This window comes from Myxococcus sp. CA005 (assembly GCF_006518205.1).
GTDB classification, from domain to species: Bacteria; Myxococcota; Myxococcia; order Myxococcales; family Myxococcaceae; genus Myxococcus; species Myxococcus xanthus.
The window spans coordinates 1-115,343 of the sequence record NZ_SRLV01000007.1 but is presented as its reverse complement, the minus strand read 5'-3'; the positions used below and the strand labels follow the sequence as shown (position 1 = coordinate 115,343).

The 115,343-nt window shown below is 69.3% G+C and carries 52 protein-coding genes and 1 pseudogene (1 of these 53 running past the window's edge); 19 read left to right on the top strand and 34 right to left on the bottom strand.

From position 1 onward, the window contains the following. The 4 genes in view from FMQ63_RS04875 to FMQ63_RS04860 are tightly spaced (at most 14 nt apart) and all read left to right on the top strand, a layout consistent with a single transcriptional unit that may run on beyond the window. On the top strand, nucleotides 1-709 hold the end of the coding sequence (locus FMQ63_RS04875) for a hypothetical protein (protein WP_011554503.1). It extends 1,145 nt beyond the left edge of the window; only the last 709 of its 1,854 coding nucleotides appear in the window; its start codon lies off the left edge, out of view; it ends in the stop codon at nucleotides 707-709. A gap of 3 nt (nucleotides 710-712) precedes the next feature. Then, entirely contained in the window at nucleotides 713-5,233 is a 4,521-nt protein-coding gene (locus FMQ63_RS04870; RefSeq protein WP_011554504.1) for a hypothetical protein, read from the top strand. Between the two features lie 14 nt (nucleotides 5,234-5,247). Beyond that, nucleotides 5,248-7,017 carry a hypothetical protein gene (locus tag FMQ63_RS04865; protein ID WP_100248069.1) on the top strand — a complete coding sequence of 590 codons (1,770 nt, stop codon included), beginning with the start codon at nucleotides 5,248-5,250 and terminating at the stop codon, nucleotides 7,015-7,017. Next, nucleotides 7,014-8,987 (top strand): ATP-binding protein, encoded by a 1,974-nt coding sequence (locus FMQ63_RS04860; protein WP_011554506.1) that lies wholly within the window; start codon nucleotides 7,014-7,016, stop codon nucleotides 8,985-8,987. Before FMQ63_RS04865 ends, FMQ63_RS04860 begins: the two co-directional genes overlap by 4 nt. Before the next feature lie 30 nt (nucleotides 8,988-9,017). Here the strand turns inward: FMQ63_RS04860 and FMQ63_RS04855 are convergent, their stop codons facing one another. Next, entirely contained in the window at nucleotides 9,018-9,725 is a 708-nt protein-coding gene (locus tag FMQ63_RS04855; RefSeq protein WP_011554507.1) for a RibD family protein, read from the bottom strand. 271 nt (nucleotides 9,726-9,996) lie between these two features. Between FMQ63_RS04855 and FMQ63_RS04850 the strand changes: the two are divergent. After that, nucleotides 9,997-10,709: pseudogene (locus FMQ63_RS04850) on the top strand (LysR family transcriptional regulator). Nucleotides 10,710-10,755: 46 nt separating this feature from the next. Here the strand turns inward: FMQ63_RS04850 and FMQ63_RS04845 are convergent. The 3 genes from FMQ63_RS04845 to FMQ63_RS37285 form a co-directional block, all read right to left on the bottom strand. After that, a complete protein-coding gene (locus FMQ63_RS04845; RefSeq protein WP_011554508.1) occupies nucleotides 10,756-13,503 on the bottom strand; it encodes an AAA family ATPase in 2,748 nt (915 codons plus the stop codon). Then, the gene (locus FMQ63_RS04840) at nucleotides 13,500-14,627 is read right to left on the bottom strand and encodes a DNA repair exonuclease (RefSeq protein ID WP_011554509.1); all 1,128 of its coding nucleotides are present in this window, start codon (nucleotides 14,625-14,627) and stop codon (nucleotides 13,500-13,502) included. The genes FMQ63_RS04845 and FMQ63_RS04840 overlap by 4 nt, the downstream gene beginning before the upstream one ends. A 140-nt stretch (nucleotides 14,628-14,767) precedes the next feature. After that, entirely contained in the window at nucleotides 14,768-14,929 is a 162-nt protein-coding gene (locus tag FMQ63_RS37285) for a hypothetical protein (protein ID WP_011554510.1), read from the bottom strand. Between the two features lie 236 nt (nucleotides 14,930-15,165). Here FMQ63_RS37285 and FMQ63_RS04835 point away from each other — a divergent pair, with 236 nt between their 5' ends. Beyond that, nucleotides 15,166-16,221: a response regulator transcription factor gene (locus FMQ63_RS04835; protein WP_225909344.1), complete on the top strand. Its 1,056-nt coding sequence runs from the start codon at nucleotides 15,166-15,168 to the stop codon at nucleotides 16,219-16,221. Nucleotides 16,222-16,281: 60 nt separating this feature from the next. Here FMQ63_RS04835 and FMQ63_RS38650 read toward each other — a convergent pair whose 3' ends face one another. From FMQ63_RS38650 to FMQ63_RS04815, 5 genes are all read right to left on the bottom strand, one after another. After that, complete coding sequence (locus tag FMQ63_RS38650; protein WP_368665445.1) at nucleotides 16,282-16,452, bottom strand: hypothetical protein; 171 nt, start codon at nucleotides 16,450-16,452, stop codon at nucleotides 16,282-16,284. Between the two features lie 152 nt (nucleotides 16,453-16,604). After that, nucleotides 16,605-17,102, bottom strand: coding sequence for a GNAT family N-acetyltransferase (locus FMQ63_RS38645; RefSeq protein WP_368667204.1), 498 nt, complete (start codon nucleotides 17,100-17,102; stop codon nucleotides 16,605-16,607). A 95-nt stretch (nucleotides 17,103-17,197) separates the two neighbouring features. After that, nucleotides 17,198-18,070 (bottom strand): sulfatase-like hydrolase/transferase, encoded by an 873-nt coding sequence (locus tag FMQ63_RS04825; protein WP_011554516.1) that lies wholly within the window; start codon nucleotides 18,068-18,070, stop codon nucleotides 17,198-17,200. Further along, nucleotides 18,004-18,357, bottom strand: a complete 354-nt coding sequence (locus tag FMQ63_RS38640) for a hypothetical protein (protein WP_368667205.1) — start codon at nucleotides 18,355-18,357, stop codon at nucleotides 18,004-18,006. The genes FMQ63_RS04825 and FMQ63_RS38640 overlap by 67 nt, the downstream gene beginning before the upstream one ends. A 215-nt stretch (nucleotides 18,358-18,572) precedes the next feature. Further along, complete coding sequence (locus FMQ63_RS04815) at nucleotides 18,573-19,772, bottom strand: extracellular solute-binding protein (protein ID WP_225909345.1); 1,200 nt, start codon at nucleotides 19,770-19,772, stop codon at nucleotides 18,573-18,575. A 487-nt stretch (nucleotides 19,773-20,259) separates the two neighbouring features. On the opposite strand from FMQ63_RS04815, the gene FMQ63_RS04810 reads away from it, so the two are divergent. Beyond that, nucleotides 20,260-20,685 (top strand): hypothetical protein, encoded by a 426-nt coding sequence (locus FMQ63_RS04810; RefSeq protein WP_020477869.1) that lies wholly within the window; start codon nucleotides 20,260-20,262, stop codon nucleotides 20,683-20,685. Between the two features lie 81 nt (nucleotides 20,686-20,766). On the opposite strand, the gene FMQ63_RS04805 is transcribed toward FMQ63_RS04810, so the two are convergent. The 6 genes from FMQ63_RS04805 to FMQ63_RS04780 are packed head-to-tail and all read right to left on the bottom strand — an operon-like array spanning nucleotide 20,767 to nucleotide 65,495. Then, the gene (locus tag FMQ63_RS04805) at nucleotides 20,767-25,314 is read right to left on the bottom strand and encodes a non-ribosomal peptide synthetase (protein ID WP_011554520.1); all 4,548 of its coding nucleotides are present in this window, start codon (nucleotides 25,312-25,314) and stop codon (nucleotides 20,767-20,769) included. Then, complete coding sequence (locus FMQ63_RS04800) at nucleotides 25,311-31,751, bottom strand: type I polyketide synthase (RefSeq protein WP_011554521.1); 6,441 nt, start codon at nucleotides 31,749-31,751, stop codon at nucleotides 25,311-25,313. The genes FMQ63_RS04805 and FMQ63_RS04800 overlap by 4 nt, the downstream gene beginning before the upstream one ends. Beyond that, a complete protein-coding gene (locus FMQ63_RS04795; RefSeq protein ID WP_011554522.1) occupies nucleotides 31,748-47,296 on the bottom strand; it encodes a type I polyketide synthase in 15,549 nt (5,182 codons plus the stop codon). The genes FMQ63_RS04800 and FMQ63_RS04795 overlap by 4 nt, the downstream gene beginning before the upstream one ends. A gap of 12 nt (nucleotides 47,297-47,308) precedes the next feature. After that, a complete protein-coding gene (locus tag FMQ63_RS04790; RefSeq protein ID WP_011554523.1) occupies nucleotides 47,309-52,882 on the bottom strand; it encodes a type I polyketide synthase in 5,574 nt (1,857 codons plus the stop codon). A gap of 14 nt (nucleotides 52,883-52,896) precedes the next feature. Then, the gene (locus FMQ63_RS04785) at nucleotides 52,897-58,485 is read right to left on the bottom strand and encodes a type I polyketide synthase (protein ID WP_011554524.1); all 5,589 of its coding nucleotides are present in this window, start codon (nucleotides 58,483-58,485) and stop codon (nucleotides 52,897-52,899) included. Then, complete coding sequence (locus FMQ63_RS04780; RefSeq protein ID WP_100248070.1) at nucleotides 58,482-65,495, bottom strand: type I polyketide synthase; 7,014 nt, start codon at nucleotides 65,493-65,495, stop codon at nucleotides 58,482-58,484. Before FMQ63_RS04780 ends, FMQ63_RS04785 begins: the two co-directional genes overlap by 4 nt. 666 nt (nucleotides 65,496-66,161) lie before the next feature. Between FMQ63_RS04780 and FMQ63_RS04775 the strand changes: the two genes are divergently transcribed. Beyond that, complete coding sequence (locus FMQ63_RS04775; protein ID WP_011554526.1) at nucleotides 66,162-66,947, top strand: phytanoyl-CoA dioxygenase family protein; 786 nt, start codon at nucleotides 66,162-66,164, stop codon at nucleotides 66,945-66,947. Nucleotides 66,948-66,967: 20 nt separating this feature from the next. On the opposite strand, the gene FMQ63_RS04770 is transcribed toward FMQ63_RS04775, so the two are convergent. Continuing rightward, the gene (locus tag FMQ63_RS04770) at nucleotides 66,968-73,432 is read right to left on the bottom strand and encodes a MupA/Atu3671 family FMN-dependent luciferase-like monooxygenase (protein WP_011554527.1); all 6,465 of its coding nucleotides are present in this window, start codon (nucleotides 73,430-73,432) and stop codon (nucleotides 66,968-66,970) included. 357 nt (nucleotides 73,433-73,789) lie between these two features. Between FMQ63_RS04770 and FMQ63_RS04765 the strand changes: the two genes are divergently transcribed. From FMQ63_RS04765 to FMQ63_RS04730, 8 genes are all read left to right on the top strand, one after another. Next, entirely contained in the window at nucleotides 73,790-75,157 is a 1,368-nt protein-coding gene (locus tag FMQ63_RS04765; protein ID WP_011554528.1) for an MFS transporter, read from the top strand. 172 nt (nucleotides 75,158-75,329) lie between these two features. Continuing rightward, entirely contained in the window at nucleotides 75,330-76,547 is a 1,218-nt protein-coding gene (locus tag FMQ63_RS04760) for a glycoside hydrolase family 19 protein (protein WP_011554529.1), read from the top strand. 749 nt (nucleotides 76,548-77,296) lie between these two features. After that, nucleotides 77,297-77,833: an RNA polymerase sigma factor gene (locus tag FMQ63_RS04755; RefSeq protein ID WP_225909347.1), complete on the top strand. Its 537-nt coding sequence runs from the start codon at nucleotides 77,297-77,299 to the stop codon at nucleotides 77,831-77,833. Next, nucleotides 77,820-78,197: a hypothetical protein gene (locus tag FMQ63_RS04750; protein WP_043612322.1), complete on the top strand. Its 378-nt coding sequence runs from the start codon at nucleotides 77,820-77,822 to the stop codon at nucleotides 78,195-78,197. Before FMQ63_RS04755 ends, FMQ63_RS04750 begins: the two co-directional genes overlap by 14 nt. Continuing rightward, nucleotides 78,194-78,922, top strand: a complete 729-nt coding sequence (locus FMQ63_RS04745) for an ImmA/IrrE family metallo-endopeptidase (RefSeq protein WP_011554532.1) — start codon at nucleotides 78,194-78,196, stop codon at nucleotides 78,920-78,922. Before FMQ63_RS04750 ends, FMQ63_RS04745 begins: the two co-directional genes overlap by 4 nt. A 2-nt stretch (nucleotides 78,923-78,924) precedes the next feature. Next, nucleotides 78,925-80,112, top strand: a complete 1,188-nt coding sequence (locus tag FMQ63_RS04740) for a hypothetical protein (protein ID WP_011554533.1) — start codon at nucleotides 78,925-78,927, stop codon at nucleotides 80,110-80,112. Nucleotides 80,113-80,124: 12 nt separating this feature from the next. Beyond that, nucleotides 80,125-82,386: an ATP-binding protein gene (locus FMQ63_RS04735; RefSeq protein WP_011554534.1), complete on the top strand. Its 2,262-nt coding sequence runs from the start codon at nucleotides 80,125-80,127 to the stop codon at nucleotides 82,384-82,386. An 82-nt stretch (nucleotides 82,387-82,468) separates the two neighbouring features. Beyond that, nucleotides 82,469-82,771 (top strand): hypothetical protein, encoded by a 303-nt coding sequence (locus FMQ63_RS04730; protein WP_011554535.1) that lies wholly within the window; start codon nucleotides 82,469-82,471, stop codon nucleotides 82,769-82,771. A 16-nt stretch (nucleotides 82,772-82,787) separates the two neighbouring features. Here the strand turns inward: FMQ63_RS04730 and FMQ63_RS37280 are convergent, their stop codons facing one another. Beyond that, nucleotides 82,788-82,940, bottom strand: a complete 153-nt coding sequence (locus FMQ63_RS37280; RefSeq protein ID WP_167545717.1) for a hypothetical protein — start codon at nucleotides 82,938-82,940, stop codon at nucleotides 82,788-82,790. A gap of 181 nt (nucleotides 82,941-83,121) precedes the next feature. On the opposite strand from FMQ63_RS37280, the gene FMQ63_RS04725 reads away from it, so the two are divergent. Beyond that, the gene (locus tag FMQ63_RS04725; RefSeq protein WP_011554537.1) at nucleotides 83,122-84,111 is read left to right on the top strand and encodes an endonuclease/exonuclease/phosphatase family protein; all 990 of its coding nucleotides are present in this window, start codon (nucleotides 83,122-83,124) and stop codon (nucleotides 84,109-84,111) included. Between the two features lie 7 nt (nucleotides 84,112-84,118). On the opposite strand, the gene FMQ63_RS04720 is transcribed toward FMQ63_RS04725, so the two are convergent. Beyond that, nucleotides 84,119-84,655, bottom strand: a complete 537-nt coding sequence (locus tag FMQ63_RS04720; protein WP_011554538.1) for a YceI family protein — start codon at nucleotides 84,653-84,655, stop codon at nucleotides 84,119-84,121. Nucleotides 84,656-85,052: 397 nt separating this feature from the next. Here FMQ63_RS04720 and FMQ63_RS04715 point away from each other — a divergent pair, with 397 nt between their 5' ends. Beyond that, complete coding sequence (locus FMQ63_RS04715) at nucleotides 85,053-86,468, top strand: radical SAM protein (RefSeq protein ID WP_026113985.1); 1,416 nt, start codon at nucleotides 85,053-85,055, stop codon at nucleotides 86,466-86,468. On the opposite strand, the gene FMQ63_RS04710 is transcribed toward FMQ63_RS04715, so the two are convergent. The 3 genes from FMQ63_RS04710 to FMQ63_RS04700 form a co-directional block, all read right to left on the bottom strand. After that, entirely contained in the window at nucleotides 86,461-90,723 is a 4,263-nt protein-coding gene (locus tag FMQ63_RS04710; RefSeq protein ID WP_011554540.1) for an AAA family ATPase, read from the bottom strand. The genes FMQ63_RS04715 and FMQ63_RS04710 overlap by 8 nt on opposite strands. 10 nt (nucleotides 90,724-90,733) lie before the next feature. Beyond that, entirely contained in the window at nucleotides 90,734-91,129 is a 396-nt protein-coding gene (locus FMQ63_RS04705) for a hypothetical protein (protein WP_171452226.1), read from the bottom strand. Between the two features lie 89 nt (nucleotides 91,130-91,218). Next, the gene (locus FMQ63_RS04700; protein WP_011554542.1) at nucleotides 91,219-91,770 is read right to left on the bottom strand and encodes a molybdenum cofactor carrier protein; all 552 of its coding nucleotides are present in this window, start codon (nucleotides 91,768-91,770) and stop codon (nucleotides 91,219-91,221) included. 710 nt (nucleotides 91,771-92,480) lie between these two features. Between FMQ63_RS04700 and FMQ63_RS04690 the strand changes: the two genes are divergently transcribed. Next, nucleotides 92,481-94,319, top strand: a complete 1,839-nt coding sequence (locus tag FMQ63_RS04690; RefSeq protein WP_225909348.1) for a tetratricopeptide repeat protein — start codon at nucleotides 92,481-92,483, stop codon at nucleotides 94,317-94,319. A gap of 84 nt (nucleotides 94,320-94,403) precedes the next feature. Here the strand turns inward: FMQ63_RS04690 and FMQ63_RS04685 are convergent, their stop codons facing one another. The 13 genes from FMQ63_RS04685 to FMQ63_RS04625 all read right to left on the bottom strand — a co-directional run bounded on the left by FMQ63_RS04685 (nucleotide 94,404) and on the right by FMQ63_RS04625 (nucleotide 115,329). Further along, a complete protein-coding gene (locus FMQ63_RS04685) occupies nucleotides 94,404-95,492 on the bottom strand; it encodes an FAD-binding oxidoreductase (RefSeq protein WP_231405628.1) in 1,089 nt (362 codons plus the stop codon). Between the two features lie 22 nt (nucleotides 95,493-95,514). Continuing rightward, nucleotides 95,515-95,895, bottom strand: coding sequence for a hypothetical protein (locus FMQ63_RS04680; protein WP_011554546.1), 381 nt, complete (start codon nucleotides 95,893-95,895; stop codon nucleotides 95,515-95,517). Nucleotides 95,896-95,907: 12 nt separating this feature from the next. Then, entirely contained in the window at nucleotides 95,908-96,309 is a 402-nt protein-coding gene (locus FMQ63_RS04675) for a hypothetical protein (RefSeq protein WP_011554547.1), read from the bottom strand. 203 nt (nucleotides 96,310-96,512) lie between these two features. Next, nucleotides 96,513-96,974, bottom strand: coding sequence for a hypothetical protein (locus tag FMQ63_RS04670; protein ID WP_043612325.1), 462 nt, complete (start codon nucleotides 96,972-96,974; stop codon nucleotides 96,513-96,515). 106 nt (nucleotides 96,975-97,080) lie between these two features. Beyond that, complete coding sequence (locus FMQ63_RS04665; protein WP_011554549.1) at nucleotides 97,081-99,378, bottom strand: lantibiotic dehydratase; 2,298 nt, start codon at nucleotides 99,376-99,378, stop codon at nucleotides 97,081-97,083. Continuing rightward, complete coding sequence (locus FMQ63_RS04660) at nucleotides 99,375-100,931, bottom strand: hypothetical protein (protein ID WP_020477872.1); 1,557 nt, start codon at nucleotides 100,929-100,931, stop codon at nucleotides 99,375-99,377. The genes FMQ63_RS04665 and FMQ63_RS04660 overlap by 4 nt, the downstream gene beginning before the upstream one ends. Further along, on the bottom strand, nucleotides 100,928-103,255 hold the full coding sequence (locus tag FMQ63_RS04655; protein WP_011554551.1) for a lantibiotic dehydratase: 2,328 nt from the start codon (nucleotides 103,253-103,255) through the stop codon (nucleotides 100,928-100,930). The genes FMQ63_RS04660 and FMQ63_RS04655 overlap by 4 nt, the downstream gene beginning before the upstream one ends. Before the next feature lie 52 nt (nucleotides 103,256-103,307). Further along, nucleotides 103,308-106,463: a serine/threonine-protein kinase gene (locus FMQ63_RS04650; RefSeq protein ID WP_020477873.1), complete on the bottom strand. Its 3,156-nt coding sequence runs from the start codon at nucleotides 106,461-106,463 to the stop codon at nucleotides 103,308-103,310. Nucleotides 106,464-106,474: 11 nt separating this feature from the next. Then, on the bottom strand, nucleotides 106,475-107,317 hold the full coding sequence (locus tag FMQ63_RS04645; RefSeq protein ID WP_011554553.1) for a hypothetical protein: 843 nt from the start codon (nucleotides 107,315-107,317) through the stop codon (nucleotides 106,475-106,477). A 3-nt stretch (nucleotides 107,318-107,320) separates the two neighbouring features. Next, the gene (locus FMQ63_RS04640; protein WP_011554554.1) at nucleotides 107,321-110,074 is read right to left on the bottom strand and encodes a TonB-dependent siderophore receptor; all 2,754 of its coding nucleotides are present in this window, start codon (nucleotides 110,072-110,074) and stop codon (nucleotides 107,321-107,323) included. A gap of 22 nt (nucleotides 110,075-110,096) precedes the next feature. Next, entirely contained in the window at nucleotides 110,097-111,017 is a 921-nt protein-coding gene (locus FMQ63_RS04635; protein WP_020477874.1) for a PhnD/SsuA/transferrin family substrate-binding protein, read from the bottom strand. Next, nucleotides 111,014-113,530 (bottom strand): tetratricopeptide repeat protein, encoded by a 2,517-nt coding sequence (locus FMQ63_RS04630; RefSeq protein ID WP_011554556.1) that lies wholly within the window; start codon nucleotides 113,528-113,530, stop codon nucleotides 111,014-111,016. The genes FMQ63_RS04635 and FMQ63_RS04630 overlap by 4 nt, the downstream gene beginning before the upstream one ends. Before the next feature lie 23 nt (nucleotides 113,531-113,553). Beyond that, nucleotides 113,554-115,329 (bottom strand): PP2C family protein-serine/threonine phosphatase, encoded by a 1,776-nt coding sequence (locus FMQ63_RS04625; protein WP_011554557.1) that lies wholly within the window; start codon nucleotides 115,327-115,329, stop codon nucleotides 113,554-113,556. Nucleotides 115,330-115,343 lie beyond the last annotated feature (14 nt).

Here is a 115,343-nt window from a genome sequence, read left to right as displayed (position 1 = left end):
GCTGCGCGCCGCACCGCTCAAGCTGCGGGCCGCGGCGGTGGGACAGGTGGCGCGGCGACTGCCCGCGCATGCCCTGCTGGACCTCACGCGCCGCTGGCAGGTCCAGCCCGTGCCAGAAGCGCCCGTGACAGACCTGGTGGACGCGGCGTGGAGCGAGCTGCTCTCTGGCTCGCGGACCCTCTGGTATGCCTGCCGGCGCAGCCTGCCGTACCACCACTCCGCGGCGGGCCAGCCGCTGCCCGAGCCGGAGGACCACGACGGCGAGCAGAACTTCGAGGAGCTGGTGAAGAAGCTCCGGCAGGCGGAGCTCTATGACGAGTTCTCCGCCCTGCCCCAGCGCGGCACCGCCATGGCCATCGGCCAGCTCGTTCCCCTGCTCAACACGCTCGCCCACGGAACCACGCGGTGGCAGTTCGCGGGCATGGCCTCCGCCACGCTGCGACTGGAGCGCCTCCAGCACAAGGAGTACATGGCCGCGCTCAACCGCTTCCCTGCCACCGTCAAACAGGGCCTGGCGAGGCTCGAGGCGGACCCCAGACTCCTGAGCGTGCCGATGACCACCCTGGCCGCGTCCTACCGGATGCCCGACATCGGGGCCTACGTGATGACGCTCACCGCCGCGGCCTACGCCACGTTCGTGACGGAGCTGAAGAAGCTGCTGGATGAAGGTGTGTCGCTCGACGAGGCGTTCCTGGCGCTGCGGAGCTGAGAGATGATTACCAAGCCGATTGCGGATCCGCTGGCCAACGAGCATGTGCTCCGCGTGGAGCCACGCATGGCGCCCTTCGGCGTGGACGCCGAGTGGAGGAGGAGGGCCCACTTCTTCACGGGACGCGCCGTGTCGGCGGACGCGCTCGCGCTGGAACAGGAACATCGCGCGGGGAGGCTCGCGCTCCTGGGCCAGCACCTCACGCCGGGCATCGTCGCCGGGCTGGAGGTTCATCTGGAGCGGGCGGGCACGCAGACCTTCATTCATGTCCGGCCCGGCAGCGGCATCGCCGTGACAGGCGAGGACGTCATCGTCCGCCGGCAGCTCCGCGCCCCGCTGGGAGCGATTCCCCTCTTCCCAGGACACCGGGACCCTTCCACGTTCTCCCTGGAGGCACTCGCCAACGAGGAGCCCCCCGTGGACCCGCTGCCATTTCCCAAAGCCGCGGTGCTGGTGCTGGTCCCCACCACGTCCGTGTTGACGCCACCGGCCTCGCAGACCGACGCCTGCGAGGTGGACCCGGAGTCCCATGCATTCGAGGACGCGGTGCGCACGGAGGGCGCGGCGCTGGTGCTCTGGGGCTGGCCCGAGGGCTGGTACATGCCGCAGGACTACTCGCTGCGCTGGCGCAGCCGGCTGGTGTACAGCCTCTTCGAACGGGAACGCCGTCGCCGGGGTGGACTGCTCGCCCCCTGGGAGCACGCGGGCGTTCCACTTGGACTGTTGGGCTTCGGGCAGGGTCCGGACGGTCCGGAGGCGTTGTTCGTCGACCGGCATGCGGTGGCGCGGGCGGGTGGACTGCCACGCGCGCGCACGCCGTTGCTGAAGTCCCGCGGCTCGCCCGTGCTGTGGCAGGCGCGCATCCTCCAGTTCAACGACCACCTGGCGGAGCTTCCCCCGGAGCGGCTCGCCCAGGACAAGGCCATCCTCTACTTCCGCCGCCTGCCGCCCGTGGGCGTGCTGCCTCCGGACGCCGTGGACTACCGCGCCTGGACGCGGCGCTTCTTCCCCGACCGGTTCGAGCTGGAGGCGGTCCCCATTCCACTGGAGCAGCTCGACACGGTGGCGATGGCCAGCGCGGCCCTGGAGCCGCTGGACATCACCCGCGAGGAGCGCGTTCGCATCCTCGTCCCCGTGCCTGGCGCCGTCTATGAGCCGGGGCTGCTGCACGACGCACCGCTGGACCCCGCCTTCCTCGCCGCCATCGAAGAAGGACTTCAGCGCCTGGGCGGATGGCTGAAACGGCGCATCGTCGTGCGCGCCCGGATGAGCACCCTCAAGGACAACCTGTACGGCGCCACCGGCAAGCACTATCCCCTGGTGGACCCGGAAGCCGACCCGGACGAGGCGCGCTACATCCCCGCCGCCGACCCGATGAATCCCACCGAAGAGGACTACGGCACGTCGGGTGAGACGGTGCCCTCGGCCGAGGCCTACCTGCAGAACCACTTCGAGCCGTCCTGGGGGTTGGCCGTCGATGCGCGCTCCGATTTGCTGCCTCGGCCCCAGGGAGACCCGACGCCCCGGCTGGAGTTCGCAGGACAGCTCACCTCCGCGCCCGTGGTCATCTCCACCGAGGACCGGGCGCATGTGTTGTTCCGGGGACCGTTCTGGACGCTGGGCTACCGGACCTTCGATGGCCGGGCGTGGAGCAAGGTGACGCCCGTGCTCCAGGGCAAGGTCAGGTCACGCTCCGTGCCCGTCGCGGCGATGTGGCCGCGCGGGCGGCTGGACGTCTACTTCCGGGACGACCAGGGCAACCTGCACAACACCTACCTGGACACCCGGGTCAGCAATCAGCCCTGGAGCAGCCCTCGCATCCTGGCGAGCGACGTCATGGGAGACGCCGCCGCGGTGTCTCCCTCCGAGGGACGCACGGACGTCTTCTACCAGGCCCTCCGAGGGCAGGTCCTCTCGCTCTGGTGGATGACCGTCACCGCCTCGCGCGTCATCCGGCCGAAGCCCTTTGAGACGCCGCTCGCGTTCAAGGGCGAGCCCATCTCGGCGGTGGTGTCGCGTGGCCAGCTCATGGCCTTCCTCCTGGACGCCCAGCGCAACATCCAGCAGGTCACCGTCTCCCCGGACCCCACGCACGGCGCGGTGGTCTGGACGAACCACTCGCTGGGACGGGAGGTCCGCTGGCTCAAGGCCTGCGCCTCACCGGATGACGGCACCGTGGATCTGGTCGTGCTCACGGGCAGCTCCCTGCTGCACCGGCGATTCAACGGTTTGGTGTGGAGCGAGTGGAAGGACCTGGGCAACAGCCATTCACTCACCGCCGCGCTGTCCGCGCCAGGCAAGGGCGTGCTGGATGTCCTGTCCCGAGCGGTCAACGGACGCATCCGGTACGCCCGATTCGATGGCACCACCTGGACGCCCTGGAAGACGCTCGGCACCGAGGTGGCACGCTCCGCGCCCGCGGCCATCCGGCGCGGCGACCAACTCGATGTGATTGTCAGGGCGCGTGAGAACCTCCTGTGGCATCGGCCGGTGCGCTCGCCCCTCCACACCACCCAGCGAACCCTGGGCCTGCGTGGGCTGATGCGCGACCTGTCCAACCGGATCCAGCAAGTCGACGAGGCCGTGGACGCCGCCTTCCTTCAGGTCCAGTCGGAAATCCATCGCGTCCGCCAGCTCATGCTGGGCAGCACCACCTCCGCCGTGATGACGGCGTCTCCCGTACTGACCGACGTCGCGCAGGCCGAGACGCGTGTCGCCACGTTGACGGACGTGGAGAAGTTCATCGGGGTCCTGAACGCGAAGCGCAAGGTGAGCTGGTCCACGGTCCGCTACCTGGATCAAACCAACCTCCGGGACCGGCTCCTCAAGGTATCGCCCGTCATCGGCACGCTTCACTCGGCGATGGCCATCAAGCGAGAGGTGCTCGGGAAGCTGTTCACGCTGCTCTCCGGCATGGAGTTCAACCTCGAGGCCGTGCAGGTCCCCAACGTGAAGGTCCCCCCGTGGCGACGGTCACGTGTGCCTCCGGTGGACGGACAGCCACCGCCCATCCCCACCCCGGAGCCGCGCATCGACATTCCGTTGAGCGAGCTGCGTGCCCTGACCGCGGAGGATTGGAACCAGGTGTTCACCGGTTACGTGGCGCCCAAGGTGCCCACGCGGGCGGAAGAGGCCACCTACTTCTCCATGTCCGTGGCCCAGCTCGAAGACGTGCTGGCCGTGCTGCGGAACCTCGAGGACCGTGTCATGCAATACCGGGAGGCCCTGGAGGAAGGCGGGCGCCTGGTGAGCGTGCTCCGGGCCCATGAGGCACGAGGAGGCGAGCGCCTGACAGTGATTGGCACGGAAGTCTCCGAGTCCCGCCAGGACGTCATGGTGGCTCGCGCACTCCTGGCCGAGGAGCAGACCCGGCTGCAACGCATCAACGAACGACGCGCCCTGGTGCTGCGCGAGCACGTTCGCTTCCTCGTCTACCACCGGCCGAGAGAGCAGGTCCTGGACCGCGCCACGCCCGTCCGCGCGTTGGACACCGGTATCTACGAGTCGGAGCTGCCCGCGGCGCTCGCGGAGACACGCGCCGCGCCTCCAGAACTCTGGGCCCTCATCCAGCTCCTGCGAGACGCCCCGCTGGACTGGTTCGCGCAGGGGCCATCGCTGTTCCAGCGCCTGGACCGGCTGGACCTCGTCCACCGGACCCTGGAAGGCGCACGGCAGCGCGCCACGGTGCGCGTTCCTCCCGCCCTCCCCCAGATCACCCGCGCGCCCAGCCGCTCGGGTGAAGGCGTGAACCGTGTCTTCACCGCGCAGAGCCAGGTTGTCTCCCAGGCCAGGGTCGTCACCGCGACGCTGGAGCTGGCCAGCCTCGTCCACCGCGGCTGGGCAGAGCTGGTGAAGATTGCGTTGCCCATCACCTCGTTCGGCGACCTGATGGACACCGCGCACGGGCGGCCGGACGTCGCACGAGCCGCGGCCCGTGAGCTGGAAAACACCGCCAAAGTGGCCACGTACCTCTACTTCCTCTTCGGCGAGGTGCCTCCACGCGTCCGAATGGAATGGGCGTCGATGCTCAGCGAGTATGACGCGCCGTGGGACCTGAGGGACCTGGCCCGGCTGCCCCAGTGGAACACGCTGGAGGTCACGAGCCGGCGCCAGCTTCAAGAGCTGGTGGACTGGCTCTTCGCGCAGATGAACCCGTCACGCACCCAGGCCGTGGCGCTGATGAACGACCTGGTGCGCTCGGCGCTGCTGCTCGCGAGCCACGCCCCCGTGGGAGAAATCGTCGCCGGGCACCTGCCGAAGCCAGCCCCCGCCAGGGTGGGAACGGTGCTGGACCTGCAAGTGGACCCATCGCGCATCCGCGTGGGCACCCATGTGCTGCTCGCATCCGGCGTTCACACGGTCCAGGCCGTGGTGGAGGACCTGGGCACCGGCACGGCACGGGCGCGCGTCTTCTCCACGAGCGCGGCCAGCGTGAACCTCGCGGAGAAGACGGTGGCGAAGTTCTCCGAGCCCGAGCAGCGAGGCGGCCTGCTCCCGACGCCGCGGCGGACACTGCTCCGGTGACCGCGGAACGGCGAGTGCGCCAGGTGAAGCTCGCGGCGGCCAGCACCGCGCTCGTCCGGAGAGGGGCGGTCCTCCTGGAGGATGCACTGCGCACCGCATCCCTTCCGGATGCTCCCGGAGGCCGGGTGCTGGTCATCCGCCAGTTGTCGCTCGGAACGATTCACGCGGACCGCAGCCCGGCCGCGCTCTCGCTCGTCGTGGAGCAACGCGTGCGCGAGGTGGCGCGGCTCGCGGTGCATGCGAGGTCGCAGTCCGCCGCCACCGCGCAGGCGGTCTACTTCCGGGATGAACTGGAACCCTTCGTGCTGCTGGCCACCCGGCTTGCCCAAGGGCTGCCCCTGGACGCCTGGTTCTGGCGGTTGGCCGTTCCTGGACTGCACTCGGGGATGTCCCGAGACGACGCGCTCCGCCTCGCGCTCGCCAGCGCCTTGCGGACGAAGCCGGGCCATGCCGCCGCGGTGACGCTCGTCTCCGAACTGCACGCGCTCGGTGCACTGGCCCCCCTGTTGGGCGCGCTGCGATGGCAGGATGGACCCGCGCTCGCCCGAGCCTGGTGGGGACACCTGCCGTCCCGCCCGGCGCCGCGGCTGCCCCTGGATGACGTAGGCCCGACGGAGCAGGTCTCCGAACCGCTCCAGAGTACCCTCGCGGGCTGGGCACGAACCTGGGGGGCCGGCGACGCCCGTGCCTTGTGGCTGGCTGCGGTGGCGCTCTGCACGCACATGCCATCCCGGGTAGCTGCGCCCAATCTCCCATCGCGGGCATGGCGGGTGCTGGGAGCGCTCCAGGCTTCCCCGACGCCGCACCTGCCCACGTCACGGGAATCGCCCGAACAAGCCCCTCCGAAGCCGGACACGCCCACTGCCCCCGCTGACACGGGCGTGGTTCCGGGCATCGCAGCGTCGTCGCATCCATCGGTGCGGGCGCTTTCCGGCGCCCCTTCTTCCGACAACGTGACGAAGCCCCTGGATGCCACACCCGCGTCCCGGTCGGGGGTGACTGCGGCTCCGCAGCCGAGGGCACGCCCCGCGCCCGCGGACACGGACGAGGCACCTAGAGACACTGGAACCACGCCTCAGGATGCTCGCCAGCGCGACGTGACGGAGGAAGCGCTCCCCACAGTCGCAGGGGGACTCCTCTTCCTCGTGCCCATGCTGAATGCACTGGGCCTCGGGGAGTTCCTGGCGGGCCACCCGGCACTCGCCGACCTTGGAATCCCGGAGCGCCTCCTCTGTCACGTCGCCGAGCGCCTGGGTGTTCCTTCGACGGACCCATTGTTCCGCGTGCTCCAGGAGGCCACAGCAGGGCCGTTGCCCGAGCCCAGCCCCTTCGTCCTCCCTGTTCGCTTCCAGGCAGGCGTCGGCGCGCGAGCACCGTTCCGTCTCGTCCGCGAACCCACGGGACGCTGCGTTGCCTTCGATGCACGAACCCGGGTACCGCTCGCCTCGACGTCTCACGGGGAAGCGCTGCCCCCACCCTTCGACCGATGCCTCACGACGCCCCTGGCACATCGGCTCCCCTGGGATGACGCCAACCTCATGCTGCGCGCGGCCCTCCTCGCGGTGGGCCGCGTCACGCGACGGCTGGCACACATGGGACTGCGAGCGCTCGTCCTCCGTCCCGGCTGCCTCGTCGCGACCCGCACGCATCTGGACATCGTCTTCGCCGCCTCGCTGGCGGACATCCGCATCCGCCGCGCGGGGCTCGACATCAATCCGGGCTGGGTTCCCTGGCTCGCCCGCGTCATCCAGTACCACTACCAATACGACGAGACCGGAGAATGACGACGTCGTCCCTGCCCCTTCGCACCACGGTCCTCGCGGCATTGGCCCTCACACAAGAGGACTCGGGGGATGGAGAAGCCATCGAGCTGCGCTACCTGCGTCAGCACCTGGATGCAACGGGGCGGGACTGGGTCGCTCGCGCTCGGGAGCGCCTCACACGTCCAGGCTCCGAGGATGCTGGACTCGTCATGCTCGGCGAAGTGCTCGGGCTCTCCCTGGTGGAGCTCCTGGCAGTGGCTCTGGTCGCCGCCGTCGAGCAGGACCCGATGGTGGGCCGGGCCGTCGCGTACCTTCAAGCACCCGTGGAGGCCTCCAGACCAACGCTGGGACTGGTTTCCAGCGCACTGGCGCCGGCCGCTTCCGGAGGCCAGGAGGCCCTGCTCCTCCTCACCGCCGGAGCGGCCCTGGGCAGCGGGCTGCTGACGCGCCTCCGGGAGGACCTTCCACTGTGTGAGCAAACGCTGGCCATGCCGCTGCCGCTCTTCCTGGCGCTGTCCGGGCACGACGTCACCTGGCCTGGGGCAACGCTCGGCTCGGCCCGCCTCATGGACGCACCGCTGCCTCCCTCCATCATGGATGGCGTGCGCCGGCATGCGCGCTTTCTCGCAGGCTCGCCTCGGTCGATGCTCGTGCTGCGCGGCACGTCGGTTTCTGAAACCCGCACCGTGGCGGCGGCGGTCGCCATGACGCTCGGACGAGCCCCCCTCTTCCTCGGAGCGGAGCTCCAGCGGGGATTGGGGCCCTTCCTGATTCAGCGAGGGCTGCTCCCCATTCATGTCCACGACCTCGCGCCCGGCGAACGAAAGGTGCTTCCCAACGTGCCGTACTACGACGGCCCCGTGCTGGCCATCACCGGACCCGAGGGCACGCTCGACGCGACGGACCGCACCGTGTTGCGCTGGTCCGTTCCACGACCTCCCAGCGAGGAACGGCGGGCCCTGTGGGAGTCCTCACTGGGCGCACCGAACCTCGCCGAGGAGCTGGCCCGACGGCACCGTCAGGGAGCAGGGCGCATTGCCCAGCTTGGCCGGCTGGCCCGGCAGAAGGCGGAGCTGGACGGGCGACCGGCGCCCGAGCTGCAAGACGTGCTCGCAGCGGCCTGGGAGGCGGAATCCGAGGGCATGGGCACACTCGCGGAGCCCTTGATGGACGCCATAGGCGACGACGCCATCGTCCTCGTGCCCCAGGTGAAACGAGAACTGGAGCTTCTCCTGGCGCGGTGCCGTGCTCGGGACGATCTGGTCCACGGCCTGGGCCCCTCCGCGACGGTGCGCTATCGCGCGGGTGTCCGGGCACTCTTCATGGGCGCGTCGGGCACGGGCAAGACGCTCGCCGCGGGATGGCTGGCCACGAAACTCGGACTGCCGCTCTACCGCGTGGATCTGGCATCCGTGACGAGCAAGTACATCGGTGAGACGGAGAAGAACCTCTCGCAGCTCTTCGCGCGGGCCGAGCACGCCGACCTGGTACTGCTCTTCGATGAGGCGGACTCGCTCTTCGCCAAGCGCACCGACGTGAAGGACTCGAACGACCGGTTCGCCAACGCACAGACGAACTACCTGCTCCAACGAATCGAGGCCTTCGACGGCGTGGCCATCCTGACCAGCAACAGCAAGAGCCGGTTCGATTCAGCCTTTACGCGCCGCCTCGATGCCATCATCGACTTCACCCTGCCCGGGCCCGCCGAGCGGCGCGCGCTCTGGACCACGCATCTGGGCATGGCGCACGAACTTCCCGCCAAGGAATTGAACCGACTGGCGGCGACGGCGGACCTGGCCGGAGGGCAGATTCGCAACGTGGTGCTGACGGCCGCGCTCATCGCGCGTGAGGCGGGCCGCTCCATCCAACCACCGGACATCATCGAGGCGCTCGTGCATGAGTACCGGAAGCAGGGCCGCGAGCCCCCCTCCGAGCTCCGCACCACGCCCCTGGGCTCCGCTGACGGCGCCCGTGACACATGGCGCCGCTAACGTGGCAGTCCACCCCGCCCCTTCTGCTCATCACCTTTTCGATTCTGATTTGCGCACCTTGTACTTCAGCCAGAGCATGTCGCTCTTCCGCGGCTCGCAGGAGACCAGCTTGAGATGACGGGCCGGGCCCCTTCCCTCGCCCGCATCGAACAGAGAAGGCGTTCCGATGGAACCATCCGCGATGGGCGCCACCAAGACACTCAGCTCGTCGATGAGGTCCTCTGCCAGGAAGGAGCCGTTGATCTTCCCACCGCCCTCCAGGAGCAACCGCTTGATGCCGAAGTCCTTACGGAGCTTTTCGAGCACCCTCGTCAAGTTCAGCTCCGTCTTGCCGCCAAACAGGTAAGAGACGCCCTTCGACTGGAGGAAGGCCAGGTAGTCGTCAGAGACCTGCTCCGTGAGAATGGTGATGACGTGCTCGTCATCGATGGAGCCAAACTTCCAGGTGAGCTTGCCCGTGGGGTCCAGCGCGATGGCGTAGGACTCCGCGTCACGCCTCGCGATGAAGTCCGTCCTTGGAATCGGCTGGCCTGACTTGCGTACCGGGACCTTCGCCTTCCCCGCGTAGGGTTCCATCGAAATCCGCCCAATCATCCAGCCATCGGCGTCGAACGTCTCCGCCGTCCGCTCGTACTCGGACAGGGCGCGCGACGAGAGCTTCCAGTTCCTCGTGACAATGCGCCCATCGATGGAGGGCACCATGTGGCAAATCACGTACGGGCGCTTCGCTCTGCGCATCTGCTGTCTCCTCGGACTCTGGGCGCGGTCGTCAGGGTGACGTCTTCCTGACGAGCCCCTGGGACCGCCTCAAACGGCTTTCCAGCGGCGGGGGTGCCCCATGCCTGAATCGTGTTCATCGTATTGCTCCTGGGAGAAGGGAGGGATTCTCCGGTGAAGGACAGATCAATACGGTCCACGTTTCCAGGGCACTAGGCGCCGTCGCGCCATATGGGATTTGAAGCCATGCTTGATAATCGGCTACCACGCCTACCTGTTAGGGACTCACGCGATGAAGACGGCGCTTCTCCCTCAGCTTCAGACCTTCCTCGTGGTGGCGCGCCTGCGCAGCTTCAGCGCGGCGGCTCGCGAACTGGGGCTCTCTGCCTCTGCGGTCAGCCAGTCTGTACGCCAGCTCAAAGCGCAACTCAATGTAGTCCTGCTGACCCGCACCACGCGGAGCGTGTCGCTGACCGAAGTGGGCAGGCGCTTGGTCGAGAAGGCAGGCCCCGCCCTGGGTCAGACCTTCGCGGCCCTCACCGAGGTCTCAGCGAATCCAGGTGAGCCGGTCGGCCGGCTCCGGCTGTCGGTGCCCCGGACCGCGGTGCCCTTTGCCATCACGCCCGTGCTGCCGACCTTTCGCGCACGCCACCCACGCGTGGAGGTGGAGGTCGTCGTCGAGGACCGCTTCGTGGACGTCGTGCCGAGGCCTGGGAGCTGGCGCGCGGCCGGCGGAACTGGCGTGTGCCCGTGCGCGGAGGCGTCGTCACCAATGAAAGCCGGCTGACCACGATTCTGGCGGAGGAGAACATGGGACTCGCCTATTGCCTTGAGTCGACAGTGGCGAAGCAGCTCCGGAGCGGGCGGCTGAGGTGTGTGCTTGAGGCGTACGCGCCCACGGTGCCTGGCTTCTTTCTCTACTACCCCAGCCGTGCGCAGCGCTCCGAGCCGCTGCGCATCTTCGTCGAGATGGCGAAGGAGCTGGCTGCGCGTGCCTTCGATTAGCTACAGGTCAGCACGGGCGCGAGGGGTTGAATGACTTGCTTTCGGGTCAAGAAGACGGCGAGGACGCCTGAGCCAGGGCCCTCAGGTCGAACTCCTTCACTCCCCGGAGAGTCCGGTAGCGCTCCGGGAAGGCCGTGAGGATGAGAATCTGCAACGTGTCCCCCGCGCTCTCGATGACCTCCAGGGCGCGCTGGTGCCGGGCCGCGTCCGTGTTCACCAGTGCGTCGTCGAGGACGACGAGCTGTGGCTCCGGCCGCGGCCCTTTCTTGGCCAGCAGCTCCCCGAGCGCCAGCCTCAAAGCGAACAGGGTCTGCTCCCGCATCCCCCACGAAAAGCCCTCCAGCGGCCAGGGGCCCCCCGCCGTCTGCAACCGTGCCTCGCTGAACTCTGCGTCCAGCAAGAGTTGCTCGAGCCGCCCTCCTCCACGGATATACGCAAGGCGGGAGTGGAGCTCCTGCTCGATGGGCGCCAGGAACGTCTGGTTCACTTGGTCCTGCCAGGCCTGGGACATCGTGCGGAGGCTCTCCGCGGCCCGGGCCCGTGTCTCCAGTCGCTGGTACGCGGCTTCCGCCAGGGCCAGCTTCTCCTCCGCCTCGCAGAGCCGCGAGTACAGACCGTCCGCTGCCGCCTGCTCCAGCAGCGCCTGCGCCCGGATGCGCTTCTCCTGGTTCTTCTTCTCCTCGTCTCCGATCCGCTCCAACGTGTCCTGCAGCTTCTTACGCTCGACCGTGGCGCGTGCTTCCAGCCTGGGAAGTTGCGCTCGGAGCCCCCTGACCATGTTCTCCAGACGGCTCAGCTCCGCCTCCGCCCGCTCTACCTCCGCGCCCAGCCCTTCGAGGGACAAGCCCAGGGTGTTGAGCTGGGTCTTCAGCTCCAAGCCCAGCGCCTGGGCCGCAGCCTGCGCGGAGCTGCGCCCCTGAGTGACGACCTTGAGGTGCTGCTCTGCCTTCCGGAGAGCTCCTTCCACCTCCTCCCGCGCCTTGTCCCGGGCCTTCACCTCCTGCCTGCGGGCCTTGAGTTCCTCCGTCAGCGCCTTCAGCTCGGGAAATGGGTGGGTCTGTAGCTCCTCCCGCGAAAGGTTGAGCTGGGCGCTCAGTGCCCCCGTCTTCCGTGCCTGCTCACGCTGCTGTTCCTTGAGCACCTCGACGCTCTCGACTTTGTTGTCCTCCAAGAACTGGCTCCGTGCCTCCTCGTACTTCGACAGCTCCTGAAGCACGACCTGCTGGGACGCCCACTCCGCGCGCAGACCCACCACATCATCGACTCCGTGCTCATGGAGGCGGCGCGCCAGGTCCTTCCGGTGCTTCTCGACCTCCGCTTCGAGCTTGCCAATCTCCTCGGCCGCAGTGCGCACGCGGACTTCACCCACTCCCTTGATGCGCAGTGCACCAGCACGCACCCCCGAGAAGACCTTCTGCTCCTCCCTTGTGAGCTTGTGCGGTGTGGTGTGACCCTGGGCCTCCCACTCGATACGCTGCGGGCTCTCGGCAGTGAAGGAGACCTCGACCCCCTGTGCGTCCAGCCTGTCCAGGGCCTGATTCAGCTTGCGCTGCACCTCCTCGGCGCGCTTTACCTCTGCGTCTGGAAGCGCCTTCAGCGCCGCAGTCTTGCGTCGGGCATTCTCCACTGCGGTCTCCACCCGCGTCCCCTGCTTGACGAGCCCGTCCAACTTCCGCTGCTCCGCCAGGGAAGCGCGCGCATCTTCGAGGAGTCGTCCTCGTTCCACGCGCTGCTCCGCCAGCTCCACCTCCCCCTGCTGAGCCTTGTGTCGCTCGCGTGCTTCGCGAGCCCCGTCTTCGGCGCGCCGGACGAGTCCCTGGGCCTCCTGCAAGGCCGGCTCGTTGCGAGCCAGCAGGTCCTCCTGCTGGACCACCTTCTGCTGGAGCGCGAGAAGCTCTCGCTGCTTCTGGTCCAGCGCCTGCCACTCTTTTCGCTGACGCTCGACGTCCTTCTCCCGGAGCGCCGCCTGCTGCTCCAGCTTCTCCTCCTCCGCGATGCGCTCCTGCAAGCTAGCGAGCCGCTGCTCATAGGTCCTCCGTTCCTCCGCCAGGGAGAGCTGCTTCTGGCCGAGGTCCATGCTCTCGCTGGCAAGCTGCTCGATCTCCGCCAACCGCTGAGTCAACCGAGCTGCCTCCTCGCGCAACTCCCGCATGCGAGCACCCTCACGATCGAGGTCGCTTCCGGTGACGAGCTTTCCCGTCTTGGGCGTGAAGAACTGGCGGTAGGCCCCCTCCATTGCCTTCAGGAGGGACTGTTCCTCGTTGCTCAGGGCGGCGACTCCAACCGTCTCAAGGAGGCGGGCCTTGAGCGGTGTATCGAGGCCGGGCAGGTCGTACCGCTCTTCCGACTGATTCAACCAGAGCAACCGAGCCAAGCCCCAGTTGCCCACCTTCGTCACGCCGTTGCCGGGCACGCTGGAGACAAGGAAGCCTCGGAGCAACGCATCCGCCTCCTGCGATTCAGCGAGCCGCTCGAACCGACTCCCCGTCCACTCATCCAGGACGCTACTGGCGTCGTCCAGGAAAGCCTTCTCAAGCCGGTAGCGCTTCCCCCCCGTCTCGAACTCCAGCTTCACTCGCGGAGAGAGCTTGGTCTGCCAGGGACGAAGCAGGTTCATCTCTCGGTCCTTCGTGGAGTGGCGGTCGAACAGCGCCCTTGCGACGGCCAGGATGAGGCTCGACTTACCCGTCTCATTGGGCGCATGGATGACATGGATGCCCGTTCCCAGCCCTTGCAGGTCCACCGGGCTCCGGAAGCAGCGAAAGTGCTGGACGCAAAGCCTGCGCAAAATCATTTCCACACCTCCATCACCAGCTCTGACAGCAACTGTCTGGCCGCGGTCCTGACGGGCTCCGGCGTGGCACCTGGTCCAACTGCGGCCGGTTTGTTCAGCCCATCCAGCAACGAGGAGACCAGACTGCTCGAACCTGCGATGTCCGCGAGGCGCCCCTCTGCCTTCGCGCGTGGTATGTCCTCGCGCTCGATGCAGACATGAAGGAGCCCTCCCCCCTGAAGCTCCTCACGGAACGCCTCCAACCCTGATGAGGCGTCCTCGGAAGAAAATCCCGTCGTGTGAATGCGCAGCAGCGCCCTTTCGGGGCGCGCCAGCTGCGCCACGAGCTCCCGAGCCCGAGCCACCTCCGGCTCGTGGCCCTGACTCAGGTCCAGCTCCACCGTCCTCCAGGTCAGCGCCCCTGTTGCAATCGGCTCCAGCCGGGGCACGGCGCCCCGCGACGAGAGTTCCACCAGCAGTGCCTGCCCCGAGCCCACCTCACCGAACTTCGTCGTCTCGTGGGCTCCCGAGTAGGCCGTACGACCGTCATGGACGTACTGCCCATGCCAGTGACCCAAGGCCAGGTAGTCGAGGCCAGCGCGGACCGCCGCGTCCAGTGCGATGGGGAAGTCGTCCGCGGCGTGCTTGCCTTCGATGCGCAGGGAGCCATGCGCCACGCCGATGCGAATCACGTCCAGGCCGGACGCCATCTCCCAGCCGGCGGTGGGGTCCTTCATACCCTTCTTCTGGCGGAGTGGCGCGGGGAGCAACACGGCATCGGTGTGCGGGATGGGCACCGCCGCATTCCCATCCAGCACGGTGATGTGATCCGGGCGCTGATTCCAGGAGGCCCGGCGGAAGACGGCATCCGGCGTCAGCGCATCGTGGTTGCCGGGCAGGACGTACACGGGCGCGAGAGAGCCCGCGAGCACCTTGATGACCGCATGGACGACGCGGTCCTCGACGACATTGTGCTCGAAGATGTCACCCGCCAGGACGACGGCATCCACCTTCGACCGGTTGGCCGCGCTGATGACGTTGCTCGCGGCCTCCAGTCTCGCCTTCCGGACGTCCTCCGCGACATGAGCCACATGACGGGCTCGGAGGCCCATCTGCCAATCCGCTGAATGAAGAATCCTGACCATTTAAAGGACGGTACAGATGTGTCGCGGAGCCGCACATACCTCCAGGGTGGTAGTACTGGCTTCATGAGATCTGACGTGGAGGGGCCACGCCTATCCGGCGAGGCTGACGCAGAGTTCGAGCGCGTTGAAACACACAGGGGTCATGTACTGGCTGGGACCTCGTCGAGCATGGCGATGAGCGGCGAGGTGGCCCGGCGGAAGTCCGCGCCGTAGTTGAGCTTGGAGATGAACCGCGCGCTCATCTTCCGCGCGAAGAGACACGAAGCCCTCGCATCCTCCGTCCAGTTGTCGCTGGAGAGCACGCCGAGCCGCTGCGCCCCATCATCAAGGCGGCGGAGGAGCTGGCCATGCGCACCTTCGAATAGCGACAGGCCAGCACGGGCGCAAGGGGGGAGCGTCTACCTCTCCGGAGGTACTGACAGACAGTGACCAGGAACCTATTCAGGACCTGAACGTCTATGCTGTCCATCGGTGCATCTACTGGCCGGGGGGATGAATGGTCGCGTCAATTCACTTCAGCTCGCGTGAGCGCATGCTCATGCGCGATGTCGCCGTCGCACTCAATGGTTCGCTGCACCTGTCAGACATGCTGGGACAAGCGAGAAGATTGCTGACCCAGCTCGTCCCCGCCGATTACACGGGTCTGTGCATCGTCAGCCGAGGGCGACCATCGACATACGAGTGGGTCGAGGAGGCAGGCGCACCCAACGCCCTGCTGGCCCGGTATGCCGAGCTGCAACCCGATGACTTCGTGCTCAAATCCGTCGTACGCCAACGCGACACGGTGCTCCGGGACTCGGAGATGCTGCCGCGAAAGGAACTGGAGAGGAGCCCGCTCTACCTGCGCAGCTGTGAGCTGGGTCTGAAACTGGAGCAGGTCTTGGCCACGCTCATGACGGTCCAGCATGGCATGTACTGCGGATTCACCATGTACCGGGACCGGCGACGCCCCTTCTCTCGGAAGGCTCAAGCGGCATTGCAGCTCCTCTCCCCCAGCTTTGCGGCCGCGATCTACAAAAGCCACCACATGGACAGCCTGCTGACGGGCGAGCGCCTCCTGGACGCCATGAGTCGACGTCAGGGCTTCCAGTTCCTCGTCGTAGCGCCCCCCGCGTTCGAGACGCGTCGCTCCGAGCGCGCGACTGCGTTGGTGGAGAAGTGGTTCACCAAAGACGAACGGACTCGGGCGGGACTTCCCAAGCCGATGCTTGAGCACATCAAGACGTTGTCCCAGGTAGACATCCTCATGAGGCCGCGGGAGCACCGACTGATCTTCCCGCGCGACGATGAGAATCTGGTGGTGATCTTCATCGAACTTCCCGAATCGGATGGGCCGAGGCAGTGGGCGATGCTTCTGCACGAAGTTCCCAAGTCCATTCCGCTTCCAGAAGAGCTTGCTCAGTATTTGAGTGCGAGGGAGATGCAAATCGCGTGGGGGCTCCTCAGGAACTGGAGCCCAGAGTTGATTGCCAAGGAGTTCAACATCACTCTTCACACGGCAAAAACTCACGTGCGCAACATCTACAAGGCTCTGAACTGCGACAACCGGGTCGACTTCCTGTACCAGGCCGCGCGGCTCCTGCGACCTATTTGAAGCACACGGCATGGCCATCCTCCCTTCTGAAGTGCCCGCTGATGAGGAAGGATGGTCCGGTCAAGGGGAGATGTCTCTACCTCTCGAGAGGTACGTGCTCTCCTCGGGTATCTGCGCGGCGAACCGCTCCAGCGTACTGGAGGGAATGCCATCCAGAGCGGCGATGAGCGGCAACGTGAAGCGACAAAAGCTCGTGTCATAGAGCGGCTCGGAGATGAACCGCGCGCCCATTCGCCGAGCAACGAGCGCGGGCGACCGAGGCAACCGCACCGTGTCCCACTACTCTTCCAGGGCGCGTGCCCGATCCTCGGGCGTGTAGAAGGGCGTGCTCGACACGGCAGGTGTCACGGAATCTTCGGGAGTCCTCACCCTCCAGTGGGGGCTCAGCCAGCCGTGGTGGGCAATGGCCTGCTGGATGAGGCGCGCATCCACCTCCGAGTCCGTCTCCAGATTCGCCCTGGCAAGCCAGTGGTGACGCCGCGCCGCCGGCTCTCAGCGTAGAAGGCAGCCTGCAGCAGCACCACCGCATCGGAGTGCCGCCACTGCCGGTGCACGCAGAAGCGCGCTGCTTCCGCCACCACCTGTCCTGGTTCAACCAGACCCGTCAGGTCCAAGCGATGCTCCATCTCGACGCCCAGCACGCCGCCGGTCGCGGATGCCACCTCGGGATTCGGCAGCAGTATCCGCACGGTCGCCACGGGCCCGTGCTCCACGTAGACGACCAGGTGGACGGTGCTCGACAATTTGTCGAAGCCATTCACCTCCCGCTGTGTCGGGAACTCCTGTCCGGCCATCAACCGCATCTCGCCTCCGAAAACAACCCAACGGACGCGAAGCGCGTCATCCAGCTCTTGCTGAGTCGTGACAACACGGCAGGTCATGGACGGCATGGGGCCCCCTTCGACGTGGTGAAGGTCCGGCATCAAGCCGGCCTGCGCCACGTGCGAAGGGCTCCGCGCTGTCGAACGGCGTGACCTCAGTCCCGCAGCGGGCCCTTTGTCGGCGCGTTCCGATTCAGGTTCTGGGGCAGCAACCGCTTCTTCTCCCACTGCTCCTTCAGGACCTTGTCGAGCGCGTCACGGATGTCTTGCGACAAGGGCTGCGCCGCCACCGCGCTGCACCGGTTCCGGGTCTCCAGCGGGTCCTCCGTGAGGTCGTAACACTCGTACTCACGAGGAATGAACCGCGCCGTGGCGACCTCGTCCGTGTTCCCCGCCGCGCCCACGAAGAAGCGCGGGTTGTCCGAATAGCAACTGTACTTCCAGGGCGTGTCTCCCGTGAGCTCGGGAAGGCGGGTGACCACCGTCTCGATGTGCTTGGGCTGGATGACGCCCGCGAACGCCTGGCCGGTGAGGTTGTTGGTCATCTGGAGCCCTGACTCGACGTTGTCGTCGGTCATGAAATAGATGGGCTCATGCCGCTCGGACTCCCGGCCCAGCACCAGACCGGACAGGTCCCTGCCCACCAGCAGCTGCGCCTCCGAGTGGTCCCGTGCCAGCTCTCGCCGGGCCGCATCCGCGTCGATTCCCGCGAGCCCCAGCAGCGTCGGCACCAGGTCCACGTGCGACGTCACCACCTCCGTCTTCCGGGGCTCCGGAAACAGCCTTGGATTTGAAATGACGCACGGCACGTGCAGCGTCTCCTGATAGGCATTGTACCACTTCTGCATCATGCCGCCGTGAGCCCCGAGCATCTCACCATGGTCGGACGTGAGGACGACGATGGTGTTCTCTAAGAAGGAGGTCTTTTTGAGATGTTCGTAAACCCGTTGGCTGTGTTTACTCACCTCCGCCATGAGGAAGTAATAGAACTGCCGGTACGACGCGGTATCGCGCTGCGGCAGGTACATGCGCGGATACGTGTAGACGTAGTCCTTCTGACAGCGCGGCTTGCTTTCGAGCGACTCACCTGCCGTTGGCGAAGGGGCAACGTCCGGCAGCTTCCCCGCTTGCGGAAGTACTCCCCCAACGTGGGAACGGTGTTGGGCGCCAGCCAGTACATGTCCGGATCGAACGAGGACTTCCCGATGCCGAGCGTCTGACTCACGCCATGAAACGACGGACATTGCCCCGTGTAGAGCGTGGTGCGGCTGGGCGCGCAGGCCGTGGAGGCCGTGTGGTGCCGGAGGAACTCGATGCCATGCTTGCGGAGCTCCTGGCCAACCTGGTCATTCTCGACACGAAGCAGACGGGCCTCTTCGTTCTCGTACGGAGGCGGAGATCATTCCTCGTCCGTGGTGATGATGAGGAAGTTGGGGCGCTTGCCAGCAACCGTCATGTCACGACCTCCTGATGGGGATCGCAAACTGTAACGCAGAAGGCCGTGACGCATGACGACACCCGCACGTCTTTCTACTGCAGCGCGTCCATCAGCGCCGACTGGAGCGTCTTCCGGTTCTGCGGGAAGCCCTGATTGGGATAGGGCCGAGCCCCGCTCAAGAACTGCACATACTTCTGATACATCGGATCAGAACGCGCGGGCTCCTGCTGATAGAAAGCCTGGGTGGCCTGTAGCAGATAGCGCGGCGTCGTGCCCTGCGGCGCGTCCCCGCTGAAGGCGATGAGGCTGCGCACGTCTGGGTCCTTCATGAAGTCGGTGAAGGCGTGGGCGTCCTCGGCACACGTCCCCGTGCACTCCGCACTGACCACCAGCGCATCCACGAACACCGCGGGCGCGGAGCCCGTGCCCAGCGGAACGGAGATGACTTCTGGCAGCGCCATGCCCGGGCTGGCCTTCCGGACGAAGAACAGGCGCTCCGTGTAGCCCATGAAGCCGTTGGCCTGCCCCAAGGCGAACGCCTCTTCCGCCAGGGAACTATCCGCGTAGGTGCCGTCGAGGCATGGGTTGACGCCTGCCTCCAGCTCACAGCTCTTCACCACGTCCTCGAACGAAGCCAGCGCCGACGCGTCCAGCGGCAGCGACAACGCCTGGGACAACACGCCCGTGGGATTCGTGTCGGCCCACGCGTCCAAGTAGGACGAGGGCAGCGTCCAGCTTCCGCTGTAATTGGCCGCCAACGGGCGCATCCCCGGTGCCACATCCGTGAGGATCTGGACCAGGGAATCGCCATCCGTGGCCGACGACAGGTAGGGGCTGTTCGAGTAGACGACGTAGCTGCACAGATAGGTCGGCACCCCGTAGCTCTGGCCAGCGATGGAGACGGCTTCTTCCGCCGCCGGATGCGCGGCCCCCGCCTCCAGGGCGACGGGCTGCACCCAGCCCTTCGACACGAGCTCACCCATGATGAGCGTGTCGATCTCCACCACCTGCGCGGCCCCTGCTCCAGGCCCAAGAAGCTGGTTCAGGGTGCCTCCGTCGTCCAGGTCATAGAGGTCCAGCTTCGCGTCGAACACGATGTCCACGTCGATGTCCGAATGCTCCCGCTCGAAATCCGCCTCCAGCCGTTGCTTGAGGCTGGCGAAGCCATCCCCCGCCGAGTCCGGAATGTAGGGGAAGAGGACAACCTTCAACGGCCGTGGGGCCTCGGGTTCGGGGTCCGAGCAGGCGCCCAGGGATAGGGCGAGAACGCAGGGCAAAGCTCTCCATTGCATGGTGTGGCTCCAGTGGATTGAGGGAGCCGCCCCGCGCAACGGCGGGAGCGGTATCAAGGGTCAGTCTACCACGCCACACTGTCCACCACTCCTCACTCGCTCCGGCCTGCGCCTGGCCTTGACCCGACGCGGCCGGCCCACCTTCGCAAACCAGACAATACCAACACTCCACCACTGTCCCTCAATCGACATGCCAAACCACAACCACAAACCACTCCCACACCTCAGCCACTCAATGCCATATACAGACAAAGCCATCCAGCAACACCAGAGATGCCCCGGGCCCCGGGTGGCCGCATCCACTCACGCTCTGAGTGACTGACAGGACTTCACGACCGAGAGGGGTTCGGACTCCCAATCGCGAACGCACCACCACACAACGAGGAACGCAGACATGATCGGAACCCTCTCTAAAGTCGTGGGATTGGCGTCATTGCTCCTTGTGGCCAGCAGCGCAGACGCAGCCATTCAAAAGAAGCTCATTCACATGACCGTCTACAGCGAGACCGGCGAGAGCGCCGCGTTCCGCGCCATCGATGGACAGCCCGTCAGCGCCACCAACGAAACGCTGAAGCTGTCCTACCGTATCGTGCCAGAGGTCATCGCCCCCGACACCGTTCGCTACACCATCTACAATGGCTATGACCTCGAGTCGGCCGCTCCCATCGAGGTCATCGAGGCCCGTGCGGACGGAAAGATCCACCAGGGGCTCCGCGCCTCCTTCAAGGTCTCCGTGACGACCGTGGAAGACCGAGCGATGGACATCAACCCGCTGGAAGCCCCATCTGACAATGACAAGGCCCTCAAGTGCTGTGTCACCTGCGGCGGCTGGCGCTACTGCTGTACGCCCGCCGCGGGCTACTGCTGCACCGTCTCCACGGCGTGCGGCCTCGGCTGCCGTGTCTGCAATTGAGCCGGCCCATCGAACCTGAACCTTGAACAGACCATCCGCGTGAGATCTCTCCTCTCACGCGGATGGCCATTTCATGCAAGCCTACCACCCAGCGGGAGCAGCCAGGAAGCCACGCTGCACCAGCGAGGAGAGATACGTCGAAATCAACGTGGCATCCACGGTCGGACACGACGTCCCTGTTCCTCCCAGCGCCTTCAGCGTGTGCCCGCTGTCGCAGACCACCATCCGCGGCCCACCCACGCTCCGGTCCTCGGGCGGCACCTGCTGGAGGAACAGGAGCAGGTCTCCCAGCTCACGGTCGGACGGCGCCGCGAGGCCGAGCTCCGCGAGCCACTCGTCATAGGGGAGCACGCGCAGCCCGTAGCCAAAGGCTCGCATGTGGCTCCACATCTCGTCCGCTCGCACGAACTGCGGGTTGACCAGGTGGAAGGTCTGACCAAGGGACTCGGGACGCAGGGACAGGTCCACGATGGCGCTGCTCACGTAGTCCACCGGCGTCACGTCCAGCAGCGCGTCCACGCTGGGCGCACTCCCCAGTTGGACGCAGCCCTTGAGGGTCCTGCACACCAGGTCGTCCGTGTTCCACGCACCCGTCCTGCTGTGCCCCGTCACCCGCCCCGGCCGGTGAATCGTCACAGGGAGTCCTCGCTGCGAGGCCTCACGCACGAGCTTCTCCGCCACCCACTTGCTCTGGGCATAACCGCCCACCAGGCTCGCAGCCGCTTCCAGCGGCTCATCCTCGCGGAAGGGAAGCTGGCGCCCCACGGGCAGCACCGACACCGTGGAGACATAGTGCAGCGGCTTGATGCGCGTGCGCACGCACAGGCGAAGAATCTCCCGCGTACCCAGCACGTTCGCCGCGCGCATCGACTCGTAGGGGTAGATGAAATTGACGAGCGCACCGTTGTGGTAGACGGCGTCCACCTCCTCCGACAGCCGCTGGAACTCCGCTTCCGACAGGCCCAGCAGGGGCTGGCCGATGTCCCCTCGGACAGGGACGATTCGCGACGCCAGGTCGTCGCGCCACAGCGAGTAGCTCTCCAGGTTCTTGCGAATCCGCTGCATCCCCTCCTGCTCCGACTTGGAGCGGACCAGGCAATGGATGCGCGCCTGCGTCTTCCGGCAGAGCTCCTCGAGCAGGAATGCGCCGAGGAAGCCCGTGGCGCCCGTCAGCAGCACGGCGCGCGCGGGCCCGGAGGTGGACGGAAGCGCCGTTCCCGGCAGCAGCCCTGCCTCCAGCACGGCGTCCGCCTCCAGCTCCGCCACCACGTCGTGGACCGGCAGCGAGCCCGTCTTCGCGGCCTCGATGGTGCGCGCCATCTCCTCCAGCGTCGGCGACTGCAACAGGGCCCTCAGCGGGATGTCCGCGCCCGACGCGGCCCGCGCGAGGACGAGCACCCGGTAGAGCAGCAGCGAGTGGCCTCCGAGCTCGAAGAAGTGGTCGTGCACGCCCACCTGCTCCACCCCAAGCACCTGGCGCCAGATGTCCGCCAGCGTGGCTTCCCCAGGCGTTCTCGGCGCGACGTGGGCCTTCGCCGTCCCGGAGCCCACACGGTCCGGCGCGGGGAGCGCGGCGCGGTCCACCTTCCCGTTCGGCGTGAGCGGCAAGGCCTCCAGGCCCACGAACACGAAGGGCACCATGTACTCGGGCAGCCGGGACTTGAGGTGGTCGCGCAGCGCACCCGGCTCGGGGGCCTTCCCGTCGCGGCCCACCACATACGCCACCAACTGCTTGTCAGCGCCCGGGCCTTCTCGCACGACGACGACCGCGTCGCGGATGCCTGGGTGCTCCTGCAGCGCCGCGCCAATCTCACCCAGCTCGATGCGGAAGCCGCGGAGCTTCACCTGGTGGTCCATCCGGCCCAGGTATTCGAGTTGCCCGTCCGGCAGCCACCTCGCCAGGTCTCCTGTCCGGTACAAGTGCGCGCCCGCGTCCCCGGCGAAGGGAGACGTGACGAACCGCTCCGCCGTCAGCTCCGTCCGGCCCAGGTAGCCCCGCGCGACACCATGCCCGCCGATGTAGACCTCGCCCGGCACCCCCACGGGCATGGGCTCCCGGTTCGCATCCAGCACGTAGACCTGGGTATTTCCAACGGGCCGGCCGATGGTCGGCGTCTCGCCCCGGTTCACACGGGTGAACGTGGAATAGGTCGTCGTCTCGCTCGGGCCGTAGAGGTTGAAGACATCTCTCACGTGGCCCAGGGCGTAGATGGAGTCAACCAGCGCTCCCGCCAGCGCCTCGCCCGCCAGGTTGACGATGGTGACCGACGCCGGCACCCCGCCCCCTCGCAGCAGCGCGCCCATCGCCGAGGGCACGGTGTTGACGAGCGTCACCTCCTTCGCCGCGGGCAGTTCGGGCAGCTCCAGCGCATTCTTCGCGACGATGACCTTCGCCCCACAGCACAGGGGCGTGAAGATTTCGAAGACGGACAGGTCGAAGCAGATGGACGTCGACGCCAGCGTCCCCGCCAACGACTCCGGCGAGAAGACACTCTGGGCCCACTGCAAGAAGGCCACGGCGTTCCGGTGGTCAATCATCACGCCCTTGGGCTTGCCGGTGGAGCCCGAGGTGTAGATGAGATACGCGAGCGAATCGGGCGTCGTGACACGCCCGGGGTTCACCTCCGGCTCGGCGCCGAGGGCGGCGGCATCCGCGTCCAGACACACCACGCGTGCCTCGGTGGCGGGAAGCCCCGGGAGCAGCCGTTGCTGCGTGAGCAGCACAGGCACCTGCGCGTCCTCGAGGATGAGCGCCAGCCGCTCCTTCGGGTAGGCGGGGTCCAGTGGCACGTAGGCGCCGCCGGCCTTGAGGATGGCCAACAGGCCGATGACGAGGTCCTCCGTCCGCTCGACGCAGAGCCCCACGCGCGCCTCGGGCCGCACGCCCAGCCGCCGCAGGTGATGGGCCAGTTGGTTCGCCCGGCGGTTGAGCTCGGCGTAGGTCAGCGTCCGCGTTCCGCTCACCACGGCCACGGCGTTCGGCGTCCGCTCCACCTGGGCCTGGATGAGCTCGTGCATGCACAGCGCCGGGACGCCGAGCACCGGGCCGTTCCAGGCCGTGAGCAGCCGCGTCCGCTCTTCCGTCGACAGCACGGGCAGCTTTGACAGGGGCGTCTCTGGTTTCGCGACGACGGCCTCCAACAACACCTGGAGGTGGCCCACCATCCGCTCCGCCGTCGTGGCGTCGAAGAGCTCGCGCGAGTATTCGAGCATGCCAGCCAGGCCCTGTTCGCCAGAGGCCAGGATGAGGGACAGCTCGAACTTGGCGACGCCTTCCACGCTGCCGTCAGGTGCACCGCCCAGGAATGACCAGCGCGTCCCGGGCAGGTCCAGCGTGGGCGCGGGGATGTTCTCCAGCGTGAAGCAGGCACGCACCAGCGGGTTGAGCCCGCCCTCACGCGATGCGCCGACCGCCTTCACCACTTCGCTGAAGGGCAGCGCCTGGTGGTCCTGGGCGTCGAGCACCGTCTTGCGCGCCCGGGCCAGCCACTGCGAAAAGGTCGGGTCTCCGGACACGTCACTCCGGAGCACGAGCGTGTTGGCGATGAAGCCGATGAGGTCCGGCGGCACGCTCCCCCGATTCGCGGTCACCGTCCCCACGCCGAAGTCGAGCTGTCCCGAGTAGCGGTGCAGGAGCGCGGCGAACGCGGCGTAGAGCACCATGAAGAGGCTGCACCCTTCACGCTGGCCGAGCTCGCGCAGCGCCTCGCTCAACCCGGGCGAGAAGGCCACGGGCACGGTCGCACCCCGGTGGCTGGTGGCGCTGGAGACACCACGGTCCACGGGGAGCTGAAGTGGCGGCAGTCCCTGGAGCTTCTCCTTCCAGAAGGCCCGCTCCCGGCCGCCAGCGGCCCCCGCCAGCCAGGCCTGCTCACGCAGGGCCGACTCGGCGAACTGCATGGACACGGGTGGCAAGGCCGCGGCCTGTCCCCGTACGAAAGACGCGTAGAGCGCCGACAGCTCCCGGACGAAGACGCCGAGCGACCAGCCATCCGTGATGATGTGGTGCTTCGTCACGAAGAGCGCGGAGTCGTCGGCGTCCAGGGACACCAGCGTCACGCGGAACAGGGGGCCCTGGGCCAGGTCGAAAGGCTGCTGGGCCAGCGCCTCCGAGCGCCGTTGGACCTCCTCGTCGCGCTGCGCCTCCGTCAGCCCCCGCACCTCCACGACGCTCAGCGTCGCGCCCACGTCGGGCGGCGCGATGACCTGCCTTGGACTTCCGTCCACCTCCGGGAAGGCCGTCCGGAGGACCTCGTGCCGGCGGACCAGCTCGTCCAGGCTCCGGCGCAGCGCCACCGTGTCCAGCGCGCCGTGTACCCGCAGCCCCAGGTGGACGTTGTACTGCGCGGTGCCCGGTGACAGCCGGTCCAGGAACCAGAGCCGCTCCTGCCCGCTGGACAGCGGGATGACCTGGGGCCTCGTGACGGGCCGCTCAGGGCCGCTGCCCACCTCGTCGTGCGCGGTGTGCTTGCGCAGGAACGCGAGGATGTCAGCCTTGTTCGCCGCCAGCTCGGTCCGCAGCTCCGGCGTGAGGACGGCCTTGCCCGCCTCCACCACCAGCTTGTCACCGTCGACACGCAGGCGAACGCCCCTGGCCGCGAGGGTGCCCAACAGCTCCCGTACACTCATAGGACGAAGACCTCGTTGTCGTTGGTTGCGGCCGCCTCTGCCTGGATTGCGAGAGTCTCGGCCAGGGCGCGGTCCATGACTTCACTCTGGAGATGCGCACAGAGCGCATCCAGCGTCGGGTGCTTCCAAATCAGTGACGCCGGGAGCGACAGCCCCAGTCCCGACGCCAACCGGTTGCGCAGCTCGAGCCCCATCAGCGAGTCGAGTCCGAAGCCTTGGAGCGGCGCTTCGGCGTCGATGCGCGCGGAGTCGAGCCGGAGCACCCGGCCCAGCTGCTCGCGAACGAACTTCTCCAGCGCCACCCGCGCGTCCCGAGGTGTCGCCGTCCGCAGGGCTTCGAGCAGCGCCACATCCCGGGCGGCCTGCGCGCCCTCCCCCGCGCTGGCCGGGACGAGCTCCGACAGCCAATGCGAGGACTTCGCTCGCGGATAGAACTCCACCCACTTGCGGAGGTCGAGCGGCATGACCGCCATCTGCGTCACGTCGCCATCCAACAGCCGGCCCAGGATGACGTTGCCTTCCGCGGGCGTCAGACTGTCGGAGCCCCGCTGAGCCAGGCGCTCTCCCCGGTTGGACTGCGCGGCGGCCAGACCGACCTCGGAGAAGGGTCCCCAGTTGATGCTCAGGCCCGGCAGCCCCAGCACCCGGCGGTGATGGGCCAGCGCGTCGAGGAAGGCATTGGCCGCCACGTAGTTTCCCTGCCCGGGTGCGCCGAACAGGGAGGCCGCCGACGAGTACAGCACGAAGAAGTCGAGCGGCAGGTCGCGCGTCAGGACATGCAGGTTCCAGCCCCCGAGGACCTTGGGCGCCATCACCCGGCGGAAGCGCTCCACCGTCTGCTGCGACAGGACGCCGTCGTCCAGCACACCCGCCGCGTGGATGACGCCTCGCAGCGGTGCTCCACCCTCGGCGATCTCCGCGAGGACCCAGGCCAACTGAGGCCGGTCGGACACATCCGCCGCCATCACCCGCACGCGCGCCCCCTCCGCTTCGAGCGTGGCCACGTCCGCCTGTTGCGCTGGTGTCAACGAGGCGTCACGCCCAAGGAGGACGAGGTGCCGTGCGCCCTGCTCCACCATCCACTTCGCCACCGCGAAGCCCAGTCCTCCCAGGCCACCCGTCACCAGGTACGTCCCATCCGCGCGGAGTCGCCGAGCCGCCGTGGCCGGCACCACCACGCGTGCCCCGGGATGATTCAGGGTGAGCGTGCTCACCTCCTTCACGGTGGAGGGCAGGCCCCCGGCCTCGGAGGCGTCCTTCACCTCGCGCCACAGCCGGGCGAACCGGTCGGGCTTGCGGCGCGCGAAGGTGTGCACGTCGACCACGCACCACGCGACGTTCGCATCCCCGGCCGAGGGCGCTTCGGACGTCCCTCGCAGGTCGATGACGCGAGCCCCCTCCGCCAGCACGGCGAGGCTCGGATTGAGGCCGACAGCGCCCGGCGCGATGACGGCCAGGTCCAGCCCTCGGCCTCCCGTCGCATCCAGCAGTCCCGTGGCGAATGAGGCGTCCGTGGGGTCCACGACGTGGGCGGCGCCGAGCTCCAGCAGGGAGGCCCGCTGGTCATCCGTCGTGGCTTCGGCGAAGACCTCCGCCCCCATGCGCCGTGCCAGTTGGATGGCCGTTCGCCCGAGTCCGCTCGAAGCCCCGAGGACCCATACACGGTCTCGCTTCTCCAAGCGTCCCAGGTGGAACAGGCCGTACCAGACAGGCAGCACCGTCGCTGCCAGCGCCGCGGCCTCTTCATGCGACGACGAGGGCGGACGCGGCGCGGTGTGCCCAACGGGCACGCACAGGTGTGACCCGAGGCCCGACGTCACGAGCGCGATGCGCTCCTCGCCCACGGTGACGTCCTTCACGCCCTCTCCCACAGCCACGATGCGCCCACTGCATGCGGTGACACCTGCTTCGTCCCAGCGCTCCGGGCTCGACGCCCCGCCGAGCCCCGGACGCGCCGCCACTTCGACTTCGAGTTCGACCTCTCCAGGCCCCGGCGGACGGCGGGCCGCGGACCGGTACTCCTGGCGCCCCTGAGCATCACGCTCGACCCGGAAGGACTGGCCCTCGGCGGGGACCATGGCCTCATGGGAGGCCCTGCCGGGTGTGCCACGAACGATGCGGCCGACATGTCGCCCATCAGGCCGGAGGGAGATTTCCTCCTCCGCGTCCGCCACGAGCAACTCACGCACCAGCGCGCCGGTGGCGTCCTCGGTGCGCATGACCGCGGACACGTCCACCCGTGTGCACTTCAGCTCGGCGTGCTCCTGCGCGAGCGTGCGCCCCAGGCCCCACAACGGCGCCTGCACGACGTCCGAAGCGGAGCGGCTGTCCGAACCATGGTGGACCCCCTTCGTGACCATCCACAGACGTGGCGGACTCGACAGGCCCAACCGGGAGAGCCCCTGCACGAGGTGCAGCACGCCGCCACAGCTCATCAACGGGTCCACGTCGCCCGATTCCAGGCCCGTCAGGTGAATCACGCCGCGCGCAGCGGCTCCCTTGCCGAACGTCTCCGCCAGCACCTCATCGAAGGCCATCGGCGACGACACGTCCACGGTACGGCGGCCCGGCTTGGAGCCACCCAGGTCGATACGGGTGACTTCGCCCTGGCGCGCGCGGAGCTGTGACTCCACCGTGTCCGCCAGCTCGCTGCCATCCGTGATGAGCAACCAACTTCCGCCCGCCTCGGCGCCCTGTGCGGGGAGCTGATCGACGGAGGGGGCATGGCGCCACGTCTGGGCGAAGTAGAGGTCCCGGCCCTCCGCATCCGCCACGGGAGCATCCAGTTGCTGAACCCGCAGCCCCAGCGCCTCCAGCAGCAGCGTGCCGGACGCATCGCGCAGCACGAGGTCGAACTCGTAGACGCCCCGGCGCGTGCCCTCAAGTGTCCGCATCCGGACGTGGCAGAAGCCCTCCGTCGGGGGCGGTGCGTGAAGCCGCAGGTTCTCGAGCGCCACCGGGACGGCGGGCCCCACGTCCTGTGGCATGTCCTCCGGAGGCACCGCGGCGGACACCAACTGGAAGCAGGCGTCGAGCAACGCGGGATGGATTCGATACGCCGAGGCCCGAGCGGCCAATGACTCCGGCAGGCGGAGGTGGCCGAGCGCCTCCCCTCGCCCTCGCCAGACCTGCTGCACGCCCTGGAACGCGGGCCCGTAGGCCACGCCGTTGCGTGCCAGCGTCTCGTAATGCGCCGCCTGGGTCAGGACGTCGGGGCAACGCTCGCGGATGGCCTCCAACGATTCGGACGCCTGCCCCGCCTGCCCTGCGTCCAAGAGGCGGAGCCTGCCCACGACGTGCGTCATCCACCCCGCTGCTTCCGCCTTCTGGCTCGACAGCTGAAACGTGAGGGTGCGGCCCTGCTCGCCGTGCAGCGCCAGTTGGACGGTGCGCTCCTGGCCCTCGGGCAGGAGCAGCCCCTCCTTGAAGGAGGTGTCGACCAGCTCGTGCGCGGTGCCTCCCGACATCGCATGCGCCGCGGACAGCGCCATCTCCAGATAGGCCGCGCCCGGCACCACCACCGAGCCCGCCACGCGATGGTCCGCGAGGAACGGGGGCTCGCTCGCGCTCAGTGTGGATTCCCAGAAGCGGGTCTCCTGCTGCACGGAGGTCGTGAAGGAAACACCCAGGAGCGGATGGGCACCCGCCCCTGCTCGCACGAAGCGGCCTCCCGCTGCACGCGTGGGCCTCAGCTCCAGCCAGTGCCGTTCCCGCTGCCAGGGATACGCCGGCAGTGCGACTCGCCGCCGCTTGTCCGGATGCAGCCGGAGCCAGTCCACGCGGTCCACTCGGGTGGCCAGCGCGCCCAGTGACGCGAGCAGTGACGGCCACTCCTCCTGTTCCCGGAGGAGGCTCGGGACGACCAGGCCACGGCCGGAGGCGTCGCCTTCCCGCAGCATCGCGTCCACGAAGGGCACCAGGATGGGATGCGGGCTCAGCTCGATGAACAGGACGTTCCCGTCCTGGATGAGACGCTGCACCGCGTCCGCGAACAGCACGGGCTGCCGCAGGTTGCGCACCCAATACGCGGCGCTCAACTCCCGGCCGTCGATGGGGGCGCCCGTCACCGTCGAGTAGAGCGGCACCGTGCTTCCCGTCGGACGGATGCCAGCCATCCGCTCCAGCAAGTCCTGCCGGAGCGGGTCCATCTGGGGGCTGTGGGACGCCACGTCCACCTTCACCCAACGACAGAAGACCTCGCGCTTCTCCAGGCGCTCCAACACCTCCTTCAGCGCCGCCGGGTCTCCCGAGAGCACCGTGGCCTTCGGGCCGTTGCTGACGGCGATGGCAATCCGGTCCTCCGCGCCCCGAATCTCCGCCTCGGCCTGTTCGCGTGAGAGGTCCACCACCGCCATGGCGCCCTGGCCGCTGACCCGCCGGAGCAGCTTGCTGCGCTCGCAGATGATGCGCGCGGCGTCGTCCAGCGACAGCGCCCCCGCGACGTGGGCCGCGGCGACCTCGCCCATGCTGTGCCCCACCACCGCGTGCGGCTCCAGGCCCAGTGAACGCCACACCGCCGCGAGCGACACCTGCAAGGCGAACAGCGTCGGTTGGATGACGTCGATGTCATTCCAACGCGGTTGCTGACCGGGGTTCGTCAACAGCTCGCGCAGCGACCAGTCCGTGTAGCGGCCCAGTGCATCGTGGCACCGGTCGATGGCCTCACGGGAGGTCGTGTCCTGGGCGTACAGTTGCCGTCCCATGCCGAGCCACTGCGAGCCCTGGCCGGGGAACACGAAGACCACCTTCTGGCTGTTGCTCCGGCGCCCCACGGACAGACCGGGGTGACTCTCTCCGGCGGCGAACGCGTCGAGCTGCGCGACCAGCTCCTGGGGAGACTTCGCCGCGAGCGCGAGCCGGTGGTCATGGTGCGTACGGCACAGGGCCGCCGTGTAGCTGAGGTCCGCGAGCGTTCCCACGTCCTCGCGCTTCAGGAACGTGCTCCACGTCCGGGCCAGGTCGGCCAGCGCTGGCGCCGTCTTGGCGGACAGGACGACGAGCTGCGCGGTATCGACCTCGGAAGCGGCGGGCGTGGCCGCGGGTGCGGGGGCTTCCTCCAGCACCACGTGCGCGTTGATGCCACTCAGTCCGAAGGAGCTCACCCCCGCGATGCGCCGCCCCTCGTGGGCCGGCCAGGGGATTCGCTCGACGGGGACACGCGCGGGGATGCGGTCCCATTCCACGTGGGGATTGGGCGTGTGGAAGTGCAGGTGCGGCGGTATCTCCCGGTGCTGGAGCGACAGAATCGTCTTGATGACGCCGGCGATTCCGGCCGCCGGCTCCAGGTGGCCGATGTTCGTCTTCACCGAGCCGATGAAGAAGGGCCGGTCCTCCGGACGTCCCTTGCCCAGCACGGCTCCCAGCGCCCGGAGTTCTATGGGGTCGCCCAGCGGCGTGCCCGTGCCATGGGCTTCGATGTAGCCCACGAGGGCCGGCGGCACGCGCGCGTTCTCCAGCGCCTTCGACACGACAGCTTGCTGCGACGGTCCGTTGGGCACCGTCAGTCCGCCGCTGGCCCCGTCATGATTGACGGCGGAGCCACGAATCAACGCGAGGATGTCGTCGCCATCGCGCTGCGCGTCCGACAGTCGCTTGAGCACGAGGATGCCGCACCCCTCCCCGCGCACGTACCCGTCGGCCGCCGCGTCGAAGGTCTTGCAGCGGCCGTCGCTCGCGAGCGCCTGCATGCTGCAAAGGCAAATCGTCGTCTCAGGGGACAGGATGAGATTGACGCCGCCCGCGAGCGCGAGATTGGACTCGCCGCGCCGGAGGCTCTCGCAGGCCAGGTGGAGCGACACCAGTGATGACGAGCACGCCGTGTCGATCGGCATGCACGGCCCCTGCAGGCCCAGCACGTAGGAGATGCGCCCCGGGACGAAGCTGTAGCCGTTGCCCGTCGCCATGTACCCGTCGAAGCGGGTCGCGTCGTCTTCCTTGAGCAGGCGTGCCATGTAGTCGCTGGACATCACGCCCATGAAGACGCCCGTCTTGCTGCCCATGAGCTGACCGGGCGCCACGCCCGCGTTCTCCAGGGCCTCCCACGCCACTTCCAGGGCGATGCGCTGCTGTGGGTCCAGGCTCGCCGCTTCGCGCGGCGCGATGCCGAAGAACTCGGCGTCGAAGTGCTCCACGTCATCGAGGAAGCCACCGCGGGTGCCGTACATCTTCCCCGGCATCCCGCGCGTCGCGTCGAAGTAGCCCTGCACGTCCCAGCGGGACTCGGGCACCTCGCGCAGCGCATCCACGCCGTCTCGAAGGATCCGCCAGTACGACGGTCCATCGACGGCACCACCGGGGAAACGGCAACCCATGCCGATGACGGCGATGGGCTCGGTCCGGGCGCGTTCCACCGCATCGAGGCGGGCTTGCATCTTCTCCACGAGCAACGCGGCGCGCTGCAACGCGGAGGGTTCAGCTGACTTTGGCGAGTTGCTCATGTTCCTTCTTCCATCAGTGCGGCGAGCTTCGCTTCGAGCGAGGCGGCAAGCTCATCCGGCGACAGCTCCATGATTCGATCGAGAAGCGCCGTGTCCTGAGCCGCTCCCTGTCCTTCCGCGGCCGGCTGCGGCTCCTGGCCGAAGACTTCGCCCAGCAGGTAGGCCGCGATGGCCTCCGCCGTCGGGTAGTCGAAGACGAGCGTCGAAGGCAGCGACGCACCGACCGTCTTCTGCAGCCGGTTGCGCAGCTCCAGCGCCATCAACGAATCCATGCCCACTTCGAACAGCCGCTGCCGTGGCTCCAGCGGCGTGGATGCATCCAGGCCGAGCACCCTCACCGCCGCGTCCAGGACGTGCTCCAACAGCAGCGCCATGCGCTGGCGGGGTTCCGCGGTGTCGAGCCGGCGCCGCAACTCCGAGGCCGACGGGCCGTCCGCCTCGGGCTCGGCACGCACCTGCCCTGCCACGTCGGCGAGCAGCGTGGGCGCCGCCCCCCGGGGGAACTGCGCCAGGTAGCGCGACCACTGCACCTGCAACAGGGTGAGTTGCGGCTGCGCACGGCTGAAGGCCTTGCCGAAGGCCTCCAGCGCCTCGGCCGGGGTGAAGGCCTCCACACCTTGCGCCTGGTAGCGGGACGCGAGCTCCGCGGCCATGCCCACCTCGGCCCAGGGTCCCCAGTTGATGCTCAGCGCCGGAAGTCCCAGGGCACGCCGGTGATGCGCCAGCGCGTCCAGGAAGGCATTGGCCGCCGCGTAGCTTCCCTGCCCCGGCGCGCCCAGCAGGGACGACGCCGACGAGTACAGGACGAAGAAGTCGAGCGGCTTGCCCTGCGTCAGCGTGTGCAGGTGCCACGCCCCGTCTACCTTGGGCGCGAGCACCCGGGTGAACCGCTTCCAGTCCTGTTGCAGGAGGACGCCGTCATCCAGCACGCCCGCCGCGTGGACCACGCCGCGCAGAGGCGCCAGCTTCTCCGCTTCATCCAAGGTGCGACGGACGTCCTCCTGCTTCGACGCGTCCGCCTGGAGCACAAGCACCCTCGCGCCCGCCGTCTCCAGCGCGCGGATGGCCTCTTGCGCTTCCGGCCTGGGGGCGCCGCGTCCGATGAGCACCAGGTTCCTGGCGCCCTGCTCCACCATCCAGCCGGCCAGCGCGAGGCCCAAGCCGCCAAGCCCGCCCGTGAGCAGATAGCTCGCTTCGGGGTTCAGGCGCGGCAACTCCGTCCGCGCCACGTCCCGCGAGGCGCGAAGGCGGGCCACGTGCCGTTGCCCTTCGCGAATCACCACCTGCCGCTCACCGTCGGTGGCGCCCAGTTCGCGCCAGATGGCGGCGGCCGCGTCACCCGGCACAGAGGAGGGCTCCAGGTCGATGAGCGCGCCAGCGAGCTCGGGGTGCTCCTGCGAGAAGACGGCGCCCAGGCCCCAAAGAGGGACCTGCTCCATCGCCAGCGGCGTAGGACGCGTGTCGAGCGCGCGAGCGCCCCGTGTCACCCACCAGATGCGCGCGGTGAAGGCGGAGTTCGCCAGCGCCTGGGCCAGGGACAGCGCGCTGCCCGCTCCCAGTTGGTGCGCCTCTCGCAGGGCACCCACATCCTCGCCACCGGGCCCACGCAGCGCCCAGAGGTGGACGATGCCGCCCAGGGACTCGCCGGGCAGCACCGCCTCCTGGAGCAGCCGCGCGTAGTCCTCGGGCCGCTGGGCATCCAGCGTGAAGCGCCCTTCACCATGACGGACGAACGCCGCTCCCGGATGGACCAGCACCGGACGGCCGCCTTGCTTCAGGATGCGCTCCGCGAGCGCCTCCGCGGTGCCCGAGGTGTCAGCGAACACAATCCAGCAGCCGGCTTCGGGCGAAGCCTCGGGCACGGGCTGCGGCTTCCAGCCCAGTTCGTAGAGGGAGTCCCGCTGGCCGTGGCGCAGCACCGCCATCAGTGCCTCTCGCGGCGCTCGCTTGTGCTTCAGCCCCTCAATCTCGATGAGCACCTGACCATCCGCGTCGACCACCAGGACGTCGCCGGTGATGACCTCGCCCACCGCTTCCTCCGCGTCCCGTCGCACGGCGTAGGCCCAGACGGGTCCGGTCGGCTGCGCGTGGAATCGGAAGCGCTCCACGGAAATGGGGACGTAGACGGTGCTCAGCATCGCGTCCTCGCGGATGAGGTCCGTTCCCATCGCCTGCAGGAACGAGTCGACCAGTCCCGGATGGACGTACAGGCTCCGGTCATCCAGGTCCGTGGGCAGGCGCATCTGACACAGCGCCTCACGGCCCCCACTGTGGATGCGCTCAATCCAGCGGAACGCGTGCCCCAGGTTGAAGCCGATGTCCCAGTTGCGCTCGTAGAGCCCTCCGTCGAGCTGACGCGCGCAGCGGGCCTCGATGTCCTTCCGCGAGAGGGGCTCGGGACGGGCGGGGCCGTCTCCCACCACCAGCGTTCCCGTGCCATTCAGCAGCCATCCCTCGGTCTCCTCGTCGGCGGTGGCGGAGAGGCTGTAGAGCTCGAAGTCGTACCGGCCCTGTCCCTTGGGCGCGAGCACGAGCTGGACGAGCTGTTCCTCGTCGTCCGCGAGCACGATGGGCTGCGAGAAGACGCACTTCTCGATGGTGTACGGCCCCGCTCCGAACGACTGCGCCGCCGTCGCGATGATGCGCGCGATGTGGCACGAGCCGGGCACGACGATGGTGCCGTAGAGCCGGTGGTCCTCCAGGAACGGCAGCGACTGCGCGCTGTAGCGTCCCTCGAAGACCAGCGACTTGCTCAAGGGCGAGCGCACCCGCTGACCGACGAGCGCCTGCGCGGTGGTATGCGTAGAGGCCGTGCGGGGCGTCTTGAGGGCATCCAGCCAGTGCCGCTGGTGCTGCCACGGATAGACGGGCAGCGCGACACGGGCGCGGTGGCGCTCGCCATTCAGCGCGCTCCAATCCACATCCACGCCCTGGGTGTAGAGCGCGGCCAGGCTGGAGAGAATCTGCGCCTGCTCGGGCTGTCCCTTGCGCAGCGACGGCAGCCAGCTGCCCGCGTCGTCCCCAAGGCCCTTGAGCGCCATGCCCATGAGCGTCGGATGCGGGCCGACCTCGACGAAGACGGTTCCCCCCAATGCCCGCAGCGCCTTGAGTCCGTCGTGGAAACGCACGGCCTCTCGGACGTGGCGGCGGAAGTACCCGGCGTCGAGCACCGTGCCCTCCTCGAGCACCTGCCCCGTGACGTTGGACGCCAGGTGGATGCGCGGCGCCCGGAAGGTGAGGTGTCCCGCCGCCATCTCGAACGCATCCAGCATCGGCTCCATCAGCGGCGAGTGGAACGCGTGGGACACGGTGAGCCGCCGGACCTTGAGGCCCTGCGTCTGGAACGCGGAGGAGAGGGCCTCCACTGCCTCACGTTCACCCGCGATGACGGTGTCCGCGGGCCCGTTGACCGCGGCAATCGACACCCGGTCCGCGTACGGAGTCAGCGCTTGCGCGACGACCGCCTCGCTCGCCGTGATGGACACCATCTCCCCATTGCGAGGCAGCTCTTGCATGAGCCGCGCGCGCCTGGTGATGAGCCGGAGCGCGTCCTCGAGTTCCAGCACCCCTGCCACACACGCGGCCACGTACTCACCCACGCTGTGCCCCAACACCGCCCAGGGCTCGACGCCCCAGGAGCGCCACAGCTCCGCCAAGGCGTACTCCAGCGCGAAGAGCGCCGGCTGCGTGTACCCGGTGTCGTCGATGCGCGCGTCCGCCCCGTGCATCACGGAGAGGAGTGAGTCGCTCCACTCACCCTCGAGCAGGGCATTGCACCGGTCCAGGGCCGCGCGGAAGACAGGCTCCGTTTCGTACAACTCACGGCCCATGCCCGCGTACTGCGCGCCCTGTCCCGTGAAGACGAAGACGACCTTGGGCTCCTCCCCCTCGAATCGGTGCTGGGCCAGCCGGGGGACTTCCTCCCCTCGGGCGAAAGCCTGCAGCCGCTCCCGGGCCTGCTCCGCCGTCTCCACCACGAGCGCCATGCGGTGAGAGAACGACGTGCGCTGCGTGTTCGCCGCGTGGGCGACATCCGCGAGCGACAGCTCCGGCCGCTGAGCGATGTGCTCCCCGACTCGGACCGCGAGCTGCGCGAGCGCCCCCTTCGTCTTCGCCGACAGCGCGAGCACCTGCGCGCCGCGCTCGGCCTGCGCCTTGGCGGGCTCCGGCCGAGGCGCCTCCTCCACGACGATGTGCGCGTTGGTGCCGCTCAAGCCGAAGGCGCTGATGCCGGCGATTCGTGGACGCGCCCGCTCCGGCCAGGCGGTGACTTGCGTCGGGATGTCCAGCGGGAAGCCGTTCAGCTCGATGTGCGAGTTGAGCTTCTTGAGGTGCAGGTGCGGCGGAATCACGCCGTGCCGGTGCGCCAGGACGACCTTGATGAGCCCGGCGATGCCCGCCGCGGCCTCCAGGTGGCCAATGCTGGTCTTCACCGAGCCCATCAGCAGCCGCTGCTCGGGCGTGCGCCCCTCGCCGAGCACGTTGGCCACGGCGCGGACCTCGATGGGGTCGCCGAGCGACGTGCCCGTGCCGTGCGCCTCGATGTAGTCCACGTCCGAGGGGGCGACGTTCGCGTTGGCCAGGGCGGCGCGGAGGACCTGCTGCTGGGCATCCCCGTTCGGCACGGTGAGCGCGCTGCTCGGACCATCGTGATTGACGGCCGAGCCACGGATGACGGCGAGGATGTCATCGCCATCCCGCTGTGCATCCGACAGGCGCTTGAGGACGACCATGCCGCAGCCTTCGCTGCGCACGTAGCCGTCGGCGGATTCGTCGAACGTCTTGCACCGGCCGTCCGCAGACAGGGCCCGGAGTTGCGCCAGGTAGATGGTGGAGTGCGGCGCGAGCGTCATGTTGACGCCGCCCGCCAACGCCAGGTTCGCCTCGCCACCACGCAGGGCCTGGCAGGCGAGGTGCACCGCCACCAGTGACGACGAGCACGCCGTGTTGAGGCTCATCGCCGGCCCCTGGAAGCGGAGCAAGTAGGCCAGCCGACCCGCGGCGAAGCTCGCGTCGTTGCCGGTGGCGATATAGGCGTCACCCGCCGCCGACGCGCTCCCCACGCCGTTGAGCATCGCGTACTCGTTGCTGCCGATGCCGACGAACACCCCCGTCTTGGTGTTGGCCAGCCGCGCGGGCGCGAGCCCCGCGTGCTCCAACGACTCCCAGGCGACCTCCAGCAGCAGACGCTGCTGTGGGTCCATGTTCGAGGCCTCGCGAGGCGCAATCCCGAAGAACTGGGCATCGAACTGGTCGGCGTCGTCCAGGAAGCCGCCCCAGCGCGTGTACGTCTTGCCAGGGACGCCCGGCCGCGCGTCGTAGTAGTCGTCTACCTTCCAGCGCGAGGCGGGGACCTCGCGGATGGCATCCACGCCGCCCTCCAGCAGCTTCCAGAAGGCGTCCGGACCCGAGGCCTGTGGGACACGGCAACCCATGCCGATGATGGCAATGGGCTCCGTCGCGTTGCTGACGACGCGGCTTGTCTCCTCCTTCGCCTCCACATCCAGCCGGAGCACGTCCTTGAGCAGATACGTGGAGAGGGCCAGGACGGTCGGACGGTCGAAGGCGATGGTGGACGGGACCTGGACACCGAAACGCGCCACCAGTCGCCGACGAAGCTCCACGGCGGTGATGGAGTCCATACCCGTGTCGAAGAAGCCCTGCTCCAGCTTCACCGCCGCGCTGGAGGCGAAGCCCAGCACCCGGGACACCTCCTCACGCACCCACGACGTCACCAACTCCTTGCGCCGCGCGGGCGTGGCGTTGCGCAACTGCGCCAGCGTCTCGCTGCCGTCCACCGGTGCCACCGGCGTGGGCATGGAGGGAGCACCGAGCACCTCCAGGAGCGGCCGGGGCGCCCGCGATTCGTACACGGACTTGAAGCGGCTCCAGTCAATCTGCGCCACGCTCCGCTGCGTCACGTCCATGGCGAGCAGCGCTCCGAGCAACTGGAGCCCGCCCTCCACGGTGACGCCGCGCACGCCGATGCGCTCGAACCAGCGCAGTCCTTCCTCAGCGACCATGCCTTCGGCCGCCCACGGCCCCCAGTTGATGCTCAGCGCATGCTGGCCCCGCGCGCGGCGGTGGTGCGCCAGCGCATCGAGGAACTGGTTACCCGCGGCGTAATGCCCCATCTGCGCCGAGCCCCACACGGCCGAGCCCGACGAGAAGTAGACGGTGAAGTCCAGGTCCAGCCCCTGCGTGAGCTGGTGCAACACCCAGCCACCCGCCACCTTCGGGCGCAGGATGGCAGCGAGCAATGCCGCGTCCATGGCCTCCAGCGATACCTGCGTGGAGACTCCCGCGGCGTGAATGACGCCCTTCAGCGGAGCCGGTCCCCGCTGGACGGCGTCGATGACCTCCGACATGCGCGCCACATCCGCCACATCCGCGCTGAGGGCGTGGACAACGGCGCCCTCCGCTTCCATGGCTTCGATGGCGGAGACCTGCCGGCCCACATCATTGTCGCGGGGAATGGCGGCCCACGCGTCGCGGCTCGGCAGTCCCTTCCGGCCCAGCAGCACAAGGTGCCGCGCGCCCTGAGAGACGAGCCAGCGTGCCACGTGGAGTCCCAATCCGCCCAGGCCACCCGTGACGAGGTACGTCGCATCCGCGTGAAGCGTGAGGCGGGCATCGCCAACGACAGGCGCCGAGGGAACCAGCCGAGCCACGTGACGGGTGCCATCGCGGAGCGCCGCCTGGTCCTCGCCATCCGCTCCGGACAGCTCGCGCCACAGCGCTTCCACCTCGCCCTGCGGCACGGCGGGGTCCAGGTCCAGCAAGCCGCCCCAGACCTCCGGGTGCTCCAGCGCCAGGACACGGCCCAGGCCCCACAGCGGCGCCTGTACGGGCGAGCCGCTCGTGACGTTGCCCACCGGCTGGGTCCCCCGCGTGCACAACCACAACCGGGCGCCGCTCGCGGACGGTGACTTCACCAGCGCCTGCACCAGGCGCAACGCCGCGTGGACGCCTCGTTTCTGCGCGGACTCCACCTCCGCGAGCGTGGGCTCCGCGCCGGACACGGTATCCGCGCCCCACAGGTGCACCACGGCCTTCACCGGGCCCACGTCCTGGAGCAATTGCGCGTAGTGCTCCGCGTTGTCCGGGTGGATGGACCGCACCTTCTGGCCTCCGACGGCCGCGACCTCTCCGGGGACGACCAGCCAGCACGGTTCGCCCAGGGCGTCCAGATGGGCCGCCAGCGCGGCACCAACGCCCTCACGGTTCCCGAAGACGATCCAGGTTCCCTCGCCCCTGGGCGCACGCGGCGAAGGCGCCCCCCGCTCACGCGCGTGCCAGGTGATGTCGTAGACCCAGCCACCCGGACTTTGGACATTCGACGTGTCCGCGCTCCGGGCCACGGAGGCCCGGGTCAGCGTCTTCACGGGGGCATCGTCAATCCAGTACCGCGAGCGCTGCCACGGGTAGAGCGGCAGCGACGCGAGACGGCCTCCCTCCGGGAAGATCCGACTCCACTCCACGGGGTAGCCCTTCACGTGGAGCCCGCCCAGCGCGCCCAGCATCACCGTCTGGCCAGCCCGCCCCTTGCGCAGTGACGGCACCGCCGCGCCTTCCAGCTCACGGCGTCGCAGCGCCTGCTCCACGTACCGGCCTAGCGCGGGCTGAGGCCCCAGCTCGACGAAGAGCCGGTGCCCTTGCGCCAGTAGCGCTTCCACGGCCGCTGAGAACCGCACGGGCACTCCTACGTTGCGCGCCCAGTACGCCGCGTCGAGTGCCGTGCCGTCGATGGCCTCGCCACTCACCGTGGAGAACATCGGGACGGACGTCGGCCGCGTTTCGATGTGGCCCAGGACCTGGGTCAGCTCGGCCTGAAGCGGTGCCATCTGATAGCTGTGGAAGGCGTAGTTGACGCCCAGGTCCCTCGTGGCGACACCTCGGGCACGCAGTGTTTCGAGCACCGCTCCGAGCGCCGCCGGTTCACCCGACAAGACGACGCTCCGGGCGTCGTTGATGGCACCCACCGACAGCCGGCCCACGTAGGGCACCAGCTCGTGCTGAGCCTCGTCGGGCGACAGTTCGACGGAGGCCATGCGGCCCTGCCCCGTCGCCTTCTGCATGATGCGGCTGCGGTGCGCCACCAGCCGAGCGGCCTCGGGCAGGCTCAGCGCTCCAGCCACATGTGCCGCGGCCACCTCGCCCACGCTGTGCCCCACGACCGCGGACGGGACGACGCCCAGTGCACGCCATGCGGCCGCGAGCGCGACCTGGATGGCGAAGATGGCGGGCTGGGCCACCTCCGTCTCCTCCAGACGGGACTCGGGCCCGTCCGCCATCAGCGCGTCGATGATGGAGTTCCGGGTGTGCGGGGCCAGCGCCGCGTCCACGTCACGCAACGCGGCGGCGAAGTCTCCGTTGCTCGCGAAGAGGTCACGCCCCATGCCCTGCCACTGGGAGCCCTGGCCTCCGAAGACGAAGACGACCTGTTCCCGGCGCCCCTCCGCGACGCCCGTCGTCAGATACGGCGGTGCCCCGCCTTCGAGGAACGCCAGGAGCTGCTCGCCCCACTCCGCCGCCGTACAACCGGCCACCGCGAGCCGGTGTTCGTGGGGGTTGCGCCGCAGCGCAGCGGTGTAGGCCAGGTCTTCGAGCCGAGGCGCCGCGTCCCCAGGTTGAACCAGGAGTGTGTGGTACGAGCGAACCAGGGCTCGCAGCGCGCCCTCGCTCCTCGCGGACAGCGTGAGCAGCCGCGCGGCGGTCTGGGTGGCCTCGGGCGCGGGCGAAGACGCGGGGGCCTCTTCGACAATCACGTGCGCGTTCGTCCCGCTGATGCCGAAGGAACTCACCGCCGCGTAACGGCGCCGCTGGGAGACAGGCCACGACTGTTGCTGCATCGGGATGGCGAAGGGCGTGTCCTCGATGGAGATGCGAGGGTTGAGCGCCTTGAAGTGCAGGTGCTTCGGAATGGCCTCGTGCCGGAGCGCGAGCAGCACCTTGATGAGGCCCGCCATGCCGGCCGCTGCCTCCAGATGACCGATGTTCGTCTTCGCGGAGCCGAGGAAGCAGCGCGAGGCATCCTCGCGCCGGTGGCCATACGTCTCCCGAAGGGCCTCCACCTCTATCGGGTCGCCGAGCGGCGTGCCGGTGCCGTGGGCTTCGATGTAGCCAATGTCCTTGGGCGACACCTGGGCCGCTGCCAGTGCCTCGCGAATCAGGGCCTGCTGCGACAGGACGTTGGGCGTCGTCAGGCCGGTGGAGCCACCATCCTGGTTCACCGCCGATGCGCGAATCACGCCCAGAACGTTGTCTCCGCTGGCGAGCGCATCGGAGAGCCGCTTCAGCACCACGACGCCGCAGCCCTCACCCCGGACGAAGCCATTCGCCCGCGAGTCGAAGGTCCGGCAGCGCCCATCCGGAGACAGCGCCGTCAGCTTGGAGAGCCAGGAACTGGGCCGCTGCGACAGGAGCAGGTTGACGCCGCCCACGAGCGCCGCGTCGCACTCGCGATTGCGCAGACTCTGGCCGGCCAGGTGCAAGGCCACCAGCGAGGACGAACAAGCCGTGTCCACCGACATGGCCGGCCCCCGCAGGTCCAGCAGGTACGAGAGCCGCCCGGCAATCACGCTGTTGGAGCAGCCGATGACGGAGTAGACGTCGCCCTCCACGTCGCGCTCCGCCTGGAGCATCGCGTAGTCATTGCCGCAGACGCCGACGAAGACGCCCGTCCGAGTGCCCGACAAGCGCGCCTTCGGCAGGCCCGCGTCTTCCAGCGCCTCCCACGCGACCTCGAGCAGCAAGCGCTGCTGCGGGTCCATTGCCACGGCCTCACGTGGCGCAATCCCGAAGAACTCCGGGTCGAAGCCATCCACCCGGTCCAGGAAGCCACCCCAGCGCGTGCCCTTGTGCTCCGCCGCGTCCGTGCTGCTCTTCCAGCGGTCAGCGGGCACCTCGCGGACTGCGTCCACGCCTTCGCTCAGCAGCCGCCAGTACGCCTCCGGGTCATTCGCGCCGCCCGGGAAACGGCAGCCCATGCCGACGATGGCGAGCAGTTCGGGGCCCTGCGCCGTCGTCCCCACCGCCGGAACAACCTGCGCCTCCTTCACCACCGGACGCACCGTGACGCGCGACTCGACGTCGAGGACGGGCTCCAGCTTGCCGAACAGGTGCGCCGTCAGCGTCTGCACCGTGGGATAGGCATAGGCCAGCGTCGCGGACAGCGTGAGCTTCAGCCCGGACTCGAGCCGGTTGCGCAGCTCCAGTCCGGTCAGGCTGTCCATTCCGAGGTCGCCAAACGGCTGCTCGGGGTCGATGCGCGCCGGCTCCATGCGGAGGATGCGTCCCAGTTGCTCACGCAGGTAGCCCTCCAGCAATCCCCGCCGCTGGGAAGGCTCCGCCGCCGCGAGCATCTCCCGCGCGGTCCCCTTGCGCGAAGCCGGCGTGCTCACCCGCTCCTGCATCAGCGCGGAGAGGAAGGGCGACTGCGCCGCGCTCAGGTAGAACTCGCGCCACTGCCGCAGGTCGAGCGGCACCACGGCCACCTGCGCGGCCTCCTTCGCCAGCAGGCGCCCCAACGCATCCAGGGCTTGCGCTGGCGGCATGTTGCCCACGCCGCGCAAGGCCAGGCGGTCGCCCCGGTTCGTCGCCACCGCGGCCAGGCCCACGTCGGCCCAAGGGCCCCAGTTGACGCTCAACGCTGGGAGTCCCGCCGCACGCCGGTGGTGCGCGAGCACATCCATGAAGGCGTTGGCCGCCGCGTAGTTGCCCTGTCCCGGCGAGCCGAGCATCGACGCGGCGGAAGAGAACATCACGAAGAAGTCCAACGGACGGCCCAGCGTCTGGGCATGCAGATTCCACGCGCCCTGGACCTTCGGCGCCAGCACCGTGCGGAACCGCTCCGCGTCGAGCTGCGCGAGCACACCGTCGGCGATGACACCCGCCGCGTGGACGATGCCGCGCAGCGGCGGCAGCTCCGCATCCATCGAAGCCAGCAGGCGCGTCACGTCGTCGGCGCGGGTGACGTCCGCCGCGTAGACGCGCACATCGGCGCCGCTCGTCCGGAGTTCGCCCAGCGTCCGGTTCGCCTCGTCGGTAGGCGCGCTCCGGCCGGTGAGCGCCAGGTGCCGGGCGCCCCGTTGAATGAGCCACTTCGCCACTTCCAGCCCGAGCCCGCCCAGGCCGCCGGTGATGAGGTACGTCCCCTCCGCCGAGAGTTCACGGGGCTCCGCCGCCTTCCCACCAGCGACACCCCGACCCAACCGGGCGACGTGGCGCTGACCGCCGCGCAGCGCAATCCGGTCCTCCGCGCTGTCCGCGAGGAGTTCCGCGGCCAGCGACGTGACTTCCTCGGGGGACGGCTGCGCGCTCAGGTCCACATGAGCGCAGCGAAGCTCCGGGTGCTCATGGGTGATGACTGACGCGAGGCCCGCGAGAGGAGCAGCCGCCGGAGCACCCGGCGCCGAATCCCGGGCGAGGACGTGCAGACCCGACGTCACCAGCCACAGGCGCGGTGCGTCGCGCCAGCCCCGCTGGGCCCACGCCTGGAGCAGGGACACGACGCTGGTCCCGCTCAGCGTCACGGCCTGCTCGAAGGTCTCTGGCTCCGCCACGCTGGACGCCACGTCGAGCCCGTACAGGTGCACCATGCCCTTGCACGGCGACTGCTCGCTGAAGGCGTCTCGGAGGAGCGCCTGGAAGTCCTCCAGGCGCGACGGGTTGACGCGATAGTGGTCTTCGGAGAGCCGCGCGTAGGCAGCCCCCGCCTCCACCACGACGCTGACCTCGGCGTGCTCCGCGAGCTGCCGGGCCAAGGACTGTCCGACGCCACGCGCATCCGCGAAGACGAGCCACCGGCCCGCACCCCGCCCAGCCACGGCATCCTCCCGAGCCACGCGAGGCTGCGGCTGCCACTGGACGGAGTACGTCCAGCGGTCCACGTCATCGACGGGCTGGCTGCCCGCGGAGACCTTCTTGCAGACCAGCCGCTGCACCTCCGCCACCACCCGTCCCTGGTCATCCAGGAGGGTGACGTCGCACTCGATGGCGCTCGCCCCCGAAGCGGCCCCATTGACGATGCGGACGTGACTCCAGAGCGCGGCCTCCGCCGGAGCCAGGGCGCGCAGCCGGGAGAAGGACGAAGGGACATACACGCCGCCTTCGCCGTCCACGCCTCCCAACGCCGCCGCCAGGACCTGGAAGCAACCGTCGAGCAACGCGGGGTGCAGGCTGTACCGGGCGTCCTCTGCCGTCCGCTCGCCCGCGAGCTGCACGCGGCCCAGCGCCTCACCCTCCGCGCGGTAGAGCTCCGTGATAACGCGGTAGCTGGGGCCATAGTCCAGGCCGATGTCGCGAAGGCCCTGGTAGTGCGCATCCACCGACACCGGGGTACTCAGCCGCGCACGCAACGCCTCCAGTCCAGCGGGCTCCGCGATGGCCGAGTCGCCCTGGCGAAGGGTGCCTTCCGCGTGGAGCGTCCAGTTCAACTCATCCGACGGCGTCTCCCGAAGCACGGGCGCGCTGAAGAGCCGGAACGCGTGCGGACCTGAACGCTCCGTGGAGAGCCACAACTGGAGCACCCGTTCCTCGTCCTCCGGGAACGCCATGAGCGCGCTGAAGCTCACCTCCTCCAGGGATACGGGCGCCCCCAGCGTCTGTCTGGCCGCGCTCAGCGCCATGTCGGCCATGGCCGCCGCGGGCAAGGCGGGCACACCCTGGACGCGATGCTCCGACAGCAGCGGGAAGTGCTTCGGGCCCAGTTGCACCTGCCACAGCCGGGAGACATCCCCCTGCGCGGACAGGTCGATGCGCTCACCGATGAGCGGATGCCCCGAGGTGGACCTCGACGTCCGCGCTGCACGAGACACGGACTCCATCCAGAAGCGCTCGCGCTGCCAGGGATACGTGGGCAGCGGCACGAGCTGGCCCTTGCTCGGGTACAGCCGGTTCCACGCAACGCGGTGGCCCGTCGCGTAGAGGGCGCCGAGCGAGGACAGCATCGTGTGCCGTTCGTCCTCTCCACGGCGAAGGGACGCCAGCACCACGCCCTCCGCGTCCGCGGCGCCCAGGGTCTGCTCGACGGCCGGGAGCAGCACGGGGTGCGGACTCACCTCGATGAACACGGAGTGCTCGCTCGCCAGGAGCCGCCGTGTCGCCGCCTCGAAGCGCACCGGGAGGCGGAGATTGTTGCCCCAGTGGGCGGCGTCCAGCTTCGTACCATCCAGGAACTCACCCGTCACAGTGGAGCAGACGGGCACCTGCGCGGCACGCGGGGAGATGCGCGCCACGCGGCCCTCCAGTTCGCGGCTGATGACCTCCACCAACGGCGTATGCGAAGGCACGTCCATCTTCACCCAGCGGGTGAAGACACCGCGCTGCCCCAGCGCCGCGACTGCCTCCTGGAGCGCTTCCGGCGCCCCCGACAGCACCTGCGACCGGGGGGCATTCAGTCCGCCCAGCCAGAGCTTGCCGCTCCAGGGACGGATGGCCTCCTCTGCCTCCTCCACCGACAGCTCGACCAGCGCCATGGTCGCGCCTCGGCCGCCCAGGCTCCGCATCAGCTTACTGCGGTGGCAGATGATGAGGCAGGCATCCTCCAGGCTCAGCGCGCCAGCGACGTGCGCGGCGACGACCTCGCCCATGCTGTGCCCCATCACCGCGTCGGGCTCGATGCCCCACGAGCGCCACAGGGCTGTCAGCGCTACCTCGACGGCGAAGAGGACCGGCTGGTTGATGTCGATCTCCGCCAGGCGCGAGCGCTGCTCGTCCGCGGCGATTTCGTCGAGCACGCTCCAGCCCAGATGGGGCCGCAGCGCCAGGTCCACCTGGACGAGCGCGTCCCGGAACACCGGCTCCTGCTCCATCAGTGCCCGGCCCATGCCTGCCCGCTGCGCGCCCTGCCCCGGGTAGACGAAGACGACCTTCCGGCGAGCGCCGAACGCCTTGCGCCCCGTCCAGGTGCCCTCGGGCAGCTCGCCTCGCGCGAAGGCCCGGAGCCGCTCCACCGTGCGCTCGGGGGCGTCCGCCAGCACCGTGAGCCGGTGGGTGTGATGCGTGCGGTGGGACGACGCCGTGTAGCAGACGTCAGAGAGGCTCGCCGCCCCACCGCGGCCCAGGCGCTCCGCATGACGCTCAGCGAGGGACTGGAGGGCTTCACGGCTGCGCGCGGACAGGGGCAACAGCTCCGGCCGCTGTGGCAGCGCCTCCTTCGCCGCCGGAGCGGGCGCCTCTTCGAGGATGACGTGGGCGTTGGTGCCGCTGATGCCGAACGAGCTGACGCCCGCGCGGCGGGGCTGTCCGGCGGCCGTCTCCCAGAGGGTGAGCCGCGTGGGGATGGTGAGCGCGCTGCCCTCCATCTGGATGCGCGGGTTCACCTGCTTGAGATGCAAATGCGCCGGGATGCGCTGGTGACGCATCGCGAGGACGACCTTCATGATGCCCGCCACGCCCGCCGCGGACTCCAGGTGTCCCAGGTTCGTCTTCACCGAACCGATGCCACACACGCCACCATCCGCGCGAGGCGCACCGTACGTCTCGCGCAGCGCCTCCACCTCGATGGGGTCACCGATGGGCGTCCCGGTGCCATGCGCCTCCACATAGCTCACCTGCTCCGGCTTCAGCCCCGCGCTGTCCAACGCCTGGCGGATGAGGGCCTGCTGCGAGAGCACGTTGGGCGTGGTGAGCCCTGTCGACTTGCCATCCTGGTTGATGGCCGAGCCGCGAATCGTCGCCAGGATGTGGTCGCCGTCCGCGAGCGCATCCGACAGCCGCTTCAGCACGACGATGCCGCAGCCCTCGCCACGGGTGAAGCCGTTGGCGGAGGCATCGAACGCCTTGCTCCGGCCGTCCGGTGCGAGTGCCTGGAGCTTGGCCACGAGCTGCACGGACTGCGGCGAGAGAATCAGGTTCACGCCACCAGCGAGCGCCATGTTGCACTCGCGCGCCCGCAGGCTCTGGCAAGCCAGGTGGAGCGACACGAGCGAGGATGAGCACGCCGTGTCCACCACCAGGCTCGGGCCCTGGAAATTGAAGAGATAGGACAGGCGGCCGGAGAGGACACTGGCGGCAACGCCCGTGGCGCTGAACGCATCACCTGTCTCCGGCTGCTCCACCTGCATGCAGTGGTAGTCGTCATTGCAGGCGCCGATGAAGACGCCGCTGCGGCTGCCCGACAGCTTATCGACGTCCAGGCCCGCGTCCTCGAGCGCCTCCCACGCCACCTCCAGCAGCAGGCGCTGCTGGGGGTCCATCCGCACGGCCTCGCGGGGGGAGATGCCGAAGAAGCCCGGGTCGAAGCCGTCGACCGCGTCCAGGTAGCCGCCCCAGCGCATCGCGCCTTCCGTGAGGCCGGAGACGTCCTCCCGAGGCCAACGGTCGAGCGGAATCTCCCGCACGGCGTCCACGCCCCCTTCGAGCAGACGCCAGTACGCCTCCACGTCGTCCGCCTTCGGGAAGCGGCACGCCATGCCCACGATGGCGATGGGCTCCTTCGCGGCGCCCTCCACGGCATTCAGCCGCGACTGCATCTTCTCCAGCGCCACCAGCATGCGCTTGGCGGGAGACAGCTCGTTCGACTCGTCAGTGCGATTTGCCATGTCGGAATCTCTTCAATCGGCCAGCGCGGCGAGCTTCTCCGCAAGCAGCGCCTCGGCTTCGTCGTCCGAGAGTTGCTTGACGTTGTTGACGATCGCGGCTTCGAGCGCGGCGGCTTCATCCCGCGGCGGCTCCGCCTGGGTCGTGATGGGAAGTTGCAGTTGTTCAGCCAGGTGCACGACGAGCGCCGCCACCGTCGGATGCCGCCAGACCAGCGTCGCGGGAAGCCTCAGGCCCAGGCTGGCTTCGAGCCGGTTGCGAATCTCCAGCCCCATCAGGGAATCCAACCCCATGCTGCCCAGGGGCTCCTGCGGGTCGATTCGTGAAGGCGCCAGCCGGAGCACATGGCCGGCCTGTTCGCACAGGTGCGCCTCCAGCAACGACGCGCGCTTCAGCACCTCCGCGGCCCGGAGCGTCTCCACGAAGGCACCGCGAACAGCGGGGATATTCGCGGCGCTGGCCTGCTCACGCGCCAGCCGTGACAGGAAGGGCGAGCGCGCCGCCGTCAGGTAGAACTCGCTCCACTGCCGCAGGTCGAAACGCATCACCACCACGCGCGACAGAGGGCTGCCCAGGATGCGGCTCAACGCCTCCAGCGCTTGCGACGGTGGCATGGTGTCCACGCCGCGCTGGGTGATGCGTTCCCCGCGCGCCTCGGCCGCCGCGGCCAGACCCACACCGGCCCAGGCCCCCCAGTCAACGCTCAGCGCCGGCAGGCCGAGCCCACGCCGATACGCTGCCAACGCGTCGAGGAAGACGTTGGCCGCCGCGTAGTTGCCCTGCCCCGGCGAGCCCAGCAGCGAACCCGCCGCGGCGAACAACACGAAGTGCTCCAACGGCGCCGATGCCGTCAGCGTGTGCAGATGCCAGGCGCCGTGGACCTTGGGCGCCATCACCGTGCGCAGACGCTCGGCGGAGAGGTTCACCAGCACGCCGTCATCAAGGACGGCCGCCGCGTGGAAGACACCCCGGAGTGGAGGCATCTCCGCCGCCACCTCGCCCAGCACCCGCTCCAGGTCCGGGCGCGCCGCCACGTCCGCCTTGAACACCCGGACTTCGACGCCGCCGGCACGCAGCGCATCCAGCACCGGCTGCGCCTCCGCGGACGCGCCCTTGCGCCCCAGCAAGGCCAGGTGGCGGGCACCCCGGTCGACCAGCCACTCCGCGAGCTTCAGGCCCAGGCCACCCAGGCCACCGGTAATCAGGTACGTGGCATCGGCTCGCAACTCCGCCGGCGCCGCCGTGCTGCGCTCCATGCGCGACAGCCGCGCCACGAACCGCGCGGAGCCTCGGAGCGCGACCTGCTCTTCCGAACTCGAAACGAGGAGCTCGTCGGCCAGCACCCCAGCCTGGGCCTCATCGCGAGCCCCCAGGTCCACGCTGCAGCACCGGAGTTCGGGATGCTCCAACGCGAGCACGCGTCCCAAGCCCCAGAGTGGCGCCTGCTCGACATGGGCCACCTGCTCACCCGGCTTGACGGCCTGGACACCTTCCGTCACCAACCACACCCGAGGCATGTCCCGGAAGCCCGACGCGACCAGGGCCTGCGTGAGGTGGAGCGCGCTCGCCGCGCCAAGCGTGCGCGCCTTCACCAGCGCATCCGTGCCAGCCTCGAGACCGGGAACGTCCAGGCTGAAGAGGTGCACGACGCCACTGCATGCGGGACGCCCGGCGCCGAACTCCGCGTCGAGAATCCGCGTGAAACCCTCCGCTCGTGACGGGTCCACCATGTAGTGGCCGGGCTCGACGAGCCGGGTCTCCTCGCCGTGGGAGACGAGGATGCAACGCTCCCCGCGCTCGCTCAGCACCGCGCGCAGCTTCCCGCTGAAACCAGCACGGTCCGCGAGCACCAGCCAGGTGCCGGGCGTGGACTCCGAGACGGCCGTGGGCGTCTCGCGCGGCGCTTCCTGCCAGTCCACCCGGTACATCCACTGGTCGATTTCATCCGCGGACCGGCGCCGCACCGCATCCAGACGGCGCGCCATCAAGCCGCGGGCCTCCATCAGGACGTTGCCCTCCGCGTCCAGCAACGTCACATCGGCTTCAATCGAGCCCGGGCCACTGCCCGTGCCCGGCCGGACACGAGCGTGACTCCACAGCGCACGTCCGGGCCGCCCGTGCATGCGCAGCGAGTCCACCGCCACCGGGACGAACGTCTCTCCCCGGCGGTCCCCCAGCCCCGCGCCGTTGATGGCTTGCAAGCAGGCATCCAGCAGCGCCGGATGGAGCTGATGCGCCGTCATCTCCGCCGCGACGGAAGGCGACAATTCCAGGCGCGCCACCGCCTCGCCCTCGCCCTTCCACATCTCCTTCACCAGGCGGAAGCTGGGACCGAAGTCGACGCCCCGCTCCAGCATGAGCTGGTAGTGCTTCTCGCCCTCCAGAAGCTCGGGGCACCGCGCCCGCGCCTCGTCGAGCGCGAAGGGCTCCGCGCTCGTGCTCTCACACATTCGCCCTTCAGCGTGCAGTGTCCAAGCCCCGGCGCCGTCCACCGGACGGCCAAAGACCTGGAAGCGACGGGTTCCATCCGCCTCCGGGATGACGCGCATCTGAACCGACAGCGCCTCTTCCCGAGGAAGCACCATCATCTCCTGGAAGATGACGTCCTCCAGCGCGAGCCGCGCCGGCCCGAAGGCCTCGGAGGCCCCCGCGAGCGCCATCTCCAAGTACCCGGTGCCGGGGAGCACGACCTCCCCATGGACGACGTGGTCCGCCAGATACGAAGGGCTGTCCGCGTACAGCTCCGTCTGCCACAGGTGCGCGCCGTCCTGGCCCGCCAGGGACAGGTGCGTACCCAGCAACGGGTGGTGGCCAGCGTCCCGGGCACGACGGGTCCGCGTGGACGACTCAATCCAGAAGCGCTCGTGCTGCCACGGGTACGTGGGCAGCGCTGCGAGCCGGCCCCGCACGGGGTGCTGGCGCTCGAGGTCCACCTCGTGCCCCATGGCGTAGAGCGCGCCCAGGGACGACAACATCGCCCCGCGCTCGTCTTCGTCACGGCGGAGCGAGGGCAGCACCGTCCCCTCTCGCCCGAGGTGCCGCAGGTGTTGTTCCACCGCGGGCAAGAGGATGGGATGCGGGCTCAGCTCGATGAAGAGGTCATGGCCGTCGACCGCGAGCTTCTCGATGGCCTTCGAGAACAACACCGGCTCGCGCAGGTTATCCGCCCAGTAGCCGGCACGGAACTCCGCGCCATCCGTCATCCGTCCCGTCACCGTCGAGCAGATGGGCACACGGGACGCGCGCGGCGCGAGGTCCTGGAGCGCCGCGAGCAGGTCGGGCCGCAGCGGGTCCATTTGAGGGCTGTGCGAGGCCACGTCCACCTTCACGAAGCGGCAGAAGACGTCCCGTTGCTTGAGCTGCTGGGCGATGTCCTCCAGGGCCCCAGGAGCGCCCGACAGCACCGTGGAGCGCACGCTGTTGCTCACCGCGACGGAGACCTGCGACTCCCAGCCGTGAAGGGCCTGCTTCGCCTCTTCCAACGTCAGGTCCACCAGCAGCATGGAGCCCTGCCCGCTCACGCCTCGAAGCAGCCGGCTGCGGCGGCAGATGATCTTCGCCGCGTCCTCCAGGCTCAGCGCTCCGGCCACGTGCGCCGCCGCCACCTCGCCCATGCTGTGCCCGACCACGGCGTCGGGCTCGATGCCCCAGGCGCGCCACAGCTCCGCCAACGCCACTTCCATGGCGAAGAGAACGGGCTGGATGACGTCGATTTCATGGAGGCGGCCCTTGCCCTCTTCGGCGGCCAACTCAGCCAGAACGCTGAAGCCCGCGCACGCATGGATGGCCGCGTCGCAGCGCTCCATGGCCTCGCGGAACGCCGTCTCCTCCGCCAGCAGCTTCCGGCCCATGCCCAGCCACTGCGAACCCTGCCCCGGGAACACGAAGACGACCCGGCGCCGGGTCTGCCCCGATGCACGTCCCGTGGCCGCGCCCGGCACGGGCTCTCCACGCGCGTACGCCCCCAGCTTCTCCTCGAGTTCAGCGTGTGTATGGCCCGCGAGCGCGAGGCGGTGCTCATGGTGGGAGCGCGACAGGGACGCCGTGGCGCAGACGTCGCGGAGTGACACCTCGGGATGCGCGGCGAGCCAATGCGCGTGGCTCCCGGCCATGGCCTGGAGCGCCTCCGGACTGCGCGCCGACAGCACGAGCAACTCCGCGCCACGAGCAGGGACGGCAGGCCGCGGTGACGGCACCGGCGGCTCCTGCAAGATGACGTGGGCATTGGTGCCGCTGATGCCAAACGCGCTCACGCCAGCGAGGCGAGGCTGCTCGGCGCGGGGCCACGGCTGGAGCGCCGTGGGAACGACGACGGGCGCCCCGTCCAGGACGATGTCCGGGTTGAGGCGGTGGAAGTGCAGGTTCGGAGGAATCGCCTCGTGGCGCAGTGATAGGGCCGTCTTCAGGATGCCCGTGAGCCCCGCCGTCGCTTCGAGGTGCCCGACATTCGTCTTCACCGAGCCGACGTACAGTGGCGTATCCGCGCTCCGTCCCGCGCCCAGCACCCGCGCCAGCGCTTGCAGCTCGATGGGGTCGCCCAGCGACGTGCCCGTCCCGTGCGCCTCGACGAAGGAGACCTGCGAGGGCTTCAGCCCCGCGCTCGCCAGCGCCTGCTCGATGACCCGCTCCTGCGCCGGCCCGTTGGGCACCATGAGCCCACTGCTGGCGCCGTCCTGATTCACCGCCGAGCCCGCGACGAGCGACAGAATCTCATCGCCGTTGGCCAGCGCATCCGAGAGCCGCTTGAGCACCAGGACGACGCAGCCCTCCGCGCGCACGAAGCCATTGGCGGCGGCATCGAAGCTCTTGCACCGTCCGTCCGGCGCCAGCCCTCGGCTGCTGGAGAGGGCAACGGTCGGGTCCGGCATCAGCATGAGGTTGACGCCCGCGGAGAGCGCCAGGTCGCACTCGCGGTTGCGCAGGCTCTGGCAGGCGACGTGGAGCCCCACCAGCGACGACGAGCACGCCGTGTCGATGGACATGCACGGCCCCTGGAGGCCCAGCGTGTACGCCAGGCGGCCCGCCGCCGCGTTCAGCGAGGTTCCCGTCAGGTGATAGATGTCCGGCGCATCGCCGAGCTGCCGCGCCTGGAGCTGCGCGTAGTCGCTGCCGATGATGCCCAGGAAGACACCGGACTTGCTTCCTGCGAGCTGGTCCGGCGGCTGGCCCGCGCGCTCCAGCGCCTCCCACGCGACCTCCAGCAGCATCCGCTGCTGCGGGTCCATGCGCGAGGCTTCCCGGGGCGAGACGCCGAAGAATGCGGCGTCGAACTGGTCCACGCCGTCGATGAAGCCGCCCCAGCGAGCATAGGTGCGGCCCCGCTTGCTCGGGTCGGGGTCGAAGAGCGCCTCCGCGTCCCACCGCTCGCGCGGTACCTCGGTGATGGCGTCCAACCCCTGGCTCAGCAGGCGCCAGAAGGCCTCGGGTGTCCGCACGCCTCCGGGAACGCGGCAGGACGCACCGACGATGGCGATGGGCTCCGAGCGCGCGCGCTTGAGGGCTTCGCTCTCCGCGTGCAGGTCGAGCGCCAGCAGCGCGAGCCTCTTGGGAGAGAGGTTCGAAATCTTCTCGTAGAATTCCTTGCTCATCGCAGTCGTCCGATTCAGCTCAACTTCAGGGCAATCAACCGCTCGACTTCGTCGTCCGACAGCTCCGAGACTTGCGCCAGCCGCTCCGACAGGTCGCCGACGTCCGCAGGCACCGGGGATGACTTCTGCACCGGAGCCGCCGCCACCGTGGGCAACGGGATGTCCACCGCGGTGACGCTCCCCGCCAGGCGCTTCGCCAGCGCCACGACGGTGGGGTGGTCGAACGCGAGGCTCGCGGGCAGCTCCTTCTCGAGTCCGCGCTGCAACACGTTGCGCAGCTCCACGGACATCTGGGACGTCATCCCCATCTGGAAGAAGCCGCGGTCCACGGGGGGCAAGTCGGCGGGAGCGAAGCCGAGAATGCGCCCCACCTCGCCCTGGATGCGTTGCACGAGCGTGTCGAACCGGCGCTCAGCAGGGAGCGCCTTCAACTCCGAGAGCAACCGTGCCCGCGAAGTGGCACCACCGTTCGTGGCCAGCGACGCCGCGCCCATGTTCAGCAGGAAGGGCCGGCGACGCCGAGCCTCCCAGATGGGCTTGAGTACGGACCAGTCCACGGAGGCGACCGTCTTATGGCTCGCGCCCGACCGCAGCACCTGTCCCATCGCATCGAGCGCGCGCTCCGAGGCCATGGGGTTCAGCCCGAAGCGGGCGTAGCCCCGCGCGTTGTCGGCGCGCTCTCCGCCAATCTCGTCCCACGTCCCCCAGTGAATGGTGGTCGCGGGCAGCCCTTCGGCCCGGCGGTGATGCGCCAGCGCTTCCAGGAACTGGTTGCCCGCCGCGTAATGCGCCAAGCCGGAAGCGCCCCACAACGTGGACGTCGACGAGAACATCACGAAGAAGTCGAGCGAGAGGCCGCGCGTCAGGTCGTGCAACACCCAGCTCCCGAGCACCTTCGGACGCATCATCGCCGTCGTGGCGGCGACATCCAGGTCCTCCAACCGGCACTCCGTGATGAGCGCGGCGGCATGAATCACGCCGCGCAACGGAGGCAGCGTCGCCGCCATGTCGCGCAGGAGCGCCGCCATCCGCTCGCGGTCCGCTACGTCCACGGCCATGGGCGTGACAGTCGCCCCGATCACCCGGATCGACTCGAGCTCCTCGCGGCGCCGCACCGACGCCGCATCGTCCGCACCGGAGACCCCACTGCGGCCCAGCAGCACCAGGTGCCGCGCGCCCCGCTCCACCAGCCACCGCGCCACCTTCAGCCCCAGCCCGCCCAGGCCGCCCGAGACCAGGTACGTCGCATCCGAGCGCAGGCGCAGTGCCTCCTCGGCCGTCCCTGCCCTTCCCCGTGTAAGCCGGGGGACCAGCGAGCGCCCATCGCGGAAGGCGAACTGGTCCTCTCCATCCGTTCCGAACGCGGAGACTTCCCGCAGCACCGAGGTGACTTCATCCGGCGACCGAGTCGGCGGCAGGTCGATGAGGCCGCCCCAAACGCCCGGCTGTTCCAGCGAGACGCTCCGGCCCATGCCCCAAAGGGGTGACTGGGCCAGCGACACACGTTCGGTTCCCACGCCCGTGACCTGCGCGCCCCGCGTCACCACCCAAAGCCGCGCATGCCCTGACACCTCCATGAGGGCCTTCACCAGGTGCAGCGCCGCCACCGTGGACGCGGGCACTGCCGTCTGCCCATCCAACGTTTCGTCGAGGCCCCACAGGAAGAGCGCCCGGCCTTCGTGCCCAGCCGCGAGCGCTGGAAGCTCTCGCAGCAAGCGCGCCATGTCCTCCGGCCGCTGTGGGTCCACCACGAAGCTCCGCGTTCCCAGGCGCTGGAAGGCGTCCCCCGCGGTCACCATGACAAAAGGGGTGTTCTGACGCCGCAGCTCCTCGGCGAATGCCGCGCCCCAACCACCCCGGTCCGCGAACACAAGCCAATCCGCGGGGGCCGACTGGGGTGTCCCCGCCGGCCGCGGCTCCCACGACACGTCGTGGAACCAGTCCTGCGCGCGGACTTCCCCCAACACCTCGAGCAGCCGCTCCACCGCCACGTGCCGCAACCGGACACCGCGCGCCACCGCGACCGGGCGACCCTCCGCGTCCAGCAGGGACAATGTGCCCAGCCGCTCCTCAGGACGAGACGCGGGCGAAATGGAGACGTGAGCCCACCGAACGTCCGCGCTGCCAGGGACGCACTCGAATGATTCGAGCCCCAGGGGCATGAAGAGCGCCGCCTGCCCCGGTTCGGCCGCCAGCGCGAGCGCCAGCGTCTGGAGCGCGGCGTCCAGCAACGCGGGATGCAACTGATACTGGGACGCCTCCTGAAGTCGCTCCGCGCCCAGCACCACCCGGCCCAGCGCCTCCCCCGGCCGCCGCCACGCCTCGTCCAGTGTCCGCAGCGGCTCGTCGTACTGGACGTTGCAGCGCTCCAGCTCGCCGTAGACCGCCGCGCCCGGGACGTGCTCCACACAGCGCGCACGGACCGCGTCGATGGACGCCAACGCGCCCATCGCGGCACTGAGCACCTGGACATGGCCCCGGCAATGCCGCACCCACCCCGCCTCGGACGAGGCCCCGCCCACCGCGCGGCTGTGGATGTGGAACTCGTGCTTGCCTCCTGCCTCGGAAGAGAGGTGGACCTGCACGAGCCGCCGCGGGGTCTCCGGCAGCACCAGCGCCCGCTCGAACTCGACGCCGGACAGCCCCCGTCCCCCAGGGCCCAACGCATCGGCGGCGGCGCTCAGCCCGAGCTCCACCAACGCCGAGGCAGGAACGACCGCGACGCCACCCAACCGGTGAGCACCAAGCCACGGCAGCGAGTTGCTCCCCAGCTCCAGCTCGAAGACCTGGCCATCGACGCCGTGAGCCACGCTCACCGGCCGGCCCTTGAGGGACGTCACCGGCTCGACCATCGCGGCCACGGGCGTGGCCACCGCGTCCAACCAGTACCGCTTGTGCTGCCAGGGATAGGTGGGCAGCGGGAGCGGCGTCCCACCCCCCGGGAAGAAGCGCTTCCACTGCACGGGGAGTCCCGCGCGGTACAGCGCGCCCACGGACTCCAGCAGCACGGTCCGCTCAGCCTCCTCGCGGCGCAGGGACGGAAGCGTCACGCCCTCGCGGCCCGCGTGCTGCAGGCATCGCTCCACAGCGGGCAGCAGAATCGGGTGCGGGCTCATCTCCAGGAAAACGGAGTGCCCAGCCTCGGCGAGTTGCAGCACCGACGAGGAGAAGAGCACCGGGTCGCGCAGATTGCGGACCCAGTAGGCGGCATCGAAGCCGGAGCCGTCACAGGAGGCGCCGGTCACCGTGGAGTGAATGGGCACGCTGGAGCGTCCGGGCCGCACCGCCGAGAGCACCGAGAGCAGCTCGTCCCGCAGCGGGTCCACCTGCGGACTGTGCGAGGCGACGTCGACCTTCACCCAGCGGCAGAAGACGTTGCGCGACTCCAGGTCGGCGCGAATCGATTCGAGCGCGGCATTCTCTCCCGACAGCACCGTGGAGGTCGGACTGTTGCTGACCGCGATGGCCACGCGGTCCTCGCGGCCCGCCAGCGTCTTGCGCGCGTCCTCCAGGGTCAGCTCCGTCGCGAGCATGGCCCCCTGGCCGCTGATGCGCCGCAGGAGCTGGCTGCGCAGGCAGATGATGCGCGCCGCGTCCTCCAGGGAGAGCGCGCCCGCGACGTGCGCCGCGGCCACCTCGCCCATGCTGTGCCCCACCACCGCGTCCGGCTCGACGCCCCAGGAGCGCCAGAGTGCGGACAGCGCCACCGCCATGGCGAACAACACCGGCTGCACGACGTCGATGTCCTGGAGCCGGGAGTCCTCGGCAGGGGCGCGCAGCACGTCAATCAGACGCCACGTGACGTGGGGCCGCATGGCCTCGTCGATGCGCTCCACGGCCTCACGGAAGACAGGCTCCTGTTCGAGGAGCTGCCGCCCCATGCCGGCCCACTGCGAGCCCTGCCCCGGGAACACGAAGACCGCCTTGCGCCGGGTATCCGTGTCCGTCGCCGCCGGAGCAGGCCCCTCCAAGGCGAACTCCCGAAGCTGCCGCGCCACAGCGTCCGCCGAGTCCCCCGCGACCGCCGTCCGGTACTCGTGATGGGTCCGCCGCAGCGCCGCGGTGAAGCAGACATCCCGGAGCGACATCTCCGGGGACGACGTGAGGACGTCCGCGTACTTCCGGGCCAATGCTTGAAGCGCGGAGGGTGAGCGCGCGGACAGCGGCAGCAGGTACGCCCCGCGAGAAGGCGCAGCGGGCGCCGCCGCGGCCACGGGGGCCTCTTCGAGAATCACATGGGCATTCGTGCCGCTGATGCCAAACGAGCTGACCGCCCCCCGGCGCTTGCGCGTCTCCCGCGCGGGCCAGGGGTGCAGCTTCGTAGGGACAGTGAGGGCCTCACCGCCGAAGTCGATGCGCGGGTTGAGCCGCTGGAAGTGCGCGAGCGGCGGGACGGCCCCGTGCTGCATCGACAGGACCATCTTGATGATGCCAGCGATGCCGGCGGCCGACTCCAGGTGGCCGATGTTCGTCTTCGCCGCGCCCACCACCAGCGACTGCTCCGCGGTGCGCCCCTGGGCGTACACCTCGTGGAGCGCCTCCAGCTCGATGGGGTCGCCCAGCGACGTCCCGGTGCCATGGGCCTCAACGCAGTCGATGTCGGCGGGCTCCAGGTTCGCGCTCTGGAGCGCCTGGCGGATGAGCGCCTTCTGCGCGAGCACGTTGGGCGCCGTCAATCCCGCCGACTTGCCATCCTGGTTGACGGCAGACCCCCGGATGAGCGCTAGGACGGTGTCCCCCGCCGCCAGCGCATCCGACAGCCGCTTGAGGACGACCACGCCGCAGCCCTCGCCCCGCACGAAGCCGTTGGCGCGGGCATCGAAGGTCTTGCAGCGTCCATCCGGCGCGAGCGCCTGCGCACGGGACACGCGGCTCGACGACAGCGGCGACAGGATGAGGTTGACGCCGCACGCCAGCGCCATGGTGCACTCTTGCTGCCGGAGGCTCTGCGCGGCCAGATGCAGCGCCACCAGGGATGACGAACACGCGGTGTCCACGGACAGGCTGGGTCCCTGGAAGTCCAGGAGGTACGACAGCCGCCCCGGCACCACGCAGTTGATGGCGCCCGTCACACTGCTGGAGTCGCGCGCCGCCGGATTTCCCACCTGCAACAGCGCGTAGTCATCGCTGTACACGCCCACGAACACGCCCGTGCGGCTCCCTGCCAGCCGAGACATGTCCTGGCCCGCGTTCTCCAGCGCCTCCCACGCCACTTCCAGGAGGATGCGCTGCTGCGGGTCCATCCGGTGCGCTTCGTGCGGAGAGATGCCGAAGAAATCCGCGTCGAACTGGTCCACCGCGTTGATGAAGGCACCCCACTTCGCGCCCAGCTTCTCCTGGGCCTCGGGGTCCATCCGCGCCATGTCCTCACGGGTCCACCGCGAGGATGGCACCTCGGTGACGGCATCCACGCCGTTGCACAGGAGGTTCCAGTACGACGCCGGGTCGTTCCCTCCGCCCGGGAAGCGGCAGCCCATGCCGATGATGGCCACGGGCTCCGACCGGCTGCCCTCCACCGCGTCGAGCCGCGACTTGAGGTCCATCGCCAGCAGCGCGAGCCGCTTGGGGGAGTACTGCGCAATCTTCTCCGCGAACGTCGTCATGAGCCTTGCGCCATCCTCTGAGCGAACAGCCGCTCGACTTCCTCTTCCGACAGGTCGTCAATCTCGCTGGCCGTCACATCCGCCTGGGAGGCCTTCACCGGTGCCACCTCCAGCGCGGGCTCGGGGCGGGAGTCCTCCAGCGGAAGCGCCAGCTTTTCCGCCAGGAACGGCGCCAGCGCGGCCACCGTCGGATAGGTCCACACCACCGTCGCGCTGAGCTTCAGCCCGAGCGCCGCCTCCAGGCGGTTGCGAATCTCCATGCTCATCAGCGAGTCGAGCCCGAAGGTCACCAACGGTGTCCGTGGTTCGATGCGCGCGGGCGCCATCCGCAGCACCCCGCCAATCAGCTCGCGCAGGTGCGCATCCAGCAGGCCGCGGCGCTCGGACGCACGGGCCGCCTCGAGCTGCTCTCGAATCCGGCTCTTGCCCGCGCTCACAGAGGGACGGCTGGACGGCTCCTGCGCCAGCTTCGTGAAGTACGGAGACTGCGCCGCGGCCAGATAGAAGCCCAGCCACTGGCGCGGCTCGAAGGCCATGACGCTGAGCTGTGGCCGCTCCTGTCCCAGCAGCATGCCGAGCACCGCCAGCGCCTTGTCCGGCGCCATGCCTCCCAGGCCACGTGCCTCCAGACGCTCACCGCGGATGGACTGCGCCGCCGCGAGGCCCACCTGCGTCCAGGTGCCCCAGTTGATGCTCAGCGCGGGCAACCCCTCCGCCCGGCGGGCCTGGGCCAGCGCGTCCATGAAGGCATTCGCCGACGCGTAGTTCGACTGCCCCGGCGTGCCCAGCGAAGCGGCCACGCTGGAGAACAGGACGAAGTGCTCCAGCGGCAGGTGTCGCGTCTGCGCGTGCAGGTTCCAACTGCCCAGGACCTTCGGTGCCGACACCGAGGCGAAGCGCGCCTCGGTGAGGTTGAGCAACAATCCGTCCTCGAGGAGCCCCGCGGCATGGAACACGCCGCGCAGCGGAGGCATCGCGTCCTCCACCCGAGCCAACGCGCCCGTCACGTCCTCCAGCCGCGCGACGTCGCCCTGGAAGGACCCCACCCGAGCGCCGGCCTCACGAAGCGCCGCCAGCGCCTGCTCCGCCTCCGCGGAGGGAGCACGGCGGCCCATCAGCAGCAGGTGACGTGCGCCCTGGGAGACGAGCCAGCGCGCGAGTTCCAGTCCCAGGCCACCGAGGCCCCCCGTGATGAGGTAGGTGCCATCCTCGCGCAGCAGCGTCGCCGGTTCACGGGCGGACAGCGCATCCGCCGCCCGAGCCAGCCGCGCCACCCGTCGCGTACCACCCCGCCACGCGGTCTGGTCCTCGAACGAGGTCGATGACAACTCCCGCAGCAGCGCATCCGCCGCGACGTCCGCGCCGCCTTCCAGGTCCACACGGGTGCAGCGCAGCTCCGGTTGCTCCACCGCCAGCACCTGCCCCAACCCCAGGAGCGGAGCCTGCGCCACCGCGACACGTTCTGCCACCTTGCCCGCGGAACGTGCCCCACGCGTGGCCAGCCAGAGCCGGGGCGCATCCCGCCAGCCCGCCCCCGAAAGCGCCTGCACCAGGTGCAGCACGCTGGTGGTCCCCAGCCGCCGCGAGTCCTCCAGCGCCTGTGGCGTCAGCGCCTCCGTCGAGGCCAGGTCCAGGCTCCACAGGTGCACCACGCCGCGGCAAGGCGGAACGCCGGCGCCAAGCAGGTCCGTGAGCAACCGGCGCCAGTGCTCCGGATTCCGGGGGTCCACCTCGGCGCTCCGCGGTCCAGTCAGCCGGTACGCCTCACGGGGCGCGACGAGCACGCACGTCTCGCCTCGCGTGAGGAGCTGCGCGGACAGCCGCTGCCCCACCCCGCCGCCGTCCTGGAGAATCAGCCAGCTTCCCGGCGTTTGCTCGGGCCACGCCAGCTCCGCTGGCAGCGGCCGCTCCTCCCAGTCCACCTGGTAGAGCCACGCGCCCAGCTCCTTGCGGGCGGAGGCGCCCGCATCCAGGCGGAACAGGCGCAGCGCTTCGAGCTCCAGCAGCACCTGGCCCTGCTCATCCAGCAACCAGAAGTCGAAGGTGCGCTCGCGCTCGCTCGCGGCCCCTTCCCCACGGACCTTCACTCGCGCCCAGGCCGCGCGCCCGGGACGCTGGAAGAAACGAATCCGCCCGATTCCCACCGGCACATGCGTCGCCGGAGCGGACGTCGCGGTCAGCGGGGCAAGGAGCTCCACCGCCACCTGCAGTCCCGCATCCAGCAGCGCGGGGTGGAGCCGGTACGCGCCCGCCTCCAAGGCCACCGTGTCGGAGACCTCCAGGCGTCCCAGCGCCTCCTGCTCACTGCGCCAGATGCCCCGCAGCCCCTGGAACGTCGGGCCGTACATGAGGCCTTGCGCCTGCCGGCGCTGGTAGTGCGCTTCAGCGGAGACCGCCACCGTGACGCGCGCCCGGAGCGCCTCGGGTGATTCAACAACCGCTGCCGCACGTGCATCCCGCCGCACCGTCCCCGCCGCGTGCTTGCGCCAGGACATCTCGCCCTCCGCGCGGCTGGCAATCTGGAAGGTGGCGCGGCCTGGCTCCTCCTCGGTCAGCACCACCTGCACGCGCCTCGACTGGCCCGGCTCCAGCGCGAGCATCTCACTGAAGGAGACGTCCTCCAGCACGAGCCCCGTCTCGCCCAGCACCTCCGCGCCGGCGCTCAGCGCCATCTCCACGTAACCGGCGCCTGGGAAGACCACGTCCCCCCACACGCAGTGGTCGGCCAGATACGGGAACGCCGCCGTGCTCACGGTCCGCTCCCAGAAGTGAGTCCCGGGCTGGACGGACGAAGAGAGCGAACCACCGATGAGGGGATGTCCCTTCCGGTCCGCGAGGACCACGCCCTCCGGCTGCGCATCCACCTCCGCCTCGTCCGGGAGCCAGAAGCGCTCCCGCTGCCACGGGTACCGAGGGAGCGCGACGACACGGCCCTTCACCGGGTGCAGCGCCTTCCAGTCCACCGCGCAACCCCAGGCGTACAGCGCCGCCAGGGACTCCAGCAGGCAGCGGCGCTCGGGCATCTGTCGCCGCGCGGACGCGAGCGCGATGGCGCCCTGTTTCGACTCGCGCAGCGTCTCCTCGATGGGCGCGAGCAACACCGGGTGTGGGCTCACCTCGACCAGCACCGTGAAGCCATCCGCCAGGAGTTGCTCGACAGCACCGTGGAACAGCACCGGCTCGCGCAGGTTGCTGACCCAGTAGGCCGGGTGGAAGTCCGCGCCGTCGCTCGTCTGGCCCGTCACCGTGGAGTAGATGGGCACGGGCGCCCCCTGAGGCGCGACACCGTCGAGCACCCGCAGGAGGTCGTCCTTCAACGAGTCCATCTGCGGACTGTGAGAGGCGACGTTGACCTTCACCCGGCGGCAGAAGACACCCTGGCTTTCGAGCTTCGGCAGCAGCGACTCCAATGCGTCGATGTCACCCGACAGCACCGTGGAGCGCGCGCTGTTGCTGACCGCGACGGAGAGCCGCGACTCGTAGCCGGCCAGCGCCTCGCGGGCCTGCGCCAGCCCAAGCTCCACCACCGCCATGGCCCCCTGCCCGCTCTTGCGGCGCAGGAGCTGGCTGCGCAGGCAGATGATGCGCGCCGCGTCCTCCAAGGAGAGCGCACCCGCGACGTGCGCCGCGGCCACCTCGCCCATGCTGTGCCCCACCACCGCGTCCGGCGCGATGCCCCACGAGCGCCACAGTGCCGCCAACGCCACCTGCATGGCGAAGAGCACCGGCTGCACCACGTCGATGTCCTGCAGACGCGAATGCTGCTCATCCGCCAGCAGCTCCGCCGTGAGCGACCAGTCCACGTGCGGCCGCATGGCCTGCTCGCACGCCTCGATGGCGGACCGGAACACCGGCTCCTCACGCAGGAGCTGACGCCCCATCCCCAACCACTGGGAGCCCTGTCCCGGGAAGACGAAGGCCACCTTGGCCCGTCCCTCGGGACTCACCCGTCCCTCGCTCACCCCCGGCGGGAGCTCCCCCCGCGTGACGGCGTCCAGCGCCTCCGCCAGCTCCCGTCGCGAGCCGCCCACCACCGACAAGCGGTGGGACAAGTGGCCGCGGCGCACGCTCGCGGTGTAGGTGACGTCATCGAGCGGCGCGCCCGGCTCCCCTGCCAGGAAGTCGCGCCAGTCCGCAGCCAGCGCCTTGAGCGCCTCCGGGCTCCGCGCCGACAGGGGCAGCAGGTGCACCGCCTCCCCGTCATGGTCCACCCCACGCGCGGCGAGTGCGTCCCACCGGACCGGCTGTCCCGCCGCGTAGAGCACGCCCAACGAATCGAACAACGTGGCGCGCTCATCCTCCTGCCGCCGCAGGGAGGGCACCACGCGGCCCTGGCGCCCCAGGTGCTTCAGCGTCGCGTCGATGGGGTGCCGCAGAATCGCATGTGGACTGACCTCCAGGAACGTGTCGTAGCCCTCCTGGATGGTGTGGGAGAGCGCGCCGGTGAAGAGCGTGGGCCACGCGATGTTCCGCACCCAATGGGAGGCGTCCGCGCTCGCGCCGTCGATCTCCGCGCCGGTGATGGACGAAATCAAGGGAACACGCGCCGGGCGGGGCCGGATGTCTCGAAGCTCCTCGGTCAACGCGTCCGCCAGCACGTCCATGCGGGGGCTGTGCACCGGAACGTCGATGTCCACCTGCCGGCAGAAGACTCCACGCTGTTGCAGCGACGCGAGCACCTCGGCCAGTGCGTCCACATCCCCCGACAACACCGTCGAACCCGCGCCCGAGTCGATGGCGCGGAACAACCGCCCCTCGTAGCCCACGAGCAGTTCGGCCGCCTCCGCCCACGGGACGCCCACGACCGCCAGGCTGCCCTTGCCCGCCTGCGTGTGCATCAGGCGGCTCTCGGCGCAGACGACGCGGATGGTGTCCTCGATGTCCAGAACTCCCGCCGCATACGCCGCCGACACCTCGCCGATGCTGTGCCCCACCACGGCGCCGGGCTCGATGCCCCACGAGCGCCAGAGGTCCGTCAGGGCCATCTCCACCGACACAATCGCGGGCAGCCCGATGTCGAGCCGGCTCAGCCGCGCCGCCGCGTCGTCAGCGGCCAGCACTTCCAGCAGCGACCAACCTTCGTACTCCCGGATGAGCGCATCGCAGCGCAGCAGCGTCGCCCGGAACACGGGCTCGGTGTCCAGCAACGGCAGGCCCATGCGGGGCCACTGGCAGCCGTGTCCCGAATAGACGAATACCGGCTTACGGACCGCGTCCTCCGCCACCGTCCCCACGGACACGCCCGGGCGCGGCACTCCCGCCAGGAAGTTCTCCAGGCCCGCACGAAGGTCCTTCCGGGTCCGGACCGTCACCGTCAGGCGGTGCGCATGCGTGCCCGCGTCCGCTTCGGCCGCGCGGAGCAGCTCGGCCAGTGGCAGGTGCTCCCGGGCCGTCACGCGGTCGAGCAGCCCCTGCGCGGCGCCCCGCAGCGCCTCCGTCGTCTCACCCGACAGGTGGAGGAGCCGTGCCTCGGGGAGACGCGCCTCTTCCATCACGACGTGGCAGTTCGCGCCCCCGAAGCCGAAGGAACTGACGCCCGCGATGAGCTTCCGGTCGGGCTCCGGCCAATCTCCCAGGGTGTGGTGGACCGCCAGGCCCAGCGCCTCGAAGGGGATGAGCGGATTGGGCTTCTCGTAGTGGAGGCTGGCCGGAAGCACGCGGTGCTTGATGCACAGCGCGGTCTTGATGAGCCCGGTGATGCCCGCCGCGGCCTCCAGGTGCCCGATGTTCGTCTTGCAGGAGCCGATGAGCAGGGGCTTGCCCCCGGGCCGTCCCGCGCCAAGCACCTCGCCCAGAGCCTGTGCCTCCAGCGGGTCTCCCAACTGCGTGCCGGTGCCATGCGCCTCGACGTACTGCACCTCCGCCGGCTCAACCCCCGCGTTGGCGCAGGCCTGGCGGATGACCTCCGCCTGCGCCTTCGGGTTGGGCGCGGTGAGGCCGTTGCTGCCACCATTGTTGTTGATGGCACTGCCGCGGATGACGCAGTAGATGGCGTCGCCGTCCGCGAGCGCCAGGGAGAGCGGCTTGAGGACCGCCACCCCCGCGCCCTCGCCGCGCACGAAGCCGTTGGCGCGGGCATCGAACGTGTAACAGTGCCCGTCTGGAGAGAGGGCCCCCAGCTTGGACAAGGACACCGTGCTCTCGGGGGCGATGGTGAGATTCACACCGCCCACCAGGGCCAGCGTCGACTCGCCCCTGCGCAGGCTCTCACAGGCCAGGTGCGCCGCCGTGAGCGAGGACGAGCAGGCCGAGTCGATGGAGAAGCTCGGCCCCCGCAGCCCCAGGACGTAGGAGACCCGGTTGGCCAGGACGCTGTGGTGATAACCCGTGGACGTGTACGAGGAGATGCGCTTCATGCCGAAACGCTGCAGCGTCATCTCGTAGTCCATCCACGCGGCGCCGAAGCAGACCGCCGTGGGTGAGCCCTGCAGCCGGTCCGCTGCGATGCCCGCGTCCTCCAGCGCCTCCCAGCTCAGCTCCAGCATGAGCCGCTGCTGCGGGTCCATGTGGAGCGCCTCCTTCGGTGAGATGCCGAAGAAGAGCGGGTCAAAACCATCCACGCGATCCAGATAGCCGCCCCAGCGGGAAATCACCTTGCCGGGCGCCGCGGGGTCTCGATCATAAAGGCGGTTGACGTCCCACCGGTCCGGCGGCACTTCCGTAATGGCATCCGTCCCGCCCACGAGCAGGCGCCAGAAGGCCTCTGGATCCGCCGCCTGGGGATAACGACAGGCCAATCCAATAATGGCAATAGGCTCATGGGCCCGGGCGATACGTGCCAGGGAATGCGACGACGCGCCATCCCGCTCCCCCGCGAGGTAGCGGGCCAACCCATCCAACGTGGGATATTCCCAGGCAAGCGTGGGCGACAATGAACGCCCCAGCATCGCCCCCACTTCCGCGATGAAGCCGGTGGCCTTCAGCGAATCAAGCCCATACAGGCTGAAGCGCTCTCGGACATCCAGCGTGTGAGCCTCGATTCCCAATCGCTGAGCAAGGACCGCGGTCAAACGAGCCCGCACTTCGGCCAAACCCGCCTTCGACAACCCATTTTGTGGCGACACTCGGACCTCTAACTGGCACGCTCGAAAGCCGGGCTTTTCCTCGGCAAACGAGATGACGACGGACGCAGTCCGCCTCCCCCTCGATAGACCCGATACAAGGAAGAACGGATCAATGCCAAATCCAAAACGTTGGCGCAAGCCCGTCAGCACGAAGCCGTTTCGTGCACTTTCACGAGAACCGGACACTCCAAACGGAGCACCCCATGTCTCTCAATCACCAAGACTTCGACTGATGCATGCCTGACTTGAAAATCAACAAACCCCGAAGCAAACACATGGATGACCTCAGTAGAACTAATTGCGAACAAAACACTCCCCAGACATGACTCACCCGCCAGTCAGAGTGCGCGCCGCCTCCATTCCGGGGAAATCGTAGAACCCATATACATAAAGCCTATCAGTCGCCCAGCGTCCCCCAGGGCCGATGCCCAGGGGATTCCACCAGCAAACGCAATGGCCTGGATGTGTCCTGCACACGCCAGCCGGCTCCACCTGATGGGCAGCCCGAGCTCCACGCCGCGAAGCAATCACCGGACGTATGAATTCTTATGATAAATCAATACAGTACCGCGCTGCGGGCGACTGGCCCCGGACCACGAGGAGGCAACCCGAATGGAGCTTTCCCCAGGCGAAGTGGAGCAGTTCATCGAGCGTGGATTCGTCCGACTGGACCAGGCGTTTCCCCGCGAGCTGGCGGACGCGTGCCGCGAGCTGCTGTGGCGCGACACGGGGTGTGCCCCGGACAATCCGGCCACCTGGAAGCAGCCGGTCATCCGGCTCGGGGACTATGCGCAGGAGCCCTTCCGGCTGGCGGCGAACACGCCCCGGCTGCGAGGCGCGTTCGACCAGTTGGTGGGCCCCGGACGCTGGCTCCCTCGAGGCAGCCTGGGCACCTTCCCCGTGCGCTTTCCCAGCCCGGACGCGCCTGGAGACGACGGCTGGCATGTCGATGCCAGCTTCCCAGGTGACGACCCGAGCTCGTTTTTCTCCTGGCGGGTGAATGTGGCGTCGAAAGGCCGCGCCCTGCTGATGCTCTTCCTCTGCTCCGACGTGGGCGAGGACGACGCCCCCACCCGCATCCGCGTGGGCTCCCACCGGGACGTCGCCCGCGTGTTGGCCCCTGCGGGGGACGCGGGGTTGACGTTCATGGAGCTCGCCGGGAAGTTGGACGTGTCGGCCCACCGGCCGCTCGCGCTCGCCACGGGAGAGGCCGGCACCGTGTACCTGTGCCACCCCTTCCTGGTCCATGCCGCCCAGCCGCACCAGGGAACCCAGCCGCGCTTCATGGCCCAGCCGCCGCTCCTGTCCCGCGCCCCCTTCTCGGTACAGGGCCCGGAGGACGACGCCTCGCCGGTGGCACGCGCCATCCGGCAGGCGCTGAACGAAACGCGCGCGTAGCCCGCGCGCTCCCCGCGCCGCTACTTCCTGGCGCGCTGACGCTGACGCTTGAGGCTCTCCAACTGCCGCTTGGCCCGGTCCTGCGCGGCTTCCACCTGGGACTGCGCCGCCGCGGGCCCCTGCCGCGCGAAACGCGCCAGGGTGCTGATGGTGGGGTGCTCCAGCAGCTTCAGCAGGGGCAGGTCCTGGCCCAGCACCGACTTGAGCTGGGTGTGCACCTGCACCATCAGGAGCGAGTGGCCGCCCAGGTCGAAGAAGTTGTCGTGCACGCCCACCTGCTCCACACGGAGGACGCTGCGCCACACCTGGGCAATCTGCTCCTCCAGTTGCCCCTGCGGCGCCACGAAGGCCGCTTTCGCGGAGCGCACCACGTTCGGCGTGGGCAGGGCCCTGCGGTCCACCTTGCCATTGGGCGTCAACGGGAGCGCCGGTAGCTCCATGACGAGCGACGGAACCATGTGCTCCGGCAACCGCTGAGCCAGGGCGTCGCGCAGCGCGGACGCCTCCACCGTGGCGCCCTGCGCGGGCACCACGTAGGCCACGAGCCGCACGTCGCCGGGCACATCCTCGCGCGCCACCACCACCGCCTCGCGCACCGAGGGCTGGGCGGTGAGCGCCGCCTCGATTTCCCCCGCCTCGATGCGGAAGCCACGCACCTTGAGCTGGTGGTCCACACGGCCGAGGAACTCCATGGTGCCGTCGGGCCGCCACCGTGCGCGGTCCCCCGTGCGATACAGCCGGGCCCCGGGCTCACGGGCCCAGGCATCCGGAATGAAGCGCTCCGCCGTCAGCTCGGGCCGGCCCAAATAGCCACGCACCACGCCCGCGCCGCCGATGTACAGCTCACCCGCCACGCCCACCGGCGCCGGCCGCATCCGTGCGTCGAGGACGTACAAGCACGTGCGCAGCAGTGGCGTGCCAATGGAGACGACGGCCGCCGTCTCCTCCGGGGTCACGCGCGCCGTGGAGGACCAGATGGTCGTCTCCGTGGGGCCGTACATGTTGAGCAGCTCGGCGGACTCCGGCAGCGCCTTGCGCAGGGACGCGGCCAACGCGCCCGGAAGGGCCTCGCCGCCCACCATCAGCCGTTGCAGGCCGCCCAGCGCCTCGACGGACTCGGGCTCGGACAGCAGCGCGCGCGCCAGGGACGGCGTGCACTGCAGGTGCGTCACGCCGTGCTCGCGGAGCTGCTCGGGAATCGTCTTCGCCGTGCCCGCGCGGCGGCTGTCCCGCACGCAGCGCTGCCGCACTTCGTCCAGCAGCGGCAGGCTGGCCAGCACCGTGTCTGCGGGAATACCGAAGTCGATGAGGCACCCCACCTCGTCCACGCCCAGAGAGTAGAGCTGCCCGACGCGCTCGCGCACCGAACGCGGCGTGCCGAACAGGCCGCTCGTCTCGAAGTAGCGGTCGAAGGCATGGCCGGCGAGCCGGTCCAGGTCCGCCTCCGTGGCCGAATCCATGTCGATGCCCAGCGTGCTCCCCAGGCCGCGCATCAGGTCGGCCGAGCTCTTGAGGTAGTTGCGGAAGGGCTGCTCCACCACCTCGCGCACCTTCGCCATGTCCTCGCCGATGAAGGTGTGCAGCATGAGGGTGACGTGGCCCTCGCCCGCGTGGCCCGCGTCGCGCCAGGCCTGACGGTAAAGTGACAGCTTCTTCTCCAGGTCCTCCCACGTCTGCCCCAGCAGGTGCGTGAGGATGTTGCACCCCAGCCGGCCCGCGGTGATGAACGTCTCCGGGTTTCCCGCGGCGGTGAGCCACACGGGCAGCTCCGCCTGCACGGGACGGGGGCGCAGCTTCACATCCACCTGCGCGCCGCCGCCGCCCGGGAAGCGCACCGTCTCCCCACGCCACAGCCGGCGCACGGTGTCGATGCCTTCCATCATCAGCTCACGGCGCTGCTCGTACTTCTCCGGCGCGAAGACGAAGTCATTGGCATGCCAGCCGGAAGCGACGGAGATGCCCACGCGCCCGCCGGACAGGTTGTCCACCAGGGACCACTCCTCCGCCACGCGCACGGGATGGTGGAGTGGCAGCACCACGCTGCCCGCGCGGATGGCCACGCGCTTCGTCACGGTGGCGACAGCCGCGCCCACCACGGAGGGATTGGGGTACAGGCCGCCGAAGGCGTGGAAGTGGCGCTCCGGCGTCCACACCGCCGCGAAGCCGTGAGTGTCCGCGAACTTCGCGCCCTCCAGCAACAGCCGGTAGCTGCTCTCCCCGCGCGACACCTCCGCGTCATCCGCGAAGTAGAACAGGCTGAAGTCCATGGGGCGCTTCCGGGCCCCCGCGGCGCGAGCGGGCGCCTTGAGCGAAGCCCCCTCCCCTTGCACCACCACCTTGAAGCCGCGGGTGAGCGTCCACAGCAACTCCAGGACGGAGATGTCGAAGGAGATGCTGGTGACGGCCAACCAGGCGCCCGCGGGCGAGTGGCCCACGCGCACGTCCATGGCGGCGAAGAAGTTGGCCACGCCCCCATGCGGTACCACCACGCCCTTGGGCCGTCCCGTGGAGCCCGACGTGTAGATGACATACGCCGCGTTGTCCGGCGTGGTCCCCAGGGCCAGCGGTGACGCCGGCATCGCCGCGTAGGGCTCCGCCGTATCCAGCAGCACGGTGTGCAGGCCGGCCACGGGCAGCGTCCCCGCCAGATGGGACTGCGTGACGAGCACGCGCGCGCCCGAGTCCTCCAGCATGTACGTGAGCCGCTCCCGGGGATAGTCCGGGTCCAGGGGCACGTAGGCGCCGCCCGCCTCGAGGATGCCGAGCATCCCCGCCACCATCTCCACCGAGCGCTCGGCGCACAGGCCCACGCGCACCTCGGGGCCCACGCCCAGGCCCCTCAGATGCAAGGCCAGCGCGGACGCACGGCGCGCCAGCTCCGCGTAGGTGAGCGTCCCGTCCTCGGCGACCACCGCCACCGCGTCGGGCGTGCGGGCGGCCTGCTCACGGAACTGCGCGTGGATGCAGTGCGAAGCGTCCTGGGAGAGCGGCGCCGTGAAGTCGTTCCAGCGCTCCAGCAGAGAACGACGCTCCGCCTCGTCGAGCAGCGGCAGGTCCTCCACACGCGCGTCCGGAGCAGCGACGATGCCCCTCAGCAACGCCTCCAGGTGTCCCGCGAGCCGCGCCATCGTCTCCGCCGAGAAGAGGTCCGAGCGGTACTCCAGCGCGCCCTCCAGCCCTCGCGGCGTCTCCACGACGGCGAGCTGCAGGTCGAACTTCGCCGTGCCCTCCACCGCGCCGTCCGGCACGGGCAGCACCGGGCGCCACTGCATGCCCGGCACGTCCATGTCCACCGGCGGCAGGCTCTCCAACACCAGGTTCGCCTGGAACAGCGGGTTGTCGCCGCCACGGACCGCGCGCGACGCGCCCACCACTTCCTCGAAGGGCAGGTCCGCGTGCGCCAGGGCCTCGTGGAACGTGTGGCGCATGCGGCCCAGCAGCTCCCGGAAGCGGGGCGCGCCGGACACGTCCGCGCGGAGCACCAGCGTGCTGGCGAAGAACCCCACCACGTCACGCAGCTCGGCCCGGTCCCGCTGCGCGAAGATGGTGCCCAGGCCGAAGTCGTCCTGACCGCTATAGCGGTGCAGCAGCGCCGCCCAGGCCGCCGCCAGCGTAACGAAGAAGGTACAGCCCTCACTCCGGCCCACCGCCTTGAGCGAATCCACCAGCTCGGCCGGCAGCGCGAAACGGTGGAGCGCGCCGCGGAAGCCCGGCTCCCGGGGACGCGGGAAGTCCGTGGGCAACTCCAGGCGCGGCAGGTTCTCCAGCTTCCGCGCCCAGTAGGCACGCTGCCCGTCCAGCGCGCCGCCCAGCCCGCGCTGCCAACGTGCGTAGTCCACGTACTGCAAGGCGGGCGCGCCCAGCGACGCGGCGGCGCCAGCCACCTCCGCGCGGTACAGCGCGGCCAGCTCCCGGGCCAGGACGCCAATGGACCAGCCATCGGTGACGATGTGGTGCTGGGTCATCAGGAGCACGTGCTCCTGGTCCTCCAGCGCCACCAGCGCCGCACGCACCAGCAGGCCCTCTGAGAGATTGAAGGGCGCCTCGCCCTGGGCGCGGGCCAACTGATTCAGCCGCGCGTCACGCTCGGCGGGCGACAGCGCCCGCAGGTCCTCGCGGGCCACGTCCAGCGGACGCAGGGGCGGCAGGAGCTGGCGCGGCTGACCCTCCACTTCGGGGAAGGCCGCGCGCAGCACCGCGTGACGCGACAGGAGCCCTTGCAGCGCGCGCTCCAGCGCGGGCACGTCCAGCGCGCCGGAGAGCCGGAGCTGGAAGTGGACGTTGTACAGCGCGCTCTCCGGCACCAGCCGGTCCAGGAACCACAGGCGCTGCTGACCGGGAGACAGCGGCAGCTCTCCCTCCAGCGAGCCGGCCTTCAGCGGCGGCGCGGCGGGCGCGGCGGAGCCCTTCCACGCGTCCACCAGATGCGCGGCGGCGGTCCCCAGCGTCGGGTGCTGCCAGAGGAAGGCCACGGGCAGCGACACACCGAGTTCCTCTTCCAGCCGGCCGTGGAGCTCCAGCGCCATCAGCGAGTCGAGCCCCAGGCTGGCCAGCGACGTCTCCGGCGCCAGGGACGCGGGCGCAGCGCGCAGCACCCGCGCGGCCTCCACGCGGAGGAAGTCCACCAGCAGCGCCGGACGGGCCTCCTCGGACGCCAGGGCCAGGCGCTCGCGCAGGGGCGCGGACGGCGTGGAAGGCACGGCCTCCGGCACCGGAGCGGCCTCCTCGCCCGACACCTCCACCACCTCCAGCGAGCCCGCCAGGAAGCCATCACGACAGGCGCGGCGCTGAATCTTCCCGCTCGATGTCTTCGGAATGCTCCGGGCCTGGAGCAGCACCACCGTGTGCGCATGCACCTGGTGCTCATCGGCGAGCGCGCGGCGCAGGGCGCCCACCACCGCCGCGCCGTCGAAGCCTTCGCGCACGTCGACCTCGGAGACCACCACCAGCCGCTCCTCCCCCTCCACGTCCACGGAGAAGGCGGCGCTGCAGCCGGGACGCACCGCGCGGTGCGCGCGCTCCGCGGTCATTTCCAGGTCCTGCGGATACAGGTTCCGACCCCGGACGATGAGCAGATCCTTGAGACGGCCGGTGATGAAGAGCTCGCCCTCCGGCGACAGGAAAGCCAGGTCACCGGTGCGGAGGAAGGGCCCCTCGCCGTTGGCGAGCCGCGCGCCGAAGGCATGCGCCGTCTCCTCCGGACGATCCCAATACCCACCCGCCACGCTGGGGCCAGCGACCCAGACCTCACCCACCTCGTTCGAGGCCCGAGGCACCCGCGTCTCCGGGTCCACGATGAGCAGCCGCTGGTCCGGCGCGCCCTGACCGGAGGACACCAGCGTGCGCGCCGTGGGCCCCTCCGCCGCGTCGGACGCGGGCTTCGCGCGCCCCAGCTCCAGCGAGCCGGTGTCGTAGCGCTCCTGCACACAAGGCGTTCCCTTCACGCCGCCGCTGACGATGAGCGTCGCCTCTGCCAGGCCGTAGCAGGGATAGAAGGCCTCGCGCCGGAAGCCAGCGGGCGCGAACGTCTCCGCGAAGCGCTCCATCGTCTCGCGCCGCACGGGCTCCGCGCCGTTGAAGGCCAGGTCCCAGTGGCTCAAATCCAGACGGGCCACGTCTTCGGCGCGGGCCTTTCGCGCGCACAGGTCGTACGCGAAGTTGGGTCCACCACTGACCGTCCCCTTGAAATGGGAGACGGCCTCCAGCCAACGCAAGGGCCGCTGAAGGAACGCGATGGGCGACATCAGCACGCACGGGAAGCCCAGGTAGAGCGGCTGCAACACCTTACCGATGAGCCCCATGTCATGGAACATGGGCAACCAGCCCACGCCCACCGAACGCTCCGCCTGCAACCCGAAGTCACGCGTAATCAACGACTCGTTGTGGAGGATGTTGGCGTGGCTGACCTTGACCCCCTTCGGGTTGCCCGTGGAACCCGACGTGTATTGCAAGAAGGCCAGCGACTCGGACGTCAGGTCCGGGCGCTTCCAGTCCGCGGCCTCGGCTTCCGGCACCGCGTCACTGGCAATCCACTGCAATTCACCCAGCTCGGGAGCCTGTGGCGTGAGGAACTCCGCCATCTCCTGGATGGTGCTCGTCGTCAGCACGTAGCGCGCGCCGCAGTCCCGGGCGATGGCGCGAAGGCGCGGCAGCGTGCGCTCCAACCGCGTGGGGTCCGGCGGGTAACACGGCACGGCGATGACGCCGCCATACAGACAGCCCATGAAGCCCGCGACGAACTCCAGGCCGGGCGGATAGAGCAGCAGCGCCCGCTCCCCCTGCGCCCCCAGGGCACGCAGCCGAGCCCCCAGCGACCGCGCCCGTGAATCCAGCCGCCGGTAGGTCCACTCCTCCACCGGGCCGTCCACGTCTCCCGTCTCCAGGAAGCGATACAACAGCGCGTCGCCTTGAGACTCGGCGCGTTGACACAACACGTCCACCAGGGTGGGGAAACGGTGAGCTCGCGGCTCGATGTGCTCGGTCATGTCTTCTCCTGCGCTGGACACGGCCCGGGTTGACACGCGGCCACGACATCCGGCTGAGCACGGAGAACCCCCCGGCAAACATCTTCCGGCCAAGGCCCCCCGAGCCAACATGCCGCTTCGCCCGGAAGAGGAAGCACGCTCGTACCTCGCTTGAGCCCGCCCCCTTGATACAGCGCAGCTTGTGCCACCGACATTGCCTGCTTGTCCATATAAACGATAATAACGATTATTACAGCGATAGCGGTTCCTGATAAAAAGAACGCGGTATCCAGGTAGACGTCCTGGCCGTGCTCACGAAGACTCTAGCCATGCATCTGACACCGAGCGGCGCACGCCCGCGGAAGGCCCGCTGACGGCATGGCATTCTCAAGCAGGAACGTCGTCACGAACCCTGCCCGGGTCTTCAGTCTCATCTGGCTGGGTCAGCTCATCTCGTCACTGGGGACGGGACTCACCCAGTTCTCGGTGGGTGTCTACGTCTACCAGAACAGCGATTCCGTCACGGAGTACTCGCTGGCGTCGTTCTTCGGGTTCCTCCCGATGGTGCTGCTCGCGCCCGTCGCGGGCTCCATGGTGGACCGCAGCAACCGTCAGCGGGTGATGCTGCTGGCGGACCTGGGCGCGATGACAGCCATCGGGTTGATGTGGTGCTTTGTCGCGGCGGACCGCGCCGGGCTGTGGCCCCTTCAAAACTGGCACTTCTATCCCCCCCTGGCGATGAGCGCCGCCTTCAGCACCTTCCGCGTCCTGGCCTTCTCCACGGCCACGCCCCTGCTGGTCTCCAAGCAGAACCTGGGCCGGGCCAACGGCATGGTGGAACTGGCCATGAGCGCGGGCCAGCTCCTGGGCCCCGCGATGGCGGGCGTGCTGGTGGTGCGCATGGGCTTGCAAGGCGTGCTGCTCATCGACCTGGCGACCTTCCTCTTCGCGGTGGCCACGCTGCTGAGCGTGCGCATCCCCCAGCCCGAACCGGACGCCGCGCGGACCGAGCCCAGGAAGTCGCTGTGGACGGACATCGCGCTGGGCTGGCGCTTCATCCGCGAGCGCCCCGGCCTGCTCGGATTGCTGGGCTTCAGCTCCGCCGTCAACCTGATCACCGTACTGGTGACGGTGCTCATCACCCCGCTGGTGTTGAGCTTCACGGACCCGACGACACTGGGCCTGGTGGTGTCCTGCTCCGGCGTCGGCATGGTGGCGGGTGGAATCACCATGGGCGTCTGGGGCGGCCCGAAGCGGCGCATCCTGGGCGTGCTGGGCGCGGAGCTCGTCGCGGGCGTGGCATTGCTGGCCGCGGCGCTCCCCGCCAGCGTGTTCGTCGTCGCCTGCGCCGCCTTCGTGTTCATGTTCACCGCGCCGGTGGCCATGGGCTGCTCGCAGGCCATCTGGCAGAGCAAGGTGCCTCCCGCCATCCAGGGACGGGTGTTCGCCACGCGCCGGATGCTCGCGCTGGTCGCCCCGCCCGTCGCCGCGCTGCTCGCGGGCCCGTTGACGGACAAGGTCTTCGACCCCTGGATGGCGCCGGACGGCGCCCTGGCCAACACCTTCGGCCAGGTGCTGGGCACCGGCCCGGGTCGAGGCATCGCCCTGCTCTACGTCGTCCTGGGCCTCCTGCTGGCGGGCTGCGTCATGCTGACCGCGTCCTCCCCGCGCGTGCGCGGCGTGGAAGACGAGCTCCCAGACGCGTTGCTGCCCCAGGGTCTCCCCGCGGCGCAACAACAAGCCTGAGCCGCCGCGGCGCGTCCGCTGGTCAACGCTTCGCGCCCAGCGGCACTGTCAGCTTATTCTTGATTTACAGACTGCCGTACAGTCCTTGCGGCTCCGGCCCCCCGGAGCCAAGGCCTCCGCCCGCCCCAGGCGTGGCGCGCCCGAGAAACCCTCGACCGCAAGGAGCACAAGCATGTCCGGCAAGTTCGTGTCACGCAGTCTGGCCCTGCTGGGAATCTGTGGGGGCCTGAGCGCCCTGGGAGGCTGTGGCGACGCCGAGCCAGTGCCCGCCGCCCTCGAACCGGTGGGCCAGGTGGAAGGCGCCGCCATTGTCGACACCATCACCGAAGGCACCTACGTCATCCGCTCGGTGATGACGAACAAGTGCATCGACGTCGCCTCGTCGAGCACGGCGGACGGCGCCAAGGTGCAGCAATGGGATTGCAACGGCACGAATGCGCAGCGCTTCCGCGTCACGCCCACGTCCGGGGGCTACTTCAGCATCATCAACGTGAACAGCAACAAGGCGCTCGACATCAAGGAGGCGAGCACCGCGGCGAACGCGCTGGTCCACCAGTGGGGTTATGGCGGCGGAGCGAACCAGCAGTTCCGCTTCGTGAAGGAAGTGGGCAGCGAGTTCAGCATCCGCGCGCGTCACACGGACATGGCCATTGACGTGTACTGGGGCAACACGGCCAACGGCACGGAGCTGGTGCAGTACCCCTACGAGCAGCGCACGAACCAGCGTTGGACGTTCGACCGCATCGACGGGGGCGGTGGCAACCCCGGCACGGGGCTGGCCGCCATCCTGAGCGAGTCCACGTTCAACGCCATGTTCCCGAACCGGAACCCCTTCTACACGTACAGCAGCCTCATCGCCGCCGCGAGCACCTTCCCGGCCTTCGCCAACACGGGCTCGCTGGAGACGCGCAAGCGCGAGGTGGCGGCCTTCTTCGCCAACACGGCCCATGAGACGGGCAACTACGTGTACGTGGAGGAGATCAATCGCGGTGACTACTGCGGCTCATGGGGGCCGCCGGGCTGCTACTGCGTCGCGGGCAAGAAGTACTACGGACGTGGGCCCATCCAGTTGTCCTGGAACGGAAACTACTGCGCCGCCGGCGCCGCGCTGGGGCTGCCGCTTCACACCAACCCGGACCTGCTGGCCCAGGACGCCAACGCCTCGTGGCGCTCCGCGTTCTGGTTCTGGACCACGCAGGCCGGCGCCGGAACCATGTCCGCGCACCGCGCGATGGTCGACGGCCACGGCTTCGGTGAGACCATCCGCACCATCAATGGCTCGCTGGAGTGCAATGGTCGCAACCCGGGCCAGGTGCAGAGCCGCATCAACAACTATCAGCACTTCACCAACATGCTCGGCGTGAGCCCTGGCGGCAACCTGGGCTGCTGAGCCGCGTCACCAAGGTGGGGATGGATCGCACCTCCACCTCACGCCGAACGCCGGGCGGCCTCCTGCTCCAGGCCGCCCGGCTCCAGCACCTCGCCCCGGCAGCACCCACGTCCGGAACCGGGCAGCCCCCTGCCCCGTCTCCCGAAGGAACGCGCTGCCGCGCCTGACGGCGCTCCCCGCGTCGGCCGCGCTCCCGGAACGTCCCCCCGAGCCGCCCTGGGTTGCATCGGACAACGCCAGCATCCGCCCCGAAGAGTGCAGTTGAGGGATGGGTCTGTCTTTACCACCTGGGTGGTATGGGCAACGCGCGTCAAAACTCCTGAGCAATCCGTGTCTCGCGAATCCCCTGCTCCCCTCCGACCGGGATGGCAGGAGACCACGCAGTGCATCACAACATCAGACGCTGAAGCAGGGTGTCTTCGCAGACGCCGAGTCTGCGACGACCTGCGCGTTGGCAAACCTGACTCGCCCAAGCCAGCGAACGGAGCCCAGGTGCATTCGCTCCACTGTCTGCATTACCGTCCATGAACATACCACCCGGGAGGTACAGACATGCAGCGCGCCTGCCAGGAACCATTTGGGTGGCGCAGATGCATGTTTCCGTCGAACTCACCAGTGCGGCTCCGAAGGAGCACATGCGCGCACGTATCGAGCGCGTCCACGGAAACTTCCGATGAGGAGTCAGGATGGGAATTCCAACACGAGACGAGGACGTCGCGTTGCATGCGCGCATCCTCCAGCGAGAGTCGGTGGCGAACGTGGACGCATTTGCGGTCTTCGTCGACCCCATCATCGCAGCCGTGAAGTACGCCCGAGGATGCACCCACGAAATGGCCCGTGACGCCGCCATCGACGTGTTGCTCGACTACCTCGAAGCCCCCGAGCGCTTTGATCCGCAGCGAGGTCGCCTGTTCTCCTACCTGGCGCAATCCGCGAAGAACACCGTCACGGACTGGCAGCGCTCGGCGACGAGGCGGCAGGCGCGTGAAGAAAAATTCGGCCTCCTTTTCGAACTTCTGGGGAGGTCTCCGAAAGACTGTTTGGAGCAATCCGCGGAGGTGAAGTGCATCGTGGAACGCATCGAACAATCCGACCTCTCCCAGGTGGACCGCGCGTTCCTCGGACTCATGCTCCAGGGAGAACGGTCGACCCAGCGGTTCGCCGAGGTACTCGGCCTGGGTGCGCTCCCCGCAGTCGACATCCAGCGCGAAGTGAAGCGCAACCGTGACCGCATCATGAAGTGGCTGGTGCGCTTTGGAAGGGAGGTTTTCGGTGACGAATCCTGATTGGCTTGAGACTGCGGCCAGGCGGAGCACGGAGAAAGCCTGGATGCTTGGCCATGCGTTCGAGCGTTACCGCGCGATTGAAGGCATCACCACCACTGACCTCGCGAACCAACTGGGTTGCTCGCTGGAAGAGCTTCACTGGCTGTCCCTCTGCCGACGTCCCGTTGGCGCTTCTTTTGCCAGGCAGACCATCGCGGTCGCTCAGCGCTTCGCGGTCAACGAGCGGGTCCTGGTCCGAGTGCTTCGACACGTCGAGGTCATCGACGCCCTGACATCCGATAATGAAGGCGAGGCAATGACCGGCGCCAGTCGCATCCAAATCGCGGCCAGGGACCGCATTCGTGACGATGAGGATACTCCATGATGGGTCGTTGGCTGGATGAGGCCATGGCCATCAGTGGGCTCCAGGAGTGCACTTCCTATCCACGCGACCTGGCCGAAGAGGCCCCCTACCAACTGTCCGTGGAGACGGTGCCCATCCCCAGGCTCACGACAGCGCACGTGGCGGCGTGGACATCGAAGCGGAAGGTTCCACATCCCATCTCCGACACCCACCGGGAACTCTACGGGTGCATGGTCGCCTGGAAAGGGAGCGCCCTGCTCTTCCACGACACCGGTGACTCGGAGGATGAACAGCGCTTCACCGTGGCACATGAGGTCGCGCACTTCGTGCTCGACCACGTGATTCCCCGCGAGCGAGCCCTGCGCTACTTCGGAGAAGGAATCCTCCCCGTCCTCGACGGAAAGCGAAACGCAAGCCTGGAGGAAAGACTGTCCTCGGTTTTCGGGCAGGTCCCACTGGGCGTCCAGGTCAAGCTCATGGACAGGAACCCGTCCGGGCACCTTGCCTCCGGAGCCACTGCGGAAGCCGAACGGCGTGCCGACCGGCTGGCGCTCGAGTTCCTCGCGCCAGCAGAGCTCGTGCGGCGGATGCTCCGTATCACCCCAGGAGAAGACGGCGTCCTGCGGGTGGCCCGCCGCTTCGGTCTCCCTGAAGACAAGGCCAGGGGCTATGCCCGCGCGCTCATGCGACAGGAGCGCGCTCAGCGATTCTCCATCATCGAATTTCTTGGCGAAGACAGGAGCTAGGCATGGCGGGTGGTTTTCACGCCGAAGACGGAGCGGATCTCGTCGGTGACGACGACTTCGTCGACGCGTTTGGAGAGGATCTGCTGACGACGCTCAACCTCGACACATGGTCGCAGGGGCTCGACCTGGAGAGCGTCATGGCGCGGTTCCGAAAGGAAATCGCCAGTGCCGTGGACAAGGAGGGCGTCGTGAAGAAGATCATCCGGCAACAAGTCCTTCCGAAAATCTCCGCGAACTCTCGCGGTGGTGCCAAAGAGGCTGGGGTCTACAGGGCCACGCCCGAAGAATTGGCCACGGTCCATCAGAGCCTGCTCTTCTCTGGGAAGGTGGAGGCCGTCAACAGCATCTCGACGAGTCACGAGAGCCTGCCAATTGGAATCACCCAGATTGGAATCGCCGCGGTGGGTTACGGAGGGACGAGCGGAACATTTTCTCAGCGACTGTTCCGGAAGGAGATGTCGGACCAGCGTTCGAATCCAGTTCAAGAGGCACTCGCGTGCATCGACCAGCGGATGGACAGGTCGGCCAGTCCTCGCGAGAGGTCGCTCTCCAAACTGGCTCGTCGCGGTATCAAGACCTACGCCGAGCGGGCCGTGCTCGTGGACAAGTCCGAAGCGGAGTGGCGTATCGGGCATGGCAATCCATGCGCTTATGAACTGATCACGGGCTCGGGTTACATGAGCCTCCTGCGCGAATCCATCAATGTGCTCAGGCGCCTCATCCTCCAGCAGAAGAAGTTCGTGTTCGTGCCAAGCACGCTCGAGGAGCGGGGCATCCTGACCATTGGTCATGCGCTCCAGGCTGGCGAGTACGTCATCTTCGAAACGCTCGAGCGCTATGGGAGGCGGGTCATCGAGCAATGGAAGTACGGGGACCGCAGCCAGAACTTCGCGGCGAGGTTCGTGCAGGAATGCTGCCCCGAAGTCATCTCCGGTGTGTTTCGCGCATCCGAGCGAACCCCTCCTCGCTCGTTCTATGCGCATCGCGACCACGTCCACCTCGCGGCGCGAGTCGCCATGGCCGACAGCATCCTCCGGCCCGATCGGGGATTCCCCATGCTGCTCGACGTCGCGGAAGCGTCGTGCCGGAGCGCCTTCGGTGAGGATGGGTTCATGGGCCTCGTGCATGACGCCTATGCCCAGGCAGGAGCCAACCTCGAGTTCTTCAACGAGCACAGCAAGCGCCATTAGGCCAGGGGGACCATGAGCATGGCTGACGACGGCAGGGGGCAACGCGCGCCGGGTGCCGGGACTTTCCGGGGACAACCCGCCGCATCAGGACAGGCTGCGACCCGGTCTGGTGGCGTGTCGGAGGATCCAGGCAATTGGGGCGATCCACCGCCCGGCCACCGCGCGGCGGGAAATGGACCGTTCAGGCCAGAGGCGAGGCCCACCAACGGGCCCACACGCCCCGTCCCCATGCCAGGCATGGGCGTTGGCGGGCCGCCGCCCGGGAAGAATGGTCAGCACCGCGCTGTCCCCACGGCGGCAGCACCTGTCATGAATGGCAAGGCCCCTGGGCCCGTGTCCCCGCGGGAGCCTGACAGTGCGGTCGTTCGACCGACCCCAACAAAGACGCTGCACGAGCTCGACGAACTCAGGAACCAGGCCCATACCGGTCCCCAGGTGGATCCAGAGCTGGCAGCGGCGGTGGGATTCACCCACTTCGACGTCACCTCCAGCCAGGACAACCTCATCACCGTGCTGCTCACGCGTGAGGATTTGCACCTGCTCGCGTCCCAGACGCTGGTCCGGGTGAGGTCGAGGGAAGACAACCGCGCCTACCTGGGCGTCGTCGTGCGGGGCCCCTTCGCGGAACCGAACGCGGTGCCCGCCAACTCCACCATGGCCATTGGCGTGGTCACCCACGGCAAGAAGCTGGCGTACACATTCGACTATCACGGGCGCGCGGAGATTGAGATTGTCGGAGAGGAAGTCGAAGGCACGCTGAAGCCTCCCCGCTTCCGGCCCCGGCCGCAGAGCCCCGTCTTCCTGCTCGACGAGGCGGAGAGCGCTCGCGTGCTGGGCGTCGGCGGCGACATGTGCCTGGGGCTGGTGGTCGGGTACGAAAAGATGGAGGCCCGGCTCAATCCCCGGGACAAATCCATCCTCCCACGCCACACGGGCATCATCGGAACAACCGGCGGCGGCAAGTCCACCACGGTGGCCACGCTCATCCACCGAGCCCAAGCGGATGGCATCGCGACCATCGTCTTCGACGTGGAGGGTGAATACACGCACGTGGACCAGCCCACCGACCATGCCGCCATGCTCGAGGCGCTCAAACGGCGAGGCCAGCGTCCGCAGGGCGTCAAGGACTTGCACATCCACCACCTCACCGGGCGCGACAGCCTCAATCCGCGACACCGGAACAAGCACGCCTTCTCGCTCAAGTTCTCCAGCCTGTCTCCGTACGCGCTCGCGGAGATTCTCGACATGTCGGACGCACAGCAGGAGCGGTTCCTCAAGGCCTACGACGTCACCAAGCTCTTGCTCGAAGACTTCAACATCTACCCGCAGACGGAAGAAGAGCGCCGCCAGGTCCTCGACGTGGACGAATTGTCCACGGGCTTTCCCCACATGACCATCGACCACGTGCTGGACGTGGTCAGCGCGTACATCTACAGCCTCAGTGACGAAGGCAAATCGGAGACGCGTGGAAGGTCACGCGCCACCCCTCGGAAGCAGGCGTCCCTGCTCGAGGAGAACGACGACGCGGAGGCCGACCCGGACGTCACGGCCAAGGCGCCATCGCGCGGACTGATGCTCCGCACCGAGTTCAAGAGCAACTTCGGCCGGGTCATGGCGCGCGTCATGGCCCAGAGCAGCCGGCACGAAATCAGTTGGAAGGCCCTGGCCAGCAAACTCCACCGGCTGCGGCGCCTGGGCATCTTCGACGTGGGTAACGAGCAAGGCGTGGCCTATGAGTCCATGCTCACACCCGGGCGCGTCTCCGTCATCGACCTGTCGGACACGGACTCACCGCAGCTCAACAACCTGGTCATCGCAGACATCCTGCGAGGCCTCCAGGAAGCGCAGGAGCGACGCTACGAGCGGGCCAACGCGAAGGACCAATCGGTCACGCCGGTCCTCATCATCATCGAAGAGGCCCACGAGTTCCTCTCCGCGAACCGAATTGCCCAGATGCCCGTGCTCTTCGAGCAGGTGGCGAAGATCGCCAAGCGGGGCCGCAAGCGCTGGATGGGGCTCGTCTTCGTCACCCAGCTTCCACAGCACCTGCCCAACGAGGTGCTGGGCCTCATCAACAACTTCGTCATCCACAAGATCGCCGACAGCTCGGTCATCTCGCGCATGCAGAAAACCGCGGGCAGCATCGACGAGAGCCTCTGGAACCGGGTGTCACGGTTGGCCCCCGGTCAGGCACTGGTGTCGTTCAGCAACTTCACCCGGCCGCTGATGGTCGCGGTGGACCCCGCACCGGTGAAGCGGCTGTTGGTGGAGTGACACGCGCCCCGCGTTTCTTCCTCCTGACACCTTGGGTGCGGGGGGATTGGACGCGTGGGCCAGCCCTGGCCAGAAAGCGGACATGAACCGACGCATGAAGGCCGCGCTCGCGGCCGTGGCCCCGCTGCTCCTCACGGCTTGCAGCGGAACCTCCGACGATGACGGCGATGCTTGCGCACAGGTGCGGGTGTTCGCGCGGCCTGCCTCGGGCGACGCGGAGTGCCGGAGCTTCGCGACGCCGTGCGACGTGCCTCAGGGGTACGTCGAATGCTGCGGTGCGTTCCATGGCGATTGCGTGTCGACGGGGACACGGTGCGTGGACGACCCGCTGGATGCCTGCTCGCCTGGCTCGGGAGCAACGGACTGCCCCGGCATCTGCCAGTGACGCCGGCCGCGGGAGACTACGGCGTCTTGTTCTTCTCGCCGGAGGACCTCGACACGTCCTGTCCCTCCCTCTTCCGGTAGCCCCAGGTGGAGCTCCACATACCGGGCCCAGTGAAGATAACGGTGATGAGCGTCATCACCGCTGCGCCGATCAGAATCTCGACCACCATGCCGCGCACTCCCCTCCGCACGAACTGTCCGTACGGTAATCTCGAAACCCACCGCCGTGCGTTTTCATGTCGTAACGCTCAACAGTAAGCAATGCGCGTGAGATTAGGACGCCTCCTAGCGACGGCAGCGTCCTGCCTGCCTGCCCGCGCCAGGGCCGCGATGGGGTAGTCTCACGGCCCCATGTCACGCCCCCTTCCCTCTGCGTCGAGGGACCGCAAGCGCCTCCGCGCCGCGGCCCTGCTGGCCGCCCTCTTGTCGCTGTCCGCCTGCGAGGGGCGTGAAACACCACCGGGGCCGAATGAACCATGTGTCGGGGCTGCCTGTGGACCGCTGCAACCGCCCGACACCGCGCTCGAAGGCAGTGTGCGCATCGCGACCTTCAACGTGCAGCGGCTCTTTGACACGGTGTGCGACTCCGATGCGTGCGGCGGCAGCAACTATGAGGCGCTGCCCACTCCCTCCGAGTTCGGTCTCCAGGCGGACCGGCTCGCGTCCGCCATCTCGCGACTGAACGCCGACGTGGTGCTGTTGGCCGAGGTGGAAACCCAGGCCTCGCTCGACGCGCTCACGTCACGGCTCCCCCGCTTCGGCTATTCGGAGCTGGGCGAGACGGGCGCCGCGGCGTCCGTGGACGTGGCCGTCCTCTCTGTTCACCCCATCACCGACGTCCGCGGGCATCGGGAACGCACGCTGTGGCGCCCGGATGGCTCCGCCACCCGGTTCTCCCGCGAGTTGCTGGAGGTCCACCTGGACGTGGACGGGAAGAAGGTCATCGTCTTCTCCGCGCACTTCCGCTCCAAGTCCAATGACGACGCCGGGCGCCGCTTCGCCGAGGCCGTGGCGACGCGGGACATCGTCGCGGGCGCGGCCCAGGCGGCTCCAGACGCGCTCGTCGTCCTTGGCGGCGACCTCAACGACGTACCGGGCTCGGAGCCCATCACCGCGCTGGAGCGCGACGGCGCGCTGCTGCGCGTCTCCAGCGACCGGCCGGCCAGCGAGACGTGGACGTACACCTACCACGGCGACACCCAGGCCATTGACCACCTGTACCTGGCGCGCGGCGGGGGCACGTATGTGCCCGGCTCGTTCCGCGCGGCGAGGGACCCACGGGGCGGCTATGGCGGGTCGGACCACGCCGCCGTGTTCGCGGACTTCCTGCCCGCGCCCTGAGGCCGGCTCAGGCCGTCGCGGGAATGGCCTGGATGTCGAGCTCGAGGTCGATCTTCTCGCTGACGAGCCAGCCGCCATTGTCGAGCGTCTTGTTCCAGCGGATGCCGTAATCGGTGCGGTTGACGGTGGTGCGCGCCGAGTAGATGAGCCGCGAGTTGCCCCACGGGTCCTTCGACGTGCCGATGTGCCGGGCGTCGAAGGCCACCGGCTGCGTGACGTTGCGGATGGTGAGGTCGCCCAGGAGCCGGAAGCTGGCACCGCCCGCGGGTTCAATCCTGGTACTGCGAAAGGTGAGCTTGGGCGCGGCGTCGGCGTCGAGGAAGTCCGGTGAACGCAGGTGCGCGTCCCGGTCTGACGAGCCCGTGTAGATGCTCGCCGTTTCCACGGACATCTCGACTTCACCCTGAGTGGGCTGCTCGGGATTCACCCGGAGGACTCCGGAGAAACGCTCGAAGCGACCGTGGACTCGCGCCACCACCATGTGGCGCGCGACGAAGAGGACGGACGAGTGGGAAGCGTCGATGTTCCAGGTGCTGACAGTCATGGGAGGGCGCTCGGCGGATGAGGGGGGCGGGGAACAACTGGTGCGCGCCGGGGGGCGCAAGCGGACCCTGACTAGATAATGACCCACTCATTGAAACTCCATGCACACGGTGTGACGAAGCCGGATGCACGATGAATCGCGCGCGAAACACGACAGTCTGGAACTTGCGATGGCTCCGTCTCATCCTTCCGCTTGAGCGCGTGTTGCGGGGTGTGGAGTGGACGTCCCTGCATCGCCCGCGTCGCCGGCCCCCGACATCAAGCCGCTGTCATTTTGCGTGAAGCTTGAAACGGGGGGATTCTGCTTTCACGGCCAGGCCGGGGGGAGCCGAACCATGTGACAAGTGCTCCTTGCCGCACCGTGGCCACGCCGCCTCGTCTTGGAGCCACGTCATCGCATGCGGATTGCCGTCATCGCCACGTACACGCACCCCACCCGGCTGCGCCTCAAAGAGCCCTCCATCATGCAGTCCTCCGTGCCGGAGCTCATCGCCGGCCTGTGCCCGCCGCACGTGGAGGTGGAGATCTTCAACGAGAAGGAGCGCGACATCCCGATGGACCGCCACTGGGACCTCGTCTTCTTCTCCTACCTGCACTCCTTCTACGAGCACACCAAGGTGCTCTCCACCCTCTTCCGCCAGCGAGGCATGACGACGGTCGCCGGCGGCCGCCACGCCAGCTACTTCCCGGACGACGCCCAGCAGTACTTCGACGCCGTCATCACCGGCGAGCCCGAGGCCAACGTTCCCGCGCTCATCGAGGACTTCGAGAAGGGCCAGCTCCAGCCGCGCTACCAGCGCCCGCCGCTGGGCCCCGCCGCCATCCGGCCCTACCGCTACGACCTCATCGACTTCACCCACAACAAGCTGCGCCTGCCCGGTATCGAGGCCTCACGCGGCTGCCCCTTCTCCTGCAACTTCTGCGTCCTCACCGGCAACGAGCGCTACCGCTATCGCCCTGTCGCCCACGTCATCGACGAAATCCAGCAGCACATGCACTGGAACCCCAACTTCATGGGGCTGATGGATGACGCCTTCGTGTTCCTCGACAACAACCTCGGTGGCTCACCGAAATACCTGCGCGAGCTGTGCGAAGCCCTCATCCCGCTCAAGAAGACGTGGGGCTGCGCCCTCACCTTCAACGTCCTCAAGGACGAGTCGCTGGTGAAGCTGATGGCCAAGGCGGGCTGCCGCTACGTCTACACCGGCCTGGAGTCCCTCAACCCCGACTCCATCAAGGCCATGAACAAGGGCCAGAACAAGCTGAGCGAAGTGGACGCCGTCATCCGCCGCGTCTTCTCCGCCGGCATCCTGTTGTCCTTCGGCCTCATCGTGGGCTCGGACGGAGACACCAACGCGTACCTGGAGAAGCTCCCCGAGTACCTCTCCGACCTCCAGTACTTCTCCGTCACCTTCCTGGGCATCGTCTGCCCCTATCCGGAGACGCCCTTCTTCCGCGAGCTCCAGGCAGAGAATCGCCTGCTGCCAGGCACCTTGAGCCGCGACTACGACGGCTACACGCTCTGCCACCGTCCCAAGAGCCTGGACACATCAGAGGTGGTGGAGCACTTCCACCGGCTCTGCGCGCAGCTCGGCAGCCTGCCCAACATCGCCCGCCACTACTGGTCCAAGCTCACGATGAGCGACATGCCCCGGTACAAGCAGACCATCCTCTTCTCCGGGCCCGAAATCGTGAGCATCCGAAACCCGGTGAAGAACACGGCACGGCGCTACATCGCCGGGCAGGACGCCCTGGAGTACTGGGACACGCAGCAGATGGCCCAGCTTGGCCTTCAGCCGCAGCGGCTCACGTGAGCGCCGCCGCCAGCATCGGCGCCGTATCCTGAGGACCGGACGCCAGCCGCTCCACCCGCCGCAGCTCCGCCTGCGCGTCGATGGCGGTGAAGATGCCACGCGCACGGGCGAGCAACGCCGTGCGCCGGTGAGGCAACGCCGCCGCCGCATCCAGGTAGGCCACACCCGTCTCCCAGCGGTTGGGCGTGGCCTCCAGCACCTCGAGCGCGCGGTCGAACAGCGGCTCCGCGGCCTTCGCGCCCCGCTTGAGCGCCTTCGCACGCGCCATCACCCGCATGGCCGGGCCGCGCAGGTATGGATAGAGCGCCCCCAACGCCCGCGCCTTGAGCGCGCAGCGACGGTAGAGGGCCCACAGTTGCTCGCGCGGCACGGAGACAGCGCCCTGCTCCAGCGCGAAGAGCGCGCCCTCCGCCGCGTCCACGAGACCAATCTGGAGGAAGGGCACCAGCACGTGGTAGCGCCACAGCGCCTCGTCGGCGCGCACCGCCATCAGCGCGGCTTCCTCCACCTGGTGCTCGCGCACCGCCACGTTGACCAGGTGATTGAGGCTGGCGCACTGATTGGCCAGGTCCTGGACGTCGATACTGATGCGCAGGCCTTCCTCCAGCTCCGCGCACAGCTCCCCCACATCCCCATCACCTCGCAGGTAGCGACACATGGGGACCCAGGCGTGGGACCAGCCCTGGTGCATCAGCGCGTTGAGCTCCACGCCCACGCGGCCCATCTCGAGGTACGCACGCTCCGCATCCTGGAAGCGCGAGGCCAGGAACTGGCTGGTGGCCAGCATCATCAGGCCCGTCTGCACCTCCCACATGTCCCCCACCTGCCGCAGCAGCGACACCGCCTGCTCGCCGTACTCGGTGGCGCGGGCCTGCTCGTTGGTGAAGATGGACTGCGTGGCCAGCCGGCTCAACGCCACGCCCTCCGCCGCCGTATCCCGCGAGCGCCGCGCATGCTCCAGCGCGCGCTGACACCAGTGCCCCGAGCGCCCCACCATCCCCGAGCCGAACAGCAGTGAGCCGTAGTAGCTGGTCGCCAGGCTCAGGCCGTACTCACTGCGCGAGCGCTCCGCCATCGTCGTGGCCACCAGCGTGGCCCAGGTGAGCTTCCCGATGTCCGCGAAGTAGTAGATCTTGATGAGCGAGATGAGCGTGGACAACTGCTTCAGGTACAGCGGCAGCCGCGCGCCCAGTGGCCGCACCAGCCAGGGGAACAGGCCGTAGAGCAGGTGCAGCCCCATGGCCAGCACCGAGCGCAGCACCAGCGCCGCCATGCTCCGCGGCATCGTGCGCCCCATGAGCTCCAGCGCCGTCTCCAGCTCCTGGATGGCGCGCTTCGACTCGCCCTTCTCCTGGTGGGCCCGGCCCAGGCCCAGGTGAATCTCCGCGCGGCGCGGCACCTGCTCCTCGTCCGCCAGGCACTGCTCGAACATGAGGATGGCACCCGCGTAGTTGCCCGCGTTGAGCAGGGTCTCCGCCAGTTCCTTCATCACGACGTGCGTCTTGCGTAGGACCTCCTCCGGGTCCAACGCCACGGTGCCGCCCAGAATCTCCATGGCCCGGTTGTAGTGGTGGACGGCGTCGTCGTTGGCGTACTGCTCGCGCGCGCTGCGCGCCGCCATCAATGTGTACTCCAGGCCCTTCACCTCGTCATTTCCAGCCAGCGAGTGGTAGGCCAGGATGCCCGCCGACTTGACGGGGTTCTCCCCGGCGCGGGCCTCGATGAAGCGCGCCATGCGCCGGTGCAGGTCCTCGCGCGCGGACACCAGCAGCGTGGTGTACGCCACGTCGCGGATGACGATGTGCTTGAAGATGCAGGTGAAGGGCTCCTCCAACTCCAGGAGGATGAGCCCCAGCCGCGTCAGCGTATCGATGGCCTCGCGAATCCGCTCCGGGGACACCGAGCCGGGCGCCAGCGCGGCCACCGCCTCCAGCGTGAAGATGCGGCCCACCACGGAGGCCACGCGCACCACCAACTTCTCCGTCTCCGTGAGCAGGTCGATGCGCGCCAGCACCACGTCCTGGATGGAGTCCGGCAGCTCCAGCCCCTGGAGGCTGCGCTTGAGCTCCAACCGCTCGGCGCCCGGCGCCACCGGTCCCAGATAGCCCTTCTCCACCATCCCCTGGACGATGGACTCGGTGAAGAACGGGTTGCCCTGCACCTTGGCCAGCAGCAGGTCCTCCAGCGCCGTGTCCGGCGTCTCCATGCGCAGGTGCAGCCGCAGCAGCGCCCGCGTGTCCTCGTCATCCAGGCTGGACAAGTCCAACCATCGCAGCCCGGGCAGCCCCTTGAGGCTCTTGAGGTGCTCGCCCGGCCGCATCGTCACCAGCAGCGTCACCCGCAGCGGGGACAGCCGCGCGGCGACGTACTCGATGAGGTCGACGGAGATGTTGTCGGCCCAGTGCAGGTCCTCGAAGAAGAGCAGCACCGGCGTCTGGCGCGACACCTTCTCCAGGAGCTGGAGGATGATCTGGAAGAGCTTCTGGTTCTTCCGCCGGGCATCCAGGTCGCGCGTGAGCGGTGACTCCTCCACGGGCAACCCCAGGATGCCCGCGAGCACGGGGATCCATTCCGGCCCCGTGTCCTCCAGGCCCGCGAAGCCCTGGCGCAGCTGGGACAGCTGCGTCTCCACGTCGTCGCCTTCGTGCAGTCCGAAGAGTTGGACCAGCACCTCCTTCCACGGGAAGAAGGGCGTGAACATCTCGTACGAGTAGCAGATGCCGTAGAGGCTGTGGGCCCCCCGCGCCTCCGCCACCTCCACCACCTTCGCGCCCAGCCGCGACTTGCCGATGCCCGCTTCGCCCGACACCACGCAGATGCGGCCGTGGCCCTCCAGCGATTCGTCGACGGACTGGCGCAGCGCCGCCACCTCGCGCTGCCGGCCGACGATGTCGCCCTTCCCTTTGAGGAACAGGCTGCGGCGCACCTCCGCCGACAGCCGGTAGACAGGCACCGCGCGTGACACGCCCTTGAGCCGCGCGTCCTCCACGAACTCGGTGTCGAAGCCGCCCTGGTGCAGCTTGCGCTCCGTCTGCGCGTCGATGTGGATGCCGCTGCCCTGCCCGTGCGTCATCAGGCGGGCGGCCATGTTCACGACTTCGCCGAGCGCGGAGTACCCCTTGCGCCAGGGAGAGCCCATGTCGCCGAAATAGGCCGGACCGGTGGCGATGCCAATCTGCAGCGATGAGACGAAGGGGAAGGACTCCCGCTCCCGCATCAGCTTGCACGCGAGCCGGCAGGCCAGCACCTCCTTGCTCTGCAAGGCCGTGGGCGCGCCGAAGATGACGTAGAGGACGTTCCCCTTGTCGGTGAAGTCCGTCATCAGCAACACGCCGCCGTGGTGCGCGCTCTCCCGCTGGACGTATTCGTAGAAGGCGTTCAGGTCGCGGGTGAAGTCCTCCGGCCGCGCGGACGCGCGCTGGCTGTCGAAGCGGAGGAAGAAGCAGGTGACGTCGCGGAAGTCGCCGCTGAACTCCTGGTGCGCCGTCGTGATTTTCGTGAAGAGCACCGGGTGCAGCAGCAGCGAGCACCGGGCCACCATCTCCGGCCCGGAGGGCAACACGAAGCCGGGCGCTGGAGGCACGCGCAACGGCACGGTGGGCGCCAGGCGGTACGCGTTGCCGCGGGTCTCGCCTTGACGGGCCGGCTCCGGCAGCAGGGCCCACGCCTCCGGGCTGAGCAGCACCTCCCCCACGGTGGCCCGCTTCTCCGCCGCCACCGCCTGCGCCAGCGGCTGGCCGATGAGCGCGGGGTGCATCCACATGCCCGTGGCGCCTAACACCACCCGGTGGGCTTCGCCGAACCCGATGCCGATGCGCGATGACACGCTGAAGCGCTGGCCCAGCAACTCCAACTGCGCGAAGCGGGACAGCCGCTGCTGGACGTCCAACGCACACCGGGCCGCGCGCTGCACCGCGCCGCTGGCGTCCACGCCCGGCTCCACCTCGAAGCAGGCCAGGATGGAGTCACCGGCGAACTGGTAGATGTCGCCGCCGTGGTCCTTCACGACGTCGATCATCTCCGTGTAGTAGCTCGTCAGGAGCCGCTGGAGCGCATCGATGCCCCGGGGCCCGGCGCCGCTCAGGCTGACGACGATGGGCGTGAAGCCCGCGATGTCCAGAAGCAGGATGGCGCCTCGCACCGGCTCCACGAGCGGCAGCGCGTGCGCCTCCGTGCGCTCCAGACGCCGGAGCACGGCGCCGGGGATGTAGGGCGCCAGCGTCGCGAGGATGGGGTCGATGTCCACCGGAGACATGGCCGTGCGCTCAGCTCAAGGCGTTGAAGCGGATCCACATGGCCAGCACGCCTACCACCGCATAGAAGCCAATCTCCACCGTCTCCGACACCGGCTGCGCCTTCTTCAGCGCGCCCCAGGTGTGGACAACCACCATTCCCGCACACACCCAGCCGATGAGGTCGAAGATGGCGGGGCCTGGCCGTGACACGAAACGGGCCGCCGTGAGGATGATGGCCAGCGCCACCGCTCCAAGGCAGCGCCCGAAGTACACCGTGAGGTGATTGTTCCCCTCCGGCAGCCGCCACCCGAACCAGCGCGCCCACGTCAGGGGCATCAGCAGCAGGGGAATCGCGAAGACGACCAGGAAGAGCGTCCCGGCGATGATGAGGAACCAACTGGCGAGCGGATGGTCGGGACTGATCATGATGGCGCACTCGAGACGACGCGGCCCGCCCTGCCTGGGTGGCCCCCGCACGTTCCCCCGAGTGCATCATCCTAGACGCTTTCCAGCGACTACGGCATGGCCAGGCGGAGTGGATCACGCACCGCGGCCCGGAGGAACTCGGCCACCCGCTCCAGTGAGTCCGTCCGCTCCAGCTCCGCTGGGAAGCGCCGGAACGACTCCGGCGGTCCGTAGAGGATGACCGGCTTGCCATAACGCAGGGCCAGGACCGCCTCGGCCACCGTGCCCGCGCCCCCGGGCAGTGACACCAGGGCGTGCGGCGTGAGCACGTTGATGTGATTGCGGCTGAGCGGCTCCGTCCCCTGCTCTCCGCTGAGCGGCAGATGCGTGTAGATGGGCAGCTCCACGTTGGGATTGGGGTAGCCCGAACGGGGCCGGTACTCGCCGCCCTCCACCGTGCCTGGGACGATGCCAATGGAGATGCCGTGCCGGTACGCCACCTGGACGAAGGCATCCGCCGCCGTCCGCATCACCCCGCTGCCCGCCCCCGTGAGCAGGTCGAAGCCCGCCTCGGCGATCCACCGGACCAGCGGGATGACCCGCTCCGCGTGGTCCTCCTTGCCAGAACCGAAGACACCGATGATCCGCCGTGGCCTGCGCATGGGCTCTGCTCCTTCCCCCGGTATGACGGGCCCGTCCTCCAGCTTGTTCCAACCGCGCGCCGTATTCCTCTCACGACGGTTCATTGCCCCACATTCCCCCCCGCCGGGCGTTCACCGATGGAAGCCTTCACACGTGGAGCGTGACGGATCGGACGCTTCACCTGTCAGACCCCCTCTCTACCTTCATCGGCATGCGACTGGAGGTCGTCCATGTTCGACAGTTGTGGAGGATGTGAGCGCCGCGGAGGCGCCGGTGAAGTGTTCGACTGGTGCGCCCACTGCGAGCTGTCCCTGTGCCCCCGCTGCATGGAGCGCGGCTGCTGCGACAATGAGCCCGCCGATTCCGGCCGCTCGGCGCCCCGGTGCCTGCCAGAGCCTCCCGAGGACGACGAGGCCACGGCACTTCCTGAGCACTTCGGCGGCCGGTGCTGCACCCGCGCCCGCGCCGTGGCCTGCTCCTGCGCCTTCCACTGGGTTTGCGCTCACCACGGCGATCAGCACATCGGCACGCATGACTGACGTTCCCGTTCTCCGCTGGGAACGGATCTCCAGGTGCTGGGCTCGACACATCCGGCTCCGCCCAGAAAGTGACGTTTCACCTGATATTTTCCGGGCAGGCTAGATTGCTCAGTTCCTGAGAGGGTGTGAAGATGCGCGTGAGACAGATGTCGTGTCTCACCCCCACCTTGCGCCCCTCCGAGGAGCCTCCCGTGAGTCCCCCCTTCGCGCGTCCCCGCGAGCTGGCTGTCACCGTGGAGACGTCGCTGCCCGCCGCGCTGCCCTCGCACGCCATCGAAGTAGACGTGGGGGTGGCCCTGCCTGTCGCGTTCGGTGGGCTGAGACAGGTCCTTCGCGCGTGTGAAGCCGCCGCGCCCCAGGTCGTCCACACCCTGTCCCGCGCCCATCCCTCCGAATGGAACCGGCTGTTTCCCGGCGCCATCGACGGCGTGCCGGACCTCGGTGACCTGGCGCTGACGCCCTCCGAGCGCCGCCTCCACCGCGAGTCGGAGCAGATGTTCTGGGTCCTCAACGTGGCCGCGAAGGCCATCGTGGAGACGCTGCGCGCCAGCGGCCGGCCCCTGGTGCTCCATGGCGCGGGCGAATGTGACCTGGTGAGCCTGCGCGCGGTGATGCGGGCGGCCGAGTGGAGCCGCTTGGAAGGGCTGCATGGCACCCTGTTGTTCACCGGGTGGAACGTGCGCCGGCCCCATGGCGCGGAGTCCTTCGAGTCCCGGCGGCAGGCCTACCTGGATGCGCTGTGCGACCGGATGCGTGCGCCCCGCGTGCCGACGCCCGGTCCGGTGTCATCGCGCGCGCTGGAAGCGCCGGTGGACCTGGAGGGGCGCTATCTCCAGGTCGCCGTGGACGCGGCCCAGGCGCCCGAAACACGGGTGGCCGCCGCCATCCTCGCCATCCGGAGCTGCTTCTTCACCACCAACTACGAAGGCGCCATGCTGGCCGCCGAGCAGGGGCTGTCGGTGCTGGCGGCGAACACGGACGCGGCGTTGGCGTCTCGCGTGGTCCAGGCCTGGGAGACGCTGGACACGGGCTTCGCCACGCCCGCCATCGAGATTGACCGCGCCAGCCTGGGTGACGTCGAGGAGCTGAAGGCCCTGTTCGCGCGCAGCATGGGCGTGGTCCATGTCTACACCGGCGCGCACGACGCGGCGATGGAGGCATTCGGGCGAGGGCTGGCGTGCCGGATTCCTCCTGAACTGGTGGCGCGGCTGCACATGTTCCGCGCGCTCACCCTGACGAAGCGCTTCGGACAGCTTCCCAACGCGCGGACGGAGGTGGCCGCGGGACTGGCCGCGCTGGAGCGCAGCACATCGCCGGACCGGGCGCTCCAGGAGGGCTGGCTGCGCAACGTCTGCGCGCTGACGTGGTTCCTGGAGCGCAAGCTGGACATGGCGTTGGTGGAGGAGAAGCAGGCCATGCGCTGCGTGGGGGACCTGCACGACGCCAGCGCCACGCACCTGAAAATCAACCTCATCTCCAACGCCAGCTATCTGCAGGAGACGGCGCGGCAGTTCGGCGATGCCATCTCCACGTGGCGCCGGTTCGAGAAGATCAGCGAGAGCTGGGGCGTGAACTTCGCCAAGCACCACCGCTACCGCCTGGCGGGGCTGGAGCTGGCCGCTGGCGAGCGTGACGCGGCGGTGGCCCACTTCACCGAGGCGTTCGCCAACGCCGATGCGCTGGGTGACTCGTTCCACCGGCAGGTGATTGCCGCGGAGCTGGGACGCTTGTTCCTGGACGAGCAGCAGCCCGCTGTCGCCGTGGACTGGTTCGCTCGCGCGGAGGAGCATGCGCGCGCCATTGGGGACCCGCTGAAGACGGCGGAGAGCCTGGCTGGACAGGCCGTGGCGGCTGGACGCACGGACTGGTCAGAGGCGGTGCGGTGCGCGGAGGCGAGCACGACGTGGCCGAAGCAGACGGAGGCGCTGAAGGCCGCGCTCGCACAGGGAGATGCGAAGGCGGTCCACGAAGCGCTGCCTCGCGCCCGGACGAAGCTCAACCGCCCGTTCGACCCGGTGAACCTGTACTGACGTCCCGCTGGGGCGCGGGCGCCCTTCCCCGGGCGTGTGCCCCGCCGGCGCGCATCAGCGCATCCGTGAGCGCCGAGCACCTGCTCAGCGCGTTGCGAGCGGAGAACCGTCGGTGATACGCGCGGGCGAGAACGGCTCGGCGGCGGCGCAATGGCCGTGCGCCACGAGCTCCGCGAGCAAGGCACCGGTATGCGCACCGGTCAGGATGCCCTGGCCACCCAGCCCCGTGGCGACGTAGGTGCGCCGGGTGCCGGGATGACGGCCGATGTACGGGTGGCCATCCGGCGTCGCGGCCCGAAGCCCCGCCCATGCGCGGACGAACCGGGCGTCACGCAGTCGCGGCGCCAGCTTCGCGACGGTGGCACTGAGGTGCAGCAGGCCCGCGGGCGTCACCTGCTCCACGAAGCCCGCGTCCTCCTCCGTCGCCCCCACGACGATTTCGCCCGAGCGCCACGGCGCCAGGTACGAAGGCCCTGAGACGACGCGCGTCAGGTGCAATCCCGGCTGGTGCACCACCAGCATCTGCCCACGCAAGGGCTTCAACGGCAGCGAAGGCAACCCCTCCACGCCCGCCGACCAGGGCCCCGCGCACACGAGCAACTGGTCCGCCCGGAGCGTCTCCCCTTCCGTCTGGACCTCGACCCCCGTGGAGGATTCGGAAACGGAGCGCGCGGCCACGCCCAGCCGCAACCGCACGCCCACGTGGGCAGCGGCCTTCAGGAGCGCGTCGACGTAGCCATCCGTGTCCACGAGGTGGCCCTGGTCCGTCTCGAAGGCACCGAACAGCGGCGTACCTTCCAGCGCGGGCTCGAGCGACACCAGGCTCGCGGCGTCCCGCCAGGTGCCCAGTCCTTCCGCGTCCGCCACCGCTTTCGCCGCCAGCGCATCGCGCGCCTTCGCGTCCGCGACGACGCGGAGGATGCCGTTGCCTCGGCGAAGCTGGTCGCCACCCGGAAGCGAGGCCAGGTCCTCCGCCAACGTGCCGCGGCCTGCCCGGGCGAACGCCAGCATCACCGGGTCATCGAACAACCGCACGGACGGAATGGCGACTCCGGCGGCGGCGCGCGAGCCCCGGCCTCCCGGATCCACGGCGTCCAGCACCGTGACGCTCGCGCCCAAAGCAGAAAGCCGGCGCGCGGCCGAAAGGCCCACGACACCGGCTCCGAGAATCAAGATGTCGGCTCCAGGCTTCATTTCACCTGAGACGCTTGGCGATGACGTGAAAGCCACCATCCACGTAGATGAAGCCGTGCCGCTCGGCGCGCTTCACCACCGCGTCCAACTGGGTGTAGCCCACCAGCACTTGGAACCCGAGCCTCGTGGACTCCTCACTGATGGCGGCCACCACGAGGTCAACGGCGGCGCTTCGCTCTTCCTTGGACAGCCCCGGCGCGGCCACCAGGGTTTCAATCATGGCCAGCGAGCTGTCGGTCCGGTAGAGAAACCCCGCCGCCTTGCCAGGAATGATGAAGCCCGTCTGAGGAAGCGTCTCTGGCGTGACGGCATCGTTCCAGAACTGCAGCCACTCCTGCACTTGAGCGAAGTGCAGCTCTGGAACGTAGAGGATGGGCGTCATCCGGCGATGCTATTACGAAACCAGGAACTGCGACATGCGCTGCGCGGACAGCTCGGCCGCGTTCTTCATGCCCAGCTGGCTCAGGCCCGTCTTCGCCGTGTTCTTCAGCAGGTCGCCCACCACGTCGGTGACCTTGCTCTTGCCCGTGGCCAGATTCAGCGCGCCGCTCAGCAGGCTGTTGCCGCCCGCGCCGTCCATGAGGAACTTGCTGGCGAACTTGCCCACTGTGTTCTTCAAGGCGCCGCCACCCGGAATCAGGTCCGTCGCCGCGCCCATGAGCGCCTGGAGCGGGTTCTTGCCCTGGATGAGGCCGCTGGCGAAGCCCATCGCCGCGCCCAGCAGCGGGTTGACCGCAGACACGAACGGCTTGACGACGTTCAGCACCTTGCCAACGATTCCCTTGAGACCGCCCATGGTAGTTCCCCTTGAGAGGATGGCTGCGGTGCAGCCATCAAGTGCGTCCGATGTGAGAATTGTCGGGAGACGGGCAGATTTGTTTCCCTGTTACCCGAAAAAACCGGACGCCACCCAAAAGCCCATTTAAATTCAGGGACTTAGCGCAGAGACAAGGCACCGAGGATTCCGGGAAATGCTCCCCGGGCCGGGTCCACCGCCGATCAATTCTTGTCGGTGGAAGGCTTCTTGCCCTCCGCGGCGTGCAGATCGCTGGCGGACGTCCCCTTGCGGCTCTCGGGAGCGCCCGTCTGCGCCGCGTCGGACGCGAGCGCCGACTTGAAGCGAGCGTCCGCGTCCTGGTCGCTGAAGCCGTCCCGCTGATGCGCCCGGCTGATGACGACGCGGCCGTCGACGATGTCCTGCAGGTGCCCCTGAAGCTCCTCGATGGTGGGCACGTTGGGGTCCTTGGCCTTCAGCTCCTCGTCGGGGACGATCTCGATCTGGGGTGGCTTCTCCGGGTTGAGGGCATAGTCGATGATTTTCTCGACGTACTCCTCGACGGGCACCTTGAGCAGACGGGCCTGCTCCTTCACGTCCGCGTCGGCCAGCAGCTCCGCGCGAACCTCCTCCACCGGCCGCTTCAGCTTCTTGACGGGGGGAGCGACGACGTTTTCACCGGACATTGACTGTCTCCTCAAAAGGACCCGAAATCCTGGCAAGGCGGGAAGCACCTCCAGGCCGGGGAAGGGACCATTCTGGTAACCGATGCGCCCCGGTTGTCAAAGGGCGTCAGGCCGGTACTTCGCTCCAGCGGGTGAACTGCATCCGCAGCTCGCAGGTGTAGCGGCCCCGCGCGTCCTTCAGCCAGAGCTGCTCCGGTGCCGGGTACATCTCCTCCACGGACAGGCGCTCCGCGTCCCGAGCCAGATGTGACAGCAGGTCCACGGCGAAGGGGCTCGCGGTGTCGATGAGGTACGGCTTGCGCTCCTTCGAGCTGCGCATGAACACGAAGCGAGGCCACCCACCCGCGCGCCGCTCCCGCTGCACGGCGAGGAAGAGCTCGAAGCCCGCGGGCCTTCCCAGCCGCTCCGCCGCCAGGTTCCAGCGCTCGCGCTGGTACACCGCGCCACCCACGCTGAGCCGCGGCAGGTGACTGCCCTGCGTCCGCAGCGGCGCGTGCAGCACCTGGGAATGCGCCAGCGCCGCGAACGGTGGATAGGACGAGAAATCATCGAGCGGCAGGTACAGGCTCAGCCGCTCCCCCTGCCCGTCCACCAACACCGGGCCTTCACGCGTGGGAAGGACCTTCACGTCCCCCGGCGTCAGGGCCCCCTCGTCCACGTCCAGCACGTCCGACACCGAGTACACCAACCGCCGTCCCGGATAGACGTAGAAGCCCTTGTTGCGCCTGCGGATGGCCAGCCCCACGAGCCCCCGCGCCGCGGCGTCCTGTTCCAACCAACGCGAAGCCACCGAGGCGTACCGCTCCCGCTCGGGCTGGAACGCGCTCAGCCAGCTCCACAGCAGCAGGTGGTGGTGGACCCGCGCCAGCATCACCTCGAAGCCGCTTCCGTCCGGCTTCGCGGCGAGGCACACGTCCGGCAAGGCGTAGCGCCCGCCCGGCGTGGACGTGCCCAGGAAGTCCACGGGCAGCGTCCGCGCGCGGCCCTCCTCGGACTCCAGCATTACCGGCGGCACGGGCGAGAAGCGGCTGCCCGTGACGCCATCGGGCCGCAGCCGCACGGCGTAGTCCAGCAGGTCCATGGGGCCCGCATCCGGGCCCAGTGCGTCGCGGACCTGCTCCCGGAAGCCCTGTTGCACCTTCTCGCCATAGGCGGCCGACAGCTCCAGCGCGCCCGTCAGCGCCGCCTCCAGCTCCGCGGTGAAGGCCGCGCCGAAGCGCAGCCGGAAAGGCGAGCTCGCCTCCTCGTAGAGGATGAGCCGGTCCGCGTAGACCTGTCCGTCACCTCGGCGCGCGGGCTTGCCCGTGACCTCCGTGAAGGCAGCCTCCAGGCGCGGCAGCAGCTCGCGCCGCTGGGCCAGGTCTCCACTTTCGAAGTCCGCCTTGAGACGCGCCAGGGTCTCAAACCGCTCCAGCCAGCGTGTGCGCGCCTCCAGGTCGGGGAGCGCCGCCACCGCGTCCCGCACGCTCTCGAATGTGCTGAAGTCGTTCGGCCGGAACGGCAGGCCCCAGAGCAACAACGCGGTCTTCACGAGCGGCAGCGCCTGGCGCTCGACGTCCACGACGGGAAGGCCAAGCACCCTGGCCGCCTCGGCGGGTGTGGGATGCTCGCGCAGCACGGAGAGCAGATGCTCCGCCTCGGGTGACAAGGCGACGTCCAGCTTCAGCGGCTCGCAGCGTGCGCGGCCCGGTGTCACCGTGAAGAGCGGATTGAGGCGCAGCGGCAGGTGCGGGCGCAGCGTGCGCTCCCGCCCCACCGCGCGAGCCAGCTCCGTCACCGCCCAGAAGGAGAAGAACGTGCGGCGGCGCGTGTTTCCGCTGGGCACCGTGCGCACGTCGTAGCCGTCCTCGGTGGTTCGCTCGCCGTAGGAAATGGGGCCGAAGAAGCTGGTTGTCTCGTTCTTCGCGCAGAAGCGCTGGAGGTAGGTGTAGACCTGCCGCTCCACCCGGCGTGCATCGGACGTGTCCGGCCGCTCCCCGCCGCGCAGGTAGCGCACCCAGACGTTGTCGAACATCGCCGGGCTGGAGAGGAACACGGCCTCCTGGATGGCGGGATCCGCGGCTCGCTCTCGCAGTTGCCGTCGCAGTGTCTTTCGTTCCGCGGTGTAACCCGCCTGAACGGACTCGCGACGCTCCTGGTAGCGAGCCCATGCGTCCTGACACGAGGGCCCCAGCCGTGCGTCGATTCGGGGCTCCCGCCCCTGGGACAGCGCATCGAGGAGGGCTTGCGCGCCGGACGCGCCCTTCTCCGCGCGCACGGCGTCCACGAGCGCGTCCTCGGCCTCGAGCAAGCGGGCGACGTCATCCAGCACCGCCTGAGACATCCCCAGCGACTCCAGCCAGTCAAAGGGAAAGCCCGCGTGCCGCAGCACGAATACCTCGCCCAACGTCCAGGGCTCGCTCATCCGTTCACCCTCGTCAGCACCGACCTGGCCACCAGTGTGTCCACCAGCTTCTCCCGCTGCGCCTGGGGAACGGCCCCCAGCACGCTGGCCACTTCCATGGGCCGAACGAGGCCGGCGAGCTTCGGCGCCAGCCGCGCGTCCATCGCGAGCACCGAGCCCGTGCGGAGGTTCGCCGCGAACCACGACGGCTTCGGAGCACCATCCAGCCCCGCCGGGAGCTGGACCCATGCACAGTCCGCATCGAGCTGGATGGCCGCTGCGCTCACGTCCGTTGCACGGGGCCGAGACACCTCGGGAAGACACGCGGCGGCGACCCGGCCCGGGTTCAGCGGCCCTCGCGCGAGCAGCCGCGTCGCGAGTCCAGCAAGCACCTGCGGAACACGGGCACTGGCAATGGAACGGGCGTGCTCGAAGGGCCGGCTCCTCGCGAGGTCCCGGTCGTCGGGAGGCGCGCCGACTTTCACGTCTGGCCACAGCAGCGGGCGGCCACTTTCGGAAGGCATCCGCGGCCAGTGGAAGGGACGCACTCCCGCGAGCGTGTCGAACACCGGCTCCGCGTCCAGCACAGCGAGCGTCGCGTCGAGGTCCGCTTCGTCGACGCCGGGCGCGCCGATCCACCACTCCGCCACGAGGTGGACCCCCGCGTCCCGAAGCCGGCGAGTGCCCTGAGCCAGCGCCTCTCGGGAGACGCGCGCACCCAAGGGGTCGAGCCAGGCGTCGCTGTCCACGGCGCAGAACCCCACGACGGCCACCTTGCAGCCGCTCTCCACCAGCACGTCCGGATGCAGGAGCGAATCGAGCGACACATGCCCCGCCCACGCCTCCGCGCCTCCCGTGAGGGCGCGCACCGTGTCCGGAGGGGTGGCCCTCACGTCCAGCGCCTCGGAAAGCCAGACGCGTGACGTGGAAACCGCCTCATCCAATCCGGGCGACACGCGCCAGCGAAGTGGGGCCGCGTCCACGAAGTTGGCGCGCTGGAACACGGACAGTTGAGCCAGGACGGCCCGGTGCGCCCAGGCGAAGGGCCCCGCGACTTCGAGCGGCACCTGCTCCGGACAGGCCCGCGCCAGCCAGGCCGCGGCAGGCAGTTGCAGGTCGCGTTCGAGCCAGAGCCGCACGCGCTCGGCCTCAGCGAAGCGAGCAGCGGCGAGGGTCAGGTCCTCCCGATACGACGCGAGCTGGTCCAAGGAGCGCAAGACGTCCGCGCTCCGCTCGGTCGTGCCGCCTTCCAGCTCCACATCGTCCAGCCGGAGGTGCACCCCGTCGGGCGGCCCCGAAATGGCGGAGAGCACCGCCCCCAGCGCTCGCAGGCGGGTGCTCACACTCGAGTCCGCACGCGCATGCAGCGACTGGGCGGCACGCAACAGCAGCAGCTCTCGCATCGTCTGCGCGGTCGCGGGCGCTCGCTCGCGTGCGGCGGCGGCGGCCTCCACCGCGTCGTGGGCGAAGACGCGCCGGCAGAAGTCGCGCGCCACGTCGACACACTGCCACCCTTCCGGCGCCTCTGGCACGAGCGTCACGTCGCGGTGAGGTGGCAGGACGAGCAGCCTCATTCCCGCGCTCCGGCAGCGGACTCCGAGCCCCACATCAGCGTGCAACGGAGCTCCACGGTATGGCGCCCACCCGAGGCACTTCGCAGCCAGAGCTGGTCCGGCGAGGGCAGCATCTCCGACAGGATGACCTCCTCCTTCTGCTCCAGCAGGTTGAGGAACACGCGGAGCAGCGGCGGGCTGCGCACGTCCACCAGCACCGGCTTTCGCTCGTCCTTGAACTTCGCGAAGACGCAGTCCGGCATCCCGCGCTCGCTCCACACGCTCACCGCCGCGCGAAGTCTCGCCGAGTCATCGCGGCCCGCGAGCAGCGCCTCCCGCTCCGCCTGCGACAGCCGCCACTGCTCGCGCTGCACCACGACACCGCCCAGGGTCAACCGAGGCGTGTGCTCGCCCAGCGACACGCGCAGCGGACGGATGCGCGGCAGGGAGAAGGCGGTGTGCACCAGACTGTCCAGCTCACCGTTGTAGAGACACACCTCGGAGCCCAGCCGCTTCGACACCAGCCGCGCCCGCGTTCCATCACTCTCCACGAACAGGTCATCCAGCGGCAGCCGCCACGCGGAGGCGCGGGCACTGACACCGCCCAGCTCCACCACGGGCCCCGGGAACTCCGACGGAAGCAGGCCCGTGCGCCGCGACGCCAACACCGTCACCAGGGGCACCGGCCTGCTCAAGGCGCCGAGCGCCCGCACCATGGCGCTCTCCACCCGGCCGCGCGCCTCGTGGAACTGGAGCGCCCAGCCCCACACCAGCGCCGTGTCGTGCACGTCGCCCATCACCAACTCGTACTCACCTCGGCTCCAGGCCTCCACGTCCCGGGCCCCCACGAGCAGGTCGATGGACGTCACGAGCGAAAGCGCCTTCGCGTCTCCGTCCAGCGACGGCGGCGTCACCAAGCCCAGGTCCGCGCAGCGCGCGGACGCGTCTCCCACTGCGCCAGCCAGCACCTCCGCCACCGAGCCATCCAACGGCACCGGCCGGTCCGAGTACGCGGCCGCCACCTTCCAGAACGGCACCGTGCGCGCCCCCACCAGCTCCGCCACGGTGGTGCGAGCGGCCTCCCGGGTCCGCCGCGCCGCCGCTCCCATCCACGCCAGCGCGGGCTCCAGGCGCGTCACCAGCTCACGCGCCCGCTCACCTCCGGCCTCCAGCCGCAGGTCACCGCCGCACTCCTCCCGGAGCGCCAACCGGTCCTGGTAGAAGTTGTGCGACTCCGACGCGGGCCCACGCTCGGAAGGCGGCGCCACGCCCCACTGCTCATTCGCGCGCTTCGCGAAGGCGGCCTGGAGCGCCATCTTCCCCGCGGCATCCGCGGCGCCATACCCGGCCATCAACGCCAGCAGCGCGCTCAAGCCCTCCACGTGCCGCCGGGCCGCGGAACACGGCAGGCCCGCAACGCGCTCGGCCAGGTCGTCCACCGGGTGATGCGTGGCCGCGGGCACCTCGAGCTGATGCGTCAGCAGTCCCTTTTCGCAGCCCATCCGCGCAGCCTCGCGCGCCATGCCCGGGGCCACGCCCAGCGATGATGCGAGCCCCGCGAGCGTGCGCGTTCCATCCACCGCCTCCACCAGCCGGGGCAGCAACGCCTCCGCGCTCTCCGGCGCGGGCAGCGTCTTGCGCGATGGCACCTCCGCGAAGGCCTTGCGACGCAGCACCAGCCACGCGGCGACCTCGGGGTCGAAGGCGATGGCGCGAACCAGTCCCTGCACCAGCCACGACGCCGCGAAGGTGTTCCGCCCCGTGAGCACCTCCGGCCCGGACCAACGCAGCGTCACACCCGTCGGCGCCGCCGCGTCCGCGCGGCCGTAGTTGATGGGACCGAAGAAGCCCATCGTCTCGTTCTTCGCGCACATGCGTTGCAGGTAGCTGGCCACCTGCCGCCGCAACCGCGCGCCGTCTCGCCCCTCCAGCAGGTCTCTCGCCACGGGGGGGCTGGAGCTGGCCACCGCCTCCAGGAAGCGCGGCTCCTGCCGCAGGGCCCTCAGCGCGTCCTCCACCGCCAGGGACTCCTGCTTCATCGCCGCATGAAAGGTGGCCTCCGCCTCCTGCGCGGCCCGGGCACGGTCGTTCCATTCAGCGAACAGCTCGGGAGACTCCATTCCCTCGATGTCCACCGGGCGCCCGGCCTTCAGGGCCGACAGCACCGCGCGCGATGGCCGCTTCACCCGAGGGCCCTGGGCTTTCAGCGCCTCCAGCTCCCGCCGCGCCGAGGCCAGTTGGCGCGCGGCCCGTGCGGCCTCCGGGCACCCCAGCCGCTCCAGCCAATCGAAGGGAAAACCCGTGGTGCGAACCACGAGGTGAGGGAAGAGGGTCCAGCCCTTCATGCGTTTCGCACCCTTCGTCCGGGACGCCGCTCGGCGCCCGGCAGCGCGCCGCTCAGTTTCGCGGTTGCGACTTCACTTCGATTTGCTGTCCGGGCACGGCCATCACCCACAGCTTGCTGACGCCGCTGGGGCAGCGCACCAGGACTTCCAGCTCCCGGCCCGCTTCGATTCGTGCCTTCAACAGCGGCGTTCCACCCGGCAGCAACGCGCCACCGACGTGGACCTCACAGCCAGGGGCCGCGCCCGTTACGCTCAGCAGGCCCGTGGTACCAGGCTCCGGCGAGGCGTCCGCCAGCGTGCGCACGTCGATGCCCTCGCGCTGCTGCGTGGTTCCGAACCGCCGCAGCTTCCCCTCCACCGCCGTGGAGATGAGCAGCGGGCCACCCGACGGGTCATGCACCTCCGTCCCCGCCTCGTGACGCAGGCCGCCGACGTAGACGTGCTCCCCGGGCCCCACGTTGACGAAGTTCGAGCCGCCATCGCGCGTCATCACCACCGCCACCACGGCCAGCACCAAGACGCCGCCACCGACGATGCCCAGCAACTTCCAAGGGGGCTGTTTGTCCGCCGGTTTCTCCGCGGGCGCGGGCGCGGGAACGCGGCTCGCGGGAGCAACGGGCCGCGGCGGAGGCGGCTGGGCGGGACGGGCCGCGCTGGCGTGAGCCCCGTGCCCCAGCCCTGGCACCGGCCCGGACGGACGCGGCGGCGGCGCAGGCATGGCGGGCTGTGGCTGAGAGGCACGCGGCGCGGGAGCGGGCCGAGGCGGCGCTTCCGTCCGAGGCGGCGGCGCGCCCAGGTTGAGCGGCACCACCTCGGTGCGGTCGTTCGCGTCGTCCTCGGACACGGAGATGCCGGGGAATGAGTCGTCCTCCGGAGGCGGCGCAGGAGGCCGCACAGCCGCGCTGGCGACGCCCACGGGCCGTGGCGGGGGCGGCGGGGGAACCGGTGGGCCAGGGCGAGGAATGCCGCCACTGCCGCCCATCCCAGGACGGCTTCCGGCCATGGGCACACTGCCCCGGCTGGGCGTCCGTCCATCCGTGGGCGCGGCCATCTCCCCACTGCCGATGTTGCCGCTGCCACTGCCCGAAGGCACCGGACGCGGGTGGCTCCCCGTTCCGCCGACGGCGGACGGCGCGAACTCCACCAGCCGGTCGCCCAGCGTGTCCCGGAAGAATTGGGCCACCGCCGCGGGCGACGAGTTGAGCCGGTGATGCGCCATCACCGCTTCGATTTCCTCGCGCAGCGCGGCGGCGGACGGCGTGCGGCGCGCCGGGTCCTTCACCAGCGCGCGGAGGACGAGGTCGGAGACGTCCTGCGGGATGTTCGGCTTGAGCTGCGAAGGGACTGGCGCGGGGTCCCGGACGATGGCTTGCAGCGTCGCCGCGTCGTGGTCCCTGCGAAATGGGAGCGAGCCAGTGAGGAGTTCGAAGAGCACCACGCCCAACGCGAACACGTCGTTGCGCGCGTCCAGCGTGCGCCCGGACGCAGCCTCCGGGGAGATGTACGAAATCTTCCCCTTCAGCACGCCCGCCTGCGTGTGCTCCTCGCCCGCCACCTTGGCGATGCCGAAGTCACTCAGCTTGATGGCGCCGTCCAGCGAGATGAGGACGTTGTGCGGGCTGACGTCCCGGTGCACCACCGGGTGCGGCGTGCCCGCGGGGTCCACGTAGGCATGGGCGTAGTGAAGGCCCGCGGCCACGTCCGCGACGATGCGCAGCGCATGCTCCAGCGGGAGCGCCAGGCCCTTGCGTCGCAGCTCGATGACCAGCTTCTTCAGGTCCGGCCCGCGCACGTACTCCATGAGGATGTACGCGACGCCGTCGGACACACCCACGTCGAACGTCTGCACGACGTTCGGGTGCGTCAGCCGCGCGTTGGCGCGGGCCTCCGCGAAGAGCATGTCGACGAACTCGGGGTTCTCCGCGAACTGCGGGAGAATCTTCTTCATCACCACGAACTTCTCGAAGCCCTTCACGCCCACCTGCTTGGCGAGGAAGACCTCCGCCATGCCGCCCTGTCCCAGCCGCCGGATGATGTTCAGCTTGGTGCTGCCCAGCGAGTTGGAGATGTCCGTGGACGCGCCCTGACGGGCCGCCGGGTCGATGTTCGTGGCGCCGAAGAGGTACTGACTGAGGGCGCGAGTCTCCAGCGCCTCCAGGTCCTCCAGCGGCCGGTCCGTCAGCTGCACCCGCGCCAGCAGCCCCTGGAGCTGGGGCATGTGGGGGACGCGCGCGTTGCCGCCGCAGATGGGGCACGGCACCTCCACGCCGGACGCCTGCGCCCGCAGCCTGGCCAGGTAGTCCGCGGCTTGGAGGCGCTGGTGGCTCACCTGCCCGCAGTTGCGGCAGTCACACGGCAGCCACAGCGTGGCCAGCCGCACCGGCAACACCTTGGCCGAGCGCGCCAGCACCGCCAACGCGGGCGGCGGCACCCGGCACAACACCACGTGCGCGCCCTGCGCCGCCGTCTCCAGCACCTGCTCCAGCTTCGGCAGGGCCTCCGGCTCCACCTTGCTGACGTGGCTGAAGTCGAAGCCGACGCGGCCCTCCAGGCCCGACGCCAGCCGGCGCACGTTGAGGTCACCCTTCAGCGCGCTGGCCAGGGTGATGTACGTGATGTCGTCCTGGATGATCTTCAGGTGCTGCGACAGCTCCGGCTGCTCCGCCGGCATGCTGGCGCGCAGGTAGCGCATGACGACCGGGTCCACCTGACCGAACTGCTGCCGCCGCGCGTAGTCGAAGAACTCGCCCGGCAGGTCCGCGAACTCCAGCGGCTCCTGACACACGGGGCAGGAATGGTCGGGTGCACGTTCCTCGGAGATGACCTGCGCCTCGTCCAGCAGGTTCACCAGCCGCAGCCGGTCCTCGTTGCAGGCGCGGCAGGTATAGGGCGCCAACATGGAGAGGACACGGGCGACGCCGGCGAAGCCCTCCACCATGTTGAGCTGGTCCACGATGACGGGCGGCGCGTGGACCACGTAGAGGCCCAGGGCCCCCTGGGGCAGCTTGGCGGCGAACTCAATCCACCGCCGCACGCCGAAGGAGCTGATGCGCTCCACCTGCCCCAGGTCCACCACCAGCAGCCCGCTCATCTCCGGGCTGGCGGACGTCAGTGGGAATGTTTCGTCGATGACGCCGGAAATCCGGACGTGGGTAATCGTCCCCACGCGGAGCCGGCTGATGATGGCGTTGGAAACCTGGCTATCCACCGGCCCTGACCTCATTGAAGACAGAACAGCAGCGACTTGGGTTGTGTGGCGCGGCGGCGGGCCTCCCCCAGGTCCACCACGCACAGGACTCGTGACTCACGGCCAGCGGCCACACGGACGGCCACCACATCGCTGTGCTCCAGGATGCGCCGCAGTCCCAGCCCCGCCCCTCCTCCGGACGCATCCACCTGGACGCGCCCGCCCCACCCTCCCAGCGCCCGGGCGAAGGGCCCCGGACGCAGACCACCGAAGCGGTCCACGACTTCCAACCACATGCGGCCCTCTTCCACCACGAAGGACAGCTCGCACGCGTCCTCCGGCGCCACCTCTCGGACCTCGGAGCGGCGGTGCGCGTACCGGTGCTGGCCCTGCGCATCCACCGGCGCGTCCCACATCGCGTTGGCCGCCAGTTCGTGCACCACGTCGCCCACCAGCGCCGCCGCCGTGCGCGAACCCCGCGCCTGGGTGACGGCCTGCGCGGCGGCCTCACCGGTGGCGTTGATGTCCGCCACCGACTGAAGCCGGTGCCGCGATGCCCCCGCGGGCAGCAACGGCGCGCCGCGAAGCAGGTCCCCCAACAGGCGCGTCTCCCACGGGGAGGGGCGTCCGTCGGAGGCCCGTGTCGCCAGCAGCAGCGCGGGCGGCTCGCCGCGCAGCGCCTCCGCATGCGCGGGCGTCAGCTTCCCGTCGAAGAGCACCAGGCGCCGGGGCCCCGAAGGCGACCCTGGCCCCTGGCACAGCGCCATGCCGCCCTGTGCGAGGACGGGAGCCGCCTGCTCCACCAGCACCGGAGAAAGCGACTCGTCTGCAATCAACAGGAGGCCGCCGGCCTCCAGGTGGGGGGCGGTACTCAAGGGCTAGTATCGAACCTTGACTTCGCTGAAGAACGACTGGGGCGGTGCTGGGAAGCCGTGGGACTCCTCGTACTTCGCGTTGAAGAGGTTGGAGCCGAGGAACGACACGGAGATGCCGTCGTAGACGTTGAAGCCCACACGCGCGCTGGCCGTGACGTAGCTGGGCAGCTGCACGCGGGTGGTGGGCAGGCCCGTCGTCTCGTCCACCTCGAAGCCCGGGTCATAACGTGAGCCCACCAGCAGCGCGTACAGCTCCACGAAGGCGACCTTGCCGATGTTGGTCCGGCCACGCGCGTAGATGCGATGGGCCGGCGCGTAGTCCAGCGGTGACTGAGGGCCGTCGTCGTACGGCAGCGCCTTGGCGTCGAGGAACTGGTACGCGATGTCGAAGGACGAGTTGATGGACGGAATCTGCGCGGCCGCTTCCAGCTCGAAGCCCGCCACCCGCGCGTCGCCCAGGTTCTGGAACTGCGACACAGAGCCGAAGACGAGCTGCTGGTTGATGAAGTTCTTCGCCAGATTGTAGAAGCCCGTACCCGTCAGGCGCACCCTCCGATCGAAAGGCCAGAAATCCACCGATGCCTCGATGGTGTCCAGCGTCTCCGCGCGAAGGTTGGAGTTGCCCACCAGTGTGGCCGCGTACATCTGCTGGTTGATGGCCAGCTCCGCCAACGTGGGCGCACGGAAGGCGCGGCCGTAGTTGGTGCGCAACGTCAGCAACTCCGGCACCGCGTGGAACACGACGCTGGCGCGCGGCGAAACCTGGTCCGTGCGGTTCTGCCAGACCCGCTCCGGAATCTGGTAGCGGTCGTAACGGGCACCCGCGCCGAACACCAGCCGGTTGAAGAGGCGGTACTCCGCGTCCACGAAGCCGCCCAGGATGGTCTGCCGCGTGTCGTCCATGCTCAGCTCGGGCAGGACGTTGGGCACGTTGACGGCGTCCGCCTTCAAGTCACCACCGAAGGTGACGTTGAGGTCGCCCATCGTCCACAGCGCGCGCGCCTCGCCGCCCAGCCGGCGCCGCTTGCCCAGCGCACGGGTGGGGTCGCCGCCGAAGGCGTTCTCCATCAACACGTCGCGGCGCTTGAAGAGGCCGTACGCCTGGCCGAAGAGGCGCAGGTTATCGGTGACTTGCTGGTCCACCTGCGCGGACGCGTTGAAGTTCTGCACCGACTCGGAGTCGTTCGGCGTGTAGTGGCAGCGGCCGCAGTTGCCCACGGTGGAGATGTGCGTGCCACCCGGGCGGCCAATCTCCGCGTCCGTGAAGTCCGCGTCCAGCGCCAGGGGCCCGATGCGCACCTTGCCGTTGACCTGGTGAACCAGTGAGTCCTGGTTGGTGTCCACCCGGCCCACGCGCGGGTCGTTGAAGAGCTGCGGGCCGTCCGAGCCGAAGCCGTAGTAGCCCAGCAGCGCCTCCACCGGACCACCACGGCCCGCCACGGTGCCATGCAGACGCCACGTCTGGTCCTGGCCCGCCAGCACCCGGGCCTCGGCGCCCACGTTCTTGCCCTTCTCGATGAGGTCCGACGGCTGGCGCTGGATGACGTTGATGACGCCGCTGAAGGCGTTGGAGCCGTACAGCGAGGAACCCGGGCCGCGGATGACCTCCACCTGCTTGAGGTTGGTGAGCGGCGTGGTTTCGTCCCCGTAGAACTGGCCCGTCCACGGGTCCGTCAGCGGACGGCCGTCCTGGAGCAGCAACAGGCGGTTGGACAGGTAGTTGGAGCCCAGGCCGCGCGCGCTCACCGCCGCCTTGCGCATGGAGCCCCGGCGGCACTCCATGCCGGGGAAGTACTGGATGGCCTCGCACAGCGTGAACTGGCCAGTGCCTTCCAACTCGTCGGCCGGAATCCAGGACACCGTGAGGGGCACGTCGGAGATGCGCTGGTTGCGCTTGCCGGCGGTGGTCACCACCGCCTCGCTCAGCACGCGGTTGACGGACTCCTCCAGCGCGTCGGCGCCGTCCAGCGGGTCCGTCCCCAGGCCCGCGAGCCCGGACTGCGGCGGCAAGGGGCGATCCAGGGTCGGCTCCGCGAAGGGCGCGCTGATGGGAATGTTCGACGAGGGCGCGGGCTGGTGCGCGGGCAGCGTCGCGGTGGCCGGCGAGAGATGCGTCGGCGCGTCCGGCGGGTTGAAGTCCGCGCCGACCGGCGGCAGCGCCTGCGGTGAGGCAGGCTCGGCCGTCAGGGGCGTGGCCGGCGTCAGGGGCGCGGCGGAGGGCGGCGTGGGCACGGGTGCCGGCGCGCTCGCGGGCGACGGATCATCCGTGGCAGGCCCGCCACCCAGGACGGGAATCTCCGGCTCATCCGCGTCCTCGATGGGCGGCTTCACGGGCTTCTTCGGCTTCTTCGCCGTCTTCGCGGCGGGACGCGCGGGGGCCGCGGGCTTCACCACCCGCTTCCGGCGTTTCACCTTGGCGGGAGCCTCCGCCTCCGCGGCCTCCTGCGCTGCCGCGCTCGAAGGGACGGCGAGGGACAGCACGCACAGCATGATGGAAAGAGGCAGGCCGGCGCGCAGGGCGCGGCGACCGGCAACCGCCTTCGCCGCGCCCAGCCGCGGCTCACCGAACAGAGTCGAGTGCATCGTTCTCACATCCAAGGGTGGAGCATGGACACCCGAGGTCCTGTACGTACGACCCGGAGACGGGCTCGGCGCCAGCGCTTGCGTCCGGGGGAACGCGGTTTCTCGGCTGGACACCAACGCCATCATTTTCAAGCTACCCCAGAGACAACGCCGGGCCAAGTCGCTGGCTCTCATTCTCTAGAAACTCGGGAAAGGTTCAGTCGTCCGGCTGTTCCGCGGAGACGGCGAGGTCTCCAACGAAGGACGGAAGCGCGGGGCCCAGCTCCTCCGAGCGCACCAGCACCTCGGCCTCCACGTGAAGCTCGGCCCCTTCCGCCAGCACCGGCTGACGCCGCGGCGGGCCACGCGTGACGAGCTTGCTGAACTCGTCGAAGTCCTTGTCCTGGAGCCGCGCGAAGGCATCGAAGGGCGCCACCGCGCCCACCTTCCCCAGCGCGCCGGTGAGCGCGGCCTCGTGGTTGCGCAGGTCCACCAGCACGGCACCCGGCACCCGGCCACTGCGGAAGAGCACGCGCACATCCTTGCCCTTGGGCACGTGCGCCAGCGGGACGAGCGCCGCCTCCGCGCCCTTGGCCTCCAGCATCTTCAGCGCGGACTCCACGTTCGGCACGGGGGCCAGCTTGAAGTGCTTCTGGGCGTCCAGGTCGCCACCGAGCACGACGTGGGTGACGAACTTCGGGTCCGCCGGGCCCGCGCCCTTCACGTGCGCCAGGCGCTTGCCGGCGAGGTCCTTCACCACGCCGCGCTGCAACGCGACAATGGCCCAACGCTGCTGCGTGTCACCCGCGCGTGAGGCCCAGGCCACCGGCTTCGCCTTCGCGCCCAACTGCACCGCGGCCCACGCATCCACCACCGCGAAGTCCACCATCCCGCCCGCCACCGCGCGGGAGAAGTCCTCGTAGCGGCCGAAGCTCTTGGCGGCCACGGGCGTGTCCAGGGTCTCCGTCAGCCGGGCGGCCAGGGCCTCCGCGTACTCGAAGCGCTCCTGGCCATCGGCGAGCGTGGTGGCGAGGAACACCCCCAGCGTGGCCTTCTTCGGCGCCGCGAGCGCGGAACTGGCCGTCAGGGTGCAGGCCAGCACGAGGCCAGCCAGGAGGAAGCGAGGTGACGTCTTCATGGGGTCTCCTCCACGGTGGCGTCCGCGGGCGCGCCCGCGGCGGGCTCGGCCAGGCCGTGCAGACTCTGCAGGCGTTCCTTCCACTCACGCACCTGCGCCATGCGCGGGCCGCTGCCGCCGGCCAGGTAGCGGCGCCATGCCTCCACGGCCTCACCCGCGTCCTTGCGGCGCTCCTGCGCGTCGATGCCCAGGTTGAGCGCGGCCACCGGCACGCTCGACTCCAGCCGGCGCCACGTCTCCACGGCGTCTGTCGTGCGGCCCTTGCGCCAGTCGACGCAGGCCAGGTTGTGCTGCACCTGCGTGTCGTCCGGATTGCCGGCGAGCGCGGCCTTGAAGGCCTTCTCCGCCGCCCTCATGTTGCCGGCATTGTACGCCTGGGATGCCTCGCGGCGGTGGAGCGCGCCCGTCATCGCCGTCAGCCACTTGGGCTGTCCGGGCATCGGCTTCTTCGCCGCCGCGGTCAACTGCTTGCGCGCGGCGGGCACCTGCCCCTTCTTGTAGAGCACGAAGGCGGTGGCCAGCGCGCGCGTGTTGGGCCAGGCCCAGGGCTGCGTGGACGCAAGGGCCTTGGTGATGGCCGCGCTCGCCTCCGCGTGGCGCCCCGACTCCGCGCGCGCCAGGCCGCGGACGAACTGGGCCAGCCGCACCAGCTCCTTGCGGTTGCCCGTGCCCAGCTTGTCCACCAAGTCCAAATCCCGCTCGGCGGCGTCGGCATCTCCGGCCTCCAGGCGCACCAGCGCCCGGCGCACCAGCACGCGCGGAAGGTTGGCGCCCGCCACCTGCGCCGCGGCGCGCGACGGGCCCACCGCGGTGAGGCGCTGCACCGCCGCGTCCACCTGCCCCAGCTCCACCTCGGCCAGCGCGGCGCCGACGGAGGCCTCCGCCTGTTCGTCGGGCTCCTCCGTCTGGGCGGCCGCGCGGTTGAAGGCCTCCAGCGCCGCCTGGGCATCGTTCGTGGCCAGCCGCGCGTACCCCAGCAGCAAGCTGTCACGCCACGCGGCGCCCGGCAGCATCACGCCCTGCTCCATCACCTTGCGCGCGTCCGCGTAGGCGCGCGTCTCCAGCAGCGAGGCGCCCAGCCGGCGCGCCATGGGTGCGCCCCGGTCCAGGTCGTACGCGCGGCGCAAATCCCGGACGGCGTCCTCCAGCCGTCCCGTGCCCGCCCTGTCCCGCGCCCGGTGCGCCAGGGCCCGGGCCAGCCACTGCTTCGCCCCGGCGTGTTCCGGCTCCACCTGCAGCGCGTTGGCGTAGTCCTCGATGGCCTGGTCCCACTGGCCGGTGGCGAAGTGGTCCGCGCCCAGCAGCACGTAGCCCAGGGCCTGACGCGGCGCCATCTCCACCACGCGCCGGTGCACCTCCACCGCGCGCTGGAAGCGGCCCGCGCGGCGATTCACCGAGCCCAGGTTGGCCCACAGCTCCAGGCTGTTGGCGCCCGCGCGCACCGCGCCCTCCAGGAACTGGATGGCCTCCTCGTGCCGGCCCTGTGCCTGGAGCGCCTTGCCCACCGCCATCTGCCCCAGCACCAGGCCCGGCTGGAGCTGGAGCACCTTGCGATACTCCGCCTCCGCGGCGGCCGCGTTCTTCTGGGCGAAGCGCACGTCACCCAGCAGCAGGTGCGCCGCGGGTGAGCTGCCCAGCTTCATCACCGCCTGGGCCTGCGTGTCCGCCTTCGCGACGTCCCCCGCGCCCAGGTACAGACGGGCCAGCTTCTCGCGCGCATCACCCGCCTGCGGGAAGCGCGTGGTGACGCCCTCCAGCAACGTGCGCGCCTCCACGGCCCTGCCCTCCAGCTCCAGCACCTGCGCCAGGCCCAGTTGCACCGACGGCGACTCTGGCCGGCCCGCCTGCGCCTGCTGGAAGGACGCGCGCGCCGCCGCGGCATCCCCGCGCAGCACATGGGCGCGACCCAGCAGCTCGTGAATCTGGAAGTCGTTGGGTGCCAGGGCCTGCGGACGCAGCGCCAGGTAGCGCTTCAGCCGCGTGGCCGCCGCGTCTCCCTGCTGGACGTAGAGGTAGTAGCTGGCCAGGTAGTAATGAACGATGAGGTGTTCGGCCTTGTCGGCCGTGGCCACCCGCTCCATCAGCGGCACGGCCTCCGGGAAGCGGCGCAGCTTGAAGTACGCCACGCTCACCGGATAGGCCAGGGCCAGCTCCGAGGGGTTCGCCGTCAGCACCGGCTGCACCCGGTCCACGGTGCGCTGCCAGTCATTGAGCGCGTTGGCGCTGGCACCCAGGCCGGCGGCGGCGGCCACGGAGCCAGGCTCGGCGGTCAGTGCCTGTTCGAAGAGGGCCAGGGCCTTGCGGTACTTCTCCTCGGCCTCCTTCTTGTCACCCGAGGCGCTGGCGGCGCTGGCGGCCACCTGCGCCGCCTCGCCGTCCCGCACCAGCCGCTGGGATTCGGACATGGGCGGCGGGCGGTACTGGGCCAGCGCGGGCGGGCCGCACAGGGTGGTCAGCAGCGCGAGCGCCGGCGTGAGACGGCGCGACCGGGGATGTCGTGGGGAGCGTCGCATGCGTGTGGAGTCCCAGAAGGAAGTCAGGCGGCGGGGCTGAACTCGGCCACGACGACGGTGATGTCGTCCCGCTGCGGCTGGCCGGCGCTGAAGGCGCGAGCGTCCGCCAGCACCGCGTCACGCAGCGCCTCCGCGGACAGGTGGGCGTGCGCCTGGACCGCGGCGGCCAGACGCTGGGTGCCGTAGAGCTTGCCCGCGTTGTCGCGCGCCTCGGTGAGGCCGTCCGTGTACCAGACCACCACGTCCCCTGGCCGCAGCTGGGCCTGGCGCGAGGTGAACTGGGATTCGACGGAGGCGCCCAGCAGCGGGCCGCGCGCGGGCAGCGATGCAATCTGACCGCTGCGCTTGTTGAACACCAGCGGACTGGGGTGCGCGCCCGCCGCGTAGTCGATGTAGCCGTTGGACACGTCGATGACGGCCAGCGCGCTGGACATCTGGTGCTCACCGCGGCCCACGTTGGCCAGCGTCACGTTGAGGGCGGTGATGAGCATCTGCGCGTTGACCTGCGACGGCTCGCGCAGCGTCATCGCCGAGGCGAAGCCACTGGTGGCGCTGGTGGCCACCAGCGACGTGGACAGGCCGTGGCCCGTCACGTCGCCAATGCCAATGACGATGCGCCGGTCATCCAGCGCGGCCCGGAACCACCAGTCGCCGCCGCACGCATCCGCGGTGACGACCAGGCCGGCGATGCGCAGCGGCCCCACCTGCACGCCCTCGCGCCCCGGCAGCAGCGTCTCCTGCACGGTGCGCGCGAGCGACACCTCTCGCTCCAACTGCGCCTTGGCCCGCACGTCCTCCAGCAGCACCTTGATGCGCTCGGCCATGTGGTTGAACACCACGCCCAGCGTCACCACCTCGCGGCCCGCGCCCTGCGCCGTTCCCGCCCGCGCGCTCAGGTTGCCGGCGGCCAGTTGCATCACCTTGCCGGTCAGCATGCCCAGCGGCCGGGTGATGCGCCGGCTCTGGTAGGCCACCAGCACGCCCGCCAGCACCACGAAGCCCAGCCCCAGCCCCAGCATGCGCAGCGTGGTGGCGCGCACCGTGGCGCGCTTGTCCTGCTCCAGCGACGCCAGCTGCTGCTGCAGCCCGCCCAGCGAGTAGCTGATGACGACCAGCCCCTTGCCGCTGCTGGAGCCGTAGTCGATGGGCTCCTGGATTTCGGAGATGGGCTGCCCCCGGTAGAAAGCGCTCACCAGCCGGCGCTCGGCGCGGCGGACCGGCGCGACGTCCTCCTTGTCCTCGCTGGCGCCTTCGCTGTCCGCCATCCGGACTCCGTCCGGGTCGAAAATCTGCACCCGGAGGATGTTCGGGTTCGTCTTGACGATGGAGCCCGCCACCTCTTCGAGGAAGGCGTAGTTGTTGTCGCGCAGGTTGGTGGCGGAGGTGAGCGCGATGGTCTGCCCCACCGTCTGGCCCAGCTCGCGCGCCTGCTCCTGGATGCGCTCCTTGGAGACGAGCGCCGTCTCCTCGAACTGGGACTTGGTGGAGGCCACCGACAGCGCCGCCAGCAAGCCCACGATGAGCACCACCAGGACGCCGGTGGTGAGCAGAAGAATCTGGTCCAGCCGCAGGCCCTTGATCTGGGCCACGTTGGGCAGCTCGCCCGCCTCCAGTGGCGCGATGAGGGTGCGGGTGCCGCCCTCCGCCAGCCCCAACGGGCCCGTCAGGCGCGTGGCGGTGGACTCCCGCGCACTGGTGACTTCCTGGGTGCCTGTCCGCTCGGACGGCGGGAGCGCGGCGTCATCCGGGAACTCGTCGGACGCGGGCGCGGACTTCAGTCGCGTATTCGTACTGGACAAGGGCGGGCCGGGGT

Excerpts from the sequence above, each read along its gene's own strand:
- FMQ63_RS04705 (WP_171452226.1), bottom strand. The coding sequence starts at position 91,129 with ATGATCAGTCCCGACCATCCGCTCGCCAGTTGGTTCCTCATCATCGCC.
- FMQ63_RS04815 (WP_225909345.1), bottom strand. The coding sequence starts at position 19,772 with ATGCAATGGAGAGCTTTGCCCTGCGTTCTCGCCCTATCCCTGGGCGCC.
- FMQ63_RS04800 (WP_011554521.1), bottom strand. The coding sequence starts at position 31,751 with ATGAGCAACTCGCCAAAGTCAGCTGAACCCTCCGCGTTGCAGCGCGCC.
- FMQ63_RS38650 (WP_368665445.1), bottom strand. The coding sequence starts at position 16,452 with ATGGGCGCGCGGTTCATCTCCGAGCCGCTCTATGACACGAGCTTTTGT.
- FMQ63_RS04640 (WP_011554554.1), bottom strand. The coding sequence starts at position 110,074 with ATGAGAGCCAGCGACTTGGCCCGGCGTTGTCTCTGGGGTAGCTTGAAA.
- FMQ63_RS04635 (WP_020477874.1), bottom strand. The coding sequence starts at position 111,017 with ATGAAGACGTCACCTCGCTTCCTCCTGGCTGGCCTCGTGCTGGCCTGC.
- FMQ63_RS04775 (WP_011554526.1), top strand. The coding sequence starts at position 66,162 with ATGGAGCTTTCCCCAGGCGAAGTGGAGCAGTTCATCGAGCGTGGATTC.
- FMQ63_RS04810 (WP_020477869.1), top strand. The coding sequence starts at position 20,260 with ATGACCGTCTACAGCGAGACCGGCGAGAGCGCCGCGTTCCGCGCCATC.
- FMQ63_RS04655 (WP_011554551.1), bottom strand. The coding sequence starts at position 103,255 with ATGAAGGGCTGGACCCTCTTCCCTCACCTCGTGGTTCGCACCACGGGT.
- FMQ63_RS04770 (WP_011554527.1), bottom strand. The coding sequence starts at position 73,432 with ATGACCGAGCACATCGAGCCGCGAGCTCACCGTTTCCCCACCCTGGTG.
- FMQ63_RS04725 (WP_011554537.1), top strand. The coding sequence starts at position 83,122 with ATGTCACGCCCCCTTCCCTCTGCGTCGAGGGACCGCAAGCGCCTCCGC.
- FMQ63_RS04720 (WP_011554538.1), bottom strand. The coding sequence starts at position 84,655 with ATGACTGTCAGCACCTGGAACATCGACGCTTCCCACTCGTCCGTCCTC.
- FMQ63_RS04860 (WP_011554506.1), top strand. The coding sequence starts at position 7,014 with ATGACGACGTCGTCCCTGCCCCTTCGCACCACGGTCCTCGCGGCATTG.
- FMQ63_RS04700 (WP_011554542.1), bottom strand. The coding sequence starts at position 91,770 with ATGCGCAGGCCACGGCGGATCATCGGTGTCTTCGGTTCTGGCAAGGAG.
- FMQ63_RS04660 (WP_020477872.1), bottom strand. The coding sequence starts at position 100,931 with ATGAGGCTGCTCGTCCTGCCACCTCACCGCGACGTGACGCTCGTGCCA.
- FMQ63_RS04760 (WP_011554529.1), top strand. The coding sequence starts at position 75,330 with ATGTCCGGCAAGTTCGTGTCACGCAGTCTGGCCCTGCTGGGAATCTGT.
- FMQ63_RS04870 (WP_011554504.1), top strand. The coding sequence starts at position 713 with ATGATTACCAAGCCGATTGCGGATCCGCTGGCCAACGAGCATGTGCTC.
- FMQ63_RS04855 (WP_011554507.1), bottom strand. The coding sequence starts at position 9,725 with ATGCGCAGAGCGAAGCGCCCGTACGTGATTTGCCACATGGTGCCCTCC.
- FMQ63_RS04825 (WP_011554516.1), bottom strand. The coding sequence starts at position 18,070 with ATGTACCTGCCGCAGCGCGATACCGCGTCGTACCGGCAGTTCTATTAC.
- FMQ63_RS38645 (WP_368667204.1), bottom strand. The coding sequence starts at position 17,102 with ATGACCTGCCGTGTTGTCACGACTCAGCAAGAGCTGGATGACGCGCTT.
- FMQ63_RS04845 (WP_011554508.1), bottom strand. The coding sequence starts at position 13,503 with ATGATTTTGCGCAGGCTTTGCGTCCAGCACTTTCGCTGCTTCCGGAGC.
- FMQ63_RS04835 (WP_225909344.1), top strand. The coding sequence starts at position 15,166 with ATGCGCGATGTCGCCGTCGCACTCAATGGTTCGCTGCACCTGTCAGAC.
- FMQ63_RS04745 (WP_011554532.1), top strand. The coding sequence starts at position 78,194 with ATGATGGGTCGTTGGCTGGATGAGGCCATGGCCATCAGTGGGCTCCAG.
- FMQ63_RS04670 (WP_043612325.1), bottom strand. The coding sequence starts at position 96,974 with ATGTCCGGTGAAAACGTCGTCGCTCCCCCCGTCAAGAAGCTGAAGCGG.
- FMQ63_RS04790 (WP_011554523.1), bottom strand. The coding sequence starts at position 52,882 with ATGAGCAAGGAATTCTACGAGAAGATTTCGAACCTCTCTCCCAAGAGG.
- FMQ63_RS04715 (WP_026113985.1), top strand. The coding sequence starts at position 85,053 with ATGCGGATTGCCGTCATCGCCACGTACACGCACCCCACCCGGCTGCGC.
- FMQ63_RS04740 (WP_011554533.1), top strand. The coding sequence starts at position 78,925 with ATGGCGGGTGGTTTTCACGCCGAAGACGGAGCGGATCTCGTCGGTGAC.
- FMQ63_RS04805 (WP_011554520.1), bottom strand. The coding sequence starts at position 25,314 with ATGAGTGTACGGGAGCTGTTGGGCACCCTCGCGGCCAGGGGCGTTCGC.
- FMQ63_RS04680 (WP_011554546.1), bottom strand. The coding sequence starts at position 95,895 with ATGACGCCCATCCTCTACGTTCCAGAGCTGCACTTCGCTCAAGTGCAG.
- FMQ63_RS04665 (WP_011554549.1), bottom strand. The coding sequence starts at position 99,378 with ATGAGCGAGCCCTGGACGTTGGGCGAGGTATTCGTGCTGCGGCACGCG.
- FMQ63_RS04840 (WP_011554509.1), bottom strand. The coding sequence starts at position 14,627 with ATGGTCAGGATTCTTCATTCAGCGGATTGGCAGATGGGCCTCCGAGCC.
- FMQ63_RS04785 (WP_011554524.1), bottom strand. The coding sequence starts at position 58,485 with ATGACGACGTTCGCGGAGAAGATTGCGCAGTACTCCCCCAAGCGGCTC.
- FMQ63_RS37280 (WP_167545717.1), bottom strand. The coding sequence starts at position 82,940 with ATGGTGGTCGAGATTCTGATCGGCGCAGCGGTGATGACGCTCATCACC.
- FMQ63_RS04795 (WP_011554522.1), bottom strand. The coding sequence starts at position 47,296 with ATGGCAAATCGCACTGACGAGTCGAACGAGCTGTCTCCCGCCAAGCGC.
- FMQ63_RS04675 (WP_011554547.1), bottom strand. The coding sequence starts at position 96,309 with ATGGGCGGTCTCAAGGGAATCGTTGGCAAGGTGCTGAACGTCGTCAAG.
- FMQ63_RS04765 (WP_011554528.1), top strand. The coding sequence starts at position 73,790 with ATGGCATTCTCAAGCAGGAACGTCGTCACGAACCCTGCCCGGGTCTTC.
- FMQ63_RS04730 (WP_011554535.1), top strand. The coding sequence starts at position 82,469 with ATGAACCGACGCATGAAGGCCGCGCTCGCGGCCGTGGCCCCGCTGCTC.
- FMQ63_RS04710 (WP_011554540.1), bottom strand. The coding sequence starts at position 90,723 with ATGTCTCCGGTGGACATCGACCCCATCCTCGCGACGCTGGCGCCCTAC.
- FMQ63_RS04630 (WP_011554556.1), bottom strand. The coding sequence starts at position 113,530 with ATGCGACGCTCCCCACGACATCCCCGGTCGCGCCGTCTCACGCCGGCG.
- FMQ63_RS04735 (WP_011554534.1), top strand. The coding sequence starts at position 80,125 with ATGAGCATGGCTGACGACGGCAGGGGGCAACGCGCGCCGGGTGCCGGG.